Source organism: Paraburkholderia sp. GV068 (genome assembly GCF_003058125.1).
GTDB classification, from domain to species: domain Bacteria; phylum Pseudomonadota; class Gammaproteobacteria; order Burkholderiales; family Burkholderiaceae; genus Paraburkholderia; species Paraburkholderia graminis.
In genome coordinates this window covers 57,672-173,014 of the sequence record NZ_QBUB01000012.1, presented here as the reverse complement: position 1 = coordinate 173,014, position 115,343 = coordinate 57,672, and the positions used below count along the sequence as shown (strand labels likewise).

96 protein-coding genes, 1 tRNA gene and 3 riboswitches (2 of these 100 cut by a window edge) are annotated in these 115,343 nt (G+C 62.5%); of the genes, 32 read left to right on the top strand and 65 right to left on the bottom strand.

Going from position 1 to position 115,343, the window contains the following annotated elements:
- From C8K18_RS23370 to flhD, 12 genes are all read right to left on the bottom strand, one after another.
- On the bottom strand, positions 1 to 142 hold the start of the coding sequence (locus tag C8K18_RS23370; RefSeq protein ID WP_006050904.1) for a chemotaxis response regulator protein-glutamate methylesterase. The gene continues 947 nt to the left of window position 1, outside the view; the window shows 142 of its 1,089 coding nt (coding positions 1-142); its start codon is at positions 140 to 142; its stop codon lies off the left edge, out of view.
- Positions 143 to 147: 5 nt separating this feature from the next.
- Positions 148 to 969, bottom strand: coding sequence for a chemoreceptor glutamine deamidase CheD (cheD, locus tag C8K18_RS23365; protein ID WP_006050903.1), 822 nt, complete (start codon positions 967 to 969; stop codon positions 148 to 150).
- Positions 966 to 1,943, bottom strand: a complete 978-nt coding sequence (locus C8K18_RS23360) for a CheR family methyltransferase (protein ID WP_107709977.1) — start codon at positions 1,941 to 1,943, stop codon at positions 966 to 968. Before C8K18_RS23360 ends, cheD begins: the two co-directional genes overlap by 4 nt.
- Positions 1,940 to 2,128, bottom strand: coding sequence for a hypothetical protein (locus C8K18_RS23355; protein ID WP_029970958.1), 189 nt, complete (start codon positions 2,126 to 2,128; stop codon positions 1,940 to 1,942). Before C8K18_RS23355 ends, C8K18_RS23360 begins: the two co-directional genes overlap by 4 nt.
- A gap of 15 nt (positions 2,129 to 2,143) precedes the next feature.
- Positions 2,144 to 4,066 carry a methyl-accepting chemotaxis protein gene (locus C8K18_RS23350; protein ID WP_006050901.1) on the bottom strand — a complete coding sequence of 641 codons (1,923 nt, stop codon included), beginning with the start codon at positions 4,064 to 4,066 and terminating at the stop codon, positions 2,144 to 2,146.
- A 42-nt stretch (positions 4,067 to 4,108) separates the two neighbouring features.
- The gene (locus tag C8K18_RS23345) at positions 4,109 to 4,639 is read right to left on the bottom strand and encodes a chemotaxis protein CheW (protein WP_006050900.1); all 531 of its coding nucleotides are present in this window, start codon (positions 4,637 to 4,639) and stop codon (positions 4,109 to 4,111) included.
- A gap of 63 nt (positions 4,640 to 4,702) precedes the next feature.
- Complete coding sequence (gene cheA, locus C8K18_RS23340; RefSeq protein ID WP_107709979.1) at positions 4,703 to 7,000, bottom strand: chemotaxis protein CheA; 2,298 nt, start codon at positions 6,998 to 7,000, stop codon at positions 4,703 to 4,705.
- Between the two features lie 80 nt (positions 7,001 to 7,080).
- Positions 7,081 to 7,458, bottom strand: a complete 378-nt coding sequence (locus C8K18_RS23335) for a response regulator (protein ID WP_006050897.1) — start codon at positions 7,456 to 7,458, stop codon at positions 7,081 to 7,083.
- A gap of 84 nt (positions 7,459 to 7,542) precedes the next feature.
- Entirely contained in the window at positions 7,543 to 8,550 is a 1,008-nt protein-coding gene (gene motB, locus C8K18_RS23330) for a flagellar motor protein MotB (protein WP_107709981.1), read from the bottom strand.
- A 19-nt stretch (positions 8,551 to 8,569) separates the two neighbouring features.
- Positions 8,570 to 9,430: a flagellar motor stator protein MotA gene (gene motA, locus C8K18_RS23325; protein WP_006050895.1), complete on the bottom strand. Its 861-nt coding sequence runs from the start codon at positions 9,428 to 9,430 to the stop codon at positions 8,570 to 8,572.
- 243 nt (positions 9,431 to 9,673) lie between these two features.
- Positions 9,674 to 10,234 carry a flagellar transcriptional regulator FlhC gene (gene flhC / locus C8K18_RS23320; protein WP_006050894.1) on the bottom strand — a complete coding sequence of 187 codons (561 nt, stop codon included), beginning with the start codon at positions 10,232 to 10,234 and terminating at the stop codon, positions 9,674 to 9,676.
- 49 nt (positions 10,235 to 10,283) lie between these two features.
- Positions 10,284 to 10,604, bottom strand: a complete 321-nt coding sequence (gene flhD, locus C8K18_RS23315; protein ID WP_006050893.1) for a flagellar transcriptional regulator FlhD — start codon at positions 10,602 to 10,604, stop codon at positions 10,284 to 10,286.
- 710 nt (positions 10,605 to 11,314) lie between these two features.
- On the opposite strand from flhD, the gene C8K18_RS23310 reads away from it, so the two are divergent.
- A complete protein-coding gene (locus tag C8K18_RS23310; protein WP_006050892.1) occupies positions 11,315 to 12,379 on the top strand; it encodes a glycosyltransferase family 4 protein in 1,065 nt (354 codons plus the stop codon).
- 305 nt (positions 12,380 to 12,684) lie between these two features.
- Here C8K18_RS23310 and C8K18_RS23305 read toward each other — a convergent pair whose 3' ends face one another.
- Positions 12,685 to 12,987: an H-NS family nucleoid-associated regulatory protein gene (locus tag C8K18_RS23305; RefSeq protein WP_006050891.1), complete on the bottom strand. Its 303-nt coding sequence runs from the start codon at positions 12,985 to 12,987 to the stop codon at positions 12,685 to 12,687.
- A gap of 294 nt (positions 12,988 to 13,281) precedes the next feature.
- Between C8K18_RS23305 and aqpZ the strand changes: the two genes are divergently transcribed.
- Both aqpZ and C8K18_RS23295 read left to right on the top strand, forming a co-directional pair.
- A complete protein-coding gene (aqpZ, locus tag C8K18_RS23300; RefSeq protein WP_006050890.1) occupies positions 13,282 to 14,022 on the top strand; it encodes an aquaporin Z in 741 nt (246 codons plus the stop codon).
- A gap of 385 nt (positions 14,023 to 14,407) precedes the next feature.
- Positions 14,408 to 14,734 (top strand): PXPV repeat protein, encoded by a 327-nt coding sequence (locus tag C8K18_RS23295; RefSeq protein ID WP_006050889.1) that lies wholly within the window; start codon positions 14,408 to 14,410, stop codon positions 14,732 to 14,734.
- A 127-nt stretch (positions 14,735 to 14,861) separates the two neighbouring features.
- On the opposite strand, the gene C8K18_RS23290 is transcribed toward C8K18_RS23295, so the two are convergent.
- Both C8K18_RS23290 and C8K18_RS23285 read right to left on the bottom strand, forming a co-directional pair.
- Entirely contained in the window at positions 14,862 to 15,683 is an 822-nt protein-coding gene (locus tag C8K18_RS23290) for a Cof-type HAD-IIB family hydrolase (RefSeq protein WP_107709983.1), read from the bottom strand.
- A gap of 181 nt (positions 15,684 to 15,864) precedes the next feature.
- Entirely contained in the window at positions 15,865 to 16,755 is an 891-nt protein-coding gene (locus C8K18_RS23285) for a BadF/BadG/BcrA/BcrD ATPase family protein (protein ID WP_107709985.1), read from the bottom strand.
- Between the two features lie 101 nt (positions 16,756 to 16,856).
- Here C8K18_RS23285 and C8K18_RS23280 point away from each other — a divergent pair, with 101 nt between their 5' ends.
- On the top strand, positions 16,857 to 17,489 hold the full coding sequence (locus C8K18_RS23280; protein WP_107710093.1) for a DNA-3-methyladenine glycosylase I: 633 nt from the start codon (positions 16,857 to 16,859) through the stop codon (positions 17,487 to 17,489).
- A 373-nt stretch (positions 17,490 to 17,862) separates the two neighbouring features.
- Entirely contained in the window at positions 17,863 to 18,288 is a 426-nt protein-coding gene (locus C8K18_RS23275) for a hypothetical protein (RefSeq protein WP_006050884.1), read from the top strand.
- A gap of 125 nt (positions 18,289 to 18,413) precedes the next feature.
- Here C8K18_RS23275 and rpsU read toward each other — a convergent pair whose 3' ends face one another.
- Together rpsU and C8K18_RS23265 are read right to left on the bottom strand one after the other, a co-directional pair.
- Positions 18,414 to 18,626, bottom strand: coding sequence for a 30S ribosomal protein S21 (rpsU, locus tag C8K18_RS23270; protein ID WP_006050883.1), 213 nt, complete (start codon positions 18,624 to 18,626; stop codon positions 18,414 to 18,416).
- A 361-nt stretch (positions 18,627 to 18,987) separates the two neighbouring features.
- Positions 18,988 to 19,929 (bottom strand): aldo/keto reductase, encoded by a 942-nt coding sequence (locus tag C8K18_RS23265; protein WP_029970967.1) that lies wholly within the window; start codon positions 19,927 to 19,929, stop codon positions 18,988 to 18,990.
- Positions 19,930 to 20,194: 265 nt separating this feature from the next.
- On the opposite strand from C8K18_RS23265, the gene C8K18_RS23260 reads away from it, so the two are divergent.
- The 5 genes from C8K18_RS23260 to C8K18_RS23240 all read left to right on the top strand — a co-directional run bounded on the left by C8K18_RS23260 (position 20,195) and on the right by C8K18_RS23240 (position 27,125).
- A complete protein-coding gene (locus tag C8K18_RS23260; RefSeq protein ID WP_006050881.1) occupies positions 20,195 to 21,367 on the top strand; it encodes a flagellin in 1,173 nt (390 codons plus the stop codon).
- A 137-nt stretch (positions 21,368 to 21,504) separates the two neighbouring features.
- On the top strand, positions 21,505 to 23,031 hold the full coding sequence (gene fliD / locus C8K18_RS23255) for a flagellar filament capping protein FliD (RefSeq protein WP_107709987.1): 1,527 nt from the start codon (positions 21,505 to 21,507) through the stop codon (positions 23,029 to 23,031).
- Between the two features lie 17 nt (positions 23,032 to 23,048).
- Positions 23,049 to 23,348, top strand: a complete 300-nt coding sequence (locus C8K18_RS23250) for a flagellar protein FliT (protein WP_006050879.1) — start codon at positions 23,049 to 23,051, stop codon at positions 23,346 to 23,348.
- Between the two features lie 217 nt (positions 23,349 to 23,565).
- Positions 23,566 to 25,941 (top strand): tetratricopeptide repeat protein, encoded by a 2,376-nt coding sequence (locus C8K18_RS23245; RefSeq protein ID WP_107709989.1) that lies wholly within the window; start codon positions 23,566 to 23,568, stop codon positions 25,939 to 25,941.
- Positions 25,942 to 25,979: 38 nt separating this feature from the next.
- Positions 25,980 to 27,125 (top strand): DegT/DnrJ/EryC1/StrS aminotransferase family protein, encoded by a 1,146-nt coding sequence (locus C8K18_RS23240; RefSeq protein ID WP_107709991.1) that lies wholly within the window; start codon positions 25,980 to 25,982, stop codon positions 27,123 to 27,125.
- A 102-nt stretch (positions 27,126 to 27,227) separates the two neighbouring features.
- Here the strand turns inward: C8K18_RS23240 and C8K18_RS23235 are convergent, their stop codons facing one another.
- The 4 genes from C8K18_RS23235 to C8K18_RS23220 form a co-directional block, all read right to left on the bottom strand.
- A complete protein-coding gene (locus C8K18_RS23235; protein ID WP_107709993.1) occupies positions 27,228 to 27,965 on the bottom strand; it encodes an acetyltransferase in 738 nt (245 codons plus the stop codon).
- A 100-nt stretch (positions 27,966 to 28,065) separates the two neighbouring features.
- Entirely contained in the window at positions 28,066 to 28,728 is a 663-nt protein-coding gene (locus C8K18_RS23230; protein WP_107710095.1) for an acetyltransferase, read from the bottom strand.
- Positions 28,729 to 28,981: 253 nt separating this feature from the next.
- Entirely contained in the window at positions 28,982 to 29,992 is a 1,011-nt protein-coding gene (locus tag C8K18_RS23225) for a sodium:calcium antiporter (protein ID WP_107709995.1), read from the bottom strand.
- A gap of 136 nt (positions 29,993 to 30,128) precedes the next feature.
- Positions 30,129 to 30,313, bottom strand: a riboswitch (yybP-ykoY riboswitch).
- 154 nt (positions 30,314 to 30,467) lie between these two features.
- On the bottom strand, positions 30,468 to 30,950 hold the full coding sequence (locus C8K18_RS23220) for an outer membrane protein (protein WP_258196185.1): 483 nt from the start codon (positions 30,948 to 30,950) through the stop codon (positions 30,468 to 30,470).
- A gap of 713 nt (positions 30,951 to 31,663) precedes the next feature.
- On the opposite strand from C8K18_RS23220, the gene waaC reads away from it, so the two are divergent.
- From waaC to C8K18_RS23200, 4 genes are all read left to right on the top strand, one after another.
- Entirely contained in the window at positions 31,664 to 32,632 is a 969-nt protein-coding gene (waaC, locus tag C8K18_RS23215) for a lipopolysaccharide heptosyltransferase I (RefSeq protein ID WP_107709997.1), read from the top strand.
- Complete coding sequence (locus C8K18_RS23210) at positions 32,629 to 33,753, top strand: glycosyltransferase family 4 protein (protein ID WP_107709999.1); 1,125 nt, start codon at positions 32,629 to 32,631, stop codon at positions 33,751 to 33,753. Before waaC ends, C8K18_RS23210 begins: the two co-directional genes overlap by 4 nt.
- A 77-nt stretch (positions 33,754 to 33,830) precedes the next feature.
- Complete coding sequence (locus tag C8K18_RS23205) at positions 33,831 to 34,820, top strand: glycosyltransferase family 4 protein (protein ID WP_107710001.1); 990 nt, start codon at positions 33,831 to 33,833, stop codon at positions 34,818 to 34,820.
- 97 nt (positions 34,821 to 34,917) lie between these two features.
- The gene (locus C8K18_RS23200; protein WP_107710003.1) at positions 34,918 to 36,312 is read left to right on the top strand and encodes an O-antigen ligase; all 1,395 of its coding nucleotides are present in this window, start codon (positions 34,918 to 34,920) and stop codon (positions 36,310 to 36,312) included.
- 222 nt (positions 36,313 to 36,534) lie between these two features.
- Here the strand turns inward: C8K18_RS23200 and C8K18_RS23195 are convergent.
- Positions 36,535 to 36,610, bottom strand: a tRNA-Arg gene (locus C8K18_RS23195).
- A 310-nt stretch (positions 36,611 to 36,920) separates the two neighbouring features.
- Here C8K18_RS23195 and C8K18_RS23190 point away from each other — a divergent pair.
- Positions 36,921 to 37,838, top strand: a complete 918-nt coding sequence (locus C8K18_RS23190; RefSeq protein ID WP_006050868.1) for a cytochrome c5 family protein — start codon at positions 36,921 to 36,923, stop codon at positions 37,836 to 37,838.
- Between the two features lie 109 nt (positions 37,839 to 37,947).
- Here C8K18_RS23190 and C8K18_RS23185 read toward each other — a convergent pair whose 3' ends face one another.
- Positions 37,948 to 38,523, bottom strand: coding sequence for a hypothetical protein (locus tag C8K18_RS23185; RefSeq protein ID WP_006050867.1), 576 nt, complete (start codon positions 38,521 to 38,523; stop codon positions 37,948 to 37,950).
- 158 nt (positions 38,524 to 38,681) lie between these two features.
- Positions 38,682 to 40,787, bottom strand: a complete 2,106-nt coding sequence (locus tag C8K18_RS23180) for a UvrD-helicase domain-containing protein (protein WP_107710005.1) — start codon at positions 40,785 to 40,787, stop codon at positions 38,682 to 38,684.
- Positions 40,788 to 41,206: 419 nt separating this feature from the next.
- On the opposite strand from C8K18_RS23180, the gene C8K18_RS23170 reads away from it, so the two are divergent.
- The 8 genes from C8K18_RS23170 (at position 41,207) to C8K18_RS23135 (ending at position 52,474) form a co-directional block, all read left to right on the top strand.
- Positions 41,207 to 42,256 (top strand): oxidoreductase, encoded by a 1,050-nt coding sequence (locus C8K18_RS23170; protein ID WP_107710009.1) that lies wholly within the window; start codon positions 41,207 to 41,209, stop codon positions 42,254 to 42,256.
- 207 nt (positions 42,257 to 42,463) lie between these two features.
- Positions 42,464 to 42,814, top strand: a complete 351-nt coding sequence (locus C8K18_RS23165; protein ID WP_107710011.1) for a hypothetical protein — start codon at positions 42,464 to 42,466, stop codon at positions 42,812 to 42,814.
- Between the two features lie 111 nt (positions 42,815 to 42,925).
- Positions 42,926 to 43,026, top strand: a riboswitch (glycine riboswitch).
- A 55-nt stretch (positions 43,027 to 43,081) separates the two neighbouring features.
- A riboswitch (glycine riboswitch) is annotated at positions 43,082 to 43,235 on the top strand.
- Between the two features lie 78 nt (positions 43,236 to 43,313).
- A complete protein-coding gene (gcvT, locus tag C8K18_RS23160; protein WP_107710013.1) occupies positions 43,314 to 44,432 on the top strand; it encodes a glycine cleavage system aminomethyltransferase GcvT in 1,119 nt (372 codons plus the stop codon).
- Positions 44,433 to 44,503: 71 nt separating this feature from the next.
- Positions 44,504 to 44,884 carry a glycine cleavage system protein GcvH gene (gcvH, locus tag C8K18_RS23155; RefSeq protein ID WP_006050862.1) on the top strand — a complete coding sequence of 127 codons (381 nt, stop codon included), beginning with the start codon at positions 44,504 to 44,506 and terminating at the stop codon, positions 44,882 to 44,884.
- Between the two features lie 70 nt (positions 44,885 to 44,954).
- A complete protein-coding gene (gcvP, locus tag C8K18_RS23150; protein ID WP_107710015.1) occupies positions 44,955 to 47,891 on the top strand; it encodes an aminomethyl-transferring glycine dehydrogenase in 2,937 nt (978 codons plus the stop codon).
- Between the two features lie 115 nt (positions 47,892 to 48,006).
- Complete coding sequence (locus C8K18_RS23145) at positions 48,007 to 49,137, top strand: alginate lyase family protein (RefSeq protein ID WP_006050860.1); 1,131 nt, start codon at positions 48,007 to 48,009, stop codon at positions 49,135 to 49,137.
- Positions 49,138 to 49,166: 29 nt separating this feature from the next.
- On the top strand, positions 49,167 to 50,555 hold the full coding sequence (locus tag C8K18_RS23140) for an L-serine ammonia-lyase (RefSeq protein ID WP_107710018.1): 1,389 nt from the start codon (positions 49,167 to 49,169) through the stop codon (positions 50,553 to 50,555).
- 200 nt (positions 50,556 to 50,755) lie between these two features.
- Complete coding sequence (locus tag C8K18_RS23135; protein WP_053858899.1) at positions 50,756 to 52,474, top strand: thiamine pyrophosphate-binding protein; 1,719 nt, start codon at positions 50,756 to 50,758, stop codon at positions 52,472 to 52,474.
- Between the two features lie 82 nt (positions 52,475 to 52,556).
- On the opposite strand, the gene C8K18_RS23130 is transcribed toward C8K18_RS23135, so the two are convergent.
- The gene (locus tag C8K18_RS23130; RefSeq protein WP_107710019.1) at positions 52,557 to 53,705 is read right to left on the bottom strand and encodes a branched-chain amino acid ABC transporter substrate-binding protein; all 1,149 of its coding nucleotides are present in this window, start codon (positions 53,703 to 53,705) and stop codon (positions 52,557 to 52,559) included.
- 168 nt (positions 53,706 to 53,873) lie between these two features.
- A complete protein-coding gene (putA, locus tag C8K18_RS23125) occupies positions 53,874 to 57,821 on the bottom strand; it encodes a trifunctional transcriptional regulator/proline dehydrogenase/L-glutamate gamma-semialdehyde dehydrogenase (RefSeq protein ID WP_107710021.1) in 3,948 nt (1,315 codons plus the stop codon).
- A 307-nt stretch (positions 57,822 to 58,128) separates the two neighbouring features.
- On the opposite strand from putA, the gene C8K18_RS33390 reads away from it, so the two are divergent.
- Positions 58,129 to 58,281, top strand: a complete 153-nt coding sequence (locus tag C8K18_RS33390) for a hypothetical protein (protein WP_006050855.1) — start codon at positions 58,129 to 58,131, stop codon at positions 58,279 to 58,281.
- Positions 58,282 to 58,603: 322 nt separating this feature from the next.
- Here the strand turns inward: C8K18_RS33390 and C8K18_RS23120 are convergent, their stop codons facing one another.
- Together C8K18_RS23120 and hemE are read right to left on the bottom strand one after the other, a co-directional pair.
- Complete coding sequence (locus C8K18_RS23120) at positions 58,604 to 60,853, bottom strand: primosomal protein N' (RefSeq protein ID WP_107710023.1); 2,250 nt, start codon at positions 60,851 to 60,853, stop codon at positions 58,604 to 58,606.
- A 475-nt stretch (positions 60,854 to 61,328) separates the two neighbouring features.
- Entirely contained in the window at positions 61,329 to 62,429 is a 1,101-nt protein-coding gene (hemE, locus tag C8K18_RS23115; protein ID WP_107710025.1) for a uroporphyrinogen decarboxylase, read from the bottom strand.
- Between the two features lie 208 nt (positions 62,430 to 62,637).
- Here hemE and C8K18_RS23110 point away from each other — a divergent pair, with 208 nt between their 5' ends.
- Entirely contained in the window at positions 62,638 to 63,435 is a 798-nt protein-coding gene (locus tag C8K18_RS23110) for a transporter substrate-binding domain-containing protein (RefSeq protein ID WP_006050852.1), read from the top strand.
- 923 nt (positions 63,436 to 64,358) lie between these two features.
- Here the strand turns inward: C8K18_RS23110 and C8K18_RS23105 are convergent.
- From C8K18_RS23105 to C8K18_RS22980, 26 genes are all read right to left on the bottom strand, one after another.
- On the bottom strand, positions 64,359 to 66,089 hold the full coding sequence (locus tag C8K18_RS23105) for an AMP-binding protein (protein WP_107710027.1): 1,731 nt from the start codon (positions 66,087 to 66,089) through the stop codon (positions 64,359 to 64,361).
- A gap of 251 nt (positions 66,090 to 66,340) precedes the next feature.
- Positions 66,341 to 66,766, bottom strand: a complete 426-nt coding sequence (locus C8K18_RS23100) for a F0F1 ATP synthase subunit epsilon (protein ID WP_006050850.1) — start codon at positions 66,764 to 66,766, stop codon at positions 66,341 to 66,343.
- Positions 66,767 to 66,876: 110 nt separating this feature from the next.
- Complete coding sequence (gene atpD / locus C8K18_RS23095) at positions 66,877 to 68,271, bottom strand: F0F1 ATP synthase subunit beta (RefSeq protein WP_006050849.1); 1,395 nt, start codon at positions 68,269 to 68,271, stop codon at positions 66,877 to 66,879.
- 125 nt (positions 68,272 to 68,396) lie between these two features.
- On the bottom strand, positions 68,397 to 69,281 hold the full coding sequence (atpG, locus tag C8K18_RS23090; RefSeq protein WP_006050848.1) for a F0F1 ATP synthase subunit gamma: 885 nt from the start codon (positions 69,279 to 69,281) through the stop codon (positions 68,397 to 68,399).
- A gap of 139 nt (positions 69,282 to 69,420) precedes the next feature.
- The gene (gene atpA / locus C8K18_RS23085) at positions 69,421 to 70,962 is read right to left on the bottom strand and encodes a F0F1 ATP synthase subunit alpha (RefSeq protein ID WP_006050847.1); all 1,542 of its coding nucleotides are present in this window, start codon (positions 70,960 to 70,962) and stop codon (positions 69,421 to 69,423) included.
- Positions 70,963 to 71,020: 58 nt separating this feature from the next.
- Positions 71,021 to 71,560, bottom strand: coding sequence for a F0F1 ATP synthase subunit delta (locus C8K18_RS23080; protein ID WP_006050846.1), 540 nt, complete (start codon positions 71,558 to 71,560; stop codon positions 71,021 to 71,023).
- A 2-nt stretch (positions 71,561 to 71,562) separates the two neighbouring features.
- Positions 71,563 to 72,033, bottom strand: a complete 471-nt coding sequence (locus C8K18_RS23075; protein WP_006050845.1) for a F0F1 ATP synthase subunit B — start codon at positions 72,031 to 72,033, stop codon at positions 71,563 to 71,565.
- A gap of 135 nt (positions 72,034 to 72,168) precedes the next feature.
- Positions 72,169 to 72,438: a F0F1 ATP synthase subunit C gene (gene atpE / locus C8K18_RS23070; protein WP_006050844.1), complete on the bottom strand. Its 270-nt coding sequence runs from the start codon at positions 72,436 to 72,438 to the stop codon at positions 72,169 to 72,171.
- 81 nt (positions 72,439 to 72,519) lie between these two features.
- Complete coding sequence (gene atpB / locus C8K18_RS23065; RefSeq protein ID WP_029971217.1) at positions 72,520 to 73,371, bottom strand: F0F1 ATP synthase subunit A; 852 nt, start codon at positions 73,369 to 73,371, stop codon at positions 72,520 to 72,522.
- Between the two features lie 157 nt (positions 73,372 to 73,528).
- On the bottom strand, positions 73,529 to 74,083 hold the full coding sequence (locus C8K18_RS23060; protein ID WP_107710029.1) for an ATP synthase subunit I: 555 nt from the start codon (positions 74,081 to 74,083) through the stop codon (positions 73,529 to 73,531).
- A gap of 485 nt (positions 74,084 to 74,568) precedes the next feature.
- Positions 74,569 to 75,456, bottom strand: coding sequence for a ParB/RepB/Spo0J family partition protein (locus C8K18_RS23055; protein WP_107710031.1), 888 nt, complete (start codon positions 75,454 to 75,456; stop codon positions 74,569 to 74,571).
- Between the two features lie 18 nt (positions 75,457 to 75,474).
- Positions 75,475 to 76,266, bottom strand: a complete 792-nt coding sequence (locus tag C8K18_RS23050) for a ParA family protein (protein WP_006050840.1) — start codon at positions 76,264 to 76,266, stop codon at positions 75,475 to 75,477.
- Positions 76,267 to 76,331: 65 nt separating this feature from the next.
- Entirely contained in the window at positions 76,332 to 77,027 is a 696-nt protein-coding gene (rsmG, locus tag C8K18_RS23045) for a 16S rRNA (guanine(527)-N(7))-methyltransferase RsmG (RefSeq protein ID WP_107710033.1), read from the bottom strand.
- Positions 77,024 to 78,982 carry a tRNA uridine-5-carboxymethylaminomethyl(34) synthesis enzyme MnmG gene (mnmG, locus tag C8K18_RS23040; RefSeq protein WP_107710034.1) on the bottom strand — a complete coding sequence of 653 codons (1,959 nt, stop codon included), beginning with the start codon at positions 78,980 to 78,982 and terminating at the stop codon, positions 77,024 to 77,026. The genes rsmG and mnmG overlap by 4 nt, the downstream gene beginning before the upstream one ends.
- Before the next feature lie 162 nt (positions 78,983 to 79,144).
- Entirely contained in the window at positions 79,145 to 79,897 is a 753-nt protein-coding gene (locus tag C8K18_RS23035; RefSeq protein WP_006050837.1) for an ABC transporter ATP-binding protein, read from the bottom strand.
- Between the two features lie 11 nt (positions 79,898 to 79,908).
- Positions 79,909 to 81,693 carry an ATP-binding cassette domain-containing protein gene (locus C8K18_RS23030; protein WP_107710036.1) on the bottom strand — a complete coding sequence of 595 codons (1,785 nt, stop codon included), beginning with the start codon at positions 81,691 to 81,693 and terminating at the stop codon, positions 79,909 to 79,911.
- 4 nt (positions 81,694 to 81,697) lie between these two features.
- Positions 81,698 to 82,753, bottom strand: a complete 1,056-nt coding sequence (locus tag C8K18_RS23025; RefSeq protein ID WP_107710038.1) for a branched-chain amino acid ABC transporter permease — start codon at positions 82,751 to 82,753, stop codon at positions 81,698 to 81,700.
- A 163-nt stretch (positions 82,754 to 82,916) separates the two neighbouring features.
- Positions 82,917 to 84,089 carry an ABC transporter substrate-binding protein gene (locus tag C8K18_RS23020; protein WP_006050834.1) on the bottom strand — a complete coding sequence of 391 codons (1,173 nt, stop codon included), beginning with the start codon at positions 84,087 to 84,089 and terminating at the stop codon, positions 82,917 to 82,919.
- Between the two features lie 387 nt (positions 84,090 to 84,476).
- Positions 84,477 to 85,643 carry an ABC transporter substrate-binding protein gene (locus tag C8K18_RS23015; protein WP_107710040.1) on the bottom strand — a complete coding sequence of 389 codons (1,167 nt, stop codon included), beginning with the start codon at positions 85,641 to 85,643 and terminating at the stop codon, positions 84,477 to 84,479.
- 524 nt (positions 85,644 to 86,167) lie between these two features.
- On the bottom strand, positions 86,168 to 87,139 hold the full coding sequence (locus tag C8K18_RS23010; RefSeq protein ID WP_006050832.1) for a branched-chain amino acid ABC transporter permease: 972 nt from the start codon (positions 87,137 to 87,139) through the stop codon (positions 86,168 to 86,170).
- Positions 87,139 to 88,023 carry a branched-chain amino acid ABC transporter permease gene (locus C8K18_RS23005; RefSeq protein ID WP_006050831.1) on the bottom strand — a complete coding sequence of 295 codons (885 nt, stop codon included), beginning with the start codon at positions 88,021 to 88,023 and terminating at the stop codon, positions 87,139 to 87,141. Before C8K18_RS23005 ends, C8K18_RS23010 begins: the two co-directional genes overlap by 1 nt.
- 164 nt (positions 88,024 to 88,187) lie before the next feature.
- Positions 88,188 to 89,402, bottom strand: coding sequence for an ABC transporter substrate-binding protein (locus C8K18_RS23000; protein ID WP_006050830.1), 1,215 nt, complete (start codon positions 89,400 to 89,402; stop codon positions 88,188 to 88,190).
- 53 nt (positions 89,403 to 89,455) lie between these two features.
- Positions 89,456 to 90,214: an ABC transporter ATP-binding protein gene (locus C8K18_RS22995; RefSeq protein WP_107710042.1), complete on the bottom strand. Its 759-nt coding sequence runs from the start codon at positions 90,212 to 90,214 to the stop codon at positions 89,456 to 89,458.
- The gene (locus C8K18_RS22990) at positions 90,211 to 90,990 is read right to left on the bottom strand and encodes an ABC transporter ATP-binding protein (protein ID WP_006050828.1); all 780 of its coding nucleotides are present in this window, start codon (positions 90,988 to 90,990) and stop codon (positions 90,211 to 90,213) included. Before C8K18_RS22990 ends, C8K18_RS22995 begins: the two co-directional genes overlap by 4 nt.
- A gap of 322 nt (positions 90,991 to 91,312) precedes the next feature.
- Positions 91,313 to 93,025: a GMC family oxidoreductase gene (locus C8K18_RS22985; RefSeq protein ID WP_107710044.1), complete on the bottom strand. Its 1,713-nt coding sequence runs from the start codon at positions 93,023 to 93,025 to the stop codon at positions 91,313 to 91,315.
- Between the two features lie 133 nt (positions 93,026 to 93,158).
- Entirely contained in the window at positions 93,159 to 94,697 is a 1,539-nt protein-coding gene (locus C8K18_RS22980; protein ID WP_006050826.1) for a CoA-acylating methylmalonate-semialdehyde dehydrogenase, read from the bottom strand.
- A gap of 156 nt (positions 94,698 to 94,853) precedes the next feature.
- Here C8K18_RS22980 and C8K18_RS22975 point away from each other — a divergent pair, with 156 nt between their 5' ends.
- Both C8K18_RS22975 and C8K18_RS22970 read left to right on the top strand, forming a co-directional pair.
- Entirely contained in the window at positions 94,854 to 95,753 is a 900-nt protein-coding gene (locus C8K18_RS22975) for a LysR family transcriptional regulator (RefSeq protein ID WP_107710046.1), read from the top strand.
- A gap of 270 nt (positions 95,754 to 96,023) precedes the next feature.
- Positions 96,024 to 96,563, top strand: coding sequence for a class IV adenylate cyclase (locus C8K18_RS22970; RefSeq protein ID WP_029971206.1), 540 nt, complete (start codon positions 96,024 to 96,026; stop codon positions 96,561 to 96,563).
- Positions 96,564 to 96,591: 28 nt separating this feature from the next.
- On the opposite strand, the gene C8K18_RS22965 is transcribed toward C8K18_RS22970, so the two are convergent.
- Positions 96,592 to 97,083: an Lrp/AsnC family transcriptional regulator gene (locus tag C8K18_RS22965; protein WP_006050823.1), complete on the bottom strand. Its 492-nt coding sequence runs from the start codon at positions 97,081 to 97,083 to the stop codon at positions 96,592 to 96,594.
- A 192-nt stretch (positions 97,084 to 97,275) separates the two neighbouring features.
- On the opposite strand from C8K18_RS22965, the gene C8K18_RS22960 reads away from it, so the two are divergent.
- Positions 97,276 to 97,605, top strand: coding sequence for a 4a-hydroxytetrahydrobiopterin dehydratase (locus tag C8K18_RS22960; RefSeq protein WP_006050822.1), 330 nt, complete (start codon positions 97,276 to 97,278; stop codon positions 97,603 to 97,605).
- 39 nt (positions 97,606 to 97,644) lie between these two features.
- Here the strand turns inward: C8K18_RS22960 and C8K18_RS22955 are convergent, their stop codons facing one another.
- On the bottom strand, positions 97,645 to 97,869 hold the full coding sequence (locus C8K18_RS22955) for a DUF3717 domain-containing protein (RefSeq protein WP_006050821.1): 225 nt from the start codon (positions 97,867 to 97,869) through the stop codon (positions 97,645 to 97,647).
- Between the two features lie 179 nt (positions 97,870 to 98,048).
- Between C8K18_RS22955 and C8K18_RS22950 the strand changes: the two genes are divergently transcribed.
- Positions 98,049 to 98,735, top strand: a complete 687-nt coding sequence (locus C8K18_RS22950; protein ID WP_006050820.1) for a response regulator transcription factor — start codon at positions 98,049 to 98,051, stop codon at positions 98,733 to 98,735.
- 132 nt (positions 98,736 to 98,867) lie between these two features.
- Positions 98,868 to 100,370 (top strand): sensor histidine kinase, encoded by a 1,503-nt coding sequence (locus tag C8K18_RS22945; RefSeq protein WP_006050819.1) that lies wholly within the window; start codon positions 98,868 to 98,870, stop codon positions 100,368 to 100,370.
- Between the two features lie 63 nt (positions 100,371 to 100,433).
- On the opposite strand, the gene C8K18_RS22940 is transcribed toward C8K18_RS22945, so the two are convergent.
- The 7 genes from C8K18_RS22940 to mnmC all read right to left on the bottom strand — a co-directional run bounded on the left by C8K18_RS22940 (position 100,434) and on the right by mnmC (position 109,780).
- A complete protein-coding gene (locus C8K18_RS22940; RefSeq protein WP_029971204.1) occupies positions 100,434 to 100,991 on the bottom strand; it encodes an SET domain-containing protein in 558 nt (185 codons plus the stop codon).
- A 229-nt stretch (positions 100,992 to 101,220) separates the two neighbouring features.
- On the bottom strand, positions 101,221 to 102,333 hold the full coding sequence (locus tag C8K18_RS22935; protein ID WP_107710048.1) for an NADH:flavin oxidoreductase/NADH oxidase: 1,113 nt from the start codon (positions 102,331 to 102,333) through the stop codon (positions 101,221 to 101,223).
- Between the two features lie 97 nt (positions 102,334 to 102,430).
- Positions 102,431 to 103,144, bottom strand: a complete 714-nt coding sequence (locus C8K18_RS22930; protein WP_029971202.1) for a glutamine amidotransferase — start codon at positions 103,142 to 103,144, stop codon at positions 102,431 to 102,433.
- 121 nt (positions 103,145 to 103,265) lie between these two features.
- On the bottom strand, positions 103,266 to 103,904 hold the full coding sequence (locus tag C8K18_RS22925; protein ID WP_006050815.1) for a MarR family winged helix-turn-helix transcriptional regulator: 639 nt from the start codon (positions 103,902 to 103,904) through the stop codon (positions 103,266 to 103,268).
- 539 nt (positions 103,905 to 104,443) lie between these two features.
- Complete coding sequence (locus C8K18_RS22920) at positions 104,444 to 105,559, bottom strand: YbdK family carboxylate-amine ligase (RefSeq protein WP_006050814.1); 1,116 nt, start codon at positions 105,557 to 105,559, stop codon at positions 104,444 to 104,446.
- A gap of 127 nt (positions 105,560 to 105,686) precedes the next feature.
- Positions 105,687 to 106,892 carry a cation:proton antiporter gene (locus C8K18_RS22915; RefSeq protein WP_029971201.1) on the bottom strand — a complete coding sequence of 402 codons (1,206 nt, stop codon included), beginning with the start codon at positions 106,890 to 106,892 and terminating at the stop codon, positions 105,687 to 105,689.
- An 860-nt stretch (positions 106,893 to 107,752) separates the two neighbouring features.
- Positions 107,753 to 109,780, bottom strand: coding sequence for a bifunctional tRNA (5-methylaminomethyl-2-thiouridine)(34)-methyltransferase MnmD/FAD-dependent 5-carboxymethylaminomethyl-2-thiouridine(34) oxidoreductase MnmC (mnmC, locus tag C8K18_RS22910; RefSeq protein ID WP_107710050.1), 2,028 nt, complete (start codon positions 109,778 to 109,780; stop codon positions 107,753 to 107,755).
- A gap of 415 nt (positions 109,781 to 110,195) precedes the next feature.
- On the opposite strand from mnmC, the gene C8K18_RS22905 reads away from it, so the two are divergent.
- Entirely contained in the window at positions 110,196 to 110,474 is a 279-nt protein-coding gene (locus C8K18_RS22905) for an HU family DNA-binding protein (RefSeq protein ID WP_006050811.1), read from the top strand.
- Between the two features lie 135 nt (positions 110,475 to 110,609).
- Here the strand turns inward: C8K18_RS22905 and C8K18_RS22900 are convergent, their stop codons facing one another.
- Positions 110,610 to 111,980, bottom strand: coding sequence for a GTP-binding protein (locus tag C8K18_RS22900; RefSeq protein WP_107710052.1), 1,371 nt, complete (start codon positions 111,978 to 111,980; stop codon positions 110,610 to 110,612).
- A 144-nt stretch (positions 111,981 to 112,124) separates the two neighbouring features.
- The gene (locus C8K18_RS22895) at positions 112,125 to 112,571 is read right to left on the bottom strand and encodes a lytic transglycosylase domain-containing protein (RefSeq protein WP_006050809.1); all 447 of its coding nucleotides are present in this window, start codon (positions 112,569 to 112,571) and stop codon (positions 112,125 to 112,127) included.
- 519 nt (positions 112,572 to 113,090) lie between these two features.
- Between C8K18_RS22895 and gspD the strand changes: the two genes are divergently transcribed.
- Positions 113,091 to 115,343, top strand: the 5' portion of a protein-coding gene (gene gspD / locus C8K18_RS22890) for a type II secretion system secretin GspD (RefSeq protein ID WP_107710054.1). The gene runs 93 nt beyond the window's last position; only the first 2,253 of its 2,346 coding nucleotides appear in the window; the start codon lies at positions 113,091 to 113,093; the stop codon falls past the right edge of the window.

The window sequence follows — 115,343 nt, the reverse complement described above, 5'->3', positions numbered from 1 at the left end:
GCTGCTTGATGAGGTCGCGCGCGACGAGCGGGTCGGGCGCGGTTGCGACGACGGTCATGTCCGGCTGGCCGTTGATGATCTCCGTCATCAGGCTGCGGATTAGCGCCGAATCGTCGACACACAGTACTTTGATCTTTTGCACAGCGCTCACGCCTCCTCTACGGTTCTGGCGTTAGTTGAATTAGTCGGGCGCGGGGTGGAGCCGAACAGTTCGATGCGCGGCTTCGCTGCGCCGGCGCTGTTTGATGGACCGTTCGCGCCGCCTGCCGCGCCGAAAAGCTCGACCTTCGGCTTTGCCCCGCCCGAAGCGCCGAACAGTTCGACCCTGGGACGCGCGGCGGCCGGCGTCGCAAACAGCTCGACGCGCTTTCTCGCGGCGGCAAGCCGTTCGGCGCGCGCTTCGGCGGTCTGCCGCATGAGCGTCTGTTCGCGCTCGGCCACGCTCGGGTCCTGTTGCAGACGCAACTTCTTCACCATCACCTGGCCCGTGCGCGGCATGAAAGCGACCTTGCGCGGATGCGAGCCCTGCAAATCTTCGGCGACGATGCGAATCTTTTCGAGCGCGAGATAGCGGCGCACGAATTCCGAATTGCGATCGCCGATATTAATCGTCGTCATGCCCGCGAGCACCGCGCCGCCGCCGAACACCTTCGCTTCGAAACGCTCGCGCCGGCCACCGGCCTTGATCAGCTCGTTGATCAGCACTTCCATCGCGTAGGCGCCGTAGCGCATCGAATCCGATGCCGCCTGGCCGACTTCCGCGCCGTCGTCGGGCAACATAAAGTGATTCATGCCGCCGATGCCGGCCGTGCGATCCTGAATGCAGGCCGCGACGCATGAACCGAGCACGGTGACGAGCACCATGTCGTCGTGCGTGGTGTAGAACTCGTTCGGCAACAGCTTCACGCCGGGGCGTTGAAAGTGGTTGTCGTAGTAGAGGTTGGTTGCGATAGGCAAGGCGCTGCTCATACCGTCACCCCGCTCGTCGTCGCGCTCGTCGCGCTTGTCGTGCCCGTGGTCGTGCTTGTCGATGCCGTCGTACGTGCCGGCGCGCGTGCGCCCGCTGCATCGCGCGTCAGTTCATACACGGTCTGGCCGCGCAGCCTGAACGCCTGCGTGACATACGTGAAGTTCTCCGAATGGCCGGCGAACAGCAGACCGCCCGACTTCATCAGCGGATCGAAGCGCGAGAGCACCTGCGCCTGCGTCGGCTTGTCGAAATAGATCATCACGTTGCGGCAGAAGATCGCGTCGAACTGCGTGCGCAACTGGTAATCGCGGTCGGTGAGGTTCAACTGCTCGAAGCGCACCATCTGGCGCACTTGCGGACGCACCTTCACCATGCCGGCATGCGCGCCCGTGCCCTTCAGGAAGAAGCGCTTGAGCCGCTCGGGCGACAGGTGCTTCACCTGATCGAACTGGTACACGCCGGCTTCGGCTTTCGCGAGCACCTGCGTGTCGATGTCGGTGGCAAGCACCGTGGCCTGGCGCGCGCCGCTTTCGCCGAGTGCTTCGATCAGCGTCATCGCGATCGAATACGGCTCCTCGCCCGTCGAGGCCGCCGAGCACCACACGGAAACCGGCTGCGCGCGACGCGCGACGAAGTCCGCGAGAATCGGAAAGTGATGCGCCTCGCGGAAGAACGCGGTCAGGTTCGTGGTCAGCGAATTGGTGAACGCTTCCCACTCGGCCGGATCGTTTTCCGCTTCGAGCAGATCGAGATACTGCTTGAACGAATCGAGGCCGCGGGCGCGCAGCCGGCGCGCGAGGCGGCTATACGCCATGTCGCGCTTGTGATCGGAGAGGGAAATGCCGGCGCTGCGGTGAATCAGTTCGCGAATGCGGCCGAAATCCGCGGAGGTAAATTCGAAATCACGTCCCTGTTCGCCGGACCGGGTCGGCTCCGGTCGGTCGGTGCGTTGCTGTGCGCGCGTTGCCATCATGAAAGTTCCTGCCTGCGATACGAGCCATCACGCTTGCCCGACGGACGTACCGGCGAGCAAGGGATTGTTTTTGCGGGGTCGCGCCCGCCCGCAAGTTCCATCACCATGCAGTCGGCCCGCGACACGCCGTAAAAGCGTGCTTCGATGATTCGCGCCCGCTGGCGCGAGATATCGAATGACTGCATGTTTCATCGCCATGTTTAAAAGGTTTCCCAGTCGGCGTCCGATCCCGCCGAGCTTGCGCTCGCCGCTGCGGGACGTGCCGCCGGCTCGAATGCCGCGCGAGGCGTCTTCGGCTTGAGCGCGGGTTCGACGCGTGCGGTGCCTGCTTGTCCAGCGGCTGCTTGCTGGTTGGCCGGAGCCGCTGCTGCGCTGTTTGCGGTCGTCGCGTGAGTTGCCGCATGCGCCGTCGCGTTTGCCGTTGCCGCATGCGCCACCGAGCCATTTGCCGTCGCTTGCGCGGCACGCGGCGCGGCCTTTGCCGCAGGCTTGCGGCTCGTGCTCATGGCACGCGCCTTCACTTGCGGCACGGCCGGCGCGCTCGGAGCACTGAAGCCGCGACCCGAACCGCTGCCAACCTTCCAGCCGCTCAGCACGGCCTGCAACTGACGCGTCTGATCTTCGAGCGACCCTGCTGCTGCCGCCGCTTCTTCGACGAGCGCGGCGTTCTGCTGCGTCACTTCGTCCATCTGCACGACCGCGCGATTGACCTGCTCGATGCCGCCCGATTGCTCCTCGGAAGCCGCGCTGATCTCGCCCATGATATCGGTCACGCGGCGCACGGCCTGCACGATCTCGTCCATCGTCGTGCCCGCGCGTCCGACGAGTGTCGAGCCGCTTTGCACCTTGTCGGCGGAGTCGCCGATCAATTCCTTGATTTCCTTCGCGGCGCTCGCGCTGCGCTGCGCGAGGCTGCGCACTTCGCCCGCCACGACCGCGAAGCCGCGGCCCTGTTCGCCGGCACGCGCCGCTTCGACCGCCGCGTTGAGCGCGAGGATGTTGGTCTGGAACGCAATGCCTTCGATCACGCCGATGATGTCGACCACCTTGCTCGAACTGGTCGCGATGTCCTGCATCGTCGTCACGACCTGGCTCACCACGTCGCCGCCGCGTGTCGCGATGTCGGACGCATTCACCGCAAGCTGGCTCGCCTGGCGCGCGTTCTCGGCGTTCTGCCGCACGGTGCCCGTGAGTTGTTCCATGCTCTGCGCCGTTTGCTGCAACGACGCGGCCTGCTGTTCGGTACGCTGCGACAGATCGGTGTTGCCCATCGCGATTTCGCGCGCGCCGGTGTCGATCGACTCGGTGCTGCTGCGCACCGCCGTCACCATCGACGCCATGCTTTCCTGCATCCGCTTGATGCCGGCAAAGAGGCGGCCGATTTCGTTGTGGCTCGTCACCTCGATCGTTTCCGACAGATCGCCCGACGCGATCCGCTCGAAGCATTCGCTTGCATCCTGCAGCGGCTTCACGATCAGGCCGCGCAGCGCGAAGCGCAGACCGACCACGAGCAGCAGCGCGAGCGCGGAGAACGCGATGATGAGCGTCGTCATCAGCGAAATGTTCGACTGCGCGCCGGCCTGCTGATCCACCGCCTGTTGCTGCAGACTCTTGATCACCGCCGACGCCGCGTTGTCGTAGACGACGAACATCGGGCTGATCTTCGTGTCGGCGATCGCATGGTACGCGGCCATATCGTTCGCGCGCAGCGCGGCGAACTCGGGCTCCATGCCGTCGCGCACGAGCGTCGTGCGGCGCGCGAGCAGTTCGTCCATCTGCGCCTGGTCGACGCCGGTCTTCGGCGCGTCGAGATAGGTCTGCCAGTTCTTGTTGCTGAAGCCGTACAACTCGACCGCGCGGTCCAGCACCTTCTTCGCGGTTTCGGTGTCGCCCGCCGCGGTGAGCGCAGTGAAGCGATCCAGCGAGACACGCGAGCGCAGCAGATAGGCCGAAGCGTCGTCGAGCGCGTGAATTGCGACGAGGTCGCCGCGCGCGATACGGTCGAGCGAACGGCTCGCGCTGCCGAGCGCCGTCAGCCCAAGCACGCCGACCACCATGGTCAGCGCGACGAGAATGATCCCCACTAGCGTGAGCGATGTGCGAATCGACCACCTGCTTAGCATCTCAATGCTCCCTGTTCCTAACTTTTCTGAACGCCGCGGCGGTTACACGCCGAGCGTTTCGATGAGCGCCATTTCACGGCTCGTCATCAGCTTCTCGATGTCCATCAGAATCAGCATGCGGCCGTCGACGGTGCCGAGGCCCGTCAGATACTCGGTCGTCAGCGTCGCGCCGAATTCCGGCGCGGGCATGATCTGATCGACGGCGAGCGTCAGCACGTCGGACACGCCGTCCACCACCATGCCGACCACGCGATGCGCGACGTTCAGGATGATCACGACGGTCTGATGGTCGTACTCGACGCGGCCCAGATGAAACTTGATGCGCATGTCGACGATCGGCACGATGATGCCGCGCAGATTGATGACGCCCTTGATGAACTCGGGCGCATTGGCGATGCGCGTCACGTTGTCGTAGCCGCGGATTTCCTGCACCTTGAGAATGTCGATGCCGTACTCTTCGGCGCCGAGCGTGAAGACGAGGAATTCCTGACCGCCGGCATCGGCCTGCTGCGCGTCGCGGCGACCATTCGTCGCGTTCGCGACGCTCGAATTGATGGATTGAACTTCTGCCACGTTAGCCCCCAAACGGTTGGGATAAATTGAGTTGAGTGAGTGATACGTCGAGCCGGGCGGACATCATGCGAGGCTCATTGCGCCATGCGCGTTACGCGATTCGCGGTTCAGCGCCGCCACGTCCACGATCAGCGCGACGCGGCCGTCGCCCAGAATGGTCGCTGCGGAAATGCCGCGCACCTTGCGGTAATTCGTTTCCAGATTCTTCACGACGACCTGCTGCTGTCCCACCAGCTCGTCGATCAGCATCGCAAAGCGGCGCCCCTCGGTCTGCATGATGGTGACGATGCCCTGGGTCGGCTCCTGCTTCGCGCCGTCGACGTTGAACACCTCGTGCAACGCGACGAGCGGCAGATATTCGCCGCGCACGCGCACCACGCGCTCGCCGTTGGCGACCGTGTAGATGTCCTCGGCTTGCGGCTGCAGCGACTCCATCACGAAGTTCAGCGGCAGAATGAAGATCTCGTTGCCGACCTTCACCGACATGCCGTCGAGAATCGCAAGCGTGAGCGGCAAGACGATGCGCGTCGTGCTGCCCTTGCCGGCGTGCGACGTGATTTCAACGTGACCGCCCATCGACTGGATGTTGCGCTTCACCACGTCCATGCCGACGCCGCGGCCGGAGACGTCCGTGACCTGCTCCGCCGTCGAAAAGCCCGGCAGGAAGATGAGGTTCCAGACTTCCTCGTCGGTCATGCTTTCGCTGACCTGCATGCCCTGCTTCGCGGCCTTCGCGAGAATCTTGTCGCGGCGCAGGCCGGCGCCGTCGTCGCTCACTTCGATGACGATGTTGCCGCCATGATGTGCCGCCGACAGAACCAGTTGGCCGGTCGCGTCCTTGCCTGCCGCGCGGCGTGCTTCGACGGTTTCGATGCCGTGGTCGAGGCTGTTGCGCACGAGGTGCGTCAACGGGTCGATGATCCGCTCGATCAGGCTCTTGTCGAGTTCGGTCGCCTGACCGAAGGTGACGAGCTCCACTTCCTTGCCGAGTTTCGCCGCGAGATCGCGCACGAGACGCGGGAAGCGGCTGAACACGTAATCCATCGGCATCATGCGGATCGACATGACGGCTTCCTGCAGATCGCGCGCGTTGCGCTCGAGCTGCGCCATGCCGTTGAACAGGCGATCATGCAGCGCCGGGTCGAACGTGCTGGTGGTTTCCGCCAGCATCGCTTGCGTGATCACCAGTTCGCCGACGAGGTTGATCAACTGATCGACCTTTTCGACGCCGACGCGAATCGAGCTGCCTTCCGCGCCGCCTGCCGCTGCTGCCGGACGCGCGGCCTTGCGGTCGGAGTCTGCCGCGGCGGGTGCTGCGGCGGCAGAAGCTGCAGGAGCAGCCGCCGGTTTAGCCGCGGCGGGAACCGGGGCCGGCGCTGCGGCCTTCGCAGGCTCGGCTGCGCGTTCCGCCTGCGCCGGCGCTGCCGCCTGCTGCGCCGGTTCGGCAGCCGCTGAGTGTGGGGTGGCGGCCGAAGCCGCCGGTGCTGCTTGCGCCGGAGACGAGGGCTCAGCGTCGGGCGTTCCAGGTTCGCCTTGCTGAGCACCGTCCGCCGGCGCGGTTCCGCGGCCGATCGAAATCTGACTTTCGTCGATCACGAAGCAGCACACGGCGATGATGTCGTCGGACGTGACATCGGTCTGAAGCCACAGCGTGAGATCGCCGCCGCTCTTGACCTGCCCGACGATGTTGCCCAGGTTGCCCAGCTCTTCGGCGAGCAGTTCCTGGTCCTTCGCATCAACGCCCCGTAGCGTAATTTTCAGATGCGGGCCGGCGGCGTCGTTCGCGTCGCCGGCTCCTTCGGCTTGCCCGGTCTGTGCCGGTTCGCCGTCATTCCATTCGCCCGCCGCCTGCACCGCCTGATCGACGACGTGCTCGGGCGCGCTGCCTTCTTCTACTGTTGCGAATTCTTCGATCGGCGCGGCCACCGCGACTTCGACCGGCGCCGCAGCAGCCGGCGCGGCCATGCCGCGGCTTTCCGCGTGCAACTGCTCGAGCTTCGCGCAGATCGCCTTCGCGACCGCCGCGTCCGGCTCGGCGCTCGCGCGGTAGTCGGCGAGCTGGCCCGAGAGCACGTCCTTGGTTTCGAGGAACGTGTCGATCATGTCCTTGCGCAACACGAGTTCGTTATTGCGCGCACGGTCGAGCAGCGATTCGAGGATGTGAGTCGTTTCCGTCAGCGCGGTAAAGCCGAACGTCGCCGCGCCGCCCTTGATCGAATGCGCCGCGCGGAAGATTGCCGCGAGGTCTTCGGGATCGGGATGCGCGATGTCCAGATTGAGCAGCAACTGCTCCATCTGCGCGAGCAGTTCGTCCGCTTCGTCGAAGAACGTCTGATAGAACTGAGTGATGTCGAGTGTCATGCCTGGGTCACCGCGAGAGTTCCTGTCTAGGCCTGGGCTACCTTGCCGCAGCGTCGAGAGCTTCTATATCTAGGGTTGCGTTATGCGTGATCTGGCTCGGCCAGAGCCGCGACCAGTTCGGTCAGCAGTTCGGGGTCGAGCGGTTTTTCGATCCAGCCGGTCGCGCCCGCTTCGCGCGCCGCGGCCTTGAACGGCTCGCCCGATTCCGTCGTCAGGACGAGGATGGGCGTGTCCGCATAAGCCGGATTGCCGCGCAGCTCGGCGATCAGATCGAGGCCGGTCTTACCCGGCATGTGCTGATCGGTGAGCACCAGGTCGAACCGCACGGCGAGCGCGTTTTCGAGCCCTTCCGCGCCGTCCGCCGCGAGCGTCACCTCATAGCCGGCCGCCGTCAGCGTCGCGGAAAGAATCTGCCGCATCGATGCCGAATCGTCGATTGCCAGGATATGCCTGATCATGAAAACCTCGCTGCACTTACGCTGTGAATCGCCTGGCTGTCCGCGCCGCTCTGGCGCAGGAACGGCCGGGCGACCGTCTTCCTGTTACTGAGTCGCCGGCGTTGCCGCCGGCACCTTCGGCGCGACCGTCACGGGCGGCGCCAGTTTTTGCAGCAGCGGCTTTGAGCCCGCTGCGTCGTCCGACAAGGTCGTCGTGGTGGAGTCGTCATGGTTGAGCGCCTCCTCGGACTTCCTGTTCAGCACGATGACGCTGATGCGGCGGTTTTCCGGGTCCATCGGGTCCGCCTTGTTCAGGTTCTGCGTCGACGCGAGACCGAGCACGCGCATCACCTTTGCTTCGTCCATCCCACCTGCGATCAGCTCGCGGCGCGACGCATTGGCGCGGTCCGCGGACAGTTCCCAGTTGCTGTAACCCTTCTCGCCGCCCGCGTACTGCGCGGCGTCGGTGTGACCCTGCACGATGATCCGGTTCGGCACGTCGTTCAGCGTGTGGCCAATCTCGCGCAGAATGTCGCGCATGTACGGCTCCACCTGATCTCTCGCAGTCGCGAACATCGGCCGCTTCTGCGAGTCGACGATCTCGATGCGCAAGCCCGTCAGCGTCGAATCGATGCGAATCTGCTGCTTGAACTGGCGCAGCACCGGATTCGCTTCGATCGCCGCCATCAGCTTCACCTGCAAGTCGTGCAGCCGCACCTGCTCGCGACGCTCCAACTCGCCCTGCAACTGCTTCATCGAGTCTTCGCTGCTCTTTGACACCGTGCGCTCGGCGCGATTGTTCGAACCGTCGGTCGAGCGCGTCACGCCCTGCGCGTCGGTCGAGATATCACGGCCGCCGCCCTTCAGAATGCTCGAGTCTTCCGCGCTGCGGTCGCCGCCCCACAGCGTGATCTTCAACGGCTGGTTGAAGTACTCCGCGATGCCCTTCAACTGCACCGTGGATGCCGAGCTCAGCAGCCACATCAGCAGGAAGAACGCCATCATCGCGGTCATGAAGTCCGCATACGCGAGCTTCCAGGCGCCGCCGTGGTGGCCGGCCCTCTTCGGCGCAGCGCGCTTGACGACAATGGCGCGGTCTTTGTCCTTGCTCATCGGTTCGGTCCCGGCGCCCTTACTTGGCCTTCACGCGGCGCACGTGCTCTTCGAGCTCGGCGAACGACGGACGCTCGGTCGAGAACAGCACCTTGCGGCCGAATTCGACGGCGATCGCCGGTGCATAGCCGTTCAGGCTCGCGAGAATCGTCACCTTGATGCACTGGAACATCTTGGTCGACTCGGTCACGCGCTGTTCCGCGACGCTCGCAAGCGGCCCGATCAGTCCATACGAAAGCAGAATGCCGAGGAAGGTGCCGACCAGTGCCTGCGCAATCATTTCGCCGAGCACGGCAGGCGGCTTGTCGGCGGACGCCATCGTGTGCACCACGCCCATGACCGCGGCCACGATACCGAACGCCGGCATCGCGTCGCCGACCTTGTTCAGCGCATGCGCGGGCGCTTCGCCTTCCTGGTGATGCGTTTCGATCTCTTCGTCCATCAGACTTTCGATCTCGAACGCATTCATGTTGCCGCCCACCATCAGCCGCAGGTAGTCGGTCAGAAACTCGATGATGTGATGGTCAGCGAGAATCTTCGGGTACTGCGTGAAGATCGGACTCTTCGACGGATCGTCGATGTCCGCTTCCAGCGTCAGCGTGCCTTCCTTGCGCGCCTTGGCGAGCAGGACGTAGAGGAGCGCCATCAGCTCCATGTAGACGTCCTTGTTGTACTTCGCGCCCTTGAACAGGGTTGGAATGACGCGCAGCGTTGCCTTGATCGTCTTCATCCCGTTACCGAGGATGAACGCGCCGACGCCTGCGCCGACGATCATCAGCACTTCAACGGGCTGCAACAGCGCGCCGAGATGGCCGCCTTCCAGCGCGTAACCGCCGAAAACGGACAAAAGCGTCACGAGTGTTCCCACGAAAATCAGCACTGCCGAGCCCTCACAAAGAAGCGACGGTGACCGTCGTTAAACTGGTTTACGGCAACACAGCAGAAAACTTTGACGGAAAAGCGGCTTGCCGCGACGGTGTAAACCAGAGGCGGACGCGGTCGGCAAGGCGCCGCTTGCGGAAGGTTTGGCGCTGCGTTGCGCTGGGTTGCGTTGCGCGGGGCGGGCAAGCCGTCGGCATAAGGCGATGAATGCAGGGCCGCGTGGCGGCGGCCGCTGCGGGCGCTAGGCGTCGAGCGCCGCGAGGCTCTCGCGGGCGCGGGCGTCGGCGACTTTCTTTGTCTTACCGGCGCGCGATGGCGGCTGGCACAGTCCGCAGACGAACCCATGCTTCGGGTCGTGAGCGTGTGCGACGAAATGTCCGCCGCAGCGGCAGCAGGGCGTGATCTGCAGCATGCCCGAGTCGAAGAAACGCACGAGCGTCCACGCGCGCGTGAGGCTGAGCACGGGTTCGTCGTCGTGCAACTGCACGTGCTCGCGATACAGCCGGTAGCTCTTCACGATCGACTGGATCGTCGCGCAGCCGCCATGATCGGCCATGAAACGGTAGATGTTGTAGAACAGCGAGGAGTGAAAGTTTGGCTGCCAGGTCATGAACCAGTCGGTCGAAAACGGCAGCATGCCCTTGGGCGGCGAAACTCCTTTCAGTTCCTTGTACAGCTTGATGAGCCGGTCGCGCGACAGGCTCGTTTCCGCTTCGAGCAGTTGCAAACGCGCGCCGAGTTCGATCAGTTCGATGGCCAGGGTGATTTCCTTGACTTCGAGCACCACACTTTTATATGCCATCCTGCTTGCGTCCCGTCCCGATTGCCTTGCCGAAGCTGCGAAACGCCATTCAGCCGAGCTGCTCGACCGGCTGGCTGGCCATCAGAATCGCGGAATGCGCCTGCGCGACGGCGCTGGACTTGCCCTTGTCCGCGAGTGCGGAGAGCACGGCATGATCGTCGAAACGGAAACGGCACAACACCTGATTGGACGCCGCGAGCTTGACGGTCTGCGCCAACGAGAGGTTGGCGAGCACATCGGCTAGCTGGTCCGAGATCCCCATGCGAAACATGCCCATCGGCTTGTCTTCGCGAAGCAGGCGCTGCGCGAGCAGGAGATAAGACAGGTTGACTTCTCTGATCTCATTGAGCATTTCGCTTGTCGCGCTCATGATTCCCCCGGGGTGTATCTGGCTGGTCAGGCCGTTACGGAAACGTTTGCTCGGACGCGCGCACTTAAACGCACGAATCGGCTCGTTTCTGGTCTTGCGGCCATTGTCGCCAAAGGGGGAGCGAAACAAAATCGGACAGACACCCAGCTTGTTTGACGGATTAATCCGTCATTCGTGTAGGAATTTTTCCTACTTTGCCAGGTTGGGAGAGAAAGGAATGAGACTGCGCGATGCCGCGCGGCAACTCTTTATGCGCGGTGAATACTTAGCGCCCGAGGATTCGGCGTAAATGAACTAAACGGTGAGTTTTGCGGAGCCGCGCCTCGCACCGTACGACGGTGAGCCGGATTATAAGGTCTTTTCACCACTGCGTAATATTTTGTGCGGCGGGAGCGGGCTCGCGGCTTGCTACAGGGGAACGCGCCGTTTACCAGCGCCGTCGGGAGCTTGGGCTGAAATTGGCCTGTGAGCGCCCAGCGACGGGCGTTGGCGCGTGTAACGTCTCGTGTTTCGCGCTGTAACAACGTTAAGCGTTTGAAAAATAACTCGAATTGGCGCGGCCGATCCCGATAATGAAGCTAAGGGATAACCCGATGCAGATTCGGAGCACCCCCGGGCGGCGGCTTACCGCGCCCAACCGTCCGTCAGGCATTCGCTCCCCGCTCGACTCGAGCGCTGTTGTGCGAAGCCGTGTCAAACAGGAGAAACGCATGCGAATCGCACAAATTGCGCCGTTGTATGAAGCAGTCCCGCCGAAGCTCTACGGTGGCACCGAACGTGTCGTGTCCTACCTCACCGAGGCATTGGTCGACGAGGGCCACGACGTCACGCTGTTCGCGAGCGGCGACTCGGTGACATCGGCGAAGCTCGATGCGTGCTGGCCTCGTGCGCTGCGCCTCGACCCGACGATTCGCGACGCGCTCGCCCCGCACATCCTGATGATGGAAAAGGTGCGCCGGGTCGCGCACGAGTTCGACGTGCTGCACTTTCACCTCGACTACATGCCGTTCCCGCTTTTTTCGACGATGGACACGCCGTTCGTGACCACGCTGCATGGCCGCCTCGACCTGCCGGAGCTGCAGCCGGTGTTCGATGCGTTCCCGGGCGCGCCGGTCATCTCGATTTCGGATTCGCAGCGGGTGCCGCTACCGCAGGCGAACTTCCTGAACACCATCTATCACGGTCTGCCGGAGCAGCTACTCACGCCGCAGACGCACAAGAAGCCGGAATACCTTGCGTTCCTCGGCCGTGTTTGTCCGGAAAAGCGCGTCGATACAGCCATCAAGATCGCTGCACAAAGCGGTTTGCCGCTGAAGATCGCCGCCAAGGTGGACAAGGCCGACCAGGATTACTTCAAGCGCGAGATCGAGCCGCTGCTGTCGCAGGCGCATGTCGAGTTCGTCGGCGAAATCAACGAGGCGCAGAAGCCGGAGTTTCTGTCGGGCGCCAAGGCGCTGCTCTTCCCGATCGACTGGTCCGAGCCGTTCGGCCTCGTCATGATCGAGTCGATGGCCTGCGGCACGCCGGTGATCGCGTTCAACCGCGGCTCGGTGCCTGAAGTGATCGATCATGGCGTGACCGGCTACATCGTCGAGGACGTGCAAGGCGCGGTGGCCGCGCTGCAGCGTCTGGACGAGTTGTCGCGTACGGAAATCCGCGCGCAGTTCGAGCGCCGCTTCAGCTCGAAGACGATGGCGCGCAACTACGTGGACGCGTATTCGGCGCTGATCGAAGCCGCGCGCCGGCCGGTTCTGCGCCAGGTCGCAGTGGGCTGATAACGGCGAGCGCCGCGCGGCGTGTCACGCGCGCGGCGCTTTAAACGGACGAGCGTTCCGTTGCCGATACAACTGATTCGCTACCGGGGCTTTCGATTCATTGAAAAACGCACACATTTTTCCATGTGAATCGTTTGCGCGGACGATAAGCCGGTCTTATCGCGCTACTTTTAAGAAAAGCCGCCTGGCAAAGGCGGCTTTTTTAATGGCGCCGTGGATGCGCTTCCACATCCGATTAGCACAGTGGAGTAAACACGCAGCGGCGTTGGTCCTTCAATCCGCTTTCGCGCTCACTCGCAAGCAACTCAGCTCGCGCCAATCAGAAAACGTTCGCGGTTCTTGCCGACGATCCACTTGGGCGGTTTGCCGCGGCCGCTCCACGTATTACCCGTTTTCGGGTCCTGATATTTAGCCGGCAGCGGCGCCTTCTTGGGCGGACGGCCCCGCTTGGCGGCCACTGCAAAGCCGAGGTCCTGCGCAGTCAGGCCATATTCGGCGATTTTTTGGCGGATGTCGGCTATCACATTGTCAATTTCCGTGCGACGAGCTTCTTCTGCTTGTGCCTGCAATTTGGCGATCTGCGCCTTGAGGTCTGCATATTGAGACATTCCGGTTCTCCCCTTTTAGAACTCATTCGCCTCGCAGACTAACTGTAATTATAAAAATTCGCAATGGATAACATTACCCATTAAGCGAGCTATCTTCTGATAATTATTAAACATAGCTCAATTGTAAAACGGCTTTATCCCGTAATAACTGGTAAAGCCAGCCGGCATTGACGATTCTTGACACTCGATTGGCCACTCTTTCCCTAGAATTGAACGTTCACAGCACGCGCCCGCGCCGGCCGTGCGTTCACGCTCCGTGCTTCCTGAGCGTCAATTATTTTAGGATACCCAAACATGCAGTTGTCAAAGCGCCTTGCCGCCGAGTTGTTCGGCACATTCTGGCTCGTGCTCGGGGGCTGCGGCAGCGCGGTTCTCGCCGCGAACTTCGCCGGTCCGGTGCATGGTCTCGGCATCGGTTTCGTCGGTGTGTCGCTCGCTTTCGGGCTGACGGTGCTGACCATGGCCTTTGCGATCGGACACATTTCGGGCTGCCATCTGAACCCGGCGGTCAGCGTCGGCCTGACGGTGGCCGGCCGCTTCCCGGCTCGCGACCTGCTCCCGTACATCGTCGCGCAGGTGGCGGGCGCGGTGCTGGGCGCCGCGGTGCTCGCGCTCATCGCGTCCGGCAAACCCGGCTTTGACCTCGTTGCGAGCGGCTTCGCGAGCAACGGCTACGGCGACCGCTCGCCGGGCCATTACTCGCTCGTCGCGGCGTTCGCCTGCGAGGCGGTCATGACCGGCTTCTTCCTGTTCGTCATTCTCGGCGCGACCGACAAGCGCGCGCCGGCCGGCTTCGCGCCGATCGCCATCGGCCTGTGTCTGACGCTGATTCACCTCGTTTCGATTCCGGTCACGAACACGTCGGTCAACCCGGCGCGCTCGACTGGCCCGGCGCTGTTCGTCGGCGGTGCCGCGGTGGATCAGTTGTGGCTGTTCTGGATCGCGCCCATCATCGGCGCGGTGGTTGCCGGCCTGGTGTATCCGCTGATCGCGGAAAGCCGTGGCGGCAATGCGCAGAAACTGGCTCTCGACTGATCGAGCCCGGTTGTCTGAGTGAGCAAAGCGGGCGCTGCGGCGCCCGTTTTGTTTTTGGGCTTACGTCGCAATCATTCGATTTGATTAATCCGTTATACAGATGTAAGCCGCGATTACGCGTCGCGCGGCTCGACGCTGCTTCGGCGTAACGGCGGAGTGCTTGTGGCGGCGTTCGAATAGGCCCGCGGCCTGCGCCGACAGCCTTTCCGTCGTCATCACCCGGCGCCAGGCACCGTACGAGCGCAAACTCGCCGTTCCTCAGATCCTGCGAAGTTGCTTGCAGTCCGTAACATCTCGTCGCAGTCCCGGCGGAGTGGATTGCGTAGATTGGACCTGTGCGACAAACCTCTGTCGCGTCACAGCAGGCCTCTTGCAGGAGAAAAACATGAAACGCATCGTCACTCAATTGCTGGTTGCCGCGGGCCTTGCAGCAGGCGCATGCGGGGTCGCGCAAGCGCATACGGATCTCAATATCGGCGTCTCGCTCGGCGCGCCGGTCTACACGCGGCCCGCCCCGGTCTATGCAGCGCCGCAACCGGTGTACTACGGCAACGGCGGCTGGGGCCATCGGTACGATCGCGGCGACTACTATCGCGGCGACCACCGTTACGAGCGCGGCTGGAACCGGAACGATCGCCATTGGGGTTACGACGACCGCGGCCGCGGCGATCGTGGCGACCACGACGGACGCCGCGGCGGATGGCGTGACTGATTGCGATACTGATGGCGCGACCGATTGCCGGCCCGGAAACGAACGTGACCTGAGCTAGCCGGGCTTCACCGACTGGCCCGCATCCGCGAAAGCAGATGCGGGCCAGTGCCGTTTGCAGCCCGAGGCGCTAGGCCATCAGTTCGTCGTCGATTGAAAAGAGCTTGCGCAAGTGGTGCGCGACGCCCGCTTCGAAGTTATTGCCGATGCGCGGCACGTTGGGCAGGCGCGTGATCAGGTCGGGATTGGCGTTGTTCATCATGAACGGATGGCCGGCTGTTTCGAGCAGGTCGATGTCGTTCATGTTGTCGCCGAAAGCCACGCAGTGCGCGGCATCGACGCCCACGCGCTCGAGCACGATCTGCAGCGCGCGTCCCTTCGACACATTCGACGTCATCACTTCAAGACAGTCCGGCAGCGAGTACGTCACGTAGAGCGCGTCGCCGAATTCGCGCGCGAGGTTCGAGGCCACCTGCGCGAGGTCAGCCGGATCGCCGATATAAAGAACCTTGGCGATGTCCACGCCGTCGTGCGCGAGCAGTTCGGCCACTTCGTAGGTGAAGCCCGAATCCTGATGAAACTTGAGCAGCTCGGGCGCGTCGCGGTCGATCAGCCACGCCTGATCGGCGAACAGGTTGACGATCACGCGACCGTGCGCGCCGACAATCTCCGGCTGCACGAGGCGTTGCACGATAGCGGGCGGCAGATCGTCGGCGTGGATCACGGTGTTGTCCGGCGCATGGATGCGCGCGCCGTTCGACGTGATCAGATAAGGCTTGATGCCGAGGATGTCGCGAATGCCGGCGACGTCGCAGAAATGGCGGCCGGTGGCGATCACAAACTGCACGCCGTCACTTTCGAGCTTGCGCACGGTGGCGACCGTGAAGGGGTCGACCTGGTGATCGGCATTGAGCAGCGTGCCGTCGAGATCCGTGGCGATGACTTTGTACATGGCGAGATGGCAGGCAGCTTGGGAGGCTGTATTTTACCGTCGATGCCTCGGTGTTCGGCTGGCAGGTTAGGCTTCAAGGTTCGGCTTCAAGTTCCACGTCGAAGTTCGGCTCCAAGGTTCGCCTTTAGGGCTCTGCTCCGAGCTTCGGCTTCAAGGCTCGGCTCCGAGCTTCGGCTCCGCCTCAACCCTCACCCGCCAACCGCCCGGCTTCGCGCTGCGCCAACCGCAAGCCGCCGTGCGCGGAATCCGCCAATGGCTCGCGCAAGCGCGGCTGATAAGCCTGCGGCACGTATTCGCGCAACGGCGCACCAAGCCCGCCGCACAACGCAATCGGCAATCTCGCCGATGGGTCAAGCGCCGCGATCATCTTGCCGATTTCAACGCCCGCCGCGCTGAGCAGCCGTGCGGCAAACGGATGCGTGCGGTGCGCGATCACGACCCGCGCGAGACTCGCGTACGCCGTCTGATTCGCCTCGCAAAGCCATACGGTAAGGCCATCCCGATCGCTCGCGCCGACGTGCGCAAGCAGCGCCTGCGCGAAGTCGTCGTTGGGGCCGCGGCCGTCGAGCGCGTGCTGCGCATGGACGATGGCGCGCACGCCGAGCCAGGCGCCGCTCGCTTCATCACCGGACGGAAAACCGTAGCCGCCCACGATCCGGCATTCGCCGCCCTCATGATCCGCCGCTGCCGCGATGCTGCCCGTGCCGAGCGCGACAATCACGCCGTGGGCGCCCCCGTGCGCGCCGAGCAGTGTCGTGTACGCATCGCTTTCGACGGCGAGTCCGGCCAGCGCGGGCGCCTGCGCGAGAAACGACGCCAGCCAGTCGCGGTTGTTCACGCCCGCGAGACCGCAACCGAGCACGCAGCGCGACCAGTCGAGCGCAACGCCGGCGTTCGCGAATGCCTGCTCGCAGCCGGCCGCAATGGCAAGCCACGCACGTTCGACGCCAAGCCCCAAGCCCGACGGCCCGCTCGCCGCCTGCGCCAGTTCGCGCCCCTGCGCGTCGGCGAGCACGATGCGGGTGCCGGTGCCGCCGCCGTCGACGCCGATCAGAAATGGGTCTTTGTTCATCGATTGATATGCGTTTCGTGGGAAATAGGCATAGCGTGGCAGGTCCGTTTCATTCCGGCAATTGGCCGAATGGCCAGCTTGCGGCGCTCATGCGTTCGGCTATGCTGGCGAGCGACATCACAACGGGGAGCGCTAAATTGGCACAGCGATGCAACTGGGTATCGAGCGAAGCGCTCGCACATTATCACGACGCCGAATGGGGCGTGCCGTCCCGCGACGACCAGCATCTCTTCGAACTGCTCGTGCTCGAAGGCGCGCAGGCCGGCTTGTCGTGGTCCACGATTCTCAACAAGCGGGCCGGCTACCGGCGGGCATTCGCGGACTTCGACATCGACAAGGTTGCGCGCTTCACGCCGGCGCAGGTCGAGAGGCTCGTCGTGGACGAAAGCATTGTGCGCCATCGCGGCAAGATCGAATCCGCCATCACGAATGCGCGCGCCGTGCAGCAGATTCAGGCGGAGCATGGGTCGTTCGCCAACTTCATCTGGTCGTTCGTCGATAACACGCCGATCCAGAACGAATGGGCATCGTACAAGGAGGCGCCGGCATCGACGGAAGTGTCGGATGCGCTCAGCAAGGCGCTGAAACGCTATGGCTGCAAGTTCGTAGGCTCGACGATCTGCTACGCGTTCATGCAGGCGGTCGGCATGGTCAACGATCACGAGGCAACTTGCATGTGCCGCGCCAGGTGTGCAGCGCTCGGCAAGAAAGGACGCGCGCGTAAGGCCGGTTGAGGTTGGGGCGTTCAATCGGCGACTCGTATAGCCGCTCTGGCTGACGGAGCATCGCTTTATCGCAACGGCCTCGCTCGCAACAGTCCCCTTGCGAGATCATCACACGCCCGTCCGCATCAGCTATCCGGTAAAGCCCTGCTGTGCTTATCGCCGATGCCGGCCGTTATTACGGTTATGAGCGGGTCACAAGCAGCAGTGACCGCTGCGTTCGCCGCCGCAACGCCGGCGCAAAGCCCGCCTCGGGCTCGCGCGCGAATCCCCGAATTGAGGACGTTTCGCGATGCTAGTCGGGGTTTCGCCAGCGAACGCAAGCGGGATACTGGAATCAGCCGCTCAATAACGAGTAACGACCGCGTCGCATAGCGAAACCATCATGAAAACTCTTACCTTCCTCACCCATCAGGACATTTTCGACCAGGCCGTCAGCCATCTCTTCGGGCAAAAGCGCGCGGCGCTCCTGCCGCGCGGAGGCGGCGCTTACCGCGGCTATTGCGGCGGCTGCCCGGTCGGCAACTTCATCAAACTGCGCGATTACATGACGGCCATGGAAGGCGTGCCCGTGCGCTATATCGGCAAAACGCCCGTCGCGGCGCCCGCTTACATGGACGCCGGCATCGCCGCGCTGCGCAAGGCGCTGCTGCGGTCGCGCATCAATGTGTACGATCAGGAGACGATCGATCTGCTCAGCTGCCTGCAAAACGTGCACGATGTGTTCGGCACGTGGGAATGGGATGACCGCCTGAATTCGATTGCACGCCAGTTCGGTCTGTCGGCGCACATGCTGAAGAACGCGGCTTAACGCTACAAGGCGCGCGCCGCCGCCCGCGCCAACTCGCGAGGCAACCGGGCGCCCATAAAGCAAAACGGCGATGTGGCTTCTTTCGAAGCTCACACCGCCGTTCTGACCGTGCTGAAAAAGCGTGCTTAGTGCAGCTTCTTCGGCAGCATCTGGCTGCGCAGGCGCTTGTGCAGGCGCTTCACAGCAGCAGCCTTCTTGCGCTTACGTGCCGTGGTCGGCTTTTCGTACGATTGGCGCTCACGCAGTTCTGCGATCAGGCCGTTCTTTTCGATTGCGCGACGAAAGCGGCGAATCGCCACTTCGAACGGCTCGTTTTCTTTCAGAAGAATCGTCGTCATGTAATTCCTAACTCAATCACTTGATAGGGGTTAATTGCGTGGCGGGGAAACCGCTCACGCGCCGGCCCTCCGGTCGTTTCGATTCATGGCCAGTAACAGGCAAACGCGGGAAGAACCCGGCCAAACCACGAATGAAACGAGAGGCAAAGCGGCCACGGAGGCCGGAAAAGAGAGGTGTGGAGCTCACCGCGGAACGCGGACAGACGTATTGCAAAGCCGCGCCTGCTGCCGTTTCGCCAAACCTTCCATCAACGAAAAGACGATGACGAAACAGGCAAAGATCTCAATTCACTCCCGATGATATCAGGAAACTGTCCATCGTACCAGGGGTTTAGGGATTACGCCAGGCCGCCGCGGCAGTTCACGCGCTCGCGTCGTCCAGTTCCCGGATGTCGCTGCCCGTCAGCGTCAGATGAACAGCGGCGACGAGGCTCTCCAGCTGCTGCAGCGACGTCGCGCTCGCAATCGGCGCGGTCACGCTCGGCCGGGCGATCAGCCACGCCAGCGCGACGCTGGCCGGCGTACTGGCGTGCCGCGCCGCGACCCGGTCGAGCGCCCCGAGGATTCTCAGACCGCGCTCGTTCAGATACTTCTCGACGCGGCTTCCTCGCGCCTTGTCGGCAAGATCTTCCTTCGAGCGATATTTCCCGGAGAAAAATCCGCTCGCGAGACTCCAGTACACGACCACGCCGAGCTGATAGGCGAGCGCCACCGGCTCCAGATCGGTCTCATATCCGGCGCGATCGTACAGGTTGTACTCCGGCTGCAACACCTGATATTCCGGCAGCCCATACTGACGGGAAAGCGCCAGCGCTTCTTCGACACGCGCGCCGCTGTAGTTCGACGCGCCGATCACCCGCACCTTGCCCGCCTCGATCAGCCGCTGATACGCGCCGAGCGTCTCGGCAAGCGGCGTCGCGGTGTCGTCGTCGTGGGAAAAATAGATGTCGATGTAATCGGTCTGCAAGCGCCGCAGCGAATCTTCGACGGCTGCCTGAATGTTCGCGGCCGAGAGCCCCTTGCGCTGCGGATGCTTCGACACTTTGGTCGCGAGCACGATCCTGTCGCGCTTGCCGCTACGCTGAAACCACTTGCCGATGATCGCCTCCGACTCGCCGCCGTGGTTGCCGGGCACCCACGCGGAATACACGTCGGCCGTGTCGATGAAGTCCAGCCCGGCGTCGACGAACGCGTCGAGAATCGAAAACGAAGTCGCTTCGTCGGCGGTCCAGCCGAATACATTGCCGCCGAACATAAGCGGCGCGACTTGCAATTCAGAGTGTCCAATGCGGCGCTTTTGCATGATTTCTCCCGGCTTTATCGCAAGAGAAAAAGAGGATACGCCGCCTTTTCAAATCCCGCAGCGCGCCTGGCGGATCGGCCTCAAACGCTTGTCCGGCGCGGCCCGCGCGCCCGATCAGGCGAGCCAATCGGTGTGCGATTACAGAAAGTTCCTCAAGTTTTTTTTAGGAGGGCCGTCAACCTTCACTGAGGCGGCCAGCAATGAACGAAGCTTCCGCCGATGCCAATATGGCGTATTGGGCTCAGGCTTATTTAGGAGATTTTCCATGCTCGGAATCAATAGCAATATCAACTCGCTGGTTGCACAGCAAAACCTCAGCGGCTCGCAAAGCGCCCTGTCGCAAGCCATCACCCGCCTGTCGTCGGGCAAGCGCATCAACAGCGCGGCTGACGATGCAGCAGGTCTGGCAATTTCGACCCGTATGCAAACCCAGATCAACGGTCTGGGCCAGGGCGTGTCGAACGCGAACGACGGCGTGTCGCTGATTCAGACGGCGTCGAGCGCGCTGTCCTCGCTGACTTCCAGCCTGCAACGTATCCGTACGCTGGCTGTGCAGGCTTCGACCGGCACGATGTCGTCGTCGGACCAGGCAGCGCTGCAGAAGGAAGTTGCGCAGCAAATCCAGGAAGTGAACCGTATCGCGTCGCAAACGACGTACAACGGCACGAACATTCTGGACGGCTCGGCTGGTATCGTCGGCTTCCAGGTTGGCGCGAACGTCGGTCAGACGATCAACCTCGACCTGTCGAAGAGCATGTCGGCCGCTAGCCTCGGCAGCGGTTCGCTGGCAACCGGCCAACTGGCTGGCACGATCAGCAACCTGAACATCGACGCAGCGACGGGCGCAGCAGCAACGTCGACGCCGAGCGCGAACATCATCACGTCGATCAACGTGCTGTCGGACGGTCACGGTGGCTTCAGCTTCACCGACCAGAACGGTTCGGCGATCAGCTCGGCAGCCGCTAGCACGATTTTCTCGGCAGGCGCACAGACGAACGCGACGTTGGGCGCTCCGGTCACGACGCTGACGATGAACACGGCTGCATACGACCAGACGAACGCAGCGCTGGACAAGTCGGTTCTCGCCGCAACGGCACAGATCGGCGCAGTCAACGCGTCGAACACGTCGGTGTCGAAGCTGGACATCAGCACGGTCAGCGGCGCGAATGTGGCAATGGTCGCAATCGACAACGCCTTGACCGCAGTCAGCAACCTGCAAGCAAGTCTCGGTGCAGCACAGAACCGTTTCAGCGCGATTGCAACGTCGCAGCAAGCTGAAGCAACCGACCTGTCGTCGGCACAATCGCAGATCACCGACGCGAACTTCGCGCAGGAAACTGCTAACCTCTCGAAGGCTCAAGTGCTGCAACAAGCTGGTATCTCGGTTCTGGCGCAAGCCAACTCGCAGCCGCAGCAAGTTCTGAAGCTGCTCCAGTAATAGCTTCTGAAGTTTGACCGGACCTCGCGCTTCACCGCGCGTTGTCCGGTTTTTAGCGTTTCGATGGAAGGCTCGCCTTCCATCCAGCATTTCTGTTACGCCCATCACGCATCAACACGGACGCACGGAGCATTTTCATGTCAACGATTACGAGTTCATCGGCGGCGAGCGCGGCATCAGCGACTGTCGCAGCCGACAATGCAGCCCTGCAGCAGGCCATGCAGTCGGTCATCACGGGCGCGACGGGCAATTCGTCGCTGGACGTGTCGACTCTCGTCACGGCTCTCGTAAATTCGAAGACTGCCGGCCAGGTTGCCGCGTTGACGGCGCAACAAAGCTCGGACAACACCCAGATTTCCGCATTCGGCACGCTTTCGGCCGCGCTTGGCGCGCTGGAAACGGGCCTCACTTCGCTGTCCAACGGCGGACTCCAGAATACTTTTACCGCGACCTTGAGCGGCGGCACCGGCATCACCGCGACTGCCACCACGGGCGCGGTCGCCGGCAGCTACAGCGTCGCGGTCTCGCAGGTCGCGGCGTCGCAGGCGCTGTCGTCGTCGGCTTTCACGGCTAGCCAGGCGCTCGGTACGGGCACGCTGTCGCTCTCGCTCGGCAGCAAGTCGTTTGACGTGTCGATCACGAGCAGCAACAACACCGTTGCCGGCATCGCCGCCGCAATCAACAGCGCGACCGGCAACCCGGGCATTACGGCGACTGTCGTAAACGGCACTGACGGCGCCCACCTCGTGCTCGCGTCGAGCACGACCGGCGCGTCCAATACGATCAGCGTGGCGGTCAGCAACCTGAGCGGCGACAACGGCCTGTCGAGCCTCGGCGTGACGTCGACGGCCAGTACGACGGGCGGCCAGTCGACCATCACGTCGGCCAACAACGCGAGCGCGTGGACACAAAGCACGGCTGCACAAGACGCCGAGTTCAAGATCAACGGCATTGCCGCGTCGAGCTCGACCAACTCGGTCACGAGCGCGATCGCAGGCGTGACGCTGAACCTGACGTCGGCCGCGGTGACGACCCCCGCGACCACGCAGACACTGACGGTTGCCGCGGACACCACCTCGCAGGCCAGCGCGATCAACAACTTCGTGTCGCTCTACAACACGGTCGTGACGACCATGGGCACGCTCGCGCAATACACGCAGGGCGCGACGACGCAGGGTCCGTTGCTCGGCGACTCCACGCTCAACACGATCAAGAACGCGCTGTCGTCGATTGTCGCGAGCGGCGTGAAGAACGGCAGTACGTCGCAGAGCCTCGGCTCGATCGGTATCTCGCTGCAAGCCGACGGCACGCTGCAGGTGGATAGCGCGGCGCTCACCAACGCATTGCAGAACAACTCGTCGACGGTGGCCTCGCTGTTCAATTCGACCAACGGCATCGGCGCGCAGTTAAGCACCAGCATCACCAATTTCACGAAGACAGGCGGCATGATCGACGTGCGGACCACCGCGCTGAACTCCGACCTGAAGAGCATCCAGACACAACAGACGAGCCTGAACGACTACATTGCGCAGCTGACGAGCCAATACTCGGCGCAGTTCACGGCGCTCAACACGTTGATGGCGACGATGAACAACAACTCGCAGTACCTGACGCAATTGTTCGGCGGCACGAATAGCGCCGGCGCACTCGCGACCAACAAGTAACGTCACGGAGAACGCACATGGAGTCCTCTGCCCTGATCGGGAAAGTGCTGGCGCTGACCGGCGAGATCGAGCAAGCGGCCGCGCTGGCCGACTGGCCCGAAGCCGCGCGGCTCGCCGAAATCCGCTCGCCGCTGATCATGTCGCTTGACGCGCAGCAGGTGCAAGGCTCGCTCGACGTGATCCGTTCGATCGTCGCGCGCGACGCGGCCCTTTACGCCAATGCGCAAACCACGCAAGTGGAATTGCAGGCCGAATTCACGGCCGCGATGCGCCGCGCAAGCGCCGTCGACAAGTATCAGAAAACGGCGTTGCTGTAAGCCGATAAGCGGCGCAAAGACGCCTTAACCGTATAACCAACAACAACTGCGCACCGGAGTAAAGCTGCGCTCGCTGCACCCTCGCCCGCCTTGCGCGGGCGTTTCTTTTTGTGCGTCGTAATCAGGTGAATTGGTGGCCATTTTGCCGTCACTTCCACCCTTCACGGCGCGAATTCGGACTTGATAATCCAACGTACAGCTTCCTCGTGCGAGCATCATGTCCATCCAATTCCAGTTCCCGACGTCCCAGCCTCTCACTCCTGAACAGCAGCGCGCTCAGGACATCGCTCTCGTCATGCAGAGCGCCATCGAGCAATATCACAAGGGTGAGATCGACGACGCGCGCGCGCTGTTCGAAGCCATTCTCGAGGCCATGCCGGAGCATCCGGACGCGAACTACAACCTCGGCGTGATCAAGGTCCAGACGAACCGCGCCGCCGAAGCCGTTCCGCACTTCGAAGTCGCGCTAGGCGTGAGACCGTCCAACGGACAGTATTGGGTCGCCTATATCAATGCGCTGTTCGAAAGCAATCAGTTAGCAGCCGCATGGACCGCGGTGGAGCTGGCACAACAGCAGGGCGTTCAAGGCCCCGCGATGAATAGCCTGATTCATCAGTTGGCGCAGCCGGAAAAGCGGATGGAAATCAAAGTCAATGCGCATCCGGACGCTGTGCAAGACGTCAATCTGGTCATCGGCGAAGCGGCCGAGGAGCCGGCAAAAATCGCGCGCGTACCGTTGAGCGCGGCTCAGCATCGTGCAGCATCGGCCGCGGAGATTCAAAAGCACAACGCGCTGGTGCACAAGGGCAATTTCCCGGAAGCCATCAAGCTCGCTCGCAAGCTGACCGCTCGCTACCCGAAAGACATCCAGTGTTGGCGTGCGCTCTCCATTTCCCTTCACAAGAACAATCAATTCCGCGAAGTACTCGAAGCGTCGCGCAAAGGCGTGGAGCTGGATCCCACTGACATGATTTGCCGCTTACTGCTCGCCGATACATCGCGCCACACCGGCGCGCTGGACGAAGCCGAACGGCACGCACGGCAACTTATCGCCATTGCGCCGGATCACGCAGAGGCACATCGGATTCTCGGCGTCACGCTGGTCGCGCTTGGACGGCGCGCCGAGGCGATTGCGTCATGCATGCGAGCCGCACAGCTTGCACCGCGCTCGGCTTCTGTACACAGTTCGCTGGGCAACGTGTATCTCGGCATCGGCGCTATCGCGGAAGCCGAAGCCGCGCTGCGCACCGCGCTTGAAATCGAGCCTGCCAATAGCAACGCACGCACGAATTTGCTGTTCTGCCTGACGCACAGCAATACGATCAGCAAGGCCGCGTTCCTTAAGGAACACAGGGTATTCGGGGAAATGCACGACGTTCCCGCCATCGTTGCGAGCCGCCGTTACACCAATCGACGTGATCCCGAGCGCAAGCTGCGCATCGCTTTCGTTTCCGGCGACTTTTGCAATCATGCGGCGGCTTACTATCTTCTGCCCGTCGTGCAGCATTTGACCCATGACCCCGAGCTATCGCTTCACTTCTATTACACCTTTGGGGTGAATGACCACCTTACCGAGAAGCTTCGCGCACACGCCGACTCGTGGCACGCGGTGGCCGATCTTGGCGATGCGGCGCTGAGCAGGAAGATTGCCGATGACGGAATCGATATTGTCATTGATCTTTCGGGGCATACGGCGCATTCGCGAATCATTGCACTCGCGCACAAGCCGGCGCCTATTCAGGCGTCGTGGATCGGCTATCCAGCCACCACCGGAATGACCGCATTCGATTACTACCTGTCGGATCGGTTCATCACGCCTCCCGCGCAATTCGAGGATCAGTTCGTCGAAAAACTGGCGCTGCTGCCCGCGATCGCTCCGTTCATGCCGCCGCCAAACTGCCCGCCCGTGAATGCGTTGCCCGCACTTCATAAAGGCTATGTCACGTACGGCAGCTTCAACCGGCTGAACAAGCTGAGTCAGGAAGTTATCGCACTCTGGAGCGTCATTCTGCGCGCCGAACCGTCCTCGCGAATGGTGATTGGCGCGATCTCGAGCAAGCTGGACGAGCCGACATATCTGGAATGGTTCGCCGCCGAAGGCATCACCGCCGACCGGCTGACGTTTTGCCCGCGCGGGTCGCTGCCTCTTTACATGCAGCAGCACCACCAGGTTGACCTCTGCCTCGATACGTTCCCCTACACGGGCTCGACCACGACGCTCAACGCGCTATGGATGGGTGTCCCAACGATCACGATGCCCGGCATATCGATGCCGAGCCGCGGAGGCGCCTGCTGGCTCGAGCACGTTGGGCTCGAACAGTTCATCGTGCGCGACAAGGAAGAATTTGTCCGCAAGAGTCTCGAGTTGACTCGCGATCTGGACGCGCTCAACGAACTTCGAATCGGCATGCGCGAGCGCTGCCTGAACTCCGTTCCATTCCAGCCGGAGAAGGTCGCGGCGGGTCTGTCGATTGCGCTGCGCACCATGTGGAAGCGTTGGTGCGCGGACCAAACGCCTACCGCCTTCGAAGCGACCTTGCCGGCTGACTGGTCCCCGTCGCCTGCTGCGCTTTCGACGGACGCGGTGATCTAACGAGCCGCGCGCTGCACCTACTAGCGAAGAACCCAATCATGAACGCAAGCCTGCCTGCTGAAGCTGTTTCGGCGCTGACAGAAGAAACCATCTTTGTCACGCAACCTTATCTGTCGCCGCTTGACGAGTTCATTCCGTATCTTCGCGAGATCTGGGACAGCAAGGTGCTGACTAACGGCGGCCCGTTTCACCAACGGCTCGAGGCGGCGCTCGAGGAGTATCTCGGCGTCGACCACCTTGCGCTGTTTTCGAACGGCACGCTGGGTCTCGTTACTGCATTGCAGGCGCTGCGCATTACGGGCGAGGTGATCACGACGCCCTATTCTTTCGTGGCAACTGCGCATTCGCTGCTCTGGAACGGCATCAAGCCCGTTTTCGTCGACGTCGATCCGCACACGCTGAACATGGACCCGCGAAAGATCGAGGCCGCCATCACGCCGCAGACTACGGCGATCCTGCCGGTGCATTGCTATGGTTATCCTTGCGACACCGAAGCCATTCAGAAGATCGCCGACAACTACAACCTCAAGGTCATCTACGACGCGGCTCACGCATTTGGTGTGCGCACGGGCGGCGGCAGCGTTCTTCGCCACGGCGATCTCTCCGTTCTAAGTTTTCACGCGACGAAGATCTTCAACACATTCGAAGGCGGCGCGATCATTTGCCCGGATGCAAAGACCAAACAGCGGGTCAACCACCTGAAGAACTTCGGTTTCGTCGATGAGACGACGGTGGTCGCGCCCGGCATTAACGGCAAGATGAGCGAAGTCAATGCCGCGTTCGGCCTTTTGCAATTGAAGAATATCGATGAAGCATTAGCCAGTCGACGCGATATCGCTTCCCAGTACTGCGCACTGCTTTCCGATGTGCCAGGCATCCGTTGCCTGCCGGCCTGCGACAGCCCCATTGCGAATCGCGCTTACTTCCCGATTCTCGTCGAAGACGATTTTCCGTGCAGTCGCGACGCGCTGTTCGAGAGATTGCGTCAGCACAAGATCATCGTGCGCCGCTATTTTTATCCGCTGATCTCGGATTTCCCCATGTATCGCGGTCTCGTCAGCGCCAACCCTGCCAACCTTCCGGTCGCAGCCGATGCGGCGAGGAAAGTGCTGTGTCTGCCGATTTACCCCGGTCTTTCCACTGCGAACGTGGAACGGATCGTCGATATCATCAAGACGTATTAAAAGCAGCACGCTCTCTTGCGAACTTCAGATACAAAAAAGCACTCGACGCGTGACATGCGTCGAGTGCTCTTTGTTTGTGTCAGGAAAGAAGCCCGCTAGTAATTACAAGGTCTGCTGAGACTGCTCACGCACAGTCGCCAGTTCGGCGGCTTTCGCCCGCTGAAGCTCACCGAGTACTTCGAGCGCACGACCCTCGTCCGCCGTGAGATCGACAACGAACGCATCGTTATTGTCTTTGATCCACTGCAGCGACATGTCCCACCATGCCAGCTCCAGCAAGCGCTCCCGTACTTTTTCCGAGAAGCGGAAACGCACCAGCCGCGCCGGCGAGCCCGCATAGATACCATACGGTTCGCTGCGGAAGTTCGGCGGTATCAGCGAGCGCGCACCGATAACGCATCCACTTTCGATGACGCTGCCGCCCAGGAATACAGCCTCGTCGCCGATCCACACATCGTTATGAATAACGGTGTCAGCGTATTGCGGCATCATTGCATTGGTGAGACCGTTGCCGTAGATGCTGAACATGGTCGTCGATATGGTCTTCGTTTCATGCTGGGCGTTCAGAATGAACTTGAGCCCCATACCGCCTGCGACGTTCTTTCCAATCACCAGCTTCTGCGCATGGCCGTCGTATCTGGCGACCGAACCCACGCCGAGAACACTGCATCGGCCGATATGAAACACTCCGTCGGAGGCCTCTTCATCCAGCCAGTTCCTGAAGAACTTGTTAGGGATGGTCGAGAAAGCCCCGTCCCGGTAGCCGATCACAATGAAATGCTTCGATAGAGGATGAGTCGGCACGACGCCGATGCTGTCATCCGACGTAACAACGTTCATATAAATCCAGTGCGTGTTGCGGTTTAGTGCACGATGACTTTATTGCCGCATGGAACTGCCGGGCAAGTTGTAGACAGGGTGAACGTGGTGCGGCCTGCATTCACAGATAGCGGGCCCCGGCAACCCTGTCGCGCACCTTCCTGGCGGGACTGCCGTAGACGACCGAATAGGGCTCGACGTCCCTCAGAACGGTAGCTCCCGCGCCAACGATGCTGTGCTCCCCGACGTTGATGCCGTGGCGAAGCACTGCGCCGATGCTAATGGCGGAATACGCACCGATCCGGCAGTTGCCACCCGTTATCGCTCCGGGCGCCAGGCTCGAAAACTCGTCCATCACAGAGTCGTGATCCAGCGACGAGTTCGTGTTCAGAATACAGAACTGGCCTACGCGGCAGTCGGGATTAACGACCGCTCCAGCCATCACTACACTGCCCGCCCCGACCGTTGTGCCGCGACCAATCGTGGCCCGCGGATGAATGGCATTCATGAACTGCAGTTGGGGGCAAAGCGCTCCGACCTTCGCCGCCACTTTCGAGCGGACGACGTTGTCGCCGATTGCAATGATGGTGCCTTGCAGATCGTGTTCAGCCACGAGACGGGGAAGATCGGCTTCGCCGCCTAGCACTGGATAGTCGAGCGTCCGTTCACCAACGTTGCGGTATGCGTCGATTAACCCGGCAATGCTGTGCTTTCCTTCCTGCTCGACAATATCGATGACGACTTTTGCATGGCCGCCCGATCCGACGATGACAATGTGGCTCATACCCGCCTCCGCGGACTTGCTCGACTGGTTCCCTGCCGCTTGATGCATCGACAACATGCGCGAAGAATGCGCCGCGCAACGGTGATTTCGTCGGCGGCGCTTGTCGAGACCCATGTCGCAATGGTTTGTGAAATTATGCCGTCGTCCCGCATCGCGCGATTCCGGGAGTTGGCGAGAGAAAAGCCGTTAGATCGATGTATTGGGCGGGAGCATCGCCGCGGCTTGTGATTCGCCGGCGACGTGGCTCGAACGCCTAACGGCTTAGCGTGATCGCCAGATAAGCGGCGTACAGCGCGCCGCAGACCAGCAGCGCCCACACGGGCGCGCCGCGCTCGCGGGCGTTGAGCCGCAGCCAGCCCGCCGCGACCAGTGTGATGACGATGCCCGTCACCACCTCGATGCGCGGCGTCCACGGCGTCAGCAGAATGCCGATAGCGGGCAACAAGGTGCCCTGAAACACCATCGCGCCCGTGATGTTGCCGAACGCGAGTGTGTCCTTGCCGCGGCGAATCCACAGGATGCTGTTGACCTTCTCCGGCAACTCCGTGGCGATCGGAATGATCAGCAGCGACAGCAGCAGCGGCGATACGCCGACCACCACGGACACGCCCCGCACGCCGTGGATGAAACCCTCGGCGCCCCACACGAGCAGCGCGACCGCGATCAGCAGTTGGACGGCGATCGTCGCGAGGTTGGTCGGCACGCCGAGGCGCGCGAGCATCATCTTGCCGGGCGCTTCCGTGCCGTGGCCTGCATCGACGAGATCGTTCGACGCGCGGAAAGTCGCCACGACATAGGCGACATACACGCCGACGAGCGCGACGCTGAACAACGCGCGCACGATGCGCTGCTCATGCGGCACATACATGGCCGCGGCGGCCAGCAGGAAGGCAAAGAGGAAATAGTTGAGATCGCGAGTGAAGCCCGAACGCTCCGGCGCGACGCGTCCGCCGACGCCGCGCGAGCGCAGCACGGCGAGCGTCATCAGAAAGGTGGACAGCGTGGACAGCATCAACGGTGCGCCGAGAATCGCGCCCACGCCGATCTCCTCGTTGACGGCACGATCGCTCGTCCCGCCGACAATCGCTATCAGCGGCACGAGCGTCTCGGGCAACGCGGTGCCGACTGCAGCGAACAACGAGCCGGTCACGCCTTCGGATATCTTAAGCCGCTCGCCGAGATGTTCGAGCGCGTTGGTGAAAAGCTCGGCCGCCACGAGGATGACGACCAGCATGATGGCCAGTTCGATGAGAAGACCGGTCATGCGCGGCTCCGTGCATCGAAGGGATTGACGTGATCGACGTGATGGACCGAAAACGTGCGGCGCGGCAGATCGCGCGACAGCAAGTTGAGCAGAAGACGAGGAGATTGAACAGCGCGGGATTTCACAGCGGCTCCGAGGTCGGACGTAAGACGAACCATGACGCACCGCGACCCGTCCGACCAGAACGAAGCAGTGCGCCAATGGTCTCGCCAAACCGACCCGGTCGAACGCGCCATGACCCGCAGGCCAAGTATGTTGACGCGCTCTCCTTCAGGCGATGCCGCGATGCGTGAAGGAAGGCTACTCCCCAGTGACCCGGGGATTTTAGCGGGAGTGGGCGGAGGCAACAAGCCTTCGCAAAGAAGCTTGTTGACTGTGTTCGCCGTGAGCCGAGCTTTTACTGCGTGCCAAGTGTGGTGTCCATGCAGCTTGCGCAGCGGTCTGTTTTCTTGCCGCGCGCAAGCTCATCGAGTCATTAATTGAAGTGATACTGGACGCCTACCGTGAAGCTATTGTTTGTTCTCTTCGTGCCGTCGTGATGGCTCGAGTCCGTGGTCCATTCGGCGACCGCGCTGACATGCTCCGCGAACTTGTAGTCCACGCCGAGGCCCCAATGGAACCGCGTATCGGGGTCGTCGCCCGTAAAGCCGGCGCGAATGTACGGCATGAACTGGTTAAACGGCATGCCGAATTTGGCGTCGATTCCGGCGTCCTTGAAGGTGGTGGAGCCGTGGTGCAAATCCGCGAAAGCCTCGGCTCCTACCACGAACCGCTGCACGTCGAAGTTGTATCCGGCGGTGAAGCCCGGAAACACCGTGTTATGCGACGCCTTGTTGAATGCGCCCGATGCATCCGAATTATTGACGCCTAGCTTGAAACCAACATAAGGACCGGCGAACTGGCTTGCGCCCGCTTGCGGCGCCGCTTGTGCGCAAGGAATCTGCGAAAGAAGAACCACCGATGCCGCGAGAATTGATCTGGTTATTTTGTGCATGAATTGCAAATAAAGCTCTTAGTCCGGCGAGTGATCTCGCAATGCCTGTCGCACTGGAATGCGAAAGGGTCGGCGTAGGCCGACGCGCAACTATTCCCATATCGATGGGAATTGCATAGGCAGCGCGCGGCGATTCAGCGAATGGATGAGAACGATCTGAAATTTCAGCGAAGAGGTGAGGCGGGGGCTACGAGGCGTGTGGGTGGGGCAGCGCGTTGGGCGAGTTGCAGTTGTTTTGGCGGTTTGTCGATGGTACTGCGGGACCACGTTTTCGAGCACGACGGCCGGATCTGCTCCGCCTCAGGTCTACGAAACGTCTCTCCACGCACGACCGGAGACTGAGTACGCCAAGGTCCCGTACCCGCTGGGTCCTGTATGATCCTACGCGACTCGCGTGCAACAACCCGGAACCCGGGCGCCCCAGGCAGCCTTCCGATAGCTTGCAAATAGATAGTTGCTCTATTGCTATGTCGAAAATACCGCTGCTACGAACCGCCCTGCCGCCGATCTGAACCAAAGTCGTTTTGATTGCTCCCGGCGTGTGGGAACCCTCGGACCAAGTCCGGGATAATCTAAGCTGGATATCCTGCCGTTGATTTCCTTCAGGTCACTGCACAGCATCGAGGTATAGGTCTCACGGATGCTGAAGTGAAGTCCGCTTGTTGAATGGTAATGGAATGAAACGCATTCTAATAGTGAAAGTCACCTCCTTAGGTGACCTGGTACATGGTCAGCCCGTGGTGGCCGACCTGCATCGCGCCTTTCCTGGCGTCAAGATTGACTGGGCCGCCGATGCGTCCTTCGCCGATGTTCCACGCTGGAATGCGGGCATCGACCGCGTGCTGTGCGCGCCATTGCGGGGCTTCAAGAGAAACCGCTCCGGGGCCGAGCTCAAGGCGATTTTTACATCGATATCTGAACTGCGACGCGAAAAATACGACATCGTTCTCGATCTTCAGGGCGTCTACAAAAGCGCGATAATTTCTTTCCTTGCGCGCTCGCGCCGGCGTCTAGGCTATCGTTCGGCAGACCTCGGCGAGAGCGGCGCCGCCTTTGCTTACACTGGCCGCTTCGCGCCACGTGAAGATCTCAATGCGTGGGACGGCTTGCGCCGCACTGTCGCCGACGCATTCGGCTACGAGGTGAGCGGGGCACCGCGCTTCGACCTGTCAATTCCCAGGTCTGCCGATCCTTCCGTCAAGCCAGAAGAACAGCGGTACGCGATGCTGTTCCATGCCACTTCGAGCGATGTAAAGAAGTGGCCGACGGCTCACTGGGTTGCCATTGGCCGCTCGCTTGTCGAGCGCGGCATTACCCCCCTTCTGCCGTGGGGTTCAGCCCGCGAGGAACAGGAGGCCATCGCAATTGCGAAGGACGTGAGGGGCTCCCGTATACTGCCGCGGATGTCTATCTTGCAGGTCGCGCAGTACGTCGATGCCGCCACGCTCATCGTCGGGACAGATACCGGCTTCGTGCATCTCGCAAGCGCACTCGGCAAGCCCACGGTCATGATCTTCACTGCAACAGCACGGCGTTATTTTGGCGTCGACGTGCCTGGCGTATCGGTGTCCGTTGGTGACGACGGGCGCCCACCCTCGGTAACGGAAGTCCTGGACGCCATTGCTTCGCTGGAGCCTTTGCCTTGAAGATATTGCTGACCAATTTTCACTATGGGCGCGGCGGAGGTCACGATACGTACATCCTGGCGATTGCCAAGGGGCTTTCCAGGCGGCATCAGATATTTGTGGCTGCGCCCTCGAGTAGCAGGCTATTCGAAAAGGCCAGCAAGCTCGAACACGTGACGACACTGCCGCTTGAATTCCCAGCCAAGCTGAAAGACGCCGGCCGCATGATTTCAGCGTGGCGCGCATTGCGCTCGCTGCTGGAGAAAGAACGCTTTGATGTTGTGCACGTCAACGGCTCCCCAGACCATCGCCTGGTGGTATTCAGCCTGATGTGCTTCAGGGGCCGCAAGCCACGCATTGTATTGACCAAACACAACTCCATCGCCATCAAGAGTGACTTCGTCACGAAGATCAGAGCCCGCGCGACAGATGATGTCATTGCCGTATCCGATTCGACTGCGAGCCTTGTGCGCGATTCGGTATATCGACACTGCTCGCTTATCACCATCAAGAATGGTGTGGACACCGACGACTTCAAGCCGTCGGACGCGGCCGAGATCGCCGCGGCGCGTAAGTCGCTGCTCGGCGAATCGAAAGCCGACAAACTTGTGCTCGGGACCGTGACAGGCTTCGACTGGTACAAGGGCACCATGGACGTGATCGCCGCAGTGAGCGCGTTGCCGCCATCGCTACGTGAAAAGATTGCAGTCGTGGTTGTCGGAACGGAGCCGAGCGCAGAGCAGTGGCAGGTTATTGATTCGGTGGGTATGCGCAGCCAGCTCGAAGTCGCGGGTTTCGTGGAAGACGTGAAGCCCTATATCCGGGCGTTCGATATCGGCTTCGTCACGTCATATGCGGTGGAGACTGTGTCGTTTGCCTGCCGCGAGATGATGGCGATGGGCAAGCCTGTGATAGTGTCGAGCTACAGCGGTCTGCCGGAGAACGTTCGTGATGGCGTCGACGGCTGGGTCGTCCCGCCGCACGACCCCGATTCGTTAACTCGGGCGCTGAAAGGAATTCTCGAGCGGGGCGATCGCCTGGCGGACATGGGAAAGATGGCGCGAGCAAAGGCAGTCGACGAGTTTTCTCAAGAGCTGTTTGTCGACAGGACGGAGATGGTCTACCGACTAAGCCAGTCGTAATAGGTCCATTCGCAATGGTCGCTGTCGGCCCGACCTGATGCGATCGGTCAAACGGGCTCCAGCCGCTCTTATCTAATATGCCAAAACAGGTTATTCACATATTCAACGGATTCCAGAATCCGCACGGCGGCAGCGAACAGGAGACGCTCAACCTCGCTCACCTGCTTGGCAAGCAAAGCGAAGTGAGACTGTGGTCGACATCGTCGCGCAGTTCGCCCGAACTGAGGGAAAAGTTCGGAATCACCCCTCTCGGCATTGCACCGAGGCACCGCCCGAACGGAGGCACCTATGTCTTCGTCGGAGCACACTGGCGCAACACGGTATGGCCGTATCTCGCCGCAGTGCCACAACGTCTGATCTACGTGTTCAACACGTTCCATCCGAAGATACTGACGCTGACATCGAAGCATCCGCCCTTGCTGCGCTGGCCGAAGACGGAGTACGTGTTCATCTCCGAATTCCAGAAAAAGCTGGTAGGCGTGGATGGCGTGGTGCATCCATCGCCGATTGACATCGACCTGTTCGCGACGGTAGGTGGTGTGGCACGCAATCGGCCGGTGATAGGGCGTCTGAGCCGCGACACCAACGACAAGCATAACGACGAAGACCTGGTGCTGTATCGTGAATGGTCTGCTCAAGGGGTCGGTGTAAGGCTGCAGGGTGCTACTTGTCTGCGCAACGCGCTCGGGGAGAACACAGGTATCGAGCTTCTTCCCGAGGGAGCTACGCCAGCCGCGGATTTTCTGCGCTCTCTCGACGTCTTCTATTACCGGACAGGGTCTCACGTCGAAACATTCGGCCGGGTCGTGCTCGAGGCAATGGCCTGCGGCCTTCCGGTGGTATGCCATCGGAACGGCGGCTACGCCGATTCGATCCGGCACGGCGAGAACGGCTTTCTCTTCGACACGACCGAACAGGCGCGGCAGATTGTGGGCGCGCTGCTAGCCGATCCGGCACTGCGTACGTCCGTGGGACAGCGGGCCCGACAAACCGTCGAATCGATGTACTCGAAAGAGGCCCTGGAGCTTCGTGCTGCGTTTTATCGTCAGGCGCCGGGCCAGGACTAGTCAGACCCCGGAATGCACTGTAAATACGGATCATCACTTGCAGGGTCATAGGGAGCGGTCCAGGCTCCGCACCTTTGAGTAAAGCGAGGGGTATCGCATGGACACGGCGCACAACCAGCAGGTAGCGTGCAAGTGCCGTCCAGCGATTGCCATTTCGGCACGGGATGAGAAACGAATGAATATGAAAGCGATGCTGTCAGAAAAGAGCCTCCGGCCCAAAACTGAGTCGTACCAGTTGTTCCTCGCGAGGACGTTTGCACTTGTTACTCTGTGCGCCGTACCCATTTCCACGGCCGGAGTCAATCTCGGTTCCGGCCTGGTACTGCTGTTTGCGCTGCTGTCTCCCGAAGTGTGGAGGGCATGCGGGAAAATCCGCACATCGCCCACGAGCATCGTCGCGCTGATCCTCTTCGTTGCGCTCGCTCTTAGCATGGCCTATACGTCGGCGAGCAATGACGAGGCTTTCAACTTTCTCCTGAAGTACCGAAAACTGTTGCTGCTGCCTATGCTGTTCCTGGTTTTCTACGGCAGCGACCGATTAAAGTGGTGCCGCGTGGCCATATGGGCGTTGTTCTCGGCGCTAACGCTGACCATGCTGCTCACCTACACGAACTTTTTCGGCTGGACGGCAATCGGACCGCTGCACGGTAACGATCCGATTACGAAGCCCTGGGTCTTCAAGGACCACATATCGGCGGGCCTGATGATGGCGTTTCTGGCCTATCTGTCGATGGCTCTCGCGACAGCTTCGCCCAAAGGCATCGGACAGTGGCTCCTGCGCCTCGTCGCCCTGCTCGCGCTCGTCAACGTGCTGTTCGTGCTACAGGGACGCACCGGGCAGGTCGTAGCGATCGCCTACATGGCAGTTTATGTCGTCGTTCAACTAATGAAGTTCAAGCATCAGGGCAAACGGACGCGCTGGATAACGACCGCCGCGAGCGTCATGCTGTGCATGTGTCTGGTGGTCTATTCCTTCACGGCAAAGAACTCACGCCTTGCCGAAACCCAACAGGAAATCACACAGTTCGAGGTCTACAACAAGAACACGTCGATGGGCGTGCGGCTCGAGTTTTATCAGCGCAGCCTGGAGCTGATTCTGCATCGGCCGATTGCCGGATACGGCGTCGGTAGCGTTCGAACCGAATTCGAACGGCTCGCGAAGAACAGCTCTGGTGGGCGTGCCGCGATGGCCAGCAACCCGCACAACGAGTTTTTCCTGATGGGCGTACAGCTCGGAATGGTGGGAGTGGCCCTGTTCGCCTGGCTCCTGATCGCGATCGCGCGGGAAAGCTTGCGTCTGGACACACTTGCGCGCACGGTCGTCTACGGTTACCTGTTCGCCTTCGTCATTGGCTGTTTCGCGAACTCGTTGCTGCTCAACTTCACAGAAGGCAATCTGTTCATCTTCCTGATCGGCATCCTGCTTGCGAGCGGCCCGCGGCGGGAGGACACAAACGGGTCGGCCGAAAGGACGCCTAAAGCCGCCGACTAGTGTGGTCAAGTTTGGAGGGGCGAAAGGACAATGTGCGTTGAATATGCTGGCTGGCCACAGCCGCGGGTGGGCTTCTGCTGGCCGGGCTGCCGACGCACCTGGCCGACATGGCGCATGTAGCTATAGCCGATGATGGCGTCAGCGATACCGCAGTTAGCTGCGATTTAGCCTGGAATTCGGAGAGGGAGTAAACAGGTAGATCGTCGTAACCCTCGTGAGGGTTGGTGCGCCCGGCTGGGATCGAACCAGCAACCCCTGCCTTCGGAGGGCAGTACTCTATCCATTGAGCTACGGGCGCTTCGACTTGACAGCGCGGCAACCAGAAGAACGGCTGCGGCGCCAAAGCGAGACCGAAAGGATACCCGGTTTCGGCCATACCGTCCACCGGACGGCCTCCGCGGCCGTTTCTCGCGCCATCCCCGGCAGATTCACGCGCCACCCCAACGCGTCCGCTCCAGTTCGCACGATGCGGGTAAACGCCTGCTGAACAGCGCGCCGCGCCTCTCGCCGCCGTCGAAAGCTTCCGTCTATAATCGTCCGTGGCTGATCAAGAACAAGAAGTTGCCGTCGCGCTGTACCGCTCACATACCCACGGAGACGAGACAAGCATGAGCGAAGCACCACACGGAGCCCCGATTAAAACCCCAGGACAGCTCATCGCCGCGGTCATCGCCGGGTTTGCTGTGCCGATCATCATCATCGTTCTGCTGGCTTACTACGTCGACAATTCGACGCGCACCGGCGCGGGCACCGACAGTCTCTCCGAAGCCGAAGTCACCGCCCGCATCAAACCACTCGCCCAGGTCGACGTTCGCGACGCCAACGCGCCGCGCGTCTACAAGACGGGCGAGGAAGTCTACAAGGCGGTCTGCTCGGCGTGTCACGCGTCGGGTGCGGCGGGCGCGCCGAAATTCACCAACACGGCCGACTGGGCGCCGCGCATCTCGCAGGGCTTCGACACGCTGCTGCATACGGCTCTCGCCGGCAAAGGCGGAATGCCCCCGCGCGGCGGCACGAGTCCCGACGATTACAGCGACTTCGAAATCGCCCGCGCGGTTGCGTACATGGCGAACAACTCAGGCGCGAGCTTCCCTGAACCGGCGCAACCGGCATCAGGTGCCGCGGCGGCGCCCGCTGCGACGGCTGCGGCCGCGGCTTCCGGTGCGGCGGCAGGCGGCGCGTCCGATGCAGGCGCGGCTCAGGCTGCCGCCGCGATGGCCGCGATGGCAAGCGTTCCGCAAACCGCCGCGGCGCCCGCAGCGGGCGCGACGCAAAGCGCTGATGCATCGCAAGCGGGCAAGGCCTTGTATCAGCAGGTTTGCCAGGCATGTCACGCGGCCGGCGTGCTCAACGCACCGAAGTTCGGCGACAAGGAAGCGTGGGCGCCGCGCCTGAAGGAGCCGATGGACACCGTCTACAACTACGCGCTGCACGGCAAGGGCGCGATGCCGCCGAAAGGTGGATCGAGTGCGTCGGATGCGGACGTGAAGGCCGCCGTCGATTACATGGTGAGCAGCGTGAAGTAACGCACCGAACAGCTTCGCGGCTTTTGCCGCGCCACGAAAATCCCTGCACCGCGTGCGCCTACGCGGGCAGGGATTTTTTCATGCCGTGAAGCTGTTCAAAACCAAACGCTCAAGCCTCGGCGTCCGCGGCGGGACGGCTGAACGCCTCGACGAATGCGAGCCTCGGCGCACTGCGCGCATGCCCCGCAAAACGCGCGTGCAACTCGGCGGGCGCGAGCCACGGATAACTCAAGCCTTCCTGCAACGCTTCGAGTAACGCGCCATCGGCATCGGGCACGACGTCCATGCGCGCGATGTGGATATGAAAGCGGCTCACGGCGGGCGTGTCGTCGAAAGTCCATCGATACACGCCGTGCCCCACGCGCAATGCGCCGGCCGCCGGTTCGCGCATCAGCACGAGCCAGGGCAGCGGGTCGATCGCGCCGTCGCGCACCGTCAGCGAGTCGCACACGTAATACGTGCGGCATTGCGTGTAAGTCGCGCCGAAATCGGTGACGAGCGTTTTCGTGATCGCGTCGCGCCCGAGCGTGCGCGCGGGAAACGCGATCGTCGACGTGGCGAGTGAAATGGTGAGCTCTGCATCGGACGCGAATGCGTCGGCCATGCGCTGCGGGCGCGTATTGTCTTTTGCGTCGATGTAGGCTTCGAGCGCGCGAATGTAAGGCGCGTGCGGCGGCAAGGTCATGCGGGCGGTCTCCGGTTGGCATGCTCGAAGGCGCGCGAGTAATGCGTCTAACGCGACCAACTAGCCGCGCCACTGTAGCGCGCGCATCCGCGAAACCAGCCGAAGCACCTTTGCTCAGCGTGGTCTTGCGGACTCACGATAGCAAGCCACGCCGCGCGTCATGGCTTCTGCAACAGCGCCTTCAAGCTCGCGAGCCGGTCTTTCGGCGACATCGGCGCTTCTTCGGGCGTCGGCGGCGGGGCATCGTCGAGCAGCATCTCGGGGATGAACCGCGACGGCTCGCAGACCACCGTCTCTCGCGCGCGCTTGCGCTTCTTGCACCAGTTCAGATGCAGGCTGCGCTGCGCGCGCGTGATCGCCACATACATCAGACGGCGCTCTTCCTCGATGCGTCCGTCGTCGATCGGCTCGTCGTCCGCGCCGCCGCGATGCGGCATGATGCCTTCCTCGACGCCCACCAGAAACACATGCGGATACTCGAGGCCCTTCGACGCGTGCACCGTCGAAAGCCTGACCGCGTCGGGATCTTCTTCGCGGCCTTCCAGCATCGACATCAAAGCGACCGTCTGGATCAAACCGAGCAGATTCTTGCCGGTATCGGCGAGACCGTCGGCCGTGTCGTAACCGGTAGCTTCCCCATTCGCCGACCCAGCCGACCCCGGATCGCCCGGCTCAGCCTTCGTGCCCTTGCGCTTTAACCATTCGATGAACTCGAGCACGTTCTGCCACTTCGCCTGTGCCTGGCGTTCGTCGAATGCATCGTAGAGATACGCTTCGTAGTGGATCGCGTCCATCAACTCGTCGAGCAGCGTGCCGGCCGCATCTTTTTCGGCGCGGTCGGTGAGGCGCTGCATGAAGTCGCAGAACGCGCGCATCGGTTCGATCTGACGCGGCGACAGGCGCGCCTCGATGCCGCCCATGTACACGGCCTCGAACAGCGACACCTTCGCCTGGCCCGCGAACGATCCGAGCGCTTCGAGCGTCGTATTGCCGACGCCACGCCGCGGCGTGGTGATCGCGCGGATGAACGCGGGGTCGTCGTTCGCATTGGCGATCAGGCGCAGATATGCGCAGATGTCCTTGATCTCGGCCTTATCGAAAAACGACTGACCGCCCGACAGCACATACGGAATCCGCTCGCGGCGCAGCACCTGTTCGAAGATGCGCGCCTGGAAATTGCCGCGATACAGAATCGCGTAATCGCGGAAATTGGCACGCCGCTCGAACTTGTGCGCCGACAGACGAAACACGACGGATTCCGCTTCGTGCTCTTCGTCGTTGCACGGCGTGACCGTGATCGAATCGCCCATGCCGTGCTCGGACCACAGCTTCTTTTCGAAGAGCTTCGGATTGTTGGCGATCACATTGTTCGCGGCCGTGAGAATGCGCACCGTCGAACGATAATTCTGCTCGAGCTTGATCACATGCAGCTTCGGAAAATCCTTGCCGAGCTGCGCGAGATTTTCGAGCGTCGCGCCGCGCCAGCCGTAGATCGCCTGGTCGTCGTCGCCGACCGCCGTGAACGCAGCGCGCGGGCCGGCGAGCTGCTTCAGCAATTCATACTGGCACGCGTTGGTGTCCTGATACTCGTCGATCAGCAAATAACGCAGCTTGTTTTGCCAGCGGTCGCGCACCTGCTCGTTCTTCGCGAAGAGTTCGGCGGGCAAGCGGATCAGATCGTCGAAATCGACCGCCTGATACGCGTGCAGCGTCGCCACATAGTTGCGATAGACGATCGCGGCCTGATGCTCGTCTTCGTTCGCGGCAATCGCCATCGCCTCGTCGGGCATGATCAGGCCGTTCTTCCACAACGAAATGATCGACTGGATCTTGCGGATAAAGCCCTTGTCCGTCGAGCCGACCTGTTCCTGGATCATGCCGAAGCAGTCGTCGGAATCCATGATCGAGAACTGCGGCTTCAGGCCGACGTGCTCGGCTTCCTGCCGCAGAATCTGCACGCCGAGCGAGTGGAACGTGCAAACAGTCAACTGATTGACGGGCACCTTGCGGCCTTCCTTGCCGGGCGTCGTGAGCGTCTTGCCCTCGAGCAGCTTGCCCACGCGCTCGCGCATTTCCGCGGCGGCCTTATTGGTGAACGTGACGGCCGCGATGTGGCGCGGCTCGAAGCCCTTCGCGTCGATCAGGTGCGCGATTTTCTGCGTGATCACGCGCGTCTTGCCGCTGCCTGCGCCGGCGAGCACGAGACACGGCCCGTCGAGATAACGGACCGCTTCACTTTGAGCGGGATTGAGGCCTGCGGACATCGTCTGTAGATGGGGTGTTGCGGTTGAAATGCGGCTGCGAGGACGCGGCTATGAAAGGCGCGGCCCTCGGGGAAACGCGCCGTTAAAAGCGGCGCTCACGGCGCCGCGGCACAGTCTTGCAGCGAGTCGCGAAGCGAGCGGAGTGGCCGCCCGGCGCGCGCTGCGGCATACGCGCCGCGCGTGATCTGAAGCCGGTCGACGCGCCCAGGTTCGCGCGAGAGGAGCGATGCTAACACGGATGAAATCGGCGGATAAATTCGGCCGACGAATCGCATCGGGCACACGGCCGCCATCAGCCAGCGCGAAAATCGCACGCGATCCGCCGACGCTCCGTCGCCGCGCGCCCATGCCACAATGACGGCGTTGCGCGCCGCCGCCGCGGTGGCAAAGCGGCGCGCCGTTTTTGCAGGAAGACACGCATGTCCGCATCGCTGAAAATGGGATTGATGGGTTACGGGTTCGCCGGCGCGACCTTTCATGCGCCGGTGATCGCGCACTGCGGCCGCGCGAGCGTCGCGGCTATCGCCACCGGCAAGCCGGAGACCGCGCTCGCCGACTATCCGCACGCGAAAGTCGTCGCCGACCTCGACGCGCTGCTTGCGCTCGACGACATCGACTGCGTCGTGATCGCCACGCCGAACGACACGCACTTCGACCTCGCGCGCCGCACGCTGGAAGCGGGCAAGCACGTCGTCGTCGACAAACCGGTGACGCTCACCGCCGCAGACGCGCACACGCTCGCCAACATCGCGCTCGCGCGGGGCAAGCTGTTCGTGCCGTTTCACAACCGCCGCTGGGACGGCGATTTTCTGACCGTGCGCGATCTGCTCGCGAGCGCCGAGTTGGGGCGCGTCACGCACTATGAATCGCATTTCGACCGCTTCCGGCCCGAAGTGCGCCAGCGTTGGCGCGAGGAAGCGTCGCGCGGCGGCGGTCTGCTGTTCGACCTCGGGCCGCATCTGATCGACCAGGCGCTCGCGCTGTTCGGCGCGCCGCAGACCGTGGCGGCAACGGTGCGCACGCATCGCGATCAGGCGAGCGCACCCGACTACGTGCATATCCAGTTGGGCTACGGCGCGTTCGAAGTCGTGCTGCATGCAAGCGCGCTGACGGCGATCGTCGCGCCGCGCTTCGTCATTCACGGCACGCGCGGCAGCTACGTGAAATACGGGCTCGACACGCAAGAGGACCAGTTGAAAGCGGGCCTGCGTCCGGGCGACGAGGGCTTCGCCGCCGGCAACGCGGCAGGCACGCTGCGGGTGCTCGACGGCGATCGCGAAGCAGAGCGGGAAGTGCCGACGCGCAATGGCGATTACGCGGGCTTCTATATCGCGCTCGCCGACGCGATTCAACATGGCGTGAAGTTCCCCGTGAGCCCGCAAGACGCCGTCGATGTGATGACGATCATCGAACTCGCGGCGCGCAGTTCCGACGAAGGCATCCGCTTGCCGTTCGAACGCATTCGTTAAACGCCCAGGCCGGCGCGAAGCGAAGCATCTCGCACCTCGCGCCGGCAAACCTCGACAGGCGACAGGCAAGCGACCGGCAGCCGACTGACAAAACCGCAAGCAATATAACGTTACAAATCGGCCGGCCTTTGGGGTCAGCGTGAGCGAGCCGTGATCCGTTGCTACGTGGGTAGCATCGCAAAACGACAACGACTTCACGGAGAGTCCATGCCACGTATCATCCGCGCGCTCGCCGCATGCGCATTGCTCAGTTCCCTCGCCGCCTGTGTGGTCGCGCCGCAGCCCGAACCGGCGCCGCGCCCGAACCCGCAGCAGATTGCCGACAAGCGGCTGCGTCAGGTCGACGGCCGCATCGACAACCTGAGCCGCCGTATCGACAATCGCGTGAATCAGGGCTATTACCCGCCGCCGCAAGGGGGCGAACTGCATCATCGGCTCGACGTGATTCGGCGTGAAGCGCACGACATGGCCGCGCAGCACGGCGGCGGTCTGTCCGCCGACGAACAGCGCGTGCTCAACGAGGAACTCGACGGCGCGGCGCGCGCGATCGGCGAATGACGGCGAGCCGGCGCAACATGCCGGCCCGAAGCCGGCCCTAAAGCGCGGCGCACCAGCCCTTCGGCGGACACGCCCTTTATTTGACAAGCCTCCGGGCCTCGCGTACATTCGCCGCACGCGTCGGGAGAGCGCGCTGGCCGCTGAATTCGCAGGCCGCGCCGCCGAAGGGGCACACCCGGAAACTCTCAGGCAAAAGGACCGACCGCGTCGAAAAACTCGCGCCCACGTAACAGCCAGGCAATACGCTGGCAAACATCAAGGCGCGGTTTTTCGCACTCTGGAGAGCGGCAGTAGCCGTCTGCGTCGCACACGCCGCGCAGACCTTGGCAAGCTGCCCACCGAAGGGGCGCGCGTTCACCGTGGCGAATCCATATCGCCACGGCAGCGCAATCTCTCAGGTATCGAGGACAGAGGGGCCATGCAGCACCACGCTCGCCGCTAAAGGCGCGAGGCGCGGCGCCGCATGGCCTTTTTTGTTTCGCGAGACGCCCGAGGCCCCATGACCGAACTCAAACACACTCCGCTCAACGCCACCCATCGCGCGCTGAATGCCCGCATGGTCGATTTCGGCGGCTGGGACATGCCCGTCAACTACGGCTCGCAGATCGACGAACACCGCGCGGTGCGCACCGACGCGGGCATGTTCGACGTCTCGCACATGTGCGTCGTCGATTTCACCGGCGAGCGCGTGCGTGCGTTCTTCGAATACGCGCTGGCCAACAACGTCGGCAAGCTGCAAACACCGGGCCGCGCGCTCTACTCGTGCATGCTGAACCCCGACGGCGGCGTGATCGACGATCTGATCGTCTATTACTTCGGCGAAGATCATTTCCGCGTGGTCGTCAACGCGGGCACCGCCGATAAAGACATCGCGTGGTTCAATCAACTGAACGAAGGCGGCTTCGGCCTGACGATCACGCCGCGCCGCGATCTCGCGATCGTCGCCGTGCAAGGTCCGAACGCACGTGAGAAGGTCTGGCAGACGGCGCCCTCCCTCCGCGCCGCCACTGAGGCGCTGAAGCCCTTCAACGCCGCGCGCATCGAAGCCGCGCCGTTCGGCGAACTGACCGTCGCCCGCACCGGCTACACCGGCGAAGACGGCTTCGAGATCATCGTTCCTGCGGACCACGTGGTTGCGCTGTGGAACGCGCTGCAAGCGCAAGGCGTGCGCCCGGCAGGTCTCGGCGCGCGCGACACGCTGCGCCTCGAAGCCGGCATGAATCTGTACGGCCAGGACATGGACGACAACACCTCGCCGCTCGACGCCGGTCTCGCGTGGACGGTCGACCTCGCTTCGCCGCGCGAATTCGTCGGCAAAAGCAGGCTCGAACTGGACGGCTCGAAGGCCGCATTCGTCGGCCTGATCTTGCGCAAGGAAAACGGCAAGGCCGCAGGCGTGCTGCGCGCGCATCAGAAGGTCGTCACGCCGCACGGCGAAGGCGAAATCACCAGCGGCACATTTTCTCCGACGATGCAGGAATCGATCGCCTTCGCGCGCGTGCCGCAAGGCGTGCAGCCGGGCGATATCGTCCACGTGCAGATTCGCGACAAATCCGTTCCTGCAAGCGTGGTAAAACTGCCGTTCGTGCGCAACGGCAAAGTGCTCGCGGCGGCCTGAGCCTCCGCAAGCCACCGGCGCGCGCGTCCCTTATCCAGTCACTACCGAATCACACCGCATAGGAGCATCCGATGAGCATCCCGGCCGATCTGAAATACACCGAATCGCACGAATGGGTCCGCACCGAAGCGGACGGCACGCTGACGGTCGGCATTACCGACCATGCGCAGGAAGCGCTCGGCGACATCGTCTTCTTCGAAGTCCAGGAACTGGGCAAGACCGTGACCGCCGGCGACACGGTCGCGGTGATCGAATCGGTGAAAGCCGCGTCGGACATTTACGCGCCGGTCTCGGGCGAAGTGATCGAAGCGAACAGCGCCGTGTCCGACTCGCCGGATTCGGTCAACAGCACGCCGTACGAAAGCTGGCTCTTCAAGATCAAGCCGGCCGCGGACGCCACGCTCGACCGTCTGATCGACGCCGACGCGTACACGAAGTCGATCGGCGCCTGATTCACCTCTCGTCTAACCGTCAGGTGCGGCGCGCCCTTCGCGCAAGGACAGCCGCACCGCCAGGAACACCATGAAGCTCGAACACCCGGATCGTCTGATGAACCGCACTCCTCTCTCGCTTGCCGCGCTCGAAGTGCATGACGCCTTCGCCGAACGGCACATCGGCCCGGATGCGGCCGACCAGCAGGCCATGCTCGAAGCGTTGGGCTTCGCGTCGCGCGCCGCGCTGATCGACGCCGTCATTCCGAAGACGATCCGCCGCACCGAGCCGCTGCCGCTCGGTCCGTTCACGCAACCGAAAAGCGAAGCGGAAGCGCTCGCCGCATTGCGCGAACTCGCGGACAGGAACCAGGTGTTCCGCTCGTACATCGGGCAGGGTTATTACAACGCGCACACGCCGACGGTGATTCTGCGCAACGTGCTCGAAAATCCGGCCTGGTACACGGCGTACACGCCGTATCAGCCGGAAATCTCGCAAGGCCGACTCGAAGCGCTGCTCAACTTCCAGCAGATGGTGATCGATCTGACGGGGCTCGCGATTTCGAACGCGTCGCTGCTCGACGAAGCCACCGCCGCAGCCGAAGCGATGACGCTGCTGCAACGCGTCGGCAAGCCGAAGTCGAACGTGTTCTATGTCGCCGACGACGTGTTGCCGCAAACCGTCGAAGTGATAAAGACGCGCGCAACCCCGGTCGGCATCGAAGTGAAAGTCGGCCCCGCAGATGAAGCCGCGAATGCGAACGCATTCGGCGTGCTGCTGCAATATCCGGGCGTGAACGGCGATGTGCGCGACTACCGCGCGCTCACCGAAGCGATCCATGCAGCGGGCGGCCACGTGGTGGTCGCCGCCGATCTGCTCGCGCTGACCGTGCTGACGCCGCCGGGCGAGTGGGGCGCGGACGTGGCTGTCGGCAACACGCAGCGCTTTGGCGTGCCGGTTGGCTTCGGCGGTCCGCACGCGGCGTATCTCGCCGTGCGCGATGAATTCAAGCGTCAGATGCCGGGCCGTCTCGTCGGCGTGACCGTCGACGCGCAAGGCAATCCCGCGCTGCGTCTCGCGCTGCAAACGCGCGAACAACATATCCGCCGCGAGAAGGCGACGTCGAACGTGTGTACCGCGCAAGCGCTGCTCGCGATCATGGCGAGCATGTACGCGGTTTATCACGGCCCGCGCGGCCTGAAGACCATCGCGTTGCGCGTGAACCGCATCGCCGCATTGCTCGCGGAAGGCGCGAAGCAGCTCGGCTACACGCTCGTCAACGAAACGTTCTTCGACACGCTCACGTTCGACGCCGGCGCGCGCACGCAGGCGCTGCACGACGCGGCCAACGCGAAGCGCATCAACCTGCGCCGCGTGAGCGATACGCAAGTCGGCGTGTCCTTCGACGAAACGACCACGCGCGCCGATCTCGCCGATCTGCTCGCGGTGTTCGCGCAAGCCGCGGGCGCGCGCGATGTCCCGCAAGTCGACGCGCTCGACTCTGCGCTGACCGCGTCGAACACCGCATCGGTGCCGGCATCGCTCGAACGGACGAGCGCGTACCTCACGCACCACGTGTTCAACCGTCATCATTCGGAAACGGAAATGCTGCGTTATTTGCGCAGCCTGTCGGACAAGGACCTCGCGCTCGACCGTTCGATGATTCCGCTCGGCTCGTGCACGATGAAGCTGAACGCGACCTCGGAAATGCTGCCGGTCACGTGGCCCGAGTTCGGTCAGATTCATCCGTTCGCGCCCGCTGAGCAAACCGTCGGCTACCGCGAAATGATCGATCAGCTCGAAGCGATGCTGGTCGCGGCAACCGGCTATGCAGCGGTGTCGCTGCAGCCGAATGCCGGCTCGCAAGGCGAGTACGCGGGCCTGCTGATTATTCACGCGTACCACGCGTCGCGCGGCGAAGCGCATCGCAATGTCTGCCTGATTCCGGCTTCGGCGCACGGCACGAACCCGGCGTCGGCGCAAATGGCGGGCATGCAGGTCGTGGTGGTTGCGTGCGACGCGCAAGGCAACGTCGACATCGAAGATCTGAAGAAGAAAGCCGATCAGCACGCCGACAAACTCGCGGCGATCATGATTACGTATCCGTCGACGCACGGCGTATTCGAGGCGAACGTGCGCGAAATCTGCGAGATCGTGCATGCGCGCGGCGGCCAGGTGTATGTGGACGGCGCGAACATGAACGCGATGGTCGGCCTGACGGCGCCGGGTCAATTCGGCGGCGACGTCTCGCACCTGAATCTGCACAAGACGTTCTGCATTCCGCACGGCGGCGGCGGACCGGGCGTCGGTCCGGTCGCGGTCGGCGCGCATCTCGCGCAGTTCCTGCCGAATCAGATTTCGTCGGGCTATGAACGCGCGCCGAACGGCATCGGCGCTGTGTCGGGCGCACCGTACGGCTCGGCGTCGATCCTGCCGATCTCGTGGATGTACATCGCGATGATGGGCGCGAAAAACCTGACCGCCGCGACCGAAACCGCGATCCTCAATGCGAACTACGTCGCGAAGAAACTCGCGCCGCATTATCCGGTGCTGTATTCGGGCCCCGGCGGACTCGTCGCACACGAATGCATTCTGGATTTGCGTCCGATCAAGGAAACGAGCGGCATCACCGTCGACGACGTCGCGAAGCGCCTCGCCGACTACGGCTTCCATGCGCCGACCATGAGCTTCCCGGTGCCGGGCACGCTGATGGTCGAGCCGACCGAATCGGAATCGAAGGAAGAGCTCGACCGTTTCATCGAAGCGATGATTGCGATCCGCGAGGAAATTCGCGCGGTGGAAGAAGGCCATTCGGACCGCGAAGATAATCCGCTGAAGCACGCACCGCACACGGCCGCAGTCGTGATCGCCGACGACTGGAAGCACACGTATGCGCGCGAAACGGCGGCGTATCCGCTGCCCACGTTGATCGCGAAGAAGTACTGGCCGCCGGTCGGCCGCGCGGACAACGTGTATGGCGATCGCAACCTGTTCTGCTCCTGCGTGCCGGTCGCCGATTACGAGTAAGCGTTGCCTTCGGCGCGCGTTACCCGTGCTGATAGACGGGCGGCGCGCGCTTCTGTCGCTTCAGGCCGCAAACGGCTAACATCACACACCAAATCAGCCCAACGAGGAGTTTCGCATGGTGCGAAAGGTGCGATTGATGCAAAGCCTGGCCAAAGCGACGCGCATCCATATGCGGCGGCAAGCGGGCGCCATGCTGTTCGCCGGCGCCGCCGTGTTGCTGCCGCTGCGGCACGCGCACGCCGCAATGAATTTTTGCGCGGCGCCCGCGTGGCAAACCAGCGAGCGCACGAACGCCGATCCCGGCGTGAAGGCGTTGGTGAGCAATGTGCAGGCGCATCTGAACGACCGGCCGCACGCGCAGGCCAAGCTGCACACCGAAGGCACGCTGCCGCACGAGGGCATCTACGATCAGAGCGTCGAGGCGGAAAAAGATCTGGACTTGCTGCGCGACGCCGCGCTCGCGTGGCGCGCAACGAGCGACGACCGCTATCTCAAGCTCGTCGATCGCTTGCTGTACGCGTGGGTCACGACTTATCAGCCGAGCTTCAATCCCATCGACGAAACGCATTTCGAAGGGCTGATTCTCGCGTATGACATGACCGCGAGCGCGCTGCCCGTGAAAACGCGCAATGCGTCGATGGCGTTTCTGACGAAGCTCGCGAACGGCTATATCGCGCAGATCGACGAGCAGCCGCGTCCATTGAAAGGCAATTACCGGAACAACTGGCAAAGCCACCGGATCAAACTGATTGCAATGGCCGCTTTCACGCTCGACAACCGCAAGATGATCAACGCGGCGCAGCGTCTCTTTGTCGAGCATGTCGGCGACAACATCGAGCCGGATGGTTCGACCGTCGATTTCGCCGAACGTGATGCGCTGCACTACGTCACTTACGATCTGCAGCCGCTGGTCACGGCCGCTGTTGCGGCGCGCCGCCACAACCGCAACTGGCTGCCGGAGAAGGGCGCGAACGGCGCGTCGCTGCAAGCTGCGCTCAACTGGCTCGCGCCGTATGCGGCCGGCAGCAAGACGCACGAGGAATTCGTGCATTCGAGCGTCGCCTTCGACGCCAAACGTCGCGAAGCCGGCTTGCCCGGCTACTCGGGTCAATGGGACCCGAAGAACGCGACGGAGCTCTTTCATCTGGCGGCGCGTCTCGACGGACGCTATACGCCGATCGCGCTGCAGCTTGCAGCAACGCCGCCCGCATGGCTTGCCGTGTGTTTGCCGATGCCGGCGCGCTAAACCAACATTTCATCAGCAGGGAGCAGTCAATGGCAGTCAGTGTGTTCGATCTCTTCAAAATCGGCATCGGTCCGTCGAGCTCGCATACGGTCGGGCCGATGCGCGCGGCGCTGATGTTCGCGCAAGGGCTCGAACGCGACGGGCTCCTTGCGAACACGGCCTCGGTGAAGGTCGATCTGTACGGCTCGCTCGGCGCGACGGGCAAAGGTCACGGCACGGATCGCGGCGTGATGCTCGGTCTGATGGGCGACGCGCCCGACACAGTGAATCCCGACACGATTGCAGAGCGGCTCGAAGCCGTGCGCAGCACCCGCAAGCTGGCATTGCTCGGCACGCATGAAATCCCGTTCGTTCAGAAGGACCACATTTCGTTTTACCGCCAGGCGCTGCCCGAACATCCGAACGGACTCAAGCTGCGCGCGTTCGACGCGAACGGCGAGACGTTGCGCGAATCGACGTATCTGTCGGTAGGCGGTGGATTTGTCGTGACGGCCGGCGCGCCGAACACGAAAGTGCTGGCTGCCGTCGATCAATTGCCGCACTCGTTTCGCAGCGGCAACGAGTTGCTCGCGCTGTGCGAATCGACCGGTAAAAGCATTGCGCAATTGATGTGGGACAACGAGCGCGTCTGGCATACCGAAGAAGAAACGCGCGCGGGCCTGCTGAAGATCTGGAACGTGATGCAGTCGTGCGTGTCGCGTGGTTGCGGCATCAACAATCCCGACGCGGACGGCAATTTGCCGGGCCCGTTCCAGGTGAAGCGCCGCGCACCGCAGTTGTATCGTGCGCTGTCGGGCAACCCTGAACTGGCGTTGCGCGATCCGCTTTCGATGGTCGACTGGATCAACCTGTATGCGATCGCCGTCAACGAGGAAAACGCCGCGGGAGGGCGCGTCGTCACCGCGCCGACCAACGGCGCGGCGGGCATCATCCCGGCCGTGCTGCATTACTACACGCGCTTCATGCCCGGCTCCAATGAGCAGGGCGTGATCGACTTCCTGATGACGGCGGCGGCTATCGGCATTCTGTACAAGCTGAACGCGTCCATCTCCGGCGCCGAAGTGGGGTGCCAGGGCGAAGTGGGCGTCGCGTGCTCGATGGCCGCGGGCGCGCTCGCTGCGGTAATGGGCGGCACGCCGAGGCAGGTCGAGAACGCGGCCGAGATCGGCATGGAACACAATCTCGGGCTCACGTGCGATCCGGTCGGCGGCATGGTGCAGATTCCGTGCATCGAGCGCAATGCAATGGCATCGGTGAAAGCGGTCAACGCGGCGCGCATGGCGTTGCGCGGCGACGGCAGTCACTACGTGTCGCTCGATTCGGTCATCAAGACCATGCGCGAGACCGGCGCGGATATGAAGACGAAGTACAAGGAAACCTCGCGCGGCGGTTTGGCGGTGAATATCGTCGAGTGTTGATGGGCGATTCGATGATCGCGGCGTATCGAAACGCGGGCTCTTCGGCCCGCGTTTTTGTTTGCGCATTCGCGGGGCCATGTCCGCGGCGTGACCATGCATTGCGCTGCGCCGTGACACTGCACACGCTGTCGGCGTAAGCTGTCGGGGCTCACTTGCACTCACTGCACTCACCGCACTCACTGCCTGGAGGCCCCATCGCAATGTCGCTGCCGAATGCTCCCGTTTCCGATTCTGCCGCCGCTCGAACGACCGGCGCGCGCCTCGTCGTCGATGCGTTGCTCACGCACGGTGTCGAGCGCGTTTTCTGTGTGCCCGGCGAGAGCTTTCTCGCGGTGCTCGACTCACTGCACGACGAGACCACGCGCATTCAGACGATTGTCTGCCGCCATGAAGCGGCGGCCGCGAACATGGCCGAAGCGGTCGGCAAGCTGACCGGCCGGCCAGGCGTCGCGCTCGTCACGCGGGGACCCGGCGCGACGCATGCGTCCATCGGCGTACACACCGCGTTTCAGGACTCGACGCCGATGATTCTGCTGATCGGCCAATGCGCGCGCGAGCATCTCGACCGCGAAGCGTTTCAGGAGATCGACTATCGGCGCATGTTCGGTCAGATGGCGAAATGGGTCGCGCAGATCGACGATCCGAAGCGCATTCCCGAGTATCTGAGTCACGCGTTTCACACGGCGACATCCGGGCGTCCTGGACCTGTCGTGCTGTCCTTGCCCGAAGACGTGCTGAGCGATGCATGCGACGCCGTGCCCGGCGCGCCGGCTTATCAGCGAGTGGCGGCGTCGCCGTCGGCGGCACAGATCGACAGGCTTCGCGAACTGCTCGAGCGCGCGCAACGGCCGATGGTCATTGCGGGCGGCAGCGGCTGGACGCCCGGCGCATGCGCGGACCTGCAACGCTTTGTCGAGAACTGGCAGTTGCCGGTTGGCCTCGCGTTCCGCTTCCAGGACACGCTCGATAACGAGCATCCGAACTATGCCGGCGATGTCGGGCTCGGCATCAATCCGGCACTCGCGCAGCGTATCCGCGATGCCGATCTGCTGCTCGTGCTCGGGCCGCGACTCGGCGAGGCGACGACGAATGGCTACACGCTGCTCGACATTCCGAAGACCAAGCAGACGCTGGTTCACGTTCATCAGGGCGCGGAAGAGTTGGGACGCGTTTATGCGGCCGATCTGCCGATCGTCTCCGGCATGCCGGAACTGACGGCGGCGCTGGCGGCCTTGAAGCCGTCGGCCGAAACACTCGCATGGAGCGGCGCGGCGGACGAAGCGCATCGCGCGTATCTGGAGTGGCGCAAGCCTCGCCCGATTCCCGGCGATGTGCAGATGGGCGAAGTCATTCAACAGTTGCGCGCGCATCTTCCTGACGACGCGATCCTGACCAACGGCGCAGGCAATTACGCGACGTGGCTGCATCGGCACTTTTCGTATCGGCACTACCGCTCGCAACTTGCACCGACGAGCGGCGCGATGGGCTACGGCGTGCCTGCGGCGATCGCGGCGAAGTCGCTCTATCCGCAACGCGCGGTGGTCGCGCTGGCCGGCGACGGCTGCTTCATGATGGCTGCGCAGGAACTCGCGACGGCGATGCAATACGACTTGCATGTGCTTTTCATTGTCGTGAACAACGGGCACTTCGGCACGATCCGCATGCATCAGGAACGGCACTATCCGAACCGCGTGCATGGCACCGGGCTCACGAATCCCGACTTCGCGGCATTCGCGCGATCGTTCGGCGCACACGGCGAAACGGTGGAACGTACCGAAGATTTTCTCCCGGCGTTGCAGCGTTCATTGGAAGCGAAGCGCGCGGCGGTAATCGAGATTCGCATGCCGCAGGAAGCGAGTACGCCAGGCGCGACGCTCGAGCAGATTCGGGAGCAGGGGAGGAAGTTGCGCGGGGAATAGAGAAAGGCCCCGCCTGTAACCCATAAAAAAACCCCGCCGAAGCGGGGTTCTCACAACGTCACAGCAAGCTGCAAAAAGTAGCTTACTTGCCGCCCACGCTTTGCAGCGTCGTCCACTTGCCGTCGACAACCTTGTACAGCGTGATGCCGCCGTTCTTCAGGTCACCCTTCGCATCGTACGAAAGGTTCGACGACGTCACAGCCGGCATCGACGTCTGGGCCAGCACCGGCAGGTACTTCGCCGGATCGGTCGAATTCGCCTTCTTCATCGCGGCGAACATCGCCATTGCGCCGTCGTATGCGTACGGCGAGTACGTTTGCACGTCTTCGTTGAAACGCTTCTTGTACTTCGCGACGTAGTCCTTGCCGCCCGGCATTTCTTCCAGCGGCAGGCCGGCGAGCGATGCCACCGTGCCGTTCGCCGCGTCGCCCGCGATCTTGATGAACGTCGGCGTGTGGACCATTTCGCCGCCCATCAGCGGCGCCTTGATGCCGAGCGCCTTCATCTGCTTGACCATCGGCGCTGCTTGCGAATCGGCGCCGCCGTAATAGATCAGATCCGGGCTGACCGACTTCACCTTGGTCAGGATCGACTTGAAGTCCACGGCCTTGTCGTTCGTGAATTCGCGATCGACGATCGTGCCGCCCGCAGCCTTCGCCGCCTTCTCGAACTGATCGGCGAGACCCTGGCCGTAGGCCGTGCGGTCGTCGATGATCACGATCTTCTTCACGCCCAGCGTCTTGACCGCGAACGCGCCGGCAACCGAACCTTGCTGCGTGTCGGACGTCATCATGCGGAAGGTGGTCTTGAAGCCTTGCTGCGTGTACTCAGGTGCCGTCGCCATCGCGATTTCGGGGATGCCCGCGTTCGCGTAGATGCGCGATGCCGGGATCGTCGTGCCCGAGTTGAAGTGGCCGAGCATGCCCTTGATGCCGTCGTCCACGAGCTTCTGCGCGACGGTCGTGCCGGTGCGCGGGTCAGCCTGGTCGTCGGCGGCGTCGAGCACGAAGCGAACCTGCTTGCCGCCGATCACCGGCTTCGTCGCGTTCATGTCTTCGACAGCCAGCGTGATGCCGTTCTGGAAGTCCTTGCCGTAGTGCGCCTGCGCGCCCGTCATCGGGCCGGCGAAACCGACCTTCACGTCTTCCGTCGATTGAGCGTTGGCCGTCCCCGCCACCGACATCGCCGCAGCCAGCGCTGCGCCTGCCAGCAGTGTCATCTTGTGTTGCATATCTTCTCCTTGGTACCAGGTGTGGATGGAGCGGTTTCCGGGATCGCCGTTACCGCTTCCGTTTTGATGACCGCCCCCAAATCCTGGCGCTTCGCACCAGGCCCCCCGAGGGGGTGCAAGAAAACTTGGGGCGGCCCGGCGTTTTCCTGCGCGATCGATGAGGTTCGCTCAACCGATCGTCATCAAATTCGCATTACCGCCGGCGGCTGCCGTATTCACGCTGACCGAGCGCTCCGTCAACAGACGTTCGAGCGCGTAGTCTTCGTCGCCGTTTTCGAGCGCGCGTGACGCGACGCCTTGCACCGATACGATCGGTCCCGGGCGCTTCGCCACTTCCTTCACGAGCGTGAGCAGTTCGTCGCTATCGCCTTCGAACAGGACCGCGTCGAACGGCGTGTCGGCATTCTTGCGCACGCTCGCATGAGACTTCAGCGACGCCGGCAGTTGCGCGACCAATTGTTCACCAGCGGCGCCTTCGAACAGCGCACGATTTCCCGTAGCCAGCACGGCCGCGAACTGCACGCGCGCGCCGCTTGCGGTCGACGCGATGCACAGCACCGTGCCGCGTGCGCCCAGCGTGTACGTGTTGCGCTCGCCGGTCGGCCCGGTCAGCACCGCCGTTGCACCGGCCGGCATATGCGACAGATAACCGTCGCAGCGCGCCGCCAGTTGCGGCTCGCGTTCGGCGATCAGCCAGTCGCGCAGCGCGGTCAACGCGGTCAGCGCGGCCGACGGATTGTCGCTGTTTTCCGGGCGTTGCGGTACATCGGCGACGAGCGCCTGCGCGAGCGAGTTCGGCAAACCAGCGGGGCGCTTCGCGAGCAAGCGCTGCAAATACAGCGCGCCGCCGGCCTTCGGACCCGTGCCCGACAAACCTTCGCCGCCGAACGGCTGCACGCCGACCACCGCGCCGATCACGTTGCGGTTCACGTAGATGTTGCCGACATGCGCGCGGCCGATCACATGCGCGATGGTTTCGTCGATTCGCGTATGGATGCCGAGCGTCAGCCCGTAACCCGTCGCGCGGATCTGTTCGAGCAGGGCGTCGAGTTGGCTGCGGCGATAACGCACCACATGCAGCACCGGGCCGAACACTTCGCGCTTCAATTCGTCGATGCTGTCGAGCTCGATCAGCGTCGGCGGGACGAACGTGCCTTGCGCGCAATTTTCCGGCAACGGTAGTTGTTCGACCTTGCGGCCTTTTTCGCGCATCGCGGCGATGTGCGCGTCGATGCCACGCTTCGCTTCCACGTCGATCACAGGGCCGACGTCGGTCGACAGCCGATCGGGATTGCCGACCGTCAGCTCACGCATGGCGCCCGTCAGCATTTCGAGCGTGCGGTCCGCGACGTCGTCCTGCAAGCACAGCACGCGCAGCGCGGAGCAACGTTGGCCGGCCGAATCGAACGACGACTGCATCACGTCCGCCACCACCTGTTCCGCGAGCGCCGACGAATCGACGATCATCGCGTTCTGACCGCCCGTTTCGGCGATCAGCGGAATCGGCTTGCCTTCGGGATCGAGGCGGCTCGACAGCGTCTTGTTGATGAGACGCGCGACTTCCGTCGAGCCGGTGAACATCACGGCACGCGTGCGCGCATCGGCGACGAGTGCGGCGCCGACCGTTTCGCCGTCGCCCGGAAGAAGCTGGACGGCGCCCGCAGGCACGCCTGCTTCCCGCAGAATCCGCACGGCTTGCGCGGCGATCAGCGGCGTTTGCTCAGCGGGCTTCGCGAGCACCGTGTTGCCGGCTGCGAGCGCGGCGGCGACCTGACCCATGAAAATCGCCAGCGGAAAATTCCACGGGCTGATACAGACAACCGGCCCGAGCGGACGATGCGTGTCGTTCGAAAACTCGCTGCGAATCTGCGTCGAGTAGTAGCGCAGGAAGTCAATGGCTTCGCGAATCTCCGACACCGCGTTCGCGAGCGACTTGCCTGCTTCGCGCACGACGAGACCCATCAGCGTATGCATCTGCGCTTCGAGCAGATCGGCGGCGCGCGCGAGGCAATCGGCGCGCGCTTCGACGGGCGTCGCCTGCCAGATCGGCGCGGCGGCGACCGCGTGCGCCAACGCGGCGCTCACGTGTTCCGCGCTCGCTTCGACCACCGTGCCGACCAGATCGCGATGATCCGCGGGATTGCGCACGTCGCGTGTGTTGCCCAACGCGATCTGATCGTCGGCGAGCATCGGCGCGGCGCGCCACGGATGATTCGCGCTCGCCAGCAGCGCCGAAGACAGCGACGCCAGACGATGCTCATTCGACAGATCAAGGCCCATCGAATTGAGACGCTCGGCGCCATACAGATTGCGCGGCAGCGGAATTTTCGCGTGCGGCGCGCCGAGCGGGACGATCTTCGACGCTTCTTCGACCGGATCGGCGATCAGGTCATCAATCGCGACGTTTTCATCGGCGATACGATTCACGAACGACGTGTTCGCGCCGTTCTCGAGCAGACGGCGCACAAGATACGCGAGCAGCGTTTCATGCGTGCCGACCGGCGCGTAGACGCGGCACGGACGATTCAGCTTGCCTGCCGAAACCGGACCCGTCACTTCCTCGTACAGCGGCTCGCCCATGCCGTGCAGGCACTGGAACTCGTACTGGCCGGGATAGTAGTTGTTGCCCGCGAGGTGATAGATCGCCGACAGCGTGTGCGCGTTGTGCGTGGCGAACTGCGGATAGACCGCGTCGGGTGCGCCGAGCAGCTTCTTCGCGCACGCGAGATACGACACATCCGTATAGATTTTGCGCGTGTAGACCGGATAGCCTTCGAGGCCGTCCACTTGTGCGCGCTTGATTTCGGTGTCCCAGTACGCGCCCTTCACGAGGCGCACCATGATCCGGTGACGGCTGCGGCGCGCGAGGTCGACAATGTATTCGATCACGAACGGGCAGCGCTTCTGATACGCCTGCACCACGAAGCCGATGCCGTTCCAGCCGGCCAATTCGGGATCGAAGCACAGCGCTTCGAGCAGATCGAGCGAGATCTCCAGACGGTCGGCTTCTTCCGCGTCGATGTTCAGGCCGATGTCGTAGCGGCGCGCGAGAATCGCGAGCGAACGCACACGCGGCAGCAGCTCGCTCATCGTGCGCTCCTGCTGCGAGCGCGAGTACCGCGGATGCAGCGCCGACAGCTTGATCGAAATGCCCGGCCCTTCGTAGATGCCGCGGCCGCCCGCCGCCTTGCCGATCGCGTGAATCGCCTGCTCGTACGACGCGTAGTAGCGCTGCGCGTCGGCCTCGGTCGTGGCCGCTTCGCCGAGCATGTCGTACGAGTAGCGGAAACCGCGCGCTTCGTACTTGCGGCTGTTCGCCAGTGCTTCGGAAATGTTCTCGCCGGTGACGAACTGCTCGCCCATCAGGCGCATCGCCATGTCGACGCCCTTGCGGATCAGCGGCTCGCCGCCCTTGCCGATCAGACGCGTGAGCGCCGACGACAAGCTCGTCTCGCTGTTGGTCGTCACGAGCTTGCCGGTAATCATCAAGCCCCAGGTCGCGGCGTTGACGAACATCGACGGAGCCTGGCCGACGTGCGATTTCCAGTCGCCCTTGCTGATCTTGTCGCGAATCAGCGCGTCGCGCGTGGCGCGGTCGGGAATGCGCAGCAGTGCTTCGGCGAGGCACATCAGCGCGACGCCTTCCTGGCTCGACAGCGAGAATTCGTGGATCAGTCCTTCGACGCCGCCACCCTTGCTCTTGCCGCGCAGCGTTTCGACGAGCTTGCCGGCGAGCGCCTGCACGTCGCCGGCGAGCTTGGCGGGCAGACGCGCCTGGCCGAGCAGGAACGGCACGCATTCCGGCTCCGGCCGACGGTAAGCCGCGGTGATCGCCGCGCGCAACACCGATTGCGGCTGCACGTTCTGCGCGAACTCCAGGAACGGATGCGCGGCGCCGTCTTCGTCATGCTCGACCGCCGCGCCGTCGCCCATCTCGGCCGAACCGGCCGCGCCCGACAGTTCCGGCGGCAATTGGCCTTGTTCGATCTTTTCGAGGTACGCGAAGATCGCCTGCTTGATCAGCCAGTGCGGAGTGCGTTCGAGGCGCGTAGCGGCATCTCTCAGCCGGGAACGCAGGAGGTCGTCGACCTTGACGCCAAGGGTGGTGCTAGCCATGTTTCCTTCTTCGGAGACCAGACGAAATGCTGGTGAAAGACTAAAAGTTGGCCGAATCGTACCCCTCTCAATAAAAAGGTGCAACCGCTGCGCCGGATTGGTTGCACCCGAGCGAAACCCTTATTCGACGCGGGTTTGCGGGCGGTGGCGCCGCAGCCGGCGAGCGCGGTAAGGATCGGTATTTTCCCTGGCGTCATTTCTTTTGCATCAGCCCTTATCAAACCGGACGGCGCGCCGTTAAAGAAGTCATAGCCGGCGCGACGCGATGGCGCGCCAACAACAACGGCACGGGGTTAAGGACAGCGAAATGGAAAAGTGGCTGGTCGTATTGGGCATCTGGGCGATGTGCGCAACCTGCGCTGTGCTGTTTATTCGCGGCGCCACGGGCGCGTCAGGCAAGCGCGAGCCTGCTGAAGGACGCGCGTCCGCCGGCGACGCGCAGGCTGCGTTGAACGATTGAGCGAGCGCTCACTGCGCGGCGCGAGCGCAACGCGCCGGTGAGTGGCCGGAGCCGGAAGGCGAACGTGAAGAAGCGAACACCGTGAGAGTCACCATGCTTTGTTCCAGCGACTACAGATCTTCCGCGCGATATCGGCAACTGGCGGCGCGTGGCGCGCCGGTTTCGTCGCGGGCATCGGCGGTATTGGGGACGCGCACAGCCACGCGGGTCGCCGCTGCGGCTCCGGCGCCCGCGGCGAGCTATTCGAATACGGTGCGAGCACGCGCCCGCACGGCGCGCAGCCGGTGTCGACACTGACGGTTGAGTCCGTCGCGCCTTGGGCTCAGATGTCGAGCGGATCGACTTCGAGGCTCCAGCGCAGCACGCCCTTCAAACCGCGCAGCAACGGCTGCCACGCGCGCAGCGTGGCCTGCAGCGCGGCGCGCGACGCGCTCTCGATAAGCAATTGCGCGCGATGCACGTGCATCACCTTGACGATGGTGAGCGGCACCGCGTCATAGACGGTCACGCGCTCGGCCGCCGGAATCCCGGCGAGTTCGGCGGCGGCCTGCTGGAGAAAGGCAAGCGCGGCTTCGAGCGTGCGGCCCTCGGCGCGCAGCAGCGCCTGATAGACGAACGGCGGCAAGTGGGCGTCGCGCCGCTCGGCCAGCGTCGAATTGGCGAAGCCGACGTAATCGTGGCGCCCAAGCGCGTGATAAAGCGCGTGCCGCGGATAACGCGTCTGCACCAGCACCTCGCCGGGCAAGCCGGCGCGGCCGGCTCGGCCGCTGACCTGCATCAGTTGCGCAAACAGGCGTTCGCTCGCGCGGAAGTCGTGCGAAAAAAGCGCGGTATCGGCGTTCAGCACGCCGACCAGCGACACGCGCTGAAAGTCGTGCCCCTTCGCGATCATCTGCGTGCCGACGAGGATGTCGACCTCGCCGGCGTGCACATCCGAAAAAAGCGCTTGCGCGCTGCCTTTGCGGCGCGTGCTGTCGGCGTCGATGCGCAGCACGCGCGCCCCCGGCACCGCGCTCGCCAGCGTTTCCTCGACGCGTTGGGTGCCGCGGCCCATCGGCTCGATGTCGACATTGCCGCATTCCGGGCACGAGCGCGGAATGCGCGACTCCCAGCCGCAGTGGTGGCAGCGCAGCGCGCGCTCGGGCTTGTGCAAAACGACATAGGCGCTGCAGCGTGGACAACCGGCGACCCAGCCGCAGGCGTCGCACGCGAGCTGCGGCGCGTAGCCGCGCCGGTTCAGGAATACGAGACTTTGCTCGCCGCGCTCGAGCCGCGCGTTCAGCGCCGCGATCAGCGGACCCGACAATCCTTCGACGGAAGCGCGTCCGCGCCGGCGTTCCTCTTCGAGATCGATCAGGCGCACGGTGGGCAGCACCGCATCGGCGACCGCGCGGCGCGACAACGTGAGCCGCTTGTAGCGTCCCTGATCGGCCTGCCACCAGCTTTCCAGCGACGGCGTGGCCGACCCGAGCACGACCGGCAAGCCAAGCTGCTTCGCGCGATAAATGGCGAGGTCGCGCGCCGAATAGCGCAGCCCTTCCTGCTGCTTGTAAGCAGGATCGTGCTCCTCATCGACGACGATCACGGCGAGCCGCGGCAGCGACGCGAGCACCGCGAGCCGCGTGCCCAGCACGATGCGCGCGCGGCCGGTGTGCGCCGCGAACCAGTTACGCGCTCGCTCGCCTTCGGCAAGGCCGCTGTGCAAAGTGACGATCGCCGTGTCGGCCAGCGCCGCGAAGCGGGCGCGAAAAGCCGCCTCGAATTGCGGCGTCAGATTGATTTCCGGCACGAGGACGAGCGCTTGCGCGTCCGCGTTGGCGGCGAGAATTTCCGCGAGCGCGCGCAAATAGACTTCTGTCTTGCCGCTGCCGGTCACGCCGTGCAGCAGGAACGGGGCAAAACCGCGCGCGTCGCGAATCGCTTCGACGGCGGCGGCCTGCTCGTCGGTGAGCGTGGGGAGCGTCGGCGGCGGCGTGGCTGTGGATGTTAGGGCCGGCAGGACTGTGGCGGCATCGACAAGCTCAAGTGCAACCCAGCCTTCGGCCTGCCATGCGGCGAGCGTCGCGATGGCTTTTGGGTGCAGCGCGCGGGCGTCGGCGGCAGAGAGAAAGTCGTTGGCCGCGAGCGCCTGCGCGAGACTTCGTAGCGCCGTGGCGCGCGCCGGCAAAGCGTCAGGCAAAGCCAGGCGGCCTTGCGGCGTCAGGCTGTAGCGCTCTTCCGGCGCGAGCAGCCGCGACCAGCGCGACGCGTCGCGCAGCGCCTGCGGCAACGCCGGCAGCGCCACCTCGCCAAGACCGCGCTGGTAGTAGTCGGCGGCAAAGGCAGCAAGCCGGAGCCATTCTGCCGACAGCGGCGGGCATGCGGTGCAGACACCGTTCACCGCGCGCAGACGGTCGGCGGGCACCTCGCTGTGGGCGGTCACTTCGCACACGAGCCCCACCGCGTCGCGCTTGCCGAACGGCACGCTCACCAGCGTGCCCGGCACGGCCGCCGTGGACATGTTCCAGCGGTAGTCGAAGAGGGTCGGCAGCGGGTGATCCAGCGCGACGCGAACGAACACGGCAGTAGTCATCGGCCAGCGTGGATTCTGGCGACGGCGAGCCGCGTCCCGGCACCGCGGTCCGCGCCCGGAATCGCCCGACGATGAGTTGTCCGCCCGAACTTAAAGTAAAACTTCAATTTCGGCGCTAAGTTTTGGATTCGGCTGAACAATTGCTGTCGACCCTGCACGCCTGTGGATAACTTTGTTGAGAACTTCGCTCCAACGGCCCGCAAACCGCGCCGCAGCGGCCTTCTGTGGGATTCCGCACATTTCTCGCGGAAGCCGCGAAACCCTTGCCAGACAAGGCTGAGATCAAATAAGCGGGCAATGCGCAAGGGTTCCGACACGACTAAAGCTTCTACCGCGCCGCAACGTGATCAATGTGTATAAGTCAAGTCTTGACAACTGCGAGAGTGCCTGCTGACGGCCCGCAACCCGCGAACTTTCCCTTAGTTGCAGAGCCCAGCGTGCTGCATCGCAGCAAAAAACGGTAGGAATTGCAACGTCAGGCGGGTGCATGCGCGCCGCTGCGAATCGCGCGGCTGTGGCGATGCACTTCGTCGACGAGTTCGGCGACGTTTTCCGGCGGCGTGAACTGCGAGATGCCGTGGCCGAGGTTGAACACATGCCCCGGATGATTGCCGAAGCTGTCGAGCACGGCCCGCGCTTCCATGCGGATGGCGGCAGGCGGCGCGAACAAAACTGACGGGTCGATATTGCCCTGCAACGCCACCTTGCCGCCGACGCGCTCACGCGCGTTGCGCAGGTTGACCGTCCAGTCGAGGCCGACCGCGTCGACACCGGTCTCGGCGATTTCGTCGAGCCACAGACCGCCGCCCTTCGTGAACGTGATGACCGGCACCTTCTGGCCGTCATGCTCGCGCTTCAACTGATTCACGACCTGCTGGATGTAGTGCAGCGAAAAGCGCTGATACGCGCCGTCCGCGAGCGCTCCGCCCCACGTATCGAAGATCATCACGGCCTGCGCGCCGGCTTCGATCTGCGCGTTCAGATACGCCGCGACCGAGCTGGCGTTGATCTCGAGAATGCGATGCATGAGATCCGGGCGCGCGTAGAGCATGGACTTGACGGTGCGGAAGTCCGCCGAGCCGCCGCCTTCGACCATGTAGCACGCCAATGTCCACGGACTGCCCGAAAAGCCGATGAGCGGCACGCGTTGACGGCCTTGCGCGTCCGTCAGCGCACGGCGAATCTCGCGCACGGCGTCGGTCACGTAGCGCAGCGTGGCGTCGATGTCCGGCACGGCGAGGCGCGCGACGTCGTCTTCGGTGCGCACCGGCCGCGCGAATGTCGGCCCTTCGCCGGCGACGAACTCGAGGCCGAGGCCCATGGCGTCCGGCACCGTCAGGATGTCGGAGAACAGAATGGCGGCGTCGAGCGGATAGCGCTCGAGCGGCTGCAGCGTGACTTCCGTTGCGAAGGCCGGGTTTTTCGCGAGCCCGAGAAAGCTGCCTGCGCGAGCTCGCGTGGCGTTGTATTCCGGCAGGTAGCGGCCAGCCTGCCGCATCAACCAGACGGGCGTGTAGTCGGTGGGCTGGCGCAGCAGCGCGCGCAGGAAAGTGTCGTTCAGGAGGTTATGGGCCACGTTGCGTGCGACTGAGGGCAAAGGGGCATTTTACCGGACGACGCCGCCGCATTCCGTCCAATGCGGGCAATAACTGCGGTGCGCGAGTTCAGGCCATTTTCCGCAGAAGGTCGCCCTACTGCAACCTGGCCGAACGGCCGATGTTCAAGGCAAAATTGCCGGGCTATCATCCGACAGCCTTATAACAACGCATAACCAAGGAGACTCAATGAAGAAGGTTGCACTCGCATTGCTCAGCGTCGTGGCGGGCGTACTAATCCACAGTGGCGCGGTTCAGGCGCAAGCGTCCGGCACACCCGCGACAGCTTCGCGGCTTGATGACATTCTCGCTCGCGGCACGCTGCGGGCCTGTACGACCGGCGACTACAAGCCGTATTCGTTCTATAAGACGGACGGCCAGTTCGAAGGCATCGACATCGACATGACGGAGTCGCTTGCCAAGTCGCTCGGCGTCAAGGCGGAGTACGTCAAGACTTCGTGGTCGAACCTGATGAACGACTTCGTCGCCAAGTGCGATATCGGCGTGGGCGGTGTTTCGCCGACGCTCGAGCGGCAAAAGCGCGCGTTCTTCACGCAGGCTTATATGGTCGACGGCAAAACGCCGATTGTCCGTTGCGACGACGTCAACAAGTATCAGACCGTGGCGCAGATCGACCAGCCCGCAACGCGCGTGATCGTGAATCCGGGCGGCACGAACGAACGTTTCGCAAAGCAGTTCTTTTCTCACGCGAACATGACCGTCTATCCGGACAACGTGACGATCTTCAAGCAGATTCTCGCTGGCAAAGCCGATGTGATGGTGACGGACGCGTCCGAGACCCTGTTACAGCAAAAGCTCAATCCTGGCCTGTGCTCGGTGCATCCGGACAAGCCGTTCCAGTACGGCGAAAAGGCGTGGCTGTTGCCGCGCGGCGACGTGGCTTTCCAGCAGTACGTCGACCAATGGCTTCACCTGGCGCGCGCTACTGGCGAATATCAGGCGGTGTCGGATAAGTGGTTGAAGTGAGGTGAAGGTGCGGCCGTGGCGTTTCTTGATGCCCTCTTGATGCGCTCGAGGACGGCGCGCGGCCGCGCGAGTTTCTGTTTCCAACGGCTGCCCGCGTGGTTATGCCTGCACAAAACGCGGGCGGCTTAATGTAACGCGGGCGGCGTGAGCTTGGCGCGAGTCGAACGAGACTGAAACCTGGCTGGACCGGTGAACAGACCCTCGTGCGCTTTTGACGCCGGCTCCCTTTGCTGCGGCGCATTCATGGTTGCAAGCGTCGCTGCGAAGATTTTGGGCATCGTCCATTGAGTTGTAACAGCGGCGGTTCATGATCGGAAAGATGAATCTGCAACCATTTCATGCGGAATCGCCTTAACGATTTATGCGGCGCCATGCTTCACGAATAGCATGAAACAAGCGTATTAAATTGCGCTGCAGTCATCGGTAAAACTTGCTTTTTTAACACTTCATTTCCGCAATAAATCCCGCAACGCCTTATCTGGCGGGCGTTACAACCTGAAACACTTTGTTACGGCGCTCCTGGATTAATTCGCCCACAATGCCCTCAACGGTTTCAACACGGATGTGGCGGGGTGCGTGGTGTGAGCGGATACGATGCACTTGCCGGTCGGCTTAGGCCGAAGCCCTGCGAAGGGGCATCCCTGCTGGGGCCGTAGTCGACGCAGGGTCGTCGTCTCAGTTGGTTCCTACTTTGGTCTCCTCGCGCTAACCCCGTAGCGTGTGGTTTTTAGCGGGCTCCAGGCCCGCTTTTTTTTCGTCTCGCCAAACGTTTGCGCAGTGCAAGATGGCAGCTTTTACCTGCTAGTTCGCGCTGTTTCGACGATTTGGCCATGTGTGAAATTCGCGGCGTGCAGCATGATTGCGGCGATAAAGAAGGCCGCCCGAGGGCGGCCTTCTTTGCAATGGCTTTCCGTTCGCGCCGTTCAGGCGGTCTTCCCTTGCTCCAGCTTCAGTTCGTCGATCATGCGCTCACGCATGACGAACTTCTGCACCTTGCCGGTCACGGTCATCGGCAGTTCGTCGACGAAACGAATGTACTTGGGCACCTTGTAATGCGCGATCTGGCCATGACAGAACTGCTGGATTTCCTCTGCCGTCGCCTGTTCGCCTGAACGCAGCACGACCCAGGCGCACACTTCCTCGCCGTACTTCGCGTCCGGCACGCCGAATACCTGCACGCTCTGGATCTTCGGATGGCGGAACAGGAACTCCTCGATCTCGCGTGGATAGACGTTCTCGCCGCCGCGAATCAACATGTCCTTCAGACGGCCGACGATGTTGCAATAGCCTTCGGCGTCGAGCGTCGCCAGGTCGCCGGTGTGCATCCAGCCATCCACGATGCTCTCGCGCGTTTTTTCTTCGTCGCCCCAGTAGCCCTGCATCACGGAATAGCCGCGCGTGCACAGCTCGCCCGTTTCGCCGACCGGTACGATGTTGCCAAGCGGATCGATGATTTTCACCTCCAGGTGAGGCTGGATTCGGCCGACGGTGGTCGTGCGCTTGTCGAGCGGATCGGTGGTCGAGCTCTGGAACGACACAGGGCTCGTCTCCGTCATGCCATAGGCGATCGTGATCTCGCTCAGATGCATCCTCGAGACGACCTTCTTCATCGTCTCGATGGGGCACGGCGAGCCCGCCATGATGCCCGTGCGCAAGCGCGAGAGGTCATACGAGGCAAAATCCGGATGATCGAGTTCCGCGATGAACATGGTCGGCACGCCGTGCAAAGCCGTGCACTGCTCTTCGGTGACGGCCGCGAGCGTCGCCGCCGGGTCGAAAGCCTCGCCCGGAAATACCATGTTCGCGCCCACCGACACGCACGCCAGCACGGCCAGCACCATTCCAAAGCAGTGATAGAGCGGCACCGGGATGCACAGCGCGTCCTGCTCGCTCAGATTCATGGCCATCGCGATATAACGCGCGTTGTTGACCACGTTGCTATGCGTGAGCGTCGCGCCCTTCGGATTGCCGGTCGTGCCGCTGGTGAACTGGATGTTGATCGCCTCGTGACACGACAGCGTCTCGCCGATTGCATCGAGCCGAGCGACGTCGAGGGTCGCACGCCCCTGCTCGATCAAGTCGGAGAAGCTGAGCATGCCCGGCGTTTCGGTGTCGCACATGCGGATGACGTAGCGCAGTTCCGGCAATCGAGCCGCATGCAGATCGCCGGGCGCATGCGTCGCAAGCTCGGGCGCGAGTTGCTGCAGCATCTCCAGATACATCGACGTCTTGAAGCGCTCTGCCGCGACTATCGCCTTGCAGCCGACCTTGTTCAGCGCGTATTCGAGTTCGGAAAGCCGGTAAGCCGGATTGATGTTGACGAGCACCGCGCCGATGCGCGCGGTCGCAAACTGCGTCAGCAGCCATTCGACGCGATTCGGCGACCAGATGCCGACGCGATCGCCCTTCGCAATGCCCAGCGCGAGCAATCCGGCGGCCAATATGTCCACTTCGTCGGCGAATTCCTTCCATGTCCACCGAATTCGCTGCTCTCGAAACACCACCGCGGGCCGGTCCGGAAAGCGCCTGACGGTCTCGCGCAAAAACTCGCCGATGGTCGCTTCGCTCAACGGAATGTCTGTCGATCCACGGACGTACGAGAGCCCGTCTTTCGGCTGGATGATTGCGCCTTCGCCTGACACTTGCGTTGCCATGGTGCTGTCTCCGTGAGCAATTCGCCCTATTGAAATGATTTTGAAACCGATTGTGCCACCGGCGCGCGGTCGTCCGGCATCAAGTCTTACCCGCAGCAGGTCCGCTCGTGTCGACGGCTCTTCGTGGCCGGCAGTCGCGCGGACGGTCACGGACACATAATGTCGATTACCTTTCCGTAAACGTCAAGTCGAGGTCAAAAAAAAGCAGCCACGCGGGCTGCTTTTTCTCTACTTTTTCTCAAACGTGCTGCTTAGCCTTGACCGCGCAGTTTGCGCAGACGCTGGATCGCAGCAAGCTGAGCCGTCGCGTACGCCAGTTCCGCTTGCGCGGTTGCATACTCGAGGTTCGAGCCCGTGTTCTGCAGTGCTTCTTCCGCGCGCTTGCGCGCGTCTTCGGCCTTGGCTTCGTCGAGATCCTTGCCGCGGATTGCTGTGTCGGCGAGAACCGTCACAGCGCCCGGCTGGATTTCGAGAATGCCGCCGGCGACGAACACAAACTCTTCTTCGCCGTTTTCAGCTTCGATGCGCACCGCACCCGGACGAATCCGCGTGATGAGCGGCGTGTGGCCCGGCAGAATGCCGAGTTCACCTGCTTCGCCCGGCAGCGCGACGAACTTCGCCTGGCCCGAGAAGATCTGCTCTTCCGCGCTGACGACGTCTACCTTGATAGTTGCCATAAATGTCGACTCCTGGGTTGAGCGTAGTGAGAGGCACCGGCTTCGCGTGTGGGATGCCCAGAGCATCCAATAAGCGCGGACTCCGGCGCCCGCTTCGTTACACCCGACCTTTACTGGATCTTCTTGGCCTTTTCGAAGGCTTCGTCGATCGTGCCGACCATGTAGAAGGCTTGTTCCGGCAGGTGGTCGCACTCGCCTTCAACGATCATCTTGAAGCCGCGGATCGTTTCCTTCAGCGGAACGTACTTGCCCGGCGAGCCCGTGAACACTTCAGCGACGTGGAACGGCTGCGACAGGAAACGCTGGATCTTACGAGCGCGCGCCACGGCGAGCTTGTCTTCCGGCGCCAGTTCGTCCATGCCCAGAATCGCGATAATGTCGCGCAATTCCTTGTAGCGCTGCAGCGTTTGCTGCACGCCGCGCGTGATCGAGTAATGCTCTTCGCCGATCACGTTCGGGTCGATCTGACGCGAGGTCGAATCGAGCGGGTCCACGGCCGGGTAGATACCCAGCGAAGCGATGTCACGCGACAGCACGACCGTTGCGTCCAGGTGGCCGAAAGTCGTAGCCGGCGACGGGTCGGTCAAGTCATCCGCAGGGACGTACACGGCCTGAACCGACGTGATCGAGCCGGTCTTGGTCGACGTAATACGCTCTTGCAGCTTGCCCATTTCTTCAGCCAGCGTCGGCTGATAGCCCACTGCCGACGGCATACGGCCGAGCAGTGCCGACACTTCAGTACCGGCCAGCGTGAAACGGTAGATGTTGTCGACGAAGAACAGCACGTCGAGGCCTTCGTCACGGAAGTGCTCAGCCATCGTCAGGCCGGTCAGCGCGACGCGCAGACGGTTGCCCGGCGGCTCGTTCATCTGGCCGTACACCAGCGCGACCTTGTCCAGAACGTTCGAGTCCTTCATTTCATGATAGAAGTCGTTCCCTTCGCGGGTACGCTCGCCAACACCGGCGAACACGGAGTAACCACCGTGTTCCTTAGCGATGTTGTTGATGAGTTCCATCATGTTCACGGTCTTGCCCACGCCGGCGCCACCGAACAGGCCAACCTTACCGCCCTTCGCGAACGGGCAGATCAGGTCGATAACCTTGATGCCGGTTTCGAGCAGTTCGGTCGACGGCGACAGTTCGTCGAACGCCGGAGCCTTCTGGTGAATACCGCGAACCACGTCCGAGTTGATCGGACCGGCTTCGTCGATCGGACGACCCAGCACGTCCATGATCCGGCCGAGCGTCGGCTTGCCGACCGGCACGCTGATCGGATGGCCGGTGTTCTTCACGACCGTGCCGCGGCGCAGACCGTCGGATGCACCCAGACAGATGGTACGGACAACGCCGTCGCCCAGCTGTTGCTGGACTTCGAGGGTCAGTTCCGAACCTTCGAGAATGAGCGCGTCGTAAATCTTCGGCATGTCCGTACGCGGAAATTCCACGTCGATAACGGCGCCGATGCACTGTACGATCTTGCCTTCTACCAAAGCAGTAGTACTCATCGCTTTTCCTTTAGATACTCAATTCTTCACTCGCGCAAAGGCGCTGTTTCGATGGGATCGCCCAGACCGTTGCCCGGACGGTGCGCCACACGGGCGCACACGAAGCGGATTGCCTGACCTGAAGGTCAGACCGCCGCCGCGCCACCGACGATTTCCGACAGTTCTTTCGTGATCGCGGCCTGACGGCTCTTGTTGTACACAAGCTGCAGTTCGTTGATGACCGTCTTCGCGTTGTCCGAAGCGGCCTTCATGGCGACCATGCGGGCCGACTGCTCCGACGCCATGTTTTCCGCGACGGCCTGATAGACCAGCGCCTCGACATAACGCACCAGCAGTTCATCGACCACTGCCTGCGCATCCGGCTCGTAGATGTAGTCCCACTGCGTGGTCGGCGTCGCGCCCTGCTCTTCCTTGCGCTCGAACTGATCTGCCGACAGCGGCAGCAGTTGCTCGATCACCGGCTCCTGCTTCATCGTATTGACGAAGCGCGTGTACGCGAGATACACCGCCGAAACCTTGCCTTCCGAGTACAGATCGAGCTGCACCTTCACCGCGCCGATCAGCTTTTCCAGATGCGGCGTGTCGCCGAGATGCACGACATTCGATACCACCTTCGCGCGCAGACGGTTCAGAAAACCCAGACCCTTGGTGCCGATCGCAGTTGCTTCGATCGTCTTGCCCTGACCTTCGAGTTCCTTGAACTTCTGCAGCGCCGCGCGCAGCACATTGGTGTTCATGCCGCCGCACAGACCTTTGTCGGTCGTGACGAGGATGATGCCCGCCGTCTTCGCGCCTTCGTTCGACACCATGAACGGGTGACGATACTCCGGGTTCGCACGGCTCATGTGTGCAGCAATATCGCGGACCTTGTCGGCGTACGGGCGAGCAGCGCGCATGCGCTCCTGAGCGCGACGCATCTTCGATGCGGCCACCATCTCCATCGCTTTCGTGATCTTGCGCGTGTTTTGCACGCTCTTGATCTTGCCGCGAATTTCCTTCATTCCAGCCATTGCTTGCTCCTTGTCGGCCGGGGTTAGCGCCTGAGCGCTGACCCAGGTCCCATGCAAAGCGATCGAAACAGCGCGGGAGCGTACACATGCGGCCCGCGCCGCTTCAAAGTCCTTTTATGCCTTGCGGATCACTCGCAGATCAATAAGCGCCGGACTTCTTGAAGTCTTTGACGGCCGTGTGCAGCAGGCCTTCGTCGTCCTTCGAGAGTTCCTTGTTGTCTTCAATGCGCTTGACCAGGTCAGCGTGACTCGACTTCAGATATTCGCGCAGGCCCTTTTCGAACGGCAGCACTTGCGACACTTCCAGATCGTCCAGGTAGCCATTGTTCGCGGCGAACAGCGAGATAGCCAGTTCCCACACTTGCAGCGGCTGATATTGCGGCTGCTTCAGCAGTTCGGTCACACGGCGACCACGCTCGAGCTGCTTGCGGGTTGCTTCGTCGAGGTCCGATGCGAACTGTGCGAATGCTGCCAGCTCACGATACTGCGCGAGGTCGGTACGGATACCGCCCGACAGCTTCTTCACGACCTTGGTCTGAGCCGCACCGCCGACGCGCGACACCGACACGCCGGCGTTAATTGCCGGGCGGATACCTGCGTTGAAGAGGTCGGTTTCCAGGAAGATCTGGCCGTCGGTAATCGAGATCACGTTCGTCGGAACGAATGCGGTCACGTCGCCAGCTTGCGTTTCAATGACCGGCAGCGCCGTCAGCGAACCGCTCTTGCCCTTGACTTCCCCGTTGGTGAACTTCTCGACGTAGTCTTCCGACACGCGAGCAGCACGCTCCAGCAGACGCGAGTGCAGATAGAACACGTCGCCCGGATACGCTTCACGGCCCGGCGGACGGCGCAGCAGCAGCGAGATCTGACGGTATGCCCAAGCCTGCTTGGTCAAGTCGTCATAAACGATCAGCGCGTCCTGGCCGCGGTCGCGGAAGTATTCGCCCATCGTGCAGCCGGCGTACGGCGCCAGGTACTGCATGGCAGCCGATTCCGAAGCCGAAGCGGCGACGACGATCGTGTATTCCAGCGCGCCGGTTTCTTCGAGCTTGCGCACCACGTTCATGATCGACGAAGCCTTCTGGCCGATCGCGACGTAGATACAGAAGAGGTTCTTGCCCTTCTGGTTGATGATCGCGTCGACTGCGACTGCGGTCTTGCCGCACTGGCGGTCGCCAATGATCAGCTCGCGCTGGCCACGGCCAACCGGCACCATCGCGTCGATCGACTTCAGACCGGTTTGGACCGGTTCCGAAACCGACTTACGCCAGATCACGCCCGGAGCGATCTTTTCGATTGCGTCGGTCTTCTTTGCGTTGATCGGGCCTTTGCCGTCGATCGGGTTGCCCAGTGCGTCGACCACGCGGCCGAGCAGTTCCGGACCAACCGGCACTTCCAGAATGCGGCCCGTCGTCTTGACGATGTCGCCTTCGGAGATGTGCTCGTACTCACCCAGAATCACGGCGCCGACCGAGTCACGCTCGAGGTTCAGCGCAAGACCGAAGGTGTTGCCCGGGAATTCGAGCATTTCGCCCTGCATCACTTCCGACAGACCGTGAATACGCACGATACCGTCGGTCACGGAGATCACAGTGCCCTGGTTGCGAACGTCTGCGCTCGCTTCAAGGCCCTGGATCCGGCTCTTGATCAGCTCGCTGATCTCAGAGGGATTGAGTTGCATTATTCGCTCCTGATAGTCAATTCTGTTGCGTGCCAGCCGCTTCAGCGCCGTGGGCGCTTCAGGCCGTCAGAGCCGTTTGCATGCTGGCAAGCCGCGCGCGGACCGAGGTATCGAGCACTTCATCGCCGACCGTCACGCGAACGCCGCCGATCAACGACGAGTCGATCTCGACCGTCGGCTTCAGCTTGCGTTTGAACTTGCGTTCGAGACTTGCGACGAGGTCGTTCAACTGCGCGCCTTCGAGCGGAAATGCGCTGACGATCAGCACATCGGCCGCCCCTTCGCGGGCGTTCTTCAACTCTTCGAACTGCACAGCAATTTCCGGCAGCAATTGCAGACGATGGTTGTCCACCAGCATTTGCACCAGATTCTTCGCTTGCGCGTTGTCCTTGAGCGGCGACTTGACCGCAGCCAGCAGCAGTTCGCTGACCTGGGCGCGGCTTACTTTCGGGCTCGAGGCAATCGACAGCACTTCGGGCAGACGCGCAACCTGTGCCAGCTCCTGCACGAGCGTGGACCAGGCGGCGATGTCACCAGCTTCGGCCACGCCAAACAGCGCTTCTGCGTACGGACGGGCGATGGTTGCAAGTTCGGCCATGATCAGAGCTCGGCTTTCAGTTGATTCAACAGGTCAGCGTGAGCTGCCTGGTCGACTTCGCGCTTCAGGATCTGTTCAGCGCCCTTCACTGCCAGTGCGGCGACTTCGCCGCGCAGCGTTTCGCGCGCCTTCACGACTTGCTGCTCCGCGTCGGCCTTCGCTTGCGCGATGATGCGAGCGGCTTCAGCTTGTGCTTGAGCCTTGATTTCGTCAGCGACTGCCACAGCGCGCTTTTCTGCGTCAGCAATGCGCTGCTGACCGTCGTTGCGTGCCTGGGCGAGTTCCTGGTCGACGCGCTTGTGAGCGGCTTCGAGTTCCGCCTTGCCCTTCTCAGCGGCAGACAAACCGTCAGCAATCTTCTTCGAGCGCTCGTCGAGGGCGTTGATCAACGGCGGCCACACGAACTTCATCGTGAACCACGCGAGGATCAGGAACACGACCATTTGCGCAAACAGGGTTGCGTTGAGATTCACGGTGTTTCCTTAAACGTTGCTAGTTCGGAAAGTGAAACGGCAAGGCGCTCATCGATTCTGTGCTCGATCAGCGCCCAAGTGCCCGTTCCGCCCTGCGCCTTCAGTTATAGCTCAGGCGCAAACTTCCGAGGAACCTCAGCCTGCCAGCTTGGCCAGCAGCGGGTTCGCGAACGCAAACAGCATTGCCACACCAACGCCAATCAGGAACGCCGCATCGATCAGACCAGCCAGCAGGAACATCTTGGTTTGCAGCGGGTTCATCAGTTCCGGCTGACGAGCACATGCTTCGATGTACTTGCCGCCCATCAGGCCGATACCGATACAGGCGCCGATTGCACCCAGGCCGATGATGATGCCGATACCGATGGCGGTCAGACCCTGGATGTTGGCGATGAAAGCTTGCATGATCACTCCTTTGTGAAAAGTCTTTTAGAACTGGTTGGAACTGGGATTTGAAAAACTACGATTCTTTTAACGACGCGCAGGTTAGTGCGTGTCGTGCGCCTGGCCGATGTACACCAGCGTCAGCATCATGAAAATGAACGCCTGCAGCAGAACGATCAGGATGTGGAAGATTGCCCACACGCTGCCGGCGATCACGTGGCCGATGAAGCCAAGCACCGTCGTGTCCGCGCCGAAGCTCCAGATGCTGCCGAGCAGGGCAATCAGCAGGAACAACAGTTCGCCCGCGTACATGTTGCCGAACAGCCGCATGCCGAGCGAGACCGTCTTCGCGACGAACTCGATGATGTTCAGTGCAAGGTTCGGGATCCACAACACCGGATGCGCGCCGAACGGAGCGGACAGCAGTTCGTGCACGAAGCCGCCTGCGCCCTTGATCTTGAAGTTGTAGTAAATCATCAGCGCGAACACGCCGAGTGCGATGCCGATCGTGCCGTTCAGGTCGGCCGTCGGAACGATGCGGTGATGCGGGATGGCTTCCGACAGACCGAGCCAGCCGATCACGTGGCCCGGCAGGTCGACGGGGATGAAGTCGAGCGAGTTCATCAGCGCGACCCATACGAACACCGTCAGAGCCAGCGGCGCGATGAACGTGCGCGTGCCGTGGATCATCGACTTCGATTGGTCCTCGACCATTTCGACCAGCATTTCGATCGCGCACTGGAAACGGCCCGGCACGCCGGACGTTGCCTTGCGGGCAGCGAGATGCAGAATGATGATGGTGGCCAGACCGCAAACGATCGACCAGAACAGGGTGTCCAGATTCCACACGTGGATGTCGAAAATCGACGTCTGGTGCCCGGTGGAAAAGTTTTGCAAGTGGTGCGCGATGTACTCGGACGGATCCATTGCGCGCGTGCCTTCGCTAGCTGCCATATCGTTAAAGCCACCCAAATTGTCGAAAATCGTCTTGGGCCGTTCCCGCCGCAAAGCTCTATTGCGGGAACGCGCCGGGTGCGGATGGTGTCATATCCGCACGCTCTCGCCGGCGCCACGCGCCGGCTTCAAATCTTTGCAGTTGCCTGTTGCTTCCTCAGCGCCACGCCAAGGCAATCCAGTACGTCTTGAGCGCGATGAGATAAGTCACGAGCAGCGGAACCCAGCGCACGTCGTGATACCAGAAGGCGATGGCTACAAACATCGCGATCGTCGCCCCCATCTTGAGCGCTTCGCCGAGCACCCAGCTCATCACTGTTTCGGCGCCGCTCAGTGTTCTCAGTCGCGCCGCGAACAATGCGCCCGGCACCCAGCAGATCGCTCCCCCCAGGAACGCGGACAGCGCAGCAGCGCCCGGCGGCTTATAGAACAGCCACCACACCAACGTTGCAACCAGGGACAAAACCATTTGCGCTGCCACGACCTTGAAAGGCGTAACGCGCGATGGACGACTCACATTCGGGCCAAACAGCTTTTCTGCTTCGGCCCGCGTGAGCGGAACGATATTGTTATCCTGCTCGGCGTCCCACGATTCTTCGCGCGCGACTTGCTGAGCGGTGGAGGCATTCGACACGGTGCGCTCTTCGCGGTGTTCATCGCGCCCGTTGCCGCGCCCATTTTTTGGCGCTCGATTCGACGCTTTGACCGCCATCGCAGTGTTCCGAAAGTCTCGTTCCGATCAGCGAGCTTTCGCTGCGCTTACGGGGTTGCCGTGCAATTAAATCCGGGCGATTGTAAGCGATAGTTGCAGGCAATTCAAGACTTTAGGCCGTTCAATAAACAGTGCGAAACGACGCTTCGCGATGTGGAAAAGCCTTCATGGCTACGCGCAGCACGTTAAATGTAAGGCTGTCGGGCAGAGGCAAAACGCATGCGCAAACTGGCAAGTTTTCTCACTGTAGATAGGCGCGAAAAACGTTGCAGGGGACGTCTCGAAAATGCAACAACCGATGACGGGCGGTTTACTTGACCGCGCGGCGCGATGCGTTTTTCTTGGCGGCGGAGATAAGCGTTCTGCTCTTGTCTTGCGCCGCCATCTTTGGTCGCCGATGCCGGATTAGTTAGGAATCCAAGAAAATCTGGACGGTGCAGCTAATTTCTCTGCACCGCCCACGATTGATAGCAAACGATTCTGCTCTAAGCCGTAGCATTCCCGCGCAAGCGCACCAGGATGCCTTCCAGCGCATCGAGATCGCCGAAGTCGACCAGAACCTGGCCGCGGCCGCGTCGACCGAGCTTGATCTTCACTGTGGCGGCGAGCAAGTCGGACAGTTCTTCTTCCAGTCGTCGCGTATCCCGGCCGCCGTCCGGGTTCGCGCGTGCCTTCACCGCCGGCGCCGCCTTGGTCGTCGCCGCCACCAGCTTCTCGGTTTCGCGCACCGACATCCGCTTGTTGACGACCTGATTCGCCAGCGTGATCTGCGTCGCGGCATCGACCGCGAGCAACGCGCGCGCGTGCCCCATGTCGAGGTCGCCGGCAAGCAGCATCGTCTGAACCGGCGTGGCAAGGTTCAGCAGACGCAGCAAGTTGGATACGGCGCTGCGCGAGCGGCCAACCGATTCCGCCGCCTGTTCGTGCGTGAAATCGAATTCGTCGAGCAAGCGCTGAATGCCTTGCGCCTCTTCGAGCGGATTCAGATCTTCACGCTGAATGTTCTCGATCAGCGCCATCGCTGCCGCGGCCTGATCGGGCACGTCCTTCACCAGCACGGGCACTTCTTCCAGGCCCGCGAGGCGCGCCGCGCGAAAACGCCGCTCGCCCGCGATGATTTCATACTTGTCCGCCGACACCGGCCGCACGAGGATCGGCTGCATCACTCCCTGCACGCGGATGCTGGCCGCCAGCTCCTGCAACGCGCCCTCGTCCATGCGCGTGCGCGGCTGATACTTGCCGGCCTGCATTTTCGACAGAGGCAGCACATTCGGCGCACCTTCTATCGCCACCGCCTCCGTGATGTCGGCGCTTCCGCCGAGCAACGCTTCCAGGCCGCGGCCCAATCCCTTCTTTCTTGCTACTGCGTTCATCGTGCTTCCTCGATCCGCTTAGGATGCCTGGGGCGCGTCATTCAGTGCGCGCACCCGTTCAATCATTTCCGCGCCGAACTGCACATACGCTTGCGCGCCACGCGACGCCCTGTCGAATACCACGCCCGGCAATCCATAACTCGGCGCTTCGGCGAGACGCACGTTGCGCGGGATCACCGCGTCGAACACCTTGTCGCCGAAATGCTCTTTCAATTGATCGGAAACTTGCTGCTGCAATGTGATGCGCGGGTCGAACATGACGCGCAACAAACCGATCACCTTGAGGTCCCGGTTTAAATTCGCGTGCACCTGTTTGATGGTGTTGACCAGATCGGACAGCCCTTCGAGCGCGAAGTACTCGCACTGCATCGGAATCACCACGCCATGCGCGGCGCACAGGCCATTGAGTGTCAGCAGCGACAAGGCCGGCGGACAGTCGATCAGGATAAAGTCGTACTCGCCTTCGACTGCGGCAAGCGCGGCCTTCAATTGGCGCTCGCGATTCTGCACGCTGACCAACTCGACTTCGGCGCCGGCTAGTTCACGATTGGCGGGCAGCACGTCGTAATCGACGGCTTCCGGGCGCATGCGCGCATCAGCCACCGAGACGCCATCCACCAGCACTTCGTAGACGGTGTTCGCACACGCGGCCTTGTCGATGCCGCTACCCATCGTGGCATTGCCCTGCGGGTCCAGATCGATAAGAAGGACTCGCTGTCCCTGCGCTGCCAGGCTGGCCGCCAGATTGACTGTCGTCGTCGTCTTGCCGACGCCGCCTTTCTGGTTCGCAACGCAGAAGATTTTTGCCATCGTTGGAATGTCCCTTTTGCTGCCTGAAGATGTAGTTACGTGGTCAAACTGATGAGCGGCGAATGTCACTTCGAGGCCTGACGGGCTTCGTCGACGAGAACGGTGAGCAGATGGCGCTCGGCGTCGAGAAACGGCACCTGGAGCCGCACCGTTTGCTCCACGTGGGCGCCTGCCGGCAAGCGCTCGATCTCGCCGTCCGGGCGCACGCCCTTCATCGCGAGGATCACGCCGTGCTCCGCGACGAGATGACGGGCCAGTGTAACGAAATCGGCGAGTTCTGCGAATGCTCGCGAGACGATTACGTCGAACTTTGCCGGCACTTCGGCGCCAGGTTGCAAGGTCTCGACGCGCCCCGTCACCACTGACAGATTCGTGAGCCCCAACTCGGCCTTTGCCTGAGCCTGAAAAGCCGATTTCTTATGAACGATGTCGTTCACGGTGACGCCGCAATCCGGGAGGACGATCGCCAGCACGATCCCGGGCAAGCCACCGCCGGAACCAACGTCGAGCACTGAGCGCGGATTGCGCAGCGCCAGATGCGGCACGATGGAAAGCGAGTCGAGAATGTGCTGAATCAGCATCTGTCGCGGATCGCGGATCGCCGTCAGGTTATAGACGGCGTTCCATTTACCCAGCAAAGCGACGTAGTCGAGTAGCTTGCCAAGTTGCGCGTCATTCAGGTCGAGACCGAGTTCACGTGTGCCGTCCGTGAGTAGCTGCGCCAACGCTTGCCGGTCGCTGCCCTTCTGCTTCGACGTCATTGCGCCACCGGCGAGCTGTCGGCGCCCGGCTCCGCGGGCTTCGCAGCACGGCGGCCGAGCCCACGCTTCAGGTGCACCATCAGCAACGAAATGGCTGCGGGCGTGATCCCCGAAATGCGCGATGCCTGACCGATAGTCTCGGGACGGAACTGCGTCAGCTTCTGGCGCGCTTCGAACGACAGCCCTCTTACTTCCGCGTAGTCCAAGCCTTCCGGCAAGCGCGTGCTCTCGTGCGCCTCGTTCCGTTCAATTTCATCGGCCTGACGGTCGATATAGCCCTGATACTTGATGCCGATTTCGATCTGTTCCTTGATCTGAGCGAGCAATACCTCGTCTTCCGCCAGGGTCTCAGGCGCGGCGCACGCGCCGGCTCGCAACGCGCAAACGCCGTCATAGCTGACGCCGGGCCGACGCAGCAGATCTGCCAGACTGTATTCGTGATCGATAGGCTTACCGAGTAACGCCGTGGCTTCGTCGGCGGATAGCGTCTTCGGGTTCACCCACGTTGTCCGTAGCCGCTCTGTTTCACGTGAAACAGCGTCGCGCTTGCGGCTGAACGTGTCCCACCGGACGTCGTCGACCACGCCCAACTCGCGGCCGATTTCCGTCAGCCGCATGTCCGCGTTGTCCTCGCGCAAGCTCAACCGATACTCGGCGCGGCTCGTGAACATGCGATACGGCTCGGAGACGCCGCGCGTGACGAGATCGTCGACCAGCACACCGAGGTACGCCTGATCGCGACGCGGGCACCACGCGTCCTTCCCTTGGACGAACAGACCAGCGTTGATGCCAGCCAGCAGCCCTTGAGCCGCGGCTTCCTCATAGCCAGTCGTGCCGTTGATCTGACCCGCGAAGAACAACCCGCTAATTGCCTTAGTCTCCAGCGACGCCTTCAAGCCGCGCGGATCAAAATAATCGTACTCGATCGCGTAACCCGGTCGCAGGATGTGCGCGTGCTCTAGCCCGCGCATCGACCGCACTAGCTCAAGCTGCACATCGAACGGCAGACTGGTGGAAATCCCGTTCGGGTAAAACTCGTTGGTCGTCAGCCCTTCCGGTTCCAGGAAAATCTGATGCGATTCCTTGGATGCGAAGCGGTGAATCTTGTCCTCAATGGACGGGCAGTACCGCGGCCCCACTCCTTCGATCACGCCCGTGTACATCGGCGAGCGATCCAATCCACCGCGGATGATGTCGTGCGTACGCTCGTTGGTATGCGTCACCCAGCACGGCACTTGCTGCGGATGCTGCTCGGCCCGACCGAGAAACGAAAATACTGGCACCGGATCGAGGTCGCCCGGTTGCTCTTCCAGTTGCGAGAAATCTATCGTGCGACCGTCAATGCGCGGCGGCGTCCCCGTTTTGAGACGTCCTTGCGGGAGCTTGAGCTCCTTCAAACGCGCCGACAGCGAGACGGCCGCCGGATCGCCCGCCCGGCCGCCCGTGTAATTGTTCAACCCAACGTGGATTTTGCCGTCGAGGAAAGTCCCCGCCGTGAGCACGACGGCGCGCGAGCGGAAGCGGATTCCCACCTGCGTAACCGCACCGACGACGCGATCCCCTTCGACCATCAGATCGTCGACAGCCTGCTGGAAAAGCCACAAGTTCGGCTGATTTTCCAACCGATGACGGATCGCCTGCTTGTAAAGCAGTCGGTCGGCTTGGGCGCGCGTAGCACGCACAGCCGGCCCCTTGGACGAGTTGAGAATGCGGAACTGGATTCCACCTTCGTCCGTCGCGGCCGCCATGGCGCCGCCGAGCGCGTCGACTTCCTTGACCAGATGGCCCTTGCCAATGCCGCCGATCGACGGATTGCAGCTCATCTGTCCAAGCGTTTCGATGTTGTGCGTGAGCAGCAGGGTTTTATTGCCCATGCGCGCGGAGGCCAAAGCGGCCTCGGTGCCGGCGTGGCCTCCACCGACAACGATTACGTCAAATTCTGTGGGAAAAAGCATCGCGGATCTCACGCCAGATCGTCGCGTGAGCCTTCAAAAGAAAAGTATTGCGCGAATTATAACGGGTTCGGTTTCGGCCCGAATTCGGCCGAATGTCCTAAGACAAAAAAAGCGGCGTGTTTCACGTGAAACACGCCGCTTCCGAACCCCCGAAAAGAACGCTCAGGCTGCCTTTTTGGCCAGCCCCAAATAAGTCTCGATGACCCGCGGATTCTGCGCCAACTCGGCCGCCGCGCCTTCCAGCGCAAGTTCGCCGGTTTCGAGCACATAGCCGTAGTCAGAAATTTGCAGCGCAGCGCGCGCGTTCTGCTCGATCAGAAGCGTCGCCACTCCCGTCTGGCGCAGCGCGCTGATGATGTGAAAAATCTCCTTCACGATCAACGGTGCAAGACCCAGACTCGGCTCATCCAGCATCAGCAAGTCCGGTTTGCCCATCAGCGCGCGCCCTACGGCGAGCATCTGCCGCTCACCGCCGGACAACGTCCCTGCCGCCTGCTTGCGGCGCTCCTTCAGGCGCGGGAAGAGTTCAAAGACCGGTTCGATTTGATCCAGGAAGTTACGCTCGCCCGCCCGCTTGCGCCGGTAAGCGCCCAGAACGAGGTTGTCCTCGACGGTCATCGACGCGAAAAGCTCGCGCTTCTCCGGCACCAGACACATGCCGCGAGCCACGCGCTTCTCGACAGGCACCGCGCTGACGTCTTCGCCCTGGTAGACAACCGCACCCTTCGCGTGCCCGGTCGGCGGCAAGGCGCCCATGATCGCGTTCAGCAACGTCGATTTGCCCGCGCCGTTCGGCCCGATCACCGACACGATCTGGCCGGCCCGTACCTTGATCGCCGCGCCGTGCAGTGCCTCGACTTTGCCGTAGCGCACGGAAAGACCGTTCACATCGAGAATCGGTGCCGCTGCATTCATGTCGTTCTCCATTACTCCACCCCGCCGAGGTACGCCTCGAGCACAGCCGGGTCCTGCTGCACTTCCTGCGGCAGACCTTCGGCGATACGTGTGCCGAATTCCATCACGACTAGCCGGTCGGTCAGATTCATCACAAAGTCCATGTCGTGCTCGACCAGCAGCACACTCATCCCTTCCGCCTTCAGCCGGCGCAGCAGGTCCGCCAACTGCAACTTCTCCTGATACCGCAAGCCGGCCGCCGGCTCATCGAGCAGCAGCAATGTCGGATCACAGCACAGTGCGCGCGCGATTTCGAGAATCCGTTGCTGCCCGAGCGCGAGACTTCCGGCTTCGTCGTACATGTGCTGCTCGAGTCCGACGCGCCGGATCTGACGAGCCGCCTCGGCCATCAACCGCGCTTCTTCGACGCCATTCAGGCGCACGACGCTTCGCCAGACACCCGCATGCCCGCGCAAATGTGCGCCAATCGCTACGTTCTCTAGCACGGTCATGCCCGGCAGCAGTTTGACGTGCTGGAACGTGCGGCCGATTCCCCGCTTGACGATTTCACGTGAACTGAGCGAGTCGATCCGCTCGCCGCGGAACGTGATCTCGCCGCTCGTCGCTTGAAGCACGCCGGTCACCAGATTGAATGTGGTCGATTTGCCGGCGCCGTTCGGGCCGATCAAGCCGATGATCTGCCCTGCTTTTACTTCAAAGCTGACGTCGTTCACCGCGACGAGACCGCCGAACTGCTTGCGCGCCTTGTTCACCGTCAACAGGCTTTCGCCGGCCGTCGGCTTGCTGCGCTGCGGCAACGGATCCGCGTGATCCGGCAGATGCGCGCGCGGCCCACGCGGGAAGAAACGCGCGACGAAAGGCCAGACGCCCTGCCGCGCGTATTGCAGCAACAGCACCATCAAAATGCCGAAGACGATCACCTCGAAGTTGCCGTTCTCGCCGAGCAACTTCGGCAGCAGCGTTTGCAAATAGTCCTGCAATACCGTGAGGATGGCCGCGCCGAGCACCGCGCCCCACACATGCGACACCCCGCCCACCACCGCCATGAACAGGAATTCGATGCCGTGATTCAGTCCGAACGGCGTCGGATTCACCGCCCGCTGCAAATGCGCGTACAGAAAACCGGACACGGAAGCCAGCACCGCCGCGTAGACGAAAATGACGACGCGCATCCACGCCGTATTCACGCCCATTGCTTCGGCCATCATGCCGCCGCCGCGCAGGGCGCGGATCGCCCGTCCAGGCCGGCTGTTAAGCAGGTTTTGAACAGAAACGACCGCGCCGAGCACAACAAGCCAGATCAGGTAATAGATATGGCGGCCAGACTCGAGGTCGATGCCGAACACGTTCAGCACCGGAATACCGTTGATACCGTCGTACTTGCCCAGCATCTCCAGATTGCCGAACAGGTAAAACAGCGAGAGTCCCCATGCGATCGTGCCGAGCGGCAGAAAGTGGCCGGACAGGCGCATCGTCACGAGACCCAGGATCAGCGCGATCAACGCCGTCACCAACACGCCGGCAATTAGCGCGAGCCACGGCGAGACGCCGAAGCGCGTGGTCAGGTACGCCGTCGCATAGGCGCCGATGCCGACAAACGCCGCCTGCCCAAAACTCGTCATACCGCCGATGCCCGTCAGCAGCACGAGCCCGATCGCCACGATCGAATAGAGGCCGATGTAGTTGAGCAGCGTCACCCAGTATTCGGGGACGTGAATCGGCTGCGGCAACACCGGCAACGCGAACAGCACGACGAGGAACAGCCAGAAGAACTTGTTTTTCATGATCCGTTTCATCGCGTCACTCCTCTTCCTCTTCCGTGTGCGGGCTGGCGAGACTGCGCCAGAGCAGCACCGGGATGATCAGCGTGAACACGATCACTTCCTTGTAGGCGCTCGCCCAGAACGACGAGTACGACTCCAGCAGACCGACGAGGATCGAGCCGGCCGCCGCCAGCGGATAGCTGACGAGCCCGCCGATAATCGCTCCCACGAAGCCCTTCAGGCCGATCAGGAAGCCCGAGTCGTAGTAGATGGTGGTCAACGGCGCGACGAGAATGCCGCACAGCGCGCCAAGGCCCGCGGCCAGCGTGAACGCGAGCCGCCCTGCTTGCGTCGTGCCGATGCCGACGAGCCGCGCGCCGAGCCGGTTCACGGATGTCGCGCGCAGTGCCTTGCCGGAGATCGAGCGGTCAAAGTACAGATAGAGCGCGCCGATCAGCACGACCGCCGTGCCGACCACCCACAGGCTTTGTCCTGAAATCGACAGGCTGCCGAGGTTGAACGTCGCGTCCGAAAACGCGGTGGTGCGCGAGCCTTCCGCGCCGAACATCACGAGACCGAGGCCCACCATCGCGAAGTGCACCGCCACCGCCACGATCAGCAGCAACAGCGTGGTCGCCTCGGCGATCGGCTCATACGCGAGCCGGTAAACAAACGGTCCCATCGGAATCACGATCAGGAGCGTCAAGGCGCTCTGCGCGATCATCGGCAGAGGGTGAAGGAAAACGCCTTGCGTCAGCGCATAAACCGCGACCGGAAACAGCAGATACTTGCCGACCAGTACGGCCAGCGTGCGCGCCGCATGCCGGCGCCGTTCCGCGTGCCGCACGAACCCCACTACTTCGACGACGAAGCATGCCGCGCCCATCGCCATCAGCAGCCAGCAGGTGGCCGGAAACTTTTGAGTTTGCAACGCGGCGAGCGTGAGCGCGCCATACGAAACAAACTCGCCCTGCGGGATGAAGATCACCCGCGTCACGGAGAACACCAGCACCAGCGCGAGCGCGAGCAACGCGTAAATGGCGCCCGTCGTGATGCCGTCCTGCGCGAGGATCGCCGCAATTGATAGATCCATACTTCCTCGTCCTGAAGCGTCGAAATCGAAACTGGAAAAGACGACCGCCGCGCCGGAGCACGGCGCGGCGGTCGGTGCCATTGTCATCGAACAGAATGGCAGTGCGGCGTCAGATGCCGCACGTCACGAGAGGCGCGTACCGCTTTCTATGAGTCGCTTTGTACTAGTCGTTCTGCAGCTTCCACTTGCCGTCGACGATCTCCACGATCACGCGTGCGCGCTTGTCGAGGCCGTTGTGGTCGGTCGTGGTCGTGTTCATGATGCCGTGCGAGACCGGCAGTTCCTTGATGCTTTCCAGCGCGCCGCGCAGTGCCACGCGGAATGCTTCGGTGCCCGGTTGAGCCGTCTTCAACGCCTCAGGAATCGCACGTTGCAGCATCTGGCCGGCATCCCATGCATGGCCGCCGAAGGTCGCGACCGAACCCGCGCCGTAGGCTTTCTCGTACGCCGCCTTATAGGCCAGCGACGACTTCTTTACCGGATTCGACTCCGGCAACTGATCGGCGACGAGGATCGGACCGGCCGGCAGAATTTCGCCTTCGCAGTCCTTGGCGCACACGCGTAGGAAGTCGTTATTCGCGACGCCGTGCGTCTGGTAAATCTTGCCCTTGTAGCCGCGCTCCTTGAGCGTCTTGGCCGGCAGCGCGGCCGGCGTGCCGGAGCCGGCGATCAGGACCGCGTCGGGATTCGCACCCATCGTCTTGAGCACCTGGCCCGTCACCGACGCGTCGGTACGGTTGAAGCGCTCGTTCGTCACGATCTTCAGGTTGTGCGCAGCGGCTGCGGTTGTGAACACCTTGTTCCAGCTATCGCCGTAGGCATCCGCGAAGCCGATGAAGCCGACCGTCTTCACGCCGTGATGCTCCATGTACTCGGCGATGGCGTCGGCCATCAGGCTGTCGTTCTGCGGCGGTTTGAAGGCCCATGCGCGCTTCGCGTCCATCGGCGAGATGATCGCAGCGGAAGCCGCGAGCGAAATGACCGGCGTCTTGCCTTCGGATGCGGGATCGAGCATGGCCAGCGAATTCGGCGTGACGGTTGAGCCGATGATCGCGTCGACGTGATCTTCGTCGATCAGCTTGCGCGTGTTCTGCACGGCCTTGCCCGTATCGGACGCGTCATCGAGGATGATGTACTGCACCGTCTTGCCGCCGATCTCCTTCGGCAGCAACGCAATCGTGTTTTTCTCAGGAATCCCGAGCGATGCAGCCGGCCCCGTGGTCGACAGCGTCACGCCGATCTTCACCTGAGCGAACGCCGCGCCTGCACCGCACATCAATGCCATCGCGATGCCAGTCCGTACCCATTGCTTTGTCTTTGTCTTTGTCATTGCCATTGCAAGTCTCCAACGCTCCGAAGTGCGTATCTGTGATCCGACTCGTGGGTCGGGTGTCTGAATCTAGTTATAGGGTCCGGCTGTGCCAAGCATGGTTTTCCCTGCTCAACGAGATAGCCTTCGCCGCTTGTAGGTCACTCCCTGCTGCTGCGATTCCTGAAATGTCGTTTCCGAACTGGCGTGCACAAAACACTAACATGTTAGTAGTATTGCGTCGTGTCGCGCCGACGGTCAATAGACTGCAACCCAAATGCGGGTTTGTCCTGAAGCCGCACAACCACACTCGCGGCGTCGATACAGCGCTGCAAAAAGCAACCGAGGCAATAAAAAAGACGCGTCAACTGCACGCGTCTTTTTGTATGAGGTCGACTATTGCTTCGCCCTTGCTCAGTCGCCGGACAACTTCCACTTGCCGCCGACAATCTGCACCATCACGCGCGCCCGCTGATCGAGACCGGCATGGTCGTTCGCGCTCATGTTGAAGATGCCATGCGATGCAGGCAGATCTTTCGTGCCTTCGAGCGCGGCGCGCAGCGCTTCGCGGAACGCCGGCGTGCCGGGCTGCCCTTTCTTCAGCGCGAGAGGAATCGCGCGTTGCAGCAGCAGACCCGCGTCCCATGCGTGACCGCCAAAAGTCGACACCGAGCCCGCGCCATATGCGCCTTCGTACGCGCGCTTGTAGGCGAGCGCGCTCTTCTTCACCGGATTCGAATCGGGCAGTTGCTCCGCGACGAGCAGCGGGCCAGCCGGCAGATATGTACCCTCGCAGTCCTTGCCGCACACGCGCAGGAAGTCGTTATTCGCGACGCCATGCGTCTGGTAGTACTTGCCCTTGTAACCACGCTCCTTGAGCGTTTTCTGCGGCAGCGCTGCGGGTGTGCCCGCACCCGCGATCAACACCGCGTCCGGGTTCTGCGACATGATCTTCAGCACCTGGCCCGTGACCGACGCGTCGTTGCGCGCGAAGCGTTCGTTCGCCACGACCTTGATCTTCGCGAGGTCGGCGGCCTTGCTGAATTCCTTGAACCAGCTTTCGCCGTAGCCGTCCGAGAAGCCGATGAACGCGACCGTCTTCACGCCCTGGTTGGACATGTGCTGCGCGATCGCGGTGGCCATCAGTATGTCGTTTTGCGGTGTCTTGAAGACCCACGCGCGCTTTGCGTCCATTGGCTCGACGATGCTTGCGGCAGCAGCCAGAGAGATAACCGGCGTGGTGTTTTCCGCGGCAACGTCCATCATGGCGAGCGAATTCGGCACCACGGTCGAGCCGATCATCGCGTCGACGTGATCTTCGCTGGTGAGCTTGCGGGCGTTCTTGACGGCTTGCGTCGAATCCGTCGCGTCGTCGAGCACGATGTAATCGATCTTCTGCCCGGCCACTTCCTTGGGCAGCAACGCGATGGTGTTTTTCTCCGGGATGCCGAGCGATGCGGCCGGGCCGGTTGCCGAGACAGTGACGCCGATTTTCACGTCCGCGAATACAGGGCCGCTCCATGCAGCCGAAACTCCGGTGGCGACCAATGCCGCGCTGATCCAACGCAATGCCGACTTCATCCCGCTCCTCTGTGCCCCGTTAAAACAATTCAAATTAAATTCGTGAATTAAATCCCGACCCAGCGGTCGGTGAATGAGGAGTGTAGCGGAGGCGAGCCGCACGCCGCAAGCGTTTTGACGGGCTGTGGCGTGGCAAATGAGCGAATCGTCGGCGACATAAAACGGTCACCGAGTTAGCAAAAGATTTGAATGGCGCTATTTGGAAAACACAAAATAAAAAGCGCTGTTGGATATCAATCCAACAGCGCTTTCGTGTGGGCACTTAGTGCCTCATGTCTCCTCGTTCTCCACCTGCAAATTCGTGGTGCATCAGAACTGCATGAAGGTTAAACGAGCACCCCCCATGCCACAACTAGCAATTACCCTAGTGGTGCAGTGCGGCACTAAATTGGGGCGCGTTTAAGCGCCGTTGCCGCAGGATACGTGAATAAGGGCTCAAGCGGTATCGACCGGTCATACTGCAAAGCAGCGCAATTAGATCGGACGCCGAAGTAATTCGATGCACTGCAACCGGACTGCACCGCTCAGGCGCGCAACGGACGAACGCGCGCGATGATCTCGCCCACGATCCCGCGCCGGAACGCGAGCACGCAGGCGATAAAGATCACGCCCGTCACGATCGTCACCGATTCGCCCAATGAGCGGAACCATTCGACGCCCGTCGTCGAAGCGAGCGCGCTGCCGATGTCGCCCAGCCGATCTTCAAGAGCCACGATCAGCGCCGCGCCGAGCAGCGGCCCGAACAGCGTGCCCATGCCGCCGACGAGCGTCATCAGCACGACGAGGCCCGACATCGTCCAATACGCATCGCTCAAAGTTTCGAAGCCTTGCACCACGACCTTCAGCGACCCTGCGAGTCCCGCAAGCCCCGCCGAGAGAATGAAGGCCAGCAACTTGAAGCGGTCGGTATCGTAGCCGAGCGACACGGCGCGCGGCTCGTTTTCCTTGATCGCGACGAGCACCTGACCGAACGGCGAATGCACGATCCGCACGATCAGCAGGAACGCGAGCACCATGATCGCCAGCACGACAAAGTACAGCGCGACGTCGGACGAAAGATCCAGCACGCCGAAAAGCTTGCCGCGCGGCACGCCTTGCAGACCGTCCTCGCCATGTGTGAACGGCGCTTGCAGGAACACGAAGTAGACCATTTGTGCGAGCGCGAGCGTCACCATCGCAAAGTAAATGCCCTGGCGGCGAATCGCGAAGATGCCGACGACAAACCCCAGCAGCGTCGCGCAAGCAGTGCCCGCAAGCACGCCGAGCTCGGGCGAAAAGCCGAGCGTCTGCATCGCATAACCGGTGACGTAACCTGCCGACGCGAGAAACATCGCGTGGCCGAACGACAGCAGCCCCGTGTATCCGATCAGCAGATTGAACGCGGCGGCGAAGAGCGCGAAGCACATCACCTTCATCACGAAGAGCGGATAGATGCCGAGCACGGGCACCGCGAGGAGCGCGAGCAGCAGCAGACCGTAGAGCAGTTTTCTCTGCATCATTTTTCCTTGCCGAAGAGACCCGCCGGACGCACCAGCAACACGAGCGCCATGATGACGAACACCACGGTCGCCGACGCCTCCGGATAGAACACGCGCGTCAGTCCTTCGATCACGCCGAGCATGAGGCCCGTGAGAATCGAGCCCATGATCGAACCCATTCCGCCGATCACCACGACCGCGAACACGGTGATGATCATCGGCTGGCCCATCAGCGGCGACACCTGGATGACGGGCGCGGCGAGCACGCCGGCAAACGCGGCGAGCGCGACGCCGAAGCCGTAGGTGAGCGTGATCATCAGCGGCACGTTGATGCCGAACGCCTCGACGAGCTTGGGGTTCTCCGTGCCCGCGCGCAGATAGGCGCCAAGCCGTGTCTTCTCGATCACGAACCACGTCGCGAAGCAGACGATGAGCGACGCCACGACGACCCACGCGCGATAATTCGGCAGGAACATGAAGCCGAGGTTGGTCGCGCCCGACAACGCCGATGGCACGTCGTAAGGCTGACCGGACGAGCCGTAGATGGAGCGGAACACGCCTTCCACGACGAGCGTCAGCCCGAACGTGAGCAACAGCCCGTACAGATGATCGAGCTTGTACAGCCAGCGCAGCATCGAGCGTTCTATCAGTACGCCGAACAGGCCGACGAGCAGCGGCGCGATGATCAGCATCGGCCAGTACGGCACGCCGAAGTACGAGAAACCCATCCACGCGAGCATCGCGCCGAGCATGAACAACGCGCCGTGCGCGAAGTTGATCACGTTCAGCAGGCCGAAGATCACCGCAAGGCCCAGACTCAGAATTGCGTAGAACGAGCCGTTCACGAGTCCGAGCAGCAACTGGCTCAGCATCGCGGGAAGCGGAATGCCAAAGATGTCCATTGAAGCCTTCACCTATCGTCAAGGCGAGATCGGTTGCGCACGATCGGGCCGGCACGCGAAGCGCGCATCACGCCGGCCGCGCGCGGCATATGAAGCGAAGCGAAACGAACGGCTGACTGCCCGCGCGGACAGCCAGCCGTCACAGTCAGGCCGTCAATCCGCGCTTATTTCCACAGCGCGCAGCGCGTTTCCGACTTCGTCGTGAACGCCTGCTCGCCCGGAATCGTCGCGGTGATCTTGTAGTAGTCCCACGGCTCTTTCGACTCAGCCGGCGTCTTCACCTGCATCAGGTACATGTCGTGGATCATGCTGCCGTCCTGACGGATGTAGCCCTTCGCATAGAAGTCGTCGATCTTCGTCTTCTTCAGTTGCGCCATGACTTTCTCGGAGTCGGTCGAGCCGACTGCCTGCACCGCTTTCAGGTAATTCATCGTCGCCGAATAGTCGGCGGCCTGCAGGCTCGACGGCATCTTGCGCATCTTGTCGAAGTAACGCTGCGCCCACTTGCGCGTGTTCGCGTCCTTGTTCCAGTACCAGCTATCGGTCAGCACGAGACCTTGTGTTGTTTCAAGACCGAGACTGTGCACGTCGTTGATGAACATCAGCAGCGCGGCGAGCTTCATGCTCTTCGTAATGCCGAATTCCTTCGCGGCCTTGATCGAGTTGATCGTGTCGCCGCCCGCATTGGCGAGACCGAGAACCTGCGCCTTCGACGACTGTGCCTGCAACAGGAACGACGAGAAGTCCGACGCCGACAACGGATGACGCACCGCGCCCAGCACCTGGCCGCCGGTCGCCTTCACCACGTCCGACGTGTTCTTTTCAAGCGCTTTGCCGAACGCATAGTCGGCCGTCAGGAAGTACCACGACTTGCCGCCCTGCTTCACGACCGCTGAGCCGGTGCCTTTTGCGAGCGCCGTCGTGTCGTACGCATAGTGAATCGTGTACGGCGTGCATTGCTCGTTGGTCAGCGTGTCCGCGCCCGCGCCGATGCTGATGTACACCTTGTGTTTTTCACCGGCGACGGTGTTCATCGACAGACCGGTTGCCGAGTTCGTGCCGCCGATCAGCAGATCGAGTCCCTCGCGATCCATCCATTCGCGTGCGCGCGATGCCGCGATGTCCGCCTTGTTCTGGTGATCCGCGTACAGCACGGTGATCGGCTTGCCGTTGACCTTGCCGCCGAAATCGGCAACCGCCATGCGGATCGCCTCGAGGCCGCCCTGGCCGTCGATGTCCGCGTAAAGCCCCGACATGTCGGTGATAAAACCGATCTTCACTGCGTCGTCAGCCGCTTGCGCGCTACTCATCGTGATAGCGGCGCCGGCGGCGACCGCGAAACAAACTGAGGCAAGCCGCGCGAGTGGGTTCTTTTTCATTCGTGTCTCCTGGTTCTTCGCTTGTGGTTATCAGAGGCAGTTGGGCGCGCTCTCTACACGCCCAGCAAATCGTGCAGCACCGGCATCTTGCTTTCGAGTTCACTTGCCCCGAAGTGTTCGACGATCGTACCGTGCTCCATCACATAGAAGCGATCGGCAAGTGGCGCGGCAAAGCGGAAATTCTGTTCGACCATCACGATCGTGTAGCCGCGCGCCTTCAACGTGACGATCATGCGCGCGAGCGCCTGCACGATGACAGGTGCGAGCCCTTCGGAAATCTCGTCGAGCAGCAGCAGGCTCGCGCCGGTGCGCAGTATGCGCGCAACCGCGAGCATCTGCTGTTCGCCGCCTGAGAGCCGCGTGCCCTGGCTCATGCGGCGTTCCTGCAGATTCGGGAACATCGAATAGATTTCCTCGAGCGACATCATGTGCGCCTTGTCGCCGACAGGCGGCGGCAACAACAGATTTTCCTCGCACGAGAGGCTCGAAAAAATGCCGCGCTCTTCGGGGCAATAGCCAATGCCGCAATGCGCGATGCGATGCGTGGGCAGATTGATCGTTTCACGTCCGCCGATGCGGATCGAGCCCGTGCGCCGACCCGTGAGTCCCATGATCGCGCGCAATGTCGTGGTGCGCCCCGCCCCATTGCGGCCGAGCAGCGTGACAACTTCGCCGCGGTCCACGGTCAGATCGACGCCATGCAGGATGTGCGACTCTCCGTACCACGCCTGCAATCCCGTGATTTCGAGCGCGGGCGCGCCAGCGGTCTTGCCGCTCACCTCGAGGCTTTCGCGCTCGGCAATTGTGTTCATGCGTGGGCTCCGGCGAGCGCCGCATCGGCGCTGCCCATATAGGCTTGCATCACGAGCGGATTCTTCGACACGTCGGCATACGTGCCCTCGGCGAGCACTTCGCCTCGTTGCAGCACGGTGATCGTGTCGGAGATGCCGGCAATCACGTTCATGTTGTGTTCGACCATCAGAATCGTGCGGCCGCTCGATACTTTCTTGATTAATGCCGTCACCCGATCGACGTCCTCGTGGCCCATGCCTTGCGTCGGCTCGTCGAGCAGCATGAGTTCGGGTTCCATCGCGAGCGTGGTGGCGATTTCCAGCGCGCGCTTGCGGCCGTATGAGAGTTCGACGGTCAGTACATCGGCGAAATCGGTCAGGCCCACTTGCGTGAGCAGGTCCATCGCACGGTCGTCGAGTTGGCGCAGCGTGCGCTCGCTTTTCCAGAAATGAAAAGCCGTGCCGAGCGAGCGCTGCAAACCGATGCGCACATTCTGCAATGCCGTCAGATGCGGAAACACAGCGGAAATCTGGAACGAACGAATGATGCCGCGCCGGGCGATTTGCGCCGGCCGCTCTTTCGTAATGTCGACGCCGTTAAAGACGATCTGGCCGGCTGTCGGTTCGAGGAACTTGGTGAGCAGGTTGAAGCAGGTGGTCTTGCCTGCTCCATTGGGGCCGATCAGCGCATGGATCGAGCCACGGCGCACGCGCAGGTTCACGCCGTTCACGGCAATGAAGCCTTTGAACTCACGGGTGAGGCCGCGCGTTTCGAGAATCGTATCGCCGAGAATCATGTTCCCTTCCATACGGAGTTAGGCGAAGCACTACGAGCTTTCGCGCGAAGCCCTGCGCGACTTTTAATTTGGACGGCGGCACCCCGTGCACGCTCGTTGGCGTGCTGCACCAATCCGGACGGTAATCCCTGGGGCAACACGCAGCATGGCTGCCATTGTCGCGCCAATGATGCAGCGCATTCATTGGGATTTGCACTTAGTGGATGATGCGTGTGCAACCGCGCACGGCAGTCTCTCATTGGAGACAGGCGGCGTGTCGATGCACGCGACTGTGCTTGGAATGCGCGGCACGCATGGCGCGTGCCGCGATGCGAGATGTGTGTCAGGCTGCGGTCATCGAGACTGCCTTGCCTGCCTGCGCGGTCACGCTGCCGGCCACGCGCGCGCGGCGATCCTCGCGGATCATGTCGCTTGCGCGCTCCGCGATCATCAACGTGGGCGAGTTCGTATTGCCCGATGTGATGGTGGGCATGACCGATGCGTCGACCACGCGCAGTCCATCCACCCCGATAACTCGTAGCCTGTTGTCGACGACCGCAGCGGGATCGTCGGTCGTGCCCATGCGGCATGTGCCGACAGGATGGAAGATCGTGGTGCCCACAAGCCCTGCCGCACGTTGCAGTTCTTCCTCGCTCTGATACTCGATACCCGGCAAGATTTCCCGCGGCCGGTAACGCGCGAGGGCAGGCGCGGCAGCAATGCGGCGCGTGAGACGCAACGCGTTCGCCGCCACATGGCGGTCATAATCCGTCGACAGATATTTGGGCGCGATCAACGGCGGCGCCGACGCGTCCGCCGATTCGATATGGATGCTGCCGCGCGAAGTCGGCCGCAACTGACACACGGACGCCGTGAATGCATTGAACCGGTGCAGCGGTTCGCCGAAGCGATCGAGTGAAAGCGGCTGCACGTGATATTCGAGGTCGGGCCGCGCAAGCGAGCGATCGTCGGGATCGGACTTCGCGAACGCGCCCAGTTGCGACGGCGACATCGACATCGGGCCGCTTTGAAACAGCGCGTACTGCACGCCGATCATCAGCTTGCCCCACCAATGGGCGGACGCCGTGTTCAACGTGCGCACGCCGTCGACCTGATAAGCCATGCGCAGTTGCAAATGGTCCTGCAAGTTTTCGCCGACACCGCGCAGATCGTTGACGACTTCGATACCGAGGTTGTGCAGACGCGCGCCGTTACCAATGCCGGATAGCTCGAGCAATTGCGGCGAGTTCACCGCGCCCGAACTCAGTATGACCTCACAACGCGCTTTGGCCACGTAGTCGATCTCGTTGCCGCGATATTCGACGCCCGTGCAACGGCGTCCCTCGAATACGACGCGCTGCGTATGCGCGCCGGTGATGATCGTGAGGTTCGGCCGCCTCATCGCGGGGCGCAAGAACGCTTTCGAAGCATTCCAGCGAATGCCGCGCTTCTGGTTGACGTCGAAGTAGCCGACTCCCGTGTTGTCGCCGCGATTGAAGTCGTCGGTGGCGGGAATGCCGGTTTCCTGCGCGGCCTTCGCGAACTCCTCGAGTATTTTCCATTTGAGGCGTTGCTTCTCGACGCGCCACGGACCGCCCGCGCCATGCGATTCGCTCGCACCCGCGTAGTGGTCCTCGCTGCGTTTGAAGACGGGCAGCACGGCGTCCCACGACCACGACGCGTCGTTGGTCACGCGCGCCCATTCGTCGTAATCCTCGCGCTGGCCGCGCATATAGATCATGCCGTTGATCGACGAACTGCCGCCGAGCACGCGGCCGCGCGGATACGAGAGCGCGCGGCCGTTTAGCCCCGGCTCGGCCTGCGTTTTATAAAGCCAGTCAGTGCGAGGATTGCCGATGCAGTAGAGATAGCCGACCGGAACATGGATCCAGTGATAGTCGTCCTTGCCGCCCGCTTCGAGCAACAGTACCTGCACGTCCGGATCTTCGGTCAGGCGATTGGCGAGCACGCAGCCCGCCGTCCCGGCGCCAACGATGATGTAGTCGAATTCGCCTTCGAGACGCCGCCCCGAAGACGCAGCTTGCGCGTGGCTCATCGTTCAGTCTCCTAATCATTTTTTGCCGACGGCTTCACGCCCGGCTTTATCGACACCTTCGGCGCGCGTCACGAGCAACGCGCGACGCACGCCGAAGGCCACAACCGTGAACCGCTTCCAACTATTTAGTGAACTACTTCGCGACCGGCATGGTGAACTCCGCGCCCTTCGCAATGCTGTCCGGCCAGCGCTGCATGATGCTCTTGTAGCGCGTGTAAAAGCGCACGCCTTCCTCGCCGTACGCGTGATGATCGCCGAACAGCGACTTCTTCCAGCCGCCGAACGAATGCCACGCCATCGGCACGGGAATCGGCACGTTGATGCCGACCATGCCGATCTGGATCTGCCGCGAGAACGCGCGCGCGATGCCGCCGTCCGACGTGAACAACGACACGCCGTTGGCAAACTCGTTCGCGTTGATCAGTTCCACCGCCGACGCGAAATCGGGCACGCGCACCACGCACAACACCGGCCCGAAAATTTCCTCGCGATAGATCTTCATATCGGTCGACACATTGTCGAACAACGTGCCGCCGAGGAAGAAGCCTTTCTCGTGACCATCGACCTGATGACCGCGGCCATCGACCACGAGCTTCGCGCCTGCCGCGACGCCCGCTTCGATATAGCCGAGCACTTTCTCGCGATGCGCGGCCGTCACCAGCGGTCCCATTTCGGCGGCCGCTTCCATGCCGTTCAGAATCTTCAGGCTCTTCACGCGAGGCGTGAGCCGTTCGACCAGCTCATCGGCGATATGGCCGACTGCCACTGCCACGGAGATCGCCATGCAGCGCTCGCCGGCCGAACCGTAGGCCGCGCCGATCAACGCGTCGACGGCCTGATCGAGGTCCGCGTCCGGCATCACGACGAGGTGATTCTTGGCACCGCCCAACGCCTGCACGCGCTTGCCGTGCCGCGTGCCTTCGCTGTGGATGTACTCGGCAATCGGCGTCGAGCCGACAAACGACACCGCGCTCACATCGGGATGCACGAGCAGCGCGTCGACCGCGACCTTGTCGCCGTGAACGACGTTGAACACGCCATCGGGCAGACCGGCCTCTTTGAGCAATTCGGCGATACGGTTCGATGCCGACGGATCGCGCTCCGACGGTTTCAGCACAAACGTATTGCCGCAGGCAATCGCGACCGGAAACATCCAGCACGGCACCATCATCGGAAAATTGAATGGCGTGATGCCGGCGACCACGCCGAGCGGCTGGCGCAGATTCCAGTTGTCGATGCCGCCGCCGATCTGGTCAGTGAAGTCCGTCTTCAACAGATTCGGAATGCCGCAGGCAAACTCGACCACTTCGATGCCGCGCATCACCTCGCCCTTCGCATCGGAAAACACCTTGCCGTGCTCACGCGTGATGAGTTCCGCGAGTTCGTCGTGATGGCGGTCGAGCAGTTCCTTGAACTTGAACAGCACGCGCGCACGTTTGATCGGCGCCGTTTCGCTCCATGCGGGAAACGCGGCGTAGGCGGCGGCGACGGCCGCATCGACTTCGGCGACGCTACCGAGCGGCACGCGCGCGCTCACTTCGCCGAGCGCGGGATTGAAGACGTCGGCGAAACGGCCGCTCGTTCCGTCAATGGCCTTGCCGTTGATGAAATGCGTCAGCGCCCGCACGCCCGCGGCGCTGCGGACGGTTTCGTCCTGATATGTCTCGCTCATGTTCTGTCCTCTCGGTTGGGGACCATCGTTCGCGATGGTTTGCTGCCTATCTTCCGCCACAAAACGGCGTACTGAAATACGAGGTTACGGCGCTTCGTCGCGCGAAATCCAATGAGTAATGCTCAACTGCGCTATAAGCCGCGTTAATATCAGTGGATGGATCTCACTCTGCTACGCGCGTTCGTCACTGTGGCACGCGAGGGCAATCTCACGCGTGCCGCCGTGCAACTGCATCTCACGCAGCCGGCTGTCAGTCTGCAAATCAAGCATTTGCAGGAGACGCTCGGCGTCACGCTGTTCACGCGGACCTCGCACGGGCTCTCGCTTACGCGCGACGGCCAGGCGCTGCTGCCACATGCCGAACGTGCATTGGCCGCGGCCAGCGACGTGCAGCGCGCCGCGCAATCGCTGCGTCAGGAAGTGCGCGGGCGCTTGCGCATCGGCACGATCCTCGATCCAGAGTTCCTGCGGCTCGGTGGCTTTCTGAAGCAACTGGTGGAGACGTGGCCGCACATCGAGACGGCTTTGCGGCACGGCATGTCGGGCTGGGTGCTCGACCAGGTTCGCGCAGGCGAGCTGGACGTCGGCTACTACATCGGCGTGCCGTCTGACGACGATACACGCGACGGTTCCGCGTTCCATACGCTGACGCTCACGCACTTCCAGTACCGCGTGCTCGCGCCGGCCGGCTGGAAAGACCGCGTCAAAGGCGCGCGCGACTGGCGTTCGCTCGCCGCGTTTCCGTGGATCTGGACGCCGCCCGCATCGGCGCATAACCGGCTGCTGTCCCGAGCATTCGGCGAGGCGGGCGTCAAGCCGGTGAAGGTGGCCGAAGTGGACCAGGAGCCGTCGATGCTCGATCTCGTCAAATCGGGCGTGGGCCTCACGCTCGCGCGCGACGCGATTGCGATCGCCGAGGCTCACGCGCATGCGCTGACCATCGTCGAAGGCATTACGGTGCCGACGCAACTGAGCTTTATCACGCTGGCCGAGCGCAAGGACGAGCCTGCGATAGCCGCCGCGTTGAAGCTGATCGAACTGCAGTGGACGACGTGAAAACCGCGTGAAGGCCGCCTGAGCTTGGGCCTGGTATTGGACCGCCGCGATATGAGCGGTTCTCATGACAGCGTGCGGGCACTCGCGCAAAGTAATCGAGTCCGACTGAAACCGCGGCGTCATGCAGTTTTTGTTAGATTGACGGTTCGCGCATGCGCCGGCCCTTCGTGCTGTCCCTGCTTTCCCGTTCCGACCGACTCTGTCTTCCCGGCAGCTTCGCCCCACTCACGACGAAGCCGCTTACCACCCTATTCCCGACAGGAGCCTGACATGGCACGCAACATCGAAATCAAAGCCCGCGCCCAGCATTTCGAACAGCTGCGCGAACGCGCGGCGCAGCTTGCGCCGGACGCGCCGCTGATCTTCCGCCAGCAGGATTTCTTCTACGACGTGCCGCGCGGGCGTCTGAAGCTGCGCCAGTTCGACGACGGCACGCCCGCCGAGCTGATCTTCTATCAGCGCGACGACCGCGACGGTCCCAAGGCGTCGTACTACACACGCAGTCCCGTGACGAACCCCGAAGCGATGCACTCGCTGCTTGCCACGGCGCTGACCACGCGCGGCATCGTCACCAAGGAACGGCACGTGTATCTGGCGGGGCGCACGCGCATTCATCTGGACCGCGTCGATGGCCTCGGCGATTTCGTCGAGCTTGAAGTGGTGCTCGCGCAAGACGACGACGAGGAAGACGGTCACGCCGAAGCGCATGCGATGTTCGCGAGTCTCGGCGTGCCGGAATCGGATCTGGTGGCGGTGGCTTATGTCGATCTGCTGACGAGCCCCGGCGGCGAGCCGAAGCAGGCCGCATAAAACGCGCGTATCGCCGCTCGAGCGCGGCTCACGCCGCAGCCGTTCCCGGCGACAGATGCGCAAGCGGCAACGGCCCGTTGCGCTTGAACGTCGTGAGCACGATGTTCGAGCGCACGCTGTCCACGCCGGGCACGCGCATCAGCTTTTTCATCACGAACGTGGACAGGTAATTCAGGTCGGGCGCGACGATGCGCAGCAGATAGTCGGCGTCGCCCACCACCGCGTGACATTCCAGCACTTCGGGCAACGCGTCGATCTGCTGCTGGAACTGCTCGATGATCGAATCGCCGTGATGCTTGAGCTTGAGGCTCGTAAAGGCCGTCACGCCCAGGCCGAGCTTTTCCGGCCGCAGCACGACGCGATAGCCGTCCACCACGCCGATCTGTTCCAGCCGCTGCAAGCGCCGCCCGATCTGCGACGGCGACAGCGGCACTTGCTCGGCAAGCTGCTGATGAGTCGCGCGGCCGAAGCGCTGAAGCACGTCCAGCAGCGCGAGGTCGAAGTGGTCGAGGTCTAGCATGGTGCAATTCCGCATTAAATAGCCGTTCAATGCGGGATTATTGCATGTGATCCCGACGATACGCCCAACGCCCGCTCATCCGACGGGCCGCTGCATGCCGCCGCCCCACCTCTCAGCGAGCCCGCCGCATCCGTGGAAAAATAAACGAAAGCGTCGGCATGGCGACGCAAACCGAGCACACGAGGTGACCCGATGATCCACAAACTGAGTTCCGAAGAACGCACCGCCGAACTCGCCCGCTTGCACGGCTGGCAACCCGCGACCGACCGCGATGCGATCCAGCGGCAGTTCGAGTTCGCCGATTTCAACGAAGCCTTCGGCTTCATGACGCGTGTCGCAATCAAAGCGCAGGAAATGGATCACCATCCCGAATGGTTCAACGTGTACAACAAGGTGCAGATCACGCTGTCGACGCATGAAGCAAATGGACTGACGAAGCGCGATATCGAACTGGCGCACTTTATCGAGACGATCACGGCACACACGCGCAACGCGGCCAATACGCAGAATTCGTCGTACTGAAAGGCCTTTGCAGGCAACCGCGGACGAAAACCTTCAGTTCTACAGGCTATTTTTAAGGCGCACGTAAGAATCCCACGCCTGGCGTGCATTGGCGTCCAAACGATCCCGCGATAGCGTGTTCCGACGCTGTACAATCAGGAGCGCATACGGCTTGGAGAGCGCGCTTGCCTCCTTGCACAGAACGAGTTCGTCTCCGCTCGAAGGTGAGCGGGCGCGCCAGAAGTTGATCGCGGCTTCGAGTTCCTGAATGCTGATCTCGGACATGGCTTCGATTACCCGGAGGGCGCGAGCGCGCTGCTCGATGACTGCGTGGTTGACTGCTTGGTGGCTTGGGCCGATCCGGCATGAGAACACACCGCGGTCTGCGTAGCAGATCTGTGAAGCAGGCGCCCCGGCGAACCGCTTGCCCGAACGCCTAAACCCATTGTAATTGAGCGAGATCCATGCGACTCCTTCTGATCGAAGATGACCGCCCCATCGCACGCGGCATCCAAAGCAGCCTCGAACAAGCCGGCTTCACCGTCGACATGGTCCACGACGGCATTTTCGCCGAACAGGCTCTCACCCAAAACCGTCACGAACTGGTGATTCTCGACCTCGGCTTGCCGGGCATCGACGGCATGACGCTGCTCGCGCGTTTCCGTCAGAGCAATCGCCATACGCCGGTGATCATCCTCACCGCGCGCGACGAACTGAACGACCGCGTCCAGGGCCTGAATTCCGGCGCGGACGACTACATGCTCAAGCCGTTCGAGCCGACCGAGCTCGAAGCGCGCATTCGCGCGGTGATGCGCCGCAGCGGTCCGCACGGCGACATGCCGCGTCCGGAAGTGTCGCTGGGCGGCGTGCGTCTGTCGGGCGTGGATCGGCGCATTTTCAACGACGACAAGCCGCTCGAACTGTCGCCGCGCGAATTCGCCGTGCTCGAAATGCTGCTGCTGCGCCACGGCCGCGTGGTCAGCAAGGCGCAACTGCAAGACCACCTCACGCATTTCGGCGGCGATCTCGGCGACACCGCGATCGAAGTCTACGTGCACCGCGTGCGCAAAAAGCTCGAGAGCTGCCGCGTCGAAATCGTTACGGTGCGCGGCTTCGGTTACCTGTTGCAGGAAATCCGTCAGGCCGCATAATCGTCGTGAAGGCCGCCACTCTGTCGCGGCCTGACGGCGCCGGGCCGGCGCGGCGCACTGCGTGCGCGAGTCGCCGGCATCCGGTGAAACTTCATGGCGCCTCGCGCCTGCCCTCTTCCCACGCGTTCGATCATGCCCCAGCCGGCCGCCAATAGTCTGCGCCGCACGCTGCTGCGGCGCCTAGCTGCTCCGCTTTCGCTGCTCGCGCTGATGAGCGGCCTGATCGCCTATTGGCTCGCGTGGCAGTACACGCAGCACGTGGTCGACCGCTCGCTTGCGGACCTCGCGACCGCCATCTCGAAGCAGATTCAGATTGCGGGCCCCGAAGCGCCCATTACCGTGCCGCCGCTCGCGCAAGCGATGTTTTCCGATCCGGTCGAGCATCTCGTCTATCGGATCAGCGATGGCGAAACCGAAATTGCCGGCGATGAAACGCTGCCGTTGCAAGGCACCAGCGTTCGGCGCATGCATTACGCGTATGTGTTCGAAACGCAGCATCAGGGCGTGACGGTGCGCGTCGCGCAGGTGAGGGTCGATCAGCCGGTGGGCAATCCGATCGTCGTCGAGGTCGGGCAGCCGGTGCATCACCGCTTTCGCATCGCCGCGGAATTTCTCGTGGCGATCATGATGCCGCTGTTGCTGCTGCTGCTCGCGGGCTGGGTGATCGTGTGGCGCGTGGTGAATCAGCAGCTCAATCCGCTGACCGATCTCGCGGACTCGCTCAACCGGCAGACGCACACGTCGCTCGAACCGGTCGACGAGACCTATGTGCCCGTCGAAATCCGGCCGCTGACCGGCGCCGTCAATGCGCTGCTCGGCCGTCTCAAGACCGCGCTCGACGGCCAGCGCAAATTCATCGCCGATGCCGCGCATCAACTGCGCACGCCGCTCACGGCCGTCAAGCTGCACGCGGAGCAAGCGGCTGTCGCGCGCGATCCGCAACAGACGCTCGCCGCGGTGCGCGAGTTGCGTGCGGCCGCCGATCGCGCGGTGCGTCTGTCGAATCAGTTGCTGTCTCTCGCGCGCGCGGAACCGGCCGAGCAGGCCGCGCGCTTCGTCAATGTCGATATGGCCGCGCTCGCGTTCGATACCGGCGCGGAATGGGTGCCGCGCGCGTTGGCCTCGCACATCGACCTGGGTTTTCAGCGGCTCGATGATCCGGCCAACGATCATCCGTTGATCGCGCGCGGCAATCCGGTGCTGCTGCACGAAGTGATCGCGAATCTGCTGGATAACGCGCTGAAGTACGTGCCGCCTTCGCGCTTCGACGGCGGGCGCATTACGGTCACGGTGTCGCAAACCGTGATCGACGACGTGCGCATGGCCGAGATCGTCGTCGAGGACAATGGCGCGGGCGTGCCTCACACGCAGCAAGCGGATCTGTTCAAGCGGTTTTTCCGCGGCGACGGGCAGAGCGATGACGGCGTGGACGGCGGCGCCGGTCTCGGTCTCGCGATCGTTCACGACATCATGGCGCTGCATCACGGCAGCGTGCATTACGAGGACGCGCCCGAAGGCGGAGCGCGTTTCATCGTGCGTATTCCGGTCGTGGAAACGGCGCGGCCGGCACACGCTAACGACGACGCGCAAGACCACGAAAAAAAACCGGCGCACTCGGCGCCGGTCGATCTGTAGCGGTAACTTAGGTCTTCGCGCTGCGCGGGCGTCATTCGCACGACGAACCGCGCAGCTCGCGCGTTACTTTTTCTTGGCCTTCTTGGCCGAGCTGGCCGGCTTCGCGGACTTAGCCGACTTCGCGGTTTTCGCAGCCTTGGCCGGCTTCGCCGCTTTAGCCGCGGCCTTGTCCTTCTCGGTCGGCGCGAGCATCGTGCCGCGGCATTTGCGCGAGCCGCAGCGGCATTCGTATTCCTTCTTGAGCTTCTTCGTCTGACGCGCGTCGATCACGAGACCGTAATCGTAGAAGATCTCCTCGCCCTCGGCGATGTCGCGCAACGCATGCACGTACACGTGACCGTCGATCTCTTCCGCTTCGCAGTTCGGCGCGCACGAGTGGTTGATCCAGCGTGCGCTGTTGCCGCTCACCTTGCCGTCGATCACCTTGCCGCTATCGAGCGCAAAGTAGAACGTGTGATTCGGTTCGTCAGGATTATGCGGATGACGGCGCAACGCTTCTTTCCAGGAAATCCGCTCGCCCTTGTATTCGATTAGCCGCTCGCCGGCCGCAATCGGTTCGAGCGCAAACACGCCTTTGCCGTGCACACCGGAACGACGCACGGCGATCCTGCGTGAACTCATTGAATGAATCCTTGTGAAGAACTGGGGATGAAGTCCGGCAGCCGTCGGAAAAGCTCGCGTCTGACGCGCTGATTTTTTCTGGCGCTCATAGCAAACGCGGCGCCCTGCGAGCGCCGCGTCGACCTGCGACGCTCACGCGCCACAACCGGCATCCTACACGCTGAAGATGGCTTCGTTCAACCGTCAAAAACGTGGACCTCATGCGATCGTGCGTCACGCATGAGCCGCCTCATCTTTGTCCGAATGAAATCTCGCCGAACAGCGCCTTCTGATCGCGCGGTTGCGAGCGCCAGTACTGCGGCGGCGCTTCGACCGTCGCGCCGAGTTGCGCAGCGGCGTGCCACGGCCAGCGCGGGTTGTATAGCAGCGCACGAGCCAGCGCGATCAGATCGGCGTCGCCCTGTTCGATCAGTTGCTCGGCGTGAAACGGATCGGTGATGAGTCCGACGCCGATGGTCGTGAGCCCCGTCGCCTGTTTGACGGCCTTGGCGAACGGAATCTGATAGCCCGGCTCGAGCGGAATCTTCTGCAACGGCGAGACGCCGCCGGACGATACGTCGATCCAGTCGCAGCCGCGCTTCTTCAACTCGTGTGCGAACGCGATGGTGTCTTCCAGCGACCAGCCGCCTTCGACCCAATCCGTTGCGGACACACGCACGCCGACCGGTTTGTCGGCGGGAAAAGACGCGCGCACGATGTCGAAGATCTCGAGCGGAAAACGCATGCGGTTTTCGAGCGAACCGCCGTAGTCGTCATCCCGTTGATTGGCGAGCGGCGAAAGAAACTGATGCAGCAAATAGCCGTGTGCGGCATGCACTTCGAGTGCGTCGATGCCGAGGCGCGCAGCGCGCCGCGCGGACGCCGCGAACGCTTCCCGGATGCGATTCAGCCCAGGCGTGTCGAGCGCGAGCGGCGGCTCTTCGCCCGCTTTGTGCGGCAACCCCGACGGCGCATGCGGCAACCAGCCGCCCTGCGAGACCGGAATCAGCTGGCCGCCTTCCCACGGCGCATGACTCGACGCCTTGCGCCCGGCATGCGACAACTGCATCGTCACGTTGATGTGCGAGTGCTTGCGGATCGCGGCAAGCACGGGCGTGAGCGCGGCTTCGGTCGCGTCGTCCCACAAGCCCAGATCGCCGGGCGTGATGCGGCCGTCCGGTTCGACAGCCGTCGCCTCGATGCACAGCATGCCGGCGCCGGACAACGCGAGACTGCCGAGGTGAATCATGTGCCACGCGGTGGCTTCGCCGCGTTCGGCGGAATACTGGCACATCGGCGACACGACGATGCGATTCGGAAGCGTCACGCTACGCAGCGTGAGTGGAGAAAATAGCGCGCTCATGGATCACCGCCCAGTAGAAAACCGAGAGCGAACGAGGATAGCACCGCGAGTCATTTGCTGCAGGCAGGCCACTTGCGGCCGCCGCTGAAGCGCTCGCTCAGGGCTGCGCCTGTACCTGATCGAGCCATTCGCCGAACATACGGCAAGCGGCCGCCTCGAGAGCCGGGCCGAACTGCGCGGTCTCGGCGCGCAATTGACGCGCGTCGATTCCGTGCTCCACAAGTTCGCCCGCATTGCCGATCAGCCAGGGCTCGAAGCGATCGGTGCGAATCTCGGGATGACATTGCAACGCGAGCACATGGCTGCCCCACGTGAACGCCTGGTTTTCACACGCGCTCGTGGAGGCAAGACGCGTCGCGTTCGCGGGAAGGTCGAAGGTATCGCCATGCCAATGCAGCATGGACGTATGCGCGCCATCCAGATGACGCACCGGCGATGCGCGGCCGGCATCCGTCAGCGTGAGCGGCTCCCAGCCGAGCTCCGTATGGCCCGCGGGATACACTCGCGCGCCGAGCGCACGCGCGATCAGTTGCGCGCCGAGACAAATGCCGAGTGTGGGAAGCCCTGCTTCGATGCGTTTTTCGATCATCGAAAGCAGCGGCACGAGCGTGGGATAGCGCGCGTCGTCGGTGGCGCTGATGGGGCCGCCGAGCACCACCATCAACGATGACGTGACCGGGTTCGGCGCCTCGATGCGGGCAAAGCCGACATCGAGATAACGCACGGGCCGCCCGCGTTCGCCGAGCACGAGTTCGAGACTGCCCAGATCCTCGAAGTGCACGTGGCGAATGGCCAGAACTTCCTGATTCATCAGCCTGTCACCTTCAGATTGACTGCGGACTGCCGCTGCGCGGCACCGAAAGCCGGCAGGCGGCAAACGCCGCCTGCTGTTGCCGGTTGCAGTGTAGCGGATTGGCAGCGAAGCAGCCGCCTTACTGGGCGAAGATCTTCCAGGTCTTTTTCTGCGTGGCGACGTCGGCGGTTTCATGCACGGCGCAATCCAGACGCAGATCCGTATCCGCCATGTTCAGATCGAGCAGCGCGCAATGATGCGGCGTTTTCTTCGGATTCTTGCTCGGCTCGAAATGCGTGCAGCTCAGGCACATGCGGTGCGGCGGAATGTTGCCCTGCGCTTCCAGTTGATGAACCGTCTTGAGCAGCGTGCGATAGAACAGGGCCTGCTCGTCGTCGCGCAACGTGCCCACGGCCTTGGCCAGAAAGTCAGGCCATTGCGCGGCGCGCTTCGCAGCCGTGCGGCCGCGAGTGGTCAGACGAACGGCGAGCGCGCGGCCGTCATCGAGAGCGCGGCGCTTTTCGACCAGTCCCTTGGTCTCGAGCGTACTGACCGCGTCGCTGGTGGTCGCGGCGGTCAGTGCCGTTTCGCGCGCGATTTCCCCGAGCCGCATCGGCCCCTTTCGTTGCATCAGCAAAACCAGGATTTCGCCCTGCGTGGGCGTGAGGCCCGCGCCTTCCGCCCATTCCCAAGCCTGGCTTCGCATCGCCGTGCTCAGTCGCAAGAGGCTGTGGGTGACTCGCCCGGTTGCCTGTTCTCCGTATACGCCTTCGCTCATAATCTTCGATTGGTTTATTTACAGCTTTTGTGCGGTGCCGGCCGTTGTTGCCGGGAACGCCCGTAGCCTGTGTGGGGTAGCCCCGCCCAAAACATGACGAGACGGTCTCTAACTATCTCAAAAATTCACCGCCTTGCAAGCCGAAGCGGTTAAGACGACATTCTATGCGAGAGCGGCGAATCGTACAGCTAAGTTATCCAATGCAATCTGTGGATAACCGTGGGACAACATCAGGGATGACATGTGCGCCGATTCTTGATAAGCACCCGCGTCCACTTGTGAGTCCTTAAGTTGTCCTCGTTTACCGCCGGCCACGCACTGCTCACCGGCCTACTTATGGTTTACGCAGCGCCTTGACTTTGCAGGGAATTATTCAGTTGTCCACAGTCGGCGGCGATGCTTGTTAACTACTACTACGTTTGTATACGTACTTATTGGAAAAACCTTAAGGGCCCCGAACTGGAAAATTTTAACGACGAAAAAAAACCCGCGCAGGCGGGTTTTCTTACTGTTGAACACAAGCGACACCGTTCGGCCGATCACGCTCGCCACTTCAGACACTGTTGCCGGACAGCCTCATGCAGCGACTTTTCCTGTTCGACGACGCCTCTTAGCCACGTTGCATCGTTGATCTGACCACGCGCAATCGCGCCGATCTCGGCAAGCGCATGGCCCGAGCCCAACGCGTCGCCGTGCGGCGCGATGAGGTCGAGCGTCTCGAGAATGTCTTCCGAAATCGTCTTGCGTTCGCCTGTCTGCGGATTGATGCAGGTTCCGGCCAGACCGAAGCGGCATGCCTCGAAGCGGTTGAACGTGTAGACGAGGTAATCGTCTTCGTGCGGCGTGATCGGCTTGTCGAGCAGCAGATGGCGCGCAAGCGTCTGGATGTAGCAGGCAATCGCCGCGGCGCGATCGACGGAAAGCGGCGTATCCATCACGCGTACTTCGATGGTGCCGAAGCCCGGCTTCGGCCGGATGTCCCAGTAAAAATCCTTCATGCTGTTGACCACGCCCGTATGGACCATCTTCGAGAAATATTCCTCGAAGCTGTCCCACGTCAGCACGAACGGCGCGCGGCCCGATAGCGGAAACGCGAACACGGAATTCAGGCGTGCCGAATGAAAGCCGGTGTCCACGCCCTGCACGAACGGCGACGATGCGGACAACGCAATGAAATGCGGAATGAAGCGCGACATGGAATGCAGCAGGAACAGCGCGCTGTCCGGATCCGGACAGCCGATGTGCACATGCTGGCCGAATACGGTGAACTGCTTCGCGAGATAGCCGTACAGCTCCGAAAGATACTGAAAGCGCGGCGTATCCACGATCTGCCGTTCGCTCCATTGCTGGAAAGCGTGCGTGCCGCCGCCGCACAGGCCGACGTTCAGATGATCGGCTGCGGAAACAAGCGTGTCGCGAATCTTGCGCAGATCGGCGAGCGCCTGTTCATGGTTCGTGCAAATGCCGGTGGACAGCTCGATCATGCTCTCGGTGATTTCCGGCGTGATGTTGCCGGGGATCTTTTGATCCTTGACGAGGCGCAGCAGATCGGAGCCGGCTTTGGTCAGATCATAGTCGTGCGTATTGACGATCTGCATCTCGAGTTCGACACCGAAAGTGAACGGCTTCGAATCGATGAAGGGTTCGAGTGACATGGCGTCCCCTGAGTGAGGTCGGCCGGACGGTTGTCGGAGGCCCGGCCGTTTTTTGAAGCGAATAAATTTGAATAACGTGTGGCTTGCAGCGCGGAGCGCTCACGGTCGCTTACGACCGCTTAACCGCTTACTCTTCGCGCCGCTCGGCGACCAGCGCGAGGCTGCGATAAACGAGCCACGGCCCGAGAATCTGCAGCACGACAATCGAACACATCATGATCGCCCGCAATTGCGGATCGAAATTTGGATACAGGTTGTACGTATCGTCGACGAGCAGATAAGCCAGCGCCGACATCGGCGAGAGCGACAAACCGAGCGCCATGCCCTGTTTCCAGTCCAGACCGCTCGGCTTTGCAAACGCAAGCACGCCGACGAGTTTCGCGACGAGACGCGCAACAATCAGGCCCAGCGCCGCAACGCCGCCGAGCGCAATGTCTTTCCATTCAAACGAAGTGAGCGTCAGCACGAACAGAATCACAGTGAGAAGCCAGCCGGCCGTGCCGAAATGCCGCGGCCACAACTGCGGCCGAGCCTCCAGATTCTTCACGATGATGCCGGCGGCGAGCAGCGCGAGAATGGTCGACAGCTTGAACAGATGCGCGACCGCGATGGCCACCAGAATCAGGCCGAATAGCGCAACGAACGAATGCTCGTCCTGCATGTTCAGCCGGCGATAAAAGAACGTGCAGGTGCGCGCGAGCAGATAGGCGAGCACGAGCGAGCCGACCAGCAGATAAAGCGGCTGCAGAATGGTCGCGAAAACATTGCCATACGCTTCCTGATGCAGCCAACTCGACACGAGCTTTTCGATCACGACCGCATACATGCTGTTCAACGCGGTCAGTGTCAAAAGACGCTGCGTGACCTGGCCTTCGGCGCGAAGCTCGGTCTTGAGCTGAATCACCATGGCCGGCGAAGTCGCCATCGCGATGGCGGCCAGCACGGTTGCAACCATCAGCGGCACGTTCAGAAACAGCAGCACGGGCAAAACGAGCGCGAAAGTCAAAGTGGCTTCCGCGACGCTCGACATCACGAGCCACGGATTACGACGGATCCAGCGCAGATCGAGCCGGCTGCCGAGTTCGAACAGCAGCAAGCCGAGCGCAACGTCGAGCAAGGGCCGCGCGGCTTTCGCCGATTCCGCGTCGATCACGCCCGAGCCGGCCGCGCCGGCAATCAGACCGATGACCGCATAGCCCGAAATACGCGGCAAGCGCCACGCGCGATAGCACAACTCGCCGCACAAACCCGCGGCGAGCAAGGCGAGACCAGCCCAAAAAATGGCGTCGGGTGAAAGCGGCCAGGCTGGAAAAAATGAAAACGCCGAATTCATCGTTATGGGTTCTCCTTTGCAGCAACGGCAGATCACATGAACCAGCATGAGCCGGCGCGAACACCGGCGAGCGGGTGGGCGCAAGACGCGGGCCACTGTCGCAATCGCTTCGCGTGATCCGCGTTGCGGGTTTTCAACGATCGGATGATTCGAACGCGCCGCAGTCGCAGGGAGCTCGGCGCATTCAGGGGTGCGGCCGTAGCAACCGGCTCGGCACGGTGAAAGAACGCCGTCGACGTTGAATCAGATTCTGATTGAACGGGACCGTTCCATTGCAGCGGGTACCGCAGGAGGCCAGGCACCACGCGGAAAAGAACGGCGATTGTGCCATAGCTTTTTTAGCTTCGACCGAAAAGACACGAACATGCAGGCAAAACGGTAAAAACGTACTTCATCTTCGCGAGATGTGGAAAAAGCGACCGTTTTGAAACTCGCGACGCCTGGATTGCCGGCTTGTTCCAGTACCCGTCGATGGAGTCTGCACCATCTACGTGTGCTTTTCAGGACAGCCGCTAGCACACGGGTTGAATGCGTCGCCCGATCTGTGCGGTGGCGCACGGTCCAGCTCGGGCCTTGCTGTTTACGTGTTTACTGTATGTATACGTAGTAGCAGTTAACAAGCAGCCCGCGTTTCTGTGGATAACCCCGGTTTACCGAAGCGAATCAGCGGATTGCAGACTTCATAACCGGATGCACAGCATGTGCGGCGACGCCGGGTAGTCGCGGGTAACTTTTGGCGAAATTCGACGGCGCTCGAGTTACCCCGTTTACGTCCACAACGGTTCCACACGAGTTGCGCTAGTAAACAACGTGGTTATCCACAATTCGCGGTGGATAACCGCGCCGCGCACCGCCAATAGTTAACTGATGACGCCGCCTTGCCGCAAAGCCCGCAGCAGGAAGCGCGCAGGGTCGATGTCTTCGGCGAGATCGCGTTCGAGCGGCAACGGCTCGCCTTCGATCTGCGACGCGATCAGTTCCGCGCCAAGCGCCGCCCACACGAGACCGCGCGAGCCGTAGGCAAAGGCGCTGTAGAGACCGTCGACGCGCGGCAGATCGAGCGGCCACGCACCGCGCAGGCGTTGCGCGTCACGCGCCGCGAGCGCTTCGTCGGCGAGGTTGCCGATCATCGGCATGCGGTCGCTTGTCACGCAGCGGAATGCGACGCGGCCGGTCAGCGCATGACCCGATGCCGCGGCATCGCCGCGCCCGACAACGCTCGCGAACGCGGGCAGCATCTGCGCGACGCGCTCGATGTTTTCCAGATGACCGGCAGGACGAAGCGACGTTTGAGCGTCGTCGAGTTCGTATGTCGCGCCCGTCAGCGTGACGCCGCCGGGCAGCGGTATCGCATAACCTTCGCCGATCACCGGCAACTCGAGCGACGGCGCCGCGCCCGGCGGCAGCAAAGTGAGCTGGCCGCGGATGCTGCGAGTCGGCGCGTGACGCAAACCGGCAATGCGCGCCGCGTCGTGAGCGTTGGCGACGATCACGACCGGCGCACGCGCGAGCACGTCGCCGGCCGCGTCGAATACTAGCCATTCATCTGCCGAGCGCTCGAGACGCGCGGCTTCCACGCCGAAGCGCCGGTCGAGCAAATCACCGGCGGCGGCACATTGCGCGGCGCAAAGCGAGGCCGGGTCGATCCAGCCGCCGTGCGGGAAGAACCAGCCGCCGCGCGCGAGCGGTGTACCGGCGAGTTTTTGCGCGTCGTCGGCGGAGACCGGCGTGACGAATTCCGGCGGATAGCGCAGCGCGGCGATGGCTTCGCTCATCGCGCGGGCTTCGTCGGCGTTTTCGGCGATTTGCAGCAGACCGGAGCCGCCGCGCAGCGGCGCGTGGCCGAGCCGTTCAAGCGCCGTCCAGCGTCTTAGCGCGTATAAAAAGCCGGCGCGCGTGACGCGCGACGCGACACTGTCGTCGCGCGAGATCATCGGGTGGAATACGCCGGCCGGATTGCCCGACGCGTCTTGTGCGACCGACGCATGCCGTTCCAGCAAAGTCACGCGCCAGCCGCGCGCGGCGAGCCGCTCGACCATCGCGCATCCCGCGAGACCGCCGCCGATCACCACCGCATGCCGTTCGCGAGGCGTGAGCGGTCCGAGCGATCCGAGCGATCCGAGCGCTCCGAGCGCTCCGAGTGGCGACGGCGGCTCGTGACGACGCACGCGCCAGCGAGGCGCGAAGCGGCCGACCAGCATCGCGCGCTTCCAGCCGAAACCTTCGACCTTGCGATACTCGAAGCCGCATTGAGTCAGCGCCCGCTTGATGTCGCCGGCGCTCGTGTAAGTGGCGAAGGTCGCGCCGTCGTCGGCCAGCCGCGCAAGCGACTTGAAGATGGCGAGCGTCCAAAGCTCCGGATTTTTGGCGGGCGAGAAGCCGTCGAGGTAAAACGCGTCCGCGCGCAGCCTGAGATTGGGCAAGCTCTGCTCTGCGTCGCCGAAAACGAGCGTGAGAACCACGCGCCCGTCCTCGAATTCCAGCCGATGCGTGCCCGGCACGAGCATCGGCCAGTCGTTCGCGAGCGTGTCGGCGAGCGCCGCAATCGACGGATCGGCAATCGTCGCGGCGTACGCGCGGCGCAGATCGGCGAGCGCGAACGGATGCTTTTCCGTCGAGACGAAATGGAGCCGCTCGCAACGCGACGGGTCGGCGCGCCAGGCGGCCCACGTCGTGAGGAAGTTGATGCCCATGCCGAAGCCCGTCTCCAGCACCGTGAAAACGCGCCGGCCCTGCCAGCGCTCGGGCAGCGCGTTGCCGCGCAAGAAAACATGGTCGGCCTGCTCGAGACCGCCGACGGCGCTGTGATAGATGTCGTCGTAGAGAGGCGAAAAAGGCGTGCCGTTGTCCCGGAACGAGAGGACGGCTGGGATCAGCGGATCGGTCATGCGCGACGCAAAGTGAGGCCCCAACAAGCGGGGTCCAACGTTACCGCCAGCGCGCGCGGCTCGCCGGGCGGCGAAATAGACGCGCCGAGCGTTGGCAAAAACCAACGTCAAAGCCCCGTCCACACTGGGTTTCAGGCTTCTCAGCGAGGCCGGATCAGCAAAAAGTGCCGTTTCCTTGCTGTATCTGTTCCAAAACCGCGTAATTCTTCGAAACCCTTGTCCTGATTGGGTTTGCGCTGCGCTATCATAGCAAGCGCCGCGAAGGGAGCGGCAGCACGGCCGACGGACACTCGCTGTCCGGCGCTTTTGATCTGGAGGGGCTCCGGAGCCGTAGCTGCTCGACGGCGCGGCGCGCGCACGTATAATCGGCGCGTTCGCGCTGTTCGTGTCAACCTAAACTCAGAAAGGAACCTTAATGAACAAACAGGAACTGATCGACGCTGTCGCAGGACAGACGGGCGCCAGCAAGGCTCAAACCGGTGAAACGCTGGACACGTTGCTTGAAGTGATCAAGAAGTCTGTGTCGAAGGGCGACGCGGTCCAGTTGATCGGCTTCGGCAGCTTTGGTTCGGGCAAGCGCGCAGCGCGTACAGGTCGCAACCCGAAGACGGGCGAAACCATCAAGATTCCGGCCGCAAAGACCGTCAAGTTCACGGCAGGCAAGGCGTTCAAAGACGCAGTCAACAAGCGCTAAGCAGATTACTGCCAGGCAGTTGACACCCGCCAACGGCGGGTTTTTTTTGTCTTTTGCGTTTGGAGGGGGCGCGCCGCGGCGGGAAGAGTGTGCGGCGCGCGTGGTTGTTACTGTCGACGCAGTTGAAAGAGCCGCTTAGTCGTGGCGATGTGCTGTTCCGCCGTGGCCGTGGCCATCGTGATCATGGTCGTCGTGGCCGTGATCATGATCATGATGATGACCGTGATCATGTCCGTCGTGATCGTGATCGTGATCGTCGTCGAAGTCCCACGCCGGGAACGGATCGGCGAACTGTTGCCAGCCTTGCGGTCCCACTGCGTACTCGTCATTGGTCAGCAGGCACGCGTCGAACTTCCCCGACCACAGCGCCGCGTCGATGCCCACGCCGATCATCGCCAATTCCTGGCGACGGTCGCCAATGCTGACGTCATCCGGCGCGCCATACCAGTCGGCGGCGATTTCGGCGGCTAGCTCGTCATCGGCATCGGGCCATTCGCTGCGGTCCTGAGCCGCCCACCACATGCCTGCGGGACCGTGCCGGCAAGCGCCGCCCGCCTGCGACAGCGAACCGGCGATGTCGTTACGCGTCGCGAGCCAGAAGAAACCCTTGCTGCGCAAGACGCCCTTCCACTCCTCGTGCAGCAACGCCCACAGCCGCTCCGGATGGAACGGACGGCGTGCCTGATAAACGAAGTTGCCGATGCCGAACTCGTCCGCTTCGCTGTGATGGCCGTGGCCGCGTTCGTCTACGTGCTTCTCGGCCTGGTTGAGCAACGCGATCGCGCCGGGAGCGTTCGCCGTCTCGTCGAAATCGAAGCGGCCGGTGTTCACGATCTGTTCGAGCGGCACGGCGCCGAAGCGGCTCACCACTTGCACCGCGCGCGGGTTGATGCGCGCGAGGATGCGTTGCAGGCGCGTCAGCTCGTCGGCGGTCACGAGGTCGACCTTGTTCACGACCAGCACGTCGCAGAACTCGACCTGCTCGATCAGCAGTTCCACGAGAGTCCGGTCGTCTTCGTCGCTCGCGGCGATGCCGCGTTCGGCGAGCGCATCCGCGGAACCGTAGTCGCGCAGAAAATTGGACGCGTCGACCACCGTGACCATCGTATCGAGCCGCGCGAGCTCGGCGAGCGGCGCGCCGTCATCGTCATCGTCGGCGAAGGCGAAGGTCTCGGCGATCGGCATGGGTTCCGCCACACCGGCCGACTCGATCAGTATCGCGTCGAAGCGCTTTTCGGCGGCCAGCCGTTTCACCTGGGCGAGCAGATCGTCGTGCAGCGTGCAGCAGACACAGCCGTTCGACAGCTCGACCACGTTTTCTTCGGTAAGCGACAGCGCGGCCGGATCGCGCACGAGCGTCGCGTCGATATTGACGGCGGCGAGATCGTCGACGATCACGGCGACGCGCAAGCCGGCGCGATTCGCGAGGATGTGATTCAGGAGCGTGGTCTTGCCGGCGCCCAGAAAACCGGAGAGCACGGTGACGGGCAGTGGCGGCTGGTTCATCGGAGTACGGAAAATCGGGAGGATTGGAAGGCGTGCCGGGCGCCGCATTGCTGCGCGAGTCTAGCCGCGGTCCAGCGGACGCTCGAGCGCCGACGGCAGCACGAAGCCGCATTGTGCATCAAATCGGAAACGGCGAGCGGTCGATCAGCGTGACGCCGGCATCAGGTTCCACTTGCGTAGAATCGCGGCGATCTGTTGAGCGTACTTGTCGCGCAGCGCGGGCGTCTCGGAGTGATAAGCGCCGATGGCTTGCCATGTATTGCCGTACTTGTTCATCTGCCGGCGCAGATGCCACGCGGCGATGTACACGTTCTTGCAGGGCTCCATCAGCGTGCCTTGCGAGATCCCGTATTGCGCGAGCGTGGGCAGATGAATCGAGTTGATCTGCATTACGCCGTAGTCGGTCGAGCCGTTTGCGTTTTTGTGCTGCGCGTCCGGACGGTTATGCGACTCCTGCCAGGCGATCGCACGCAGAATCAGCGGGTTCACTTTCTGATATTTCGCGGCTTCGTCGAAGCAATCGGCGCGTGCCGTCCCGGCCGAAGCCAAGATGGTAATTCCTGCCAGAAAGGTGACGAAGCTTCGTTTCATCGGTCAAGACGACTGGGGCAAACCGCAAGGGTAAGGGATCGTAAGGGCTCGTATCAGCCATTGTTCAGCCGGGACTAGCCGGTGGGCGCAATCTGGCCGGGGCATTGACGGAACATGCGGGAAAACCCGTGTTCGCAACGGCGATCCGACGGCTTGAACGGCTCGTATGATACCGGCAGGCCGCGACCCGTCAAGTTGGCTAACAGACATAAGGGCGCGGAAACACTAGGTTTTCTTGCCGCTTTCAGTCCGCAGTGCTTTCGCTTTCAAGGCCCGCCGAGCGGGCCCGAACGTTTAGGGAAACTCACTGAGGCTTTCCTTTTGTGACAAATCCGACATGAAAAACTGTTACTGTTCCTTCTTTTCGGACATCGGATGGCCAGCATTTTAGGGCGGCTTTCGCCCACCTGGCCCGCCGGCAGACCGACCGACCGGCGGTTTGCTCCCCTGTCCGCGCTGCATGACCGCCGGTGGCCTGCGCTGCCGGCATCGACATTACATTCCATGAGAAGAAATCGTATGGCTTTGCGTCGCGTCGCAACGGCGTTGCTGTTGGCTGGCTTGATCACTGCGCAGACCGCACAGGCGCAGGTGACATTGAACTTCGTCAACGCCGATATCGACCAGGTCGCGAAGGCGATCGGCGCGGCGACCGGCAAGACAATCATCGTCGACCCACGAGTCAAAGGTCAGTTGAATCTCGTGTCGGAAAACGCGGTGCCCGAGGATCAGGCGCTGAAGACGTTGCAATCCGCGTTGCGCATGCAGGGCTTCGCGCTCGTCCAGGATCACGGCGTACTGAAGGTCGTGCCCGAGGCCGACGCCAAGCTGCAAGGCGTGCCGACCTACGTCGGCAATTCGCCGAGCGCGCGCGGCGACCAGGTGGTCACGCAAGTGTTCGTGCTGAAGAACGAATCGGCGAATAACCTGTTGCCGGTGCTGCGTCCGCTGATCTCGCCGAACAATACCGTGGCCGCTTATCCGGCCAACAACACGATTGTCGTCACCGATTACGCGGACAACGTGCGCCGTATCGCGCAGATCATCGCCGGTGTGGATACGGCGGCCGGCCAGTCGGTGTCCGTCGTACAACTGAAGAATGCCAACGCGCTCGACATTGCCACGCAACTGAACAAGATGCTCGACCCGGGCGCGATCGGCAGCACGGACGCCACGCTGAAAGTGTCGATCACGGCGGACCCGCGCACGAACTCGCTGCTGATCCGCGCGTCGAACGGCGCGCGTCTGGCCGCCGCGAGAACGCTCGCGCGCGAACTCGACGCGCCGACCAGCATGCCGGGCAACATGCACGTGGTACCGCTGCGCAACGCCGAGGCAACCAAGCTCGCGAAGACCTTGCGCGGCATGCTCGGCAAGGGCGGCGAAGGCGGCTCGGCGGGCGGCGGCAACGAGGCCAACGCGTTCAACCAGAATGGCGGCGGCGGCGGAATTGGCGGCAACAATTCGACGGGCACTTCGGGCACGCCGCCGCTGCCCTCGGGCGGACTGAACAACAGTTCGTTGTCCTCGCCGATGGGTGGCGGCGGCGGCGCGGGCGGCTACGGCGCGAACGGCGGCGGTCAATCCGGCGGCCTGCTCGGCGGCGACAAGGACAAGAACGAGGACAATCAGCCGGGCGGCATGATCCAGGCGGACTCGGCGACGAACTCGCTGATCATCACTGCGTCGGAGCCGGTTTACCGCAATCTGCGCGCGGTGATCGACCAGCTCGACGCGCGCCGCGCGCAGGTCTACATCGAGGCGCTCATCGTCGAGCTGAACTCGAACACGAGCGGCAATCTCGGCATTCAATGGCAGGTCGCGAACAATTCGATTTTTGCCGGCACGAACCTCGCGACGGGTTCGAGCAACAGCATCATCAACCTGACGGCGGCTGCTGCGGCGGCGGGCGCAGCGGGCGCGACCGGCGGTCTCGCCAACGCGCTCGGCTCAGGTGTTCAGCAGGGCTTGAACGTCGGCTGGATTCACAACATGTTCGGCGTGCAGGGACTCGGCGCACTGCTTCAGGCGCTCTCGCAGACCGCGGACGCGAACGTGCTGTCCACGCCTAACCTGATCACGCTCGACAACGAGGAAGCGAAGATCGTCGTCGGTACGAACATACCGATTCAGACCGGTTCGTATTCGAATCTGACGAGCGGCAACGCGAGCTCGGCGTTCAACACATACGACCGCGTGGACGTCGGCCTCACGCTGCACGTCAAACCGCAAATCACCGACGGCGGCATCCTCAAGCTTCAGCTTTACACTGAAGATTCCGCCATCGTGAACGGCACGACGAACGCGACGACCAACCCGGCCGGCCCGCAGTTCACCAAGCGCTCGATCCAGTCGACCGTGCTCGCCGACAACGGCGAAATCATCGTGCTCGGCGGCCTGATGCAGGACAACTACCAGGTCAGCAACAGCAAGGTGCCGCTGCTTGGCGACATCCCGTGGATCGGTCAGTTGTTCCGTTCCGAGCAGAAGAACCGCAACAAGACGAACCTGATGGTCTTCCTGCGCCCGGTCATCATCGGCGATCGCGATACCGCGCAGGCTGTCACGTCCAATCGCTACGACTATATTCAAGGTGTGCAGGGCGCGTATCGTCAGGACAACAACCTGATGAAGGACAACGACGATCCGGTGGTTCCGCCGAAGCCCGTCGGCCCGAGCCAGGGCGGTTCGACGTTGAACCTGTTCGACCTCGACCAGATGCGCCGTCAGCAGATGCAGCCGCCGCAGCAGCAAACTCAGCCGGGCTCGGCC

Coding starts and splice junctions, on each gene's coding strand:
- cheD (WP_006050903.1), bottom strand. CDS start 969: ATGAGCAGCGCCTTGCCTATCGCAACCAACCTCTACTACGACAACCAC.
- C8K18_RS23360 (WP_107709977.1), bottom strand. CDS start 1,943: ATGATGGCAACGCGCGCACAGCAACGCACCGACCGACCGGAGCCGACC.
- C8K18_RS23355 (WP_029970958.1), bottom strand. CDS start 2,128: ATGCAGTCATTCGATATCTCGCGCCAGCGGGCGCGAATCATCGAAGCA.
- C8K18_RS23350 (WP_006050901.1), bottom strand. CDS start 4,066: ATGCTAAGCAGGTGGTCGATTCGCACATCGCTCACGCTAGTGGGGATC.
- cheA (WP_107709979.1), bottom strand. CDS start 7,000: ATGACACTCGACATCACTCAGTTCTATCAGACGTTCTTCGACGAAGCG.
- C8K18_RS23335 (WP_006050897.1), bottom strand. CDS start 7,458: ATGATCAGGCATATCCTGGCAATCGACGATTCGGCATCGATGCGGCAG.
- motB (WP_107709981.1), bottom strand. CDS start 8,550: ATGAGCAAGGACAAAGACCGCGCCATTGTCGTCAAGCGCGCTGCGCCG.
- flhC (WP_006050894.1), bottom strand. CDS start 10,234: ATGGCATATAAAAGTGTGGTGCTCGAAGTCAAGGAAATCACCCTGGCC.
- flhD (WP_006050893.1), bottom strand. CDS start 10,604: ATGAGCGCGACAAGCGAAATGCTCAATGAGATCAGAGAAGTCAACCTG.
- C8K18_RS23310 (WP_006050892.1), top strand. CDS start 11,315: ATGCGAATCGCACAAATTGCGCCGTTGTATGAAGCAGTCCCGCCGAAG.
- C8K18_RS23305 (WP_006050891.1), bottom strand. CDS start 12,987: ATGTCTCAATATGCAGACCTCAAGGCGCAGATCGCCAAATTGCAGGCA.
- aqpZ (WP_006050890.1), top strand. CDS start 13,282: ATGCAGTTGTCAAAGCGCCTTGCCGCCGAGTTGTTCGGCACATTCTGG.
- C8K18_RS23295 (WP_006050889.1), top strand. CDS start 14,408: ATGAAACGCATCGTCACTCAATTGCTGGTTGCCGCGGGCCTTGCAGCA.
- C8K18_RS23290 (WP_107709983.1), bottom strand. CDS start 15,683: ATGTACAAAGTCATCGCCACGGATCTCGACGGCACGCTGCTCAATGCC.
- C8K18_RS23285 (WP_107709985.1), bottom strand. CDS start 16,755: ATGAACAAAGACCCATTTCTGATCGGCGTCGACGGCGGCGGCACCGGC.
- C8K18_RS23280 (WP_107710093.1), top strand. CDS start 16,857: ATGCTGGCGAGCGACATCACAACGGGGAGCGCTAAATTGGCACAGCGA.
- C8K18_RS23275 (WP_006050884.1), top strand. CDS start 17,863: ATGAAAACTCTTACCTTCCTCACCCATCAGGACATTTTCGACCAGGCC.
- rpsU (WP_006050883.1), bottom strand. CDS start 18,626: ATGACGACGATTCTTCTGAAAGAAAACGAGCCGTTCGAAGTGGCGATT.
- C8K18_RS23265 (WP_029970967.1), bottom strand. CDS start 19,929: ATGCAAAAGCGCCGCATTGGACACTCTGAATTGCAAGTCGCGCCGCTT.
- C8K18_RS23260 (WP_006050881.1), top strand. CDS start 20,195: ATGCTCGGAATCAATAGCAATATCAACTCGCTGGTTGCACAGCAAAAC.
- fliD (WP_107709987.1), top strand. CDS start 21,505: ATGTCAACGATTACGAGTTCATCGGCGGCGAGCGCGGCATCAGCGACT.
- C8K18_RS23250 (WP_006050879.1), top strand. CDS start 23,049: ATGGAGTCCTCTGCCCTGATCGGGAAAGTGCTGGCGCTGACCGGCGAG.
- C8K18_RS23245 (WP_107709989.1), top strand. CDS start 23,566: ATGTCCATCCAATTCCAGTTCCCGACGTCCCAGCCTCTCACTCCTGAA.
- C8K18_RS23240 (WP_107709991.1), top strand. CDS start 25,980: ATGAACGCAAGCCTGCCTGCTGAAGCTGTTTCGGCGCTGACAGAAGAA.
- C8K18_RS23235 (WP_107709993.1), bottom strand. CDS start 27,965: ATGAACGTTGTTACGTCGGATGACAGCATCGGCGTCGTGCCGACTCAT.
- C8K18_RS23230 (WP_107710095.1), bottom strand. CDS start 28,728: ATGAGCCACATTGTCATCGTCGGATCGGGCGGCCATGCAAAAGTCGTC.
- C8K18_RS23225 (WP_107709995.1), bottom strand. CDS start 29,992: ATGACCGGTCTTCTCATCGAACTGGCCATCATGCTGGTCGTCATCCTC.
- waaC (WP_107709997.1), top strand. CDS start 31,664: ATGAAACGCATTCTAATAGTGAAAGTCACCTCCTTAGGTGACCTGGTA.
- C8K18_RS23205 (WP_107710001.1), top strand. CDS start 33,831: ATGCCAAAACAGGTTATTCACATATTCAACGGATTCCAGAATCCGCAC.
- C8K18_RS23200 (WP_107710003.1), top strand. CDS start 34,918: ATGGACACGGCGCACAACCAGCAGGTAGCGTGCAAGTGCCGTCCAGCG.
- C8K18_RS23190 (WP_006050868.1), top strand. CDS start 36,921: ATGAGCGAAGCACCACACGGAGCCCCGATTAAAACCCCAGGACAGCTC.
- C8K18_RS23185 (WP_006050867.1), bottom strand. CDS start 38,523: ATGACCTTGCCGCCGCACGCGCCTTACATTCGCGCGCTCGAAGCCTAC.
- C8K18_RS23180 (WP_107710005.1), bottom strand. CDS start 40,787: ATGTCCGCAGGCCTCAATCCCGCTCAAAGTGAAGCGGTCCGTTATCTC.
- C8K18_RS23170 (WP_107710009.1), top strand. CDS start 41,207: ATGTCCGCATCGCTGAAAATGGGATTGATGGGTTACGGGTTCGCCGGC.
- C8K18_RS23165 (WP_107710011.1), top strand. CDS start 42,464: ATGCCACGTATCATCCGCGCGCTCGCCGCATGCGCATTGCTCAGTTCC.
- gcvT (WP_107710013.1), top strand. CDS start 43,314: ATGACCGAACTCAAACACACTCCGCTCAACGCCACCCATCGCGCGCTG.
- gcvH (WP_006050862.1), top strand. CDS start 44,504: ATGAGCATCCCGGCCGATCTGAAATACACCGAATCGCACGAATGGGTC.
- gcvP (WP_107710015.1), top strand. CDS start 44,955: ATGAAGCTCGAACACCCGGATCGTCTGATGAACCGCACTCCTCTCTCG.
- C8K18_RS23145 (WP_006050860.1), top strand. CDS start 48,007: ATGGTGCGAAAGGTGCGATTGATGCAAAGCCTGGCCAAAGCGACGCGC.
- C8K18_RS23140 (WP_107710018.1), top strand. CDS start 49,167: ATGGCAGTCAGTGTGTTCGATCTCTTCAAAATCGGCATCGGTCCGTCG.
- C8K18_RS23135 (WP_053858899.1), top strand. CDS start 50,756: ATGTCGCTGCCGAATGCTCCCGTTTCCGATTCTGCCGCCGCTCGAACG.
- C8K18_RS23130 (WP_107710019.1), bottom strand. CDS start 53,705: ATGCAACACAAGATGACACTGCTGGCAGGCGCAGCGCTGGCTGCGGCG.
- putA (WP_107710021.1), bottom strand. CDS start 57,821: ATGGCTAGCACCACCCTTGGCGTCAAGGTCGACGACCTCCTGCGTTCC.
- C8K18_RS33390 (WP_006050855.1), top strand. CDS start 58,129: ATGGAAAAGTGGCTGGTCGTATTGGGCATCTGGGCGATGTGCGCAACC.
- C8K18_RS23120 (WP_107710023.1), bottom strand. CDS start 60,853: ATGACTACTGCCGTGTTCGTTCGCGTCGCGCTGGATCACCCGCTGCCG.
- C8K18_RS23110 (WP_006050852.1), top strand. CDS start 62,638: ATGAAGAAGGTTGCACTCGCATTGCTCAGCGTCGTGGCGGGCGTACTA.
- C8K18_RS23105 (WP_107710027.1), bottom strand. CDS start 66,089: ATGGCAACGCAAGTGTCAGGCGAAGGCGCAATCATCCAGCCGAAAGAC.
- C8K18_RS23100 (WP_006050850.1), bottom strand. CDS start 66,766: ATGGCAACTATCAAGGTAGACGTCGTCAGCGCGGAAGAGCAGATCTTC.
- atpD (WP_006050849.1), bottom strand. CDS start 68,271: ATGAGTACTACTGCTTTGGTAGAAGGCAAGATCGTACAGTGCATCGGC.
- atpG (WP_006050848.1), bottom strand. CDS start 69,281: ATGGCTGGAATGAAGGAAATTCGCGGCAAGATCAAGAGCGTGCAAAAC.
- atpA (WP_006050847.1), bottom strand. CDS start 70,962: ATGCAACTCAATCCCTCTGAGATCAGCGAGCTGATCAAGAGCCGGATC.
- C8K18_RS23080 (WP_006050846.1), bottom strand. CDS start 71,560: ATGGCCGAACTTGCAACCATCGCCCGTCCGTACGCAGAAGCGCTGTTT.
- atpE (WP_006050844.1), bottom strand. CDS start 72,438: ATGCAAGCTTTCATCGCCAACATCCAGGGTCTGACCGCCATCGGTATC.
- atpB (WP_029971217.1), bottom strand. CDS start 73,371: ATGGCAGCTAGCGAAGGCACGCGCGCAATGGATCCGTCCGAGTACATC.
- C8K18_RS23060 (WP_107710029.1), bottom strand. CDS start 74,083: ATGGCGGTCAAAGCGTCGAATCGAGCGCCAAAAAATGGGCGCGGCAAC.
- C8K18_RS23055 (WP_107710031.1), bottom strand. CDS start 75,456: ATGAACGCAGTAGCAAGAAAGAAGGGATTGGGCCGCGGCCTGGAAGCG.
- C8K18_RS23050 (WP_006050840.1), bottom strand. CDS start 76,266: ATGGCAAAAATCTTCTGCGTTGCGAACCAGAAAGGCGGCGTCGGCAAG.
- rsmG (WP_107710033.1), bottom strand. CDS start 77,027: ATGACGTCGAAGCAGAAGGGCAGCGACCGGCAAGCGTTGGCGCAGCTA.
- mnmG (WP_107710034.1), bottom strand. CDS start 78,982: ATGCTTTTTCCCACAGAATTTGACGTAATCGTTGTCGGTGGAGGCCAC.
- C8K18_RS23035 (WP_006050837.1), bottom strand. CDS start 79,897: ATGAATGCAGCGGCACCGATTCTCGATGTGAACGGTCTTTCCGTGCGC.
- C8K18_RS23030 (WP_107710036.1), bottom strand. CDS start 81,693: ATGAAACGGATCATGAAAAACAAGTTCTTCTGGCTGTTCCTCGTCGTG.
- C8K18_RS23025 (WP_107710038.1), bottom strand. CDS start 82,753: ATGGATCTATCAATTGCGGCGATCCTCGCGCAGGACGGCATCACGACG.
- C8K18_RS23020 (WP_006050834.1), bottom strand. CDS start 84,089: ATGGCAATGACAAAGACAAAGACAAAGCAATGGGTACGGACTGGCATC.
- C8K18_RS23015 (WP_107710040.1), bottom strand. CDS start 85,643: ATGAAGTCGGCATTGCGTTGGATCAGCGCGGCATTGGTCGCCACCGGA.
- C8K18_RS23010 (WP_006050832.1), bottom strand. CDS start 87,139: ATGCAGAGAAAACTGCTCTACGGTCTGCTGCTGCTCGCGCTCCTCGCG.
- C8K18_RS23005 (WP_006050831.1), bottom strand. CDS start 88,023: ATGGACATCTTTGGCATTCCGCTTCCCGCGATGCTGAGCCAGTTGCTG.
- C8K18_RS23000 (WP_006050830.1), bottom strand. CDS start 89,402: ATGAAAAAGAACCCACTCGCGCGGCTTGCCTCAGTTTGTTTCGCGGTC.
- C8K18_RS22995 (WP_107710042.1), bottom strand. CDS start 90,214: ATGAACACAATTGCCGAGCGCGAAAGCCTCGAGGTGAGCGGCAAGACC.
- C8K18_RS22990 (WP_006050828.1), bottom strand. CDS start 90,990: ATGATTCTCGGCGATACGATTCTCGAAACGCGCGGCCTCACCCGTGAG.
- C8K18_RS22985 (WP_107710044.1), bottom strand. CDS start 93,025: ATGAGCCACGCGCAAGCTGCGTCTTCGGGGCGGCGTCTCGAAGGCGAA.
- C8K18_RS22980 (WP_006050826.1), bottom strand. CDS start 94,697: ATGAGCGAGACATATCAGGACGAAACCGTCCGCAGCGCCGCGGGCGTG.
- C8K18_RS22975 (WP_107710046.1), top strand. CDS start 94,854: ATGGATCTCACTCTGCTACGCGCGTTCGTCACTGTGGCACGCGAGGGC.
- C8K18_RS22970 (WP_029971206.1), top strand. CDS start 96,024: ATGGCACGCAACATCGAAATCAAAGCCCGCGCCCAGCATTTCGAACAG.
- C8K18_RS22965 (WP_006050823.1), bottom strand. CDS start 97,083: ATGCTAGACCTCGACCACTTCGACCTCGCGCTGCTGGACGTGCTTCAG.
- C8K18_RS22960 (WP_006050822.1), top strand. CDS start 97,276: ATGATCCACAAACTGAGTTCCGAAGAACGCACCGCCGAACTCGCCCGC.
- C8K18_RS22955 (WP_006050821.1), bottom strand. CDS start 97,869: ATGTCCGAGATCAGCATTCAGGAACTCGAAGCCGCGATCAACTTCTGG.
- C8K18_RS22950 (WP_006050820.1), top strand. CDS start 98,049: ATGCGACTCCTTCTGATCGAAGATGACCGCCCCATCGCACGCGGCATC.
- C8K18_RS22945 (WP_006050819.1), top strand. CDS start 98,868: ATGCCCCAGCCGGCCGCCAATAGTCTGCGCCGCACGCTGCTGCGGCGC.
- C8K18_RS22940 (WP_029971204.1), bottom strand. CDS start 100,991: ATGAGTTCACGCAGGATCGCCGTGCGTCGTTCCGGTGTGCACGGCAAA.
- C8K18_RS22935 (WP_107710048.1), bottom strand. CDS start 102,333: ATGAGCGCGCTATTTTCTCCACTCACGCTGCGTAGCGTGACGCTTCCG.
- C8K18_RS22930 (WP_029971202.1), bottom strand. CDS start 103,144: ATGAATCAGGAAGTTCTGGCCATTCGCCACGTGCACTTCGAGGATCTG.
- C8K18_RS22925 (WP_006050815.1), bottom strand. CDS start 103,904: ATGAGCGAAGGCGTATACGGAGAACAGGCAACCGGGCGAGTCACCCAC.
- C8K18_RS22920 (WP_006050814.1), bottom strand. CDS start 105,559: ATGTCACTCGAACCCTTCATCGATTCGAAGCCGTTCACTTTCGGTGTC.
- C8K18_RS22915 (WP_029971201.1), bottom strand. CDS start 106,892: ATGAATTCGGCGTTTTCATTTTTTCCAGCCTGGCCGCTTTCACCCGAC.
- mnmC (WP_107710050.1), bottom strand. CDS start 109,780: ATGACCGATCCGCTGATCCCAGCCGTCCTCTCGTTCCGGGACAACGGC.
- C8K18_RS22905 (WP_006050811.1), top strand. CDS start 110,196: ATGAACAAACAGGAACTGATCGACGCTGTCGCAGGACAGACGGGCGCC.
- C8K18_RS22900 (WP_107710052.1), bottom strand. CDS start 111,980: ATGAACCAGCCGCCACTGCCCGTCACCGTGCTCTCCGGTTTTCTGGGC.
- C8K18_RS22895 (WP_006050809.1), bottom strand. CDS start 112,571: ATGAAACGAAGCTTCGTCACCTTTCTGGCAGGAATTACCATCTTGGCT.